Source organism: Variovorax sp. 10N432 (assembly GCF_056394465.1).
In genome coordinates this window covers 1-110,904 of the sequence record NZ_JBFTHX010000016.1, presented here as the reverse complement: position 1 = coordinate 110,904, position 110,904 = coordinate 1, and the positions used below count along the sequence as shown (strand labels likewise).

Annotated in this window: 105 protein-coding genes and 3 pseudogenes; 48 read left to right on the top strand and 60 right to left on the bottom strand. The window is 67.2% G+C overall.

Annotated elements, in window-relative coordinates:
* Positions 1 to 1,039: 1,039 nt before the first annotated feature.
* Positions 1,040 to 1,282 (bottom strand): DUF3606 domain-containing protein, encoded by a 243-nt coding sequence (locus AC1DF3_RS19765; RefSeq protein ID WP_478140579.1) that lies wholly within the window; start codon positions 1,280 to 1,282, stop codon positions 1,040 to 1,042.
* A 191-nt stretch (positions 1,283 to 1,473) separates the two neighbouring features.
* On the opposite strand from AC1DF3_RS19765, the gene AC1DF3_RS19760 reads away from it, so the two are divergent.
* Together AC1DF3_RS19760 and AC1DF3_RS19755 are read left to right on the top strand one after the other, a co-directional pair.
* A complete protein-coding gene (locus AC1DF3_RS19760; protein ID WP_478140578.1) occupies positions 1,474 to 2,091 on the top strand; it encodes a hypothetical protein in 618 nt (205 codons plus the stop codon).
* Positions 2,092 to 2,284: 193 nt separating this feature from the next.
* A complete protein-coding gene (locus AC1DF3_RS19755) occupies positions 2,285 to 2,767 on the top strand; it encodes a hypothetical protein (protein ID WP_478140577.1) in 483 nt (160 codons plus the stop codon).
* Positions 2,768 to 2,866: 99 nt separating this feature from the next.
* Here the strand turns inward: AC1DF3_RS19755 and paoC are convergent, their stop codons facing one another.
* The 3 genes from paoC to paoA are packed head-to-tail and all read right to left on the bottom strand — an operon-like array spanning position 2,867 to position 6,665.
* Positions 2,867 to 5,077, bottom strand: a complete 2,211-nt coding sequence (paoC, locus tag AC1DF3_RS19750; protein WP_478140576.1) for an aldehyde oxidoreductase molybdenum-binding subunit PaoC — start codon at positions 5,075 to 5,077, stop codon at positions 2,867 to 2,869.
* A gap of 2 nt (positions 5,078 to 5,079) precedes the next feature.
* Positions 5,080 to 6,030 (bottom strand): FAD binding domain-containing protein, encoded by a 951-nt coding sequence (locus AC1DF3_RS19745; protein WP_478140575.1) that lies wholly within the window; start codon positions 6,028 to 6,030, stop codon positions 5,080 to 5,082.
* Positions 6,027 to 6,665 (bottom strand): aldehyde dehydrogenase iron-sulfur subunit PaoA, encoded by a 639-nt coding sequence (paoA, locus tag AC1DF3_RS19740; RefSeq protein ID WP_478140574.1) that lies wholly within the window; start codon positions 6,663 to 6,665, stop codon positions 6,027 to 6,029. Before paoA ends, AC1DF3_RS19745 begins: the two co-directional genes overlap by 4 nt.
* A 249-nt stretch (positions 6,666 to 6,914) precedes the next feature.
* Here paoA and AC1DF3_RS19735 point away from each other — a divergent pair, with 249 nt between their 5' ends.
* The 3 genes from AC1DF3_RS19735 to AC1DF3_RS19725 all read left to right on the top strand — a co-directional run bounded on the left by AC1DF3_RS19735 (position 6,915) and on the right by AC1DF3_RS19725 (position 12,214).
* On the top strand, positions 6,915 to 9,701 hold the full coding sequence (locus tag AC1DF3_RS19735) for an ATP-binding protein (RefSeq protein ID WP_478140573.1): 2,787 nt from the start codon (positions 6,915 to 6,917) through the stop codon (positions 9,699 to 9,701).
* Positions 9,702 to 9,992: 291 nt separating this feature from the next.
* The gene (locus AC1DF3_RS19730; RefSeq protein WP_353506683.1) at positions 9,993 to 11,354 is read left to right on the top strand and encodes an alpha/beta fold hydrolase; all 1,362 of its coding nucleotides are present in this window, start codon (positions 9,993 to 9,995) and stop codon (positions 11,352 to 11,354) included.
* A gap of 68 nt (positions 11,355 to 11,422) precedes the next feature.
* Positions 11,423 to 12,214: an SDR family NAD(P)-dependent oxidoreductase gene (locus tag AC1DF3_RS19725; protein WP_478140572.1), complete on the top strand. Its 792-nt coding sequence runs from the start codon at positions 11,423 to 11,425 to the stop codon at positions 12,212 to 12,214.
* Positions 12,215 to 12,397: 183 nt separating this feature from the next.
* On the opposite strand, the gene AC1DF3_RS19720 is transcribed toward AC1DF3_RS19725, so the two are convergent.
* From AC1DF3_RS19720 to AC1DF3_RS19710, 3 genes are all read right to left on the bottom strand, one after another.
* Positions 12,398 to 13,072 (bottom strand): nitroreductase, encoded by a 675-nt coding sequence (locus AC1DF3_RS19720; protein WP_286530777.1) that lies wholly within the window; start codon positions 13,070 to 13,072, stop codon positions 12,398 to 12,400.
* 3 nt (positions 13,073 to 13,075) lie between these two features.
* A complete protein-coding gene (locus AC1DF3_RS19715) occupies positions 13,076 to 13,975 on the bottom strand; it encodes a tripartite tricarboxylate transporter substrate-binding protein (RefSeq protein ID WP_478140571.1) in 900 nt (299 codons plus the stop codon).
* 205 nt (positions 13,976 to 14,180) lie between these two features.
* The gene (locus AC1DF3_RS19710) at positions 14,181 to 15,161 is read right to left on the bottom strand and encodes a LysR family transcriptional regulator (RefSeq protein WP_478140570.1); all 981 of its coding nucleotides are present in this window, start codon (positions 15,159 to 15,161) and stop codon (positions 14,181 to 14,183) included.
* Between the two features lie 117 nt (positions 15,162 to 15,278).
* On the opposite strand from AC1DF3_RS19710, the gene AC1DF3_RS19705 reads away from it, so the two are divergent.
* Entirely contained in the window at positions 15,279 to 16,091 is an 813-nt protein-coding gene (locus AC1DF3_RS19705; RefSeq protein ID WP_478140569.1) for a nitroreductase, read from the top strand.
* 68 nt (positions 16,092 to 16,159) lie between these two features.
* Here AC1DF3_RS19705 and AC1DF3_RS19700 read toward each other — a convergent pair whose 3' ends face one another.
* Both AC1DF3_RS19700 and AC1DF3_RS19695 read right to left on the bottom strand, forming a co-directional pair.
* Positions 16,160 to 16,480 (bottom strand): DMT family transporter, encoded by a 321-nt coding sequence (locus AC1DF3_RS19700; protein WP_478140568.1) that lies wholly within the window; start codon positions 16,478 to 16,480, stop codon positions 16,160 to 16,162.
* An 18-nt stretch (positions 16,481 to 16,498) separates the two neighbouring features.
* Positions 16,499 to 16,867, bottom strand: a pseudogene (locus AC1DF3_RS19695) (carboxymuconolactone decarboxylase family protein); the annotation flags it as partial.
* A 17-nt stretch (positions 16,868 to 16,884) separates the two neighbouring features.
* Here AC1DF3_RS19695 and AC1DF3_RS19690 point away from each other — a divergent pair.
* Positions 16,885 to 17,214, top strand: a complete 330-nt coding sequence (locus AC1DF3_RS19690) for an NAD(P)H-dependent oxidoreductase (RefSeq protein WP_478140567.1) — start codon at positions 16,885 to 16,887, stop codon at positions 17,212 to 17,214.
* Here the strand turns inward: AC1DF3_RS19690 and AC1DF3_RS19685 are convergent, their stop codons facing one another.
* Together AC1DF3_RS19685 and AC1DF3_RS19680 are read right to left on the bottom strand one after the other, a co-directional pair.
* Entirely contained in the window at positions 17,215 to 17,388 is a 174-nt protein-coding gene (locus AC1DF3_RS19685; RefSeq protein ID WP_478140566.1) for a hypothetical protein, read from the bottom strand.
* Between the two features lie 236 nt (positions 17,389 to 17,624).
* On the bottom strand, positions 17,625 to 22,451 hold the full coding sequence (locus AC1DF3_RS19680) for an NAD-glutamate dehydrogenase (protein WP_478140565.1): 4,827 nt from the start codon (positions 22,449 to 22,451) through the stop codon (positions 17,625 to 17,627).
* 169 nt (positions 22,452 to 22,620) lie between these two features.
* On the opposite strand from AC1DF3_RS19680, the gene AC1DF3_RS19675 reads away from it, so the two are divergent.
* Entirely contained in the window at positions 22,621 to 22,878 is a 258-nt protein-coding gene (locus tag AC1DF3_RS19675; RefSeq protein ID WP_286530785.1) for an SWIB/MDM2 domain-containing protein, read from the top strand.
* Between the two features lie 455 nt (positions 22,879 to 23,333).
* On the opposite strand, the gene AC1DF3_RS19670 is transcribed toward AC1DF3_RS19675, so the two are convergent.
* Complete coding sequence (locus AC1DF3_RS19670) at positions 23,334 to 23,831, bottom strand: penicillin acylase family protein (RefSeq protein WP_478140603.1); 498 nt, start codon at positions 23,829 to 23,831, stop codon at positions 23,334 to 23,336.
* A 253-nt stretch (positions 23,832 to 24,084) separates the two neighbouring features.
* Between AC1DF3_RS19670 and AC1DF3_RS19665 the strand changes: the two genes are divergently transcribed.
* From AC1DF3_RS19665 to AC1DF3_RS19655, 3 genes and pseudogenes are all read left to right on the top strand, one after another.
* Complete coding sequence (locus AC1DF3_RS19665; protein ID WP_478140564.1) at positions 24,085 to 24,321, top strand: hypothetical protein; 237 nt, start codon at positions 24,085 to 24,087, stop codon at positions 24,319 to 24,321.
* A gap of 316 nt (positions 24,322 to 24,637) precedes the next feature.
* Positions 24,638 to 24,835 (top strand): hypothetical protein, encoded by a 198-nt coding sequence (locus tag AC1DF3_RS19660; protein WP_286530788.1) that lies wholly within the window; start codon positions 24,638 to 24,640, stop codon positions 24,833 to 24,835.
* Between the two features lie 27 nt (positions 24,836 to 24,862).
* A pseudogene (locus AC1DF3_RS19655) lies at positions 24,863 to 24,994 on the top strand (ABC transporter substrate-binding protein); the annotation flags it as partial.
* Positions 24,995 to 25,063: 69 nt separating this feature from the next.
* Here AC1DF3_RS19655 and AC1DF3_RS19650 read toward each other — a convergent pair.
* From AC1DF3_RS19650 to AC1DF3_RS19620, 7 genes are all read right to left on the bottom strand, one after another.
* The gene (locus AC1DF3_RS19650; RefSeq protein WP_478140602.1) at positions 25,064 to 25,831 is read right to left on the bottom strand and encodes a MetQ/NlpA family ABC transporter substrate-binding protein; all 768 of its coding nucleotides are present in this window, start codon (positions 25,829 to 25,831) and stop codon (positions 25,064 to 25,066) included.
* A gap of 197 nt (positions 25,832 to 26,028) precedes the next feature.
* Positions 26,029 to 27,096 carry an ABC transporter ATP-binding protein gene (locus tag AC1DF3_RS19645; protein ID WP_478140563.1) on the bottom strand — a complete coding sequence of 356 codons (1,068 nt, stop codon included), beginning with the start codon at positions 27,094 to 27,096 and terminating at the stop codon, positions 26,029 to 26,031.
* Positions 27,097 to 27,120: 24 nt separating this feature from the next.
* A complete protein-coding gene (locus AC1DF3_RS19640; RefSeq protein WP_478140562.1) occupies positions 27,121 to 28,044 on the bottom strand; it encodes a carbohydrate ABC transporter permease in 924 nt (307 codons plus the stop codon).
* On the bottom strand, positions 28,031 to 28,939 hold the full coding sequence (locus AC1DF3_RS19635; protein ID WP_478140561.1) for a carbohydrate ABC transporter permease: 909 nt from the start codon (positions 28,937 to 28,939) through the stop codon (positions 28,031 to 28,033). The genes AC1DF3_RS19640 and AC1DF3_RS19635 overlap by 14 nt, the downstream gene beginning before the upstream one ends.
* An 11-nt stretch (positions 28,940 to 28,950) precedes the next feature.
* Positions 28,951 to 30,306, bottom strand: a complete 1,356-nt coding sequence (locus tag AC1DF3_RS19630) for an ABC transporter substrate-binding protein (protein ID WP_478140560.1) — start codon at positions 30,304 to 30,306, stop codon at positions 28,951 to 28,953.
* A 14-nt stretch (positions 30,307 to 30,320) separates the two neighbouring features.
* Entirely contained in the window at positions 30,321 to 31,277 is a 957-nt protein-coding gene (locus AC1DF3_RS19625) for a TauD/TfdA dioxygenase family protein (protein WP_286520739.1), read from the bottom strand.
* Between the two features lie 131 nt (positions 31,278 to 31,408).
* Entirely contained in the window at positions 31,409 to 33,025 is a 1,617-nt protein-coding gene (locus tag AC1DF3_RS19620; RefSeq protein WP_478140559.1) for a rhodanese-like domain-containing protein, read from the bottom strand.
* A gap of 132 nt (positions 33,026 to 33,157) precedes the next feature.
* Between AC1DF3_RS19620 and AC1DF3_RS19615 the strand changes: the two genes are divergently transcribed.
* The 5 genes from AC1DF3_RS19615 (at position 33,158) to AC1DF3_RS19595 (ending at position 37,242) form a co-directional block, all read left to right on the top strand.
* Complete coding sequence (locus tag AC1DF3_RS19615; protein WP_478140558.1) at positions 33,158 to 34,093, top strand: fatty acid desaturase; 936 nt, start codon at positions 33,158 to 33,160, stop codon at positions 34,091 to 34,093.
* Between the two features lie 52 nt (positions 34,094 to 34,145).
* Entirely contained in the window at positions 34,146 to 35,186 is a 1,041-nt protein-coding gene (gene mgrA / locus AC1DF3_RS19610) for an L-glyceraldehyde 3-phosphate reductase (protein WP_478140557.1), read from the top strand.
* 122 nt (positions 35,187 to 35,308) lie between these two features.
* On the top strand, positions 35,309 to 35,566 hold the full coding sequence (locus AC1DF3_RS19605) for a helix-turn-helix domain-containing protein (RefSeq protein ID WP_286530799.1): 258 nt from the start codon (positions 35,309 to 35,311) through the stop codon (positions 35,564 to 35,566).
* A gap of 3 nt (positions 35,567 to 35,569) precedes the next feature.
* Positions 35,570 to 36,865: a M16 family metallopeptidase gene (locus tag AC1DF3_RS19600; RefSeq protein ID WP_478140556.1), complete on the top strand. Its 1,296-nt coding sequence runs from the start codon at positions 35,570 to 35,572 to the stop codon at positions 36,863 to 36,865.
* Between the two features lie 116 nt (positions 36,866 to 36,981).
* A complete protein-coding gene (locus tag AC1DF3_RS19595) occupies positions 36,982 to 37,242 on the top strand; it encodes a hypothetical protein (protein ID WP_478140555.1) in 261 nt (86 codons plus the stop codon).
* A 23-nt stretch (positions 37,243 to 37,265) separates the two neighbouring features.
* Here the strand turns inward: AC1DF3_RS19595 and AC1DF3_RS19590 are convergent, their stop codons facing one another.
* From AC1DF3_RS19590 to AC1DF3_RS19545, 10 genes are read right to left on the bottom strand one after another with little or no spacing between them, the layout of a single operon-like run.
* Complete coding sequence (locus AC1DF3_RS19590; protein WP_286530802.1) at positions 37,266 to 37,685, bottom strand: DUF3830 family protein; 420 nt, start codon at positions 37,683 to 37,685, stop codon at positions 37,266 to 37,268.
* 20 nt (positions 37,686 to 37,705) lie between these two features.
* On the bottom strand, positions 37,706 to 39,214 hold the full coding sequence (locus AC1DF3_RS19585; protein ID WP_478140554.1) for an amidohydrolase family protein: 1,509 nt from the start codon (positions 39,212 to 39,214) through the stop codon (positions 37,706 to 37,708).
* Entirely contained in the window at positions 39,211 to 40,263 is a 1,053-nt protein-coding gene (locus tag AC1DF3_RS19580) for an ABC transporter substrate-binding protein (RefSeq protein WP_478140553.1), read from the bottom strand. Before AC1DF3_RS19580 ends, AC1DF3_RS19585 begins: the two co-directional genes overlap by 4 nt.
* A 44-nt stretch (positions 40,264 to 40,307) precedes the next feature.
* Positions 40,308 to 41,087 carry an ABC transporter permease gene (locus tag AC1DF3_RS19575; protein ID WP_478140552.1) on the bottom strand — a complete coding sequence of 260 codons (780 nt, stop codon included), beginning with the start codon at positions 41,085 to 41,087 and terminating at the stop codon, positions 40,308 to 40,310.
* Entirely contained in the window at positions 41,084 to 41,992 is a 909-nt protein-coding gene (locus AC1DF3_RS19570) for an ABC transporter ATP-binding protein (protein WP_478140551.1), read from the bottom strand. Before AC1DF3_RS19570 ends, AC1DF3_RS19575 begins: the two co-directional genes overlap by 4 nt.
* Before the next feature lie 8 nt (positions 41,993 to 42,000).
* Complete coding sequence (gene atzD, locus AC1DF3_RS19565) at positions 42,001 to 43,119, bottom strand: cyanuric acid amidohydrolase (RefSeq protein ID WP_478140550.1); 1,119 nt, start codon at positions 43,117 to 43,119, stop codon at positions 42,001 to 42,003.
* The gene (allB, locus tag AC1DF3_RS19560; protein ID WP_478140549.1) at positions 43,116 to 44,576 is read right to left on the bottom strand and encodes an allantoinase AllB; all 1,461 of its coding nucleotides are present in this window, start codon (positions 44,574 to 44,576) and stop codon (positions 43,116 to 43,118) included. The genes atzD and allB overlap by 4 nt, the downstream gene beginning before the upstream one ends.
* 17 nt (positions 44,577 to 44,593) lie before the next feature.
* Positions 44,594 to 45,385, bottom strand: a complete 792-nt coding sequence (locus tag AC1DF3_RS19555) for an SDR family NAD(P)-dependent oxidoreductase (RefSeq protein ID WP_478140548.1) — start codon at positions 45,383 to 45,385, stop codon at positions 44,594 to 44,596.
* Positions 45,386 to 45,406: 21 nt separating this feature from the next.
* Positions 45,407 to 46,450 carry an ABC transporter substrate-binding protein gene (locus tag AC1DF3_RS19550; RefSeq protein ID WP_478140547.1) on the bottom strand — a complete coding sequence of 348 codons (1,044 nt, stop codon included), beginning with the start codon at positions 46,448 to 46,450 and terminating at the stop codon, positions 45,407 to 45,409.
* A gap of 2 nt (positions 46,451 to 46,452) precedes the next feature.
* Entirely contained in the window at positions 46,453 to 47,199 is a 747-nt protein-coding gene (locus AC1DF3_RS19545; RefSeq protein ID WP_478140546.1) for a cysteine hydrolase family protein, read from the bottom strand.
* A 232-nt stretch (positions 47,200 to 47,431) separates the two neighbouring features.
* Between AC1DF3_RS19545 and AC1DF3_RS19540 the strand changes: the two genes are divergently transcribed.
* Positions 47,432 to 48,355, top strand: a complete 924-nt coding sequence (locus AC1DF3_RS19540) for a LysR family transcriptional regulator (RefSeq protein WP_286530812.1) — start codon at positions 47,432 to 47,434, stop codon at positions 48,353 to 48,355.
* 34 nt (positions 48,356 to 48,389) lie between these two features.
* Here the strand turns inward: AC1DF3_RS19540 and AC1DF3_RS19535 are convergent, their stop codons facing one another.
* From AC1DF3_RS19535 to AC1DF3_RS19505, 7 genes are all read right to left on the bottom strand, one after another.
* Positions 48,390 to 48,926 carry a M23 family metallopeptidase gene (locus AC1DF3_RS19535; protein ID WP_478140545.1) on the bottom strand — a complete coding sequence of 179 codons (537 nt, stop codon included), beginning with the start codon at positions 48,924 to 48,926 and terminating at the stop codon, positions 48,390 to 48,392.
* 19 nt (positions 48,927 to 48,945) lie between these two features.
* Positions 48,946 to 49,962 (bottom strand): L,D-transpeptidase family protein, encoded by a 1,017-nt coding sequence (locus tag AC1DF3_RS19530; protein ID WP_478140544.1) that lies wholly within the window; start codon positions 49,960 to 49,962, stop codon positions 48,946 to 48,948.
* 13 nt (positions 49,963 to 49,975) lie between these two features.
* A complete protein-coding gene (locus AC1DF3_RS19525; RefSeq protein WP_301811416.1) occupies positions 49,976 to 50,245 on the bottom strand; it encodes a hypothetical protein in 270 nt (89 codons plus the stop codon).
* Between the two features lie 129 nt (positions 50,246 to 50,374).
* Positions 50,375 to 51,502 (bottom strand): PAS domain-containing sensor histidine kinase, encoded by a 1,128-nt coding sequence (locus AC1DF3_RS19520; RefSeq protein ID WP_478140543.1) that lies wholly within the window; start codon positions 51,500 to 51,502, stop codon positions 50,375 to 50,377.
* A 6-nt stretch (positions 51,503 to 51,508) separates the two neighbouring features.
* Positions 51,509 to 52,315 (bottom strand): alpha/beta fold hydrolase, encoded by an 807-nt coding sequence (locus AC1DF3_RS19515; protein WP_478140542.1) that lies wholly within the window; start codon positions 52,313 to 52,315, stop codon positions 51,509 to 51,511.
* Between the two features lie 130 nt (positions 52,316 to 52,445).
* Positions 52,446 to 54,059, bottom strand: a complete 1,614-nt coding sequence (locus AC1DF3_RS19510; RefSeq protein ID WP_478140541.1) for an FAD-dependent monooxygenase — start codon at positions 54,057 to 54,059, stop codon at positions 52,446 to 52,448.
* A gap of 7 nt (positions 54,060 to 54,066) precedes the next feature.
* Positions 54,067 to 55,068 carry a tripartite tricarboxylate transporter substrate binding protein gene (locus tag AC1DF3_RS19505; protein WP_436411598.1) on the bottom strand — a complete coding sequence of 334 codons (1,002 nt, stop codon included), beginning with the start codon at positions 55,066 to 55,068 and terminating at the stop codon, positions 54,067 to 54,069.
* Between the two features lie 44 nt (positions 55,069 to 55,112).
* Here AC1DF3_RS19505 and AC1DF3_RS19500 point away from each other — a divergent pair, with 44 nt between their 5' ends.
* Positions 55,113 to 56,063 carry a LysR family transcriptional regulator gene (locus AC1DF3_RS19500; RefSeq protein WP_478140540.1) on the top strand — a complete coding sequence of 317 codons (951 nt, stop codon included), beginning with the start codon at positions 55,113 to 55,115 and terminating at the stop codon, positions 56,061 to 56,063.
* A gap of 16 nt (positions 56,064 to 56,079) precedes the next feature.
* Here AC1DF3_RS19500 and AC1DF3_RS19495 read toward each other — a convergent pair whose 3' ends face one another.
* Entirely contained in the window at positions 56,080 to 57,222 is a 1,143-nt protein-coding gene (locus tag AC1DF3_RS19495; protein ID WP_478140539.1) for a LysR family transcriptional regulator, read from the bottom strand.
* Positions 57,223 to 57,312: 90 nt separating this feature from the next.
* Here AC1DF3_RS19495 and AC1DF3_RS19490 point away from each other — a divergent pair, with 90 nt between their 5' ends.
* From AC1DF3_RS19490 to AC1DF3_RS19480, 3 genes are read left to right on the top strand one after another with little or no spacing between them, the layout of a single operon-like run.
* Entirely contained in the window at positions 57,313 to 58,521 is a 1,209-nt protein-coding gene (locus AC1DF3_RS19490; protein WP_478140537.1) for a CaiB/BaiF CoA transferase family protein, read from the top strand.
* Complete coding sequence (locus tag AC1DF3_RS19485) at positions 58,518 to 59,771, top strand: DUF1254 domain-containing protein (protein ID WP_478140536.1); 1,254 nt, start codon at positions 58,518 to 58,520, stop codon at positions 59,769 to 59,771. The genes AC1DF3_RS19490 and AC1DF3_RS19485 overlap by 4 nt, the downstream gene beginning before the upstream one ends.
* A 37-nt stretch (positions 59,772 to 59,808) precedes the next feature.
* Complete coding sequence (locus AC1DF3_RS19480) at positions 59,809 to 60,786, top strand: Bug family tripartite tricarboxylate transporter substrate binding protein (RefSeq protein WP_478140535.1); 978 nt, start codon at positions 59,809 to 59,811, stop codon at positions 60,784 to 60,786.
* A 39-nt stretch (positions 60,787 to 60,825) separates the two neighbouring features.
* On the opposite strand, the gene AC1DF3_RS19475 is transcribed toward AC1DF3_RS19480, so the two are convergent.
* A complete protein-coding gene (locus AC1DF3_RS19475) occupies positions 60,826 to 61,929 on the bottom strand; it encodes an AraC family transcriptional regulator (RefSeq protein WP_478140534.1) in 1,104 nt (367 codons plus the stop codon).
* Positions 61,930 to 62,052: 123 nt separating this feature from the next.
* Complete coding sequence (locus tag AC1DF3_RS19470) at positions 62,053 to 63,831, bottom strand: tannase/feruloyl esterase family alpha/beta hydrolase (RefSeq protein WP_478140532.1); 1,779 nt, start codon at positions 63,829 to 63,831, stop codon at positions 62,053 to 62,055.
* Between the two features lie 309 nt (positions 63,832 to 64,140).
* Here AC1DF3_RS19470 and AC1DF3_RS19465 point away from each other — a divergent pair, with 309 nt between their 5' ends.
* Together AC1DF3_RS19465 and AC1DF3_RS19460 are read left to right on the top strand one after the other, a co-directional pair.
* On the top strand, positions 64,141 to 65,385 hold the full coding sequence (locus AC1DF3_RS19465) for a branched-chain amino acid ABC transporter substrate-binding protein (RefSeq protein ID WP_301811464.1): 1,245 nt from the start codon (positions 64,141 to 64,143) through the stop codon (positions 65,383 to 65,385).
* 34 nt (positions 65,386 to 65,419) lie between these two features.
* The gene (locus AC1DF3_RS19460; RefSeq protein WP_478140531.1) at positions 65,420 to 66,196 is read left to right on the top strand and encodes an SDR family oxidoreductase; all 777 of its coding nucleotides are present in this window, start codon (positions 65,420 to 65,422) and stop codon (positions 66,194 to 66,196) included.
* On the opposite strand, the gene AC1DF3_RS19455 is transcribed toward AC1DF3_RS19460, so the two are convergent.
* Complete coding sequence (locus tag AC1DF3_RS19455; RefSeq protein WP_478140530.1) at positions 66,193 to 68,178, bottom strand: helix-turn-helix domain-containing protein; 1,986 nt, start codon at positions 68,176 to 68,178, stop codon at positions 66,193 to 66,195. The two genes, AC1DF3_RS19460 and AC1DF3_RS19455, sit on opposite strands and share 4 nt — an antisense overlap.
* Before the next feature lie 208 nt (positions 68,179 to 68,386).
* Here AC1DF3_RS19455 and AC1DF3_RS19450 point away from each other — a divergent pair, with 208 nt between their 5' ends.
* From AC1DF3_RS19450 to AC1DF3_RS19400, 11 genes are all read left to right on the top strand, one after another.
* The gene (locus AC1DF3_RS19450) at positions 68,387 to 69,178 is read left to right on the top strand and encodes an SDR family oxidoreductase (RefSeq protein ID WP_301811470.1); all 792 of its coding nucleotides are present in this window, start codon (positions 68,387 to 68,389) and stop codon (positions 69,176 to 69,178) included.
* Between the two features lie 3 nt (positions 69,179 to 69,181).
* Positions 69,182 to 70,123 carry a branched-chain amino acid ABC transporter permease gene (locus AC1DF3_RS19445; RefSeq protein WP_301811475.1) on the top strand — a complete coding sequence of 314 codons (942 nt, stop codon included), beginning with the start codon at positions 69,182 to 69,184 and terminating at the stop codon, positions 70,121 to 70,123.
* 5 nt (positions 70,124 to 70,128) lie between these two features.
* Positions 70,129 to 71,406, top strand: a complete 1,278-nt coding sequence (locus tag AC1DF3_RS19440; RefSeq protein ID WP_478140601.1) for a branched-chain amino acid ABC transporter permease — start codon at positions 70,129 to 70,131, stop codon at positions 71,404 to 71,406.
* Positions 71,403 to 72,158, top strand: a complete 756-nt coding sequence (locus tag AC1DF3_RS19435) for an ABC transporter ATP-binding protein (RefSeq protein ID WP_478140529.1) — start codon at positions 71,403 to 71,405, stop codon at positions 72,156 to 72,158. The genes AC1DF3_RS19440 and AC1DF3_RS19435 overlap by 4 nt, the downstream gene beginning before the upstream one ends.
* The gene (locus AC1DF3_RS19430) at positions 72,155 to 72,877 is read left to right on the top strand and encodes an ABC transporter ATP-binding protein (RefSeq protein ID WP_478140528.1); all 723 of its coding nucleotides are present in this window, start codon (positions 72,155 to 72,157) and stop codon (positions 72,875 to 72,877) included. The genes AC1DF3_RS19435 and AC1DF3_RS19430 overlap by 4 nt, the downstream gene beginning before the upstream one ends.
* A gap of 17 nt (positions 72,878 to 72,894) precedes the next feature.
* Positions 72,895 to 73,836: a 3,5-dioxohexanoate:acetyl-CoA acetone transferase gene (gene kce / locus AC1DF3_RS19425; RefSeq protein ID WP_301811482.1), complete on the top strand. Its 942-nt coding sequence runs from the start codon at positions 72,895 to 72,897 to the stop codon at positions 73,834 to 73,836.
* Between the two features lie 23 nt (positions 73,837 to 73,859).
* Positions 73,860 to 74,780, top strand: a complete 921-nt coding sequence (locus tag AC1DF3_RS19420) for an SDR family NAD(P)-dependent oxidoreductase (protein ID WP_478140527.1) — start codon at positions 73,860 to 73,862, stop codon at positions 74,778 to 74,780.
* A gap of 163 nt (positions 74,781 to 74,943) precedes the next feature.
* Positions 74,944 to 75,879, top strand: coding sequence for a YihY/virulence factor BrkB family protein (locus tag AC1DF3_RS19415; protein ID WP_478140526.1), 936 nt, complete (start codon positions 74,944 to 74,946; stop codon positions 75,877 to 75,879).
* A 1-nt stretch (position 75,880) separates the two neighbouring features.
* Positions 75,881 to 76,723, top strand: coding sequence for a hypothetical protein (locus tag AC1DF3_RS19410; protein WP_478140525.1), 843 nt, complete (start codon positions 75,881 to 75,883; stop codon positions 76,721 to 76,723).
* A gap of 47 nt (positions 76,724 to 76,770) precedes the next feature.
* Entirely contained in the window at positions 76,771 to 77,223 is a 453-nt protein-coding gene (locus tag AC1DF3_RS19405) for a hypothetical protein (protein ID WP_478140524.1), read from the top strand.
* An 11-nt stretch (positions 77,224 to 77,234) separates the two neighbouring features.
* Positions 77,235 to 78,059 (top strand): NAD-dependent protein deacetylase, encoded by an 825-nt coding sequence (locus tag AC1DF3_RS19400; protein ID WP_478140523.1) that lies wholly within the window; start codon positions 77,235 to 77,237, stop codon positions 78,057 to 78,059.
* Between the two features lies 1 nt (position 78,060).
* Here AC1DF3_RS19400 and AC1DF3_RS19395 read toward each other — a convergent pair whose 3' ends face one another.
* The 7 genes from AC1DF3_RS19395 to AC1DF3_RS19365 form a co-directional block, all read right to left on the bottom strand.
* A complete protein-coding gene (locus tag AC1DF3_RS19395; protein ID WP_478140522.1) occupies positions 78,061 to 78,720 on the bottom strand; it encodes an FHA domain-containing protein in 660 nt (219 codons plus the stop codon).
* Positions 78,721 to 78,821: 101 nt separating this feature from the next.
* Positions 78,822 to 79,028 carry a hypothetical protein gene (locus AC1DF3_RS19390; protein ID WP_478140521.1) on the bottom strand — a complete coding sequence of 69 codons (207 nt, stop codon included), beginning with the start codon at positions 79,026 to 79,028 and terminating at the stop codon, positions 78,822 to 78,824.
* Between the two features lie 90 nt (positions 79,029 to 79,118).
* Positions 79,119 to 81,587: a response regulator gene (locus AC1DF3_RS19385; protein WP_478140520.1), complete on the bottom strand. Its 2,469-nt coding sequence runs from the start codon at positions 81,585 to 81,587 to the stop codon at positions 79,119 to 79,121.
* On the bottom strand, positions 81,584 to 83,287 hold the full coding sequence (locus AC1DF3_RS19380; protein ID WP_478140519.1) for a SpoIIE family protein phosphatase: 1,704 nt from the start codon (positions 83,285 to 83,287) through the stop codon (positions 81,584 to 81,586). Before AC1DF3_RS19380 ends, AC1DF3_RS19385 begins: the two co-directional genes overlap by 4 nt.
* 58 nt (positions 83,288 to 83,345) lie before the next feature.
* On the bottom strand, positions 83,346 to 83,516 hold the full coding sequence (locus tag AC1DF3_RS19375) for a hypothetical protein (RefSeq protein ID WP_301811522.1): 171 nt from the start codon (positions 83,514 to 83,516) through the stop codon (positions 83,346 to 83,348).
* 121 nt (positions 83,517 to 83,637) lie between these two features.
* Positions 83,638 to 83,769 carry a hypothetical protein gene (locus AC1DF3_RS19370; protein WP_478140518.1) on the bottom strand — a complete coding sequence of 44 codons (132 nt, stop codon included), beginning with the start codon at positions 83,767 to 83,769 and terminating at the stop codon, positions 83,638 to 83,640.
* A 301-nt stretch (positions 83,770 to 84,070) separates the two neighbouring features.
* Positions 84,071 to 84,895 carry an SDR family oxidoreductase gene (locus tag AC1DF3_RS19365; RefSeq protein WP_478140600.1) on the bottom strand — a complete coding sequence of 275 codons (825 nt, stop codon included), beginning with the start codon at positions 84,893 to 84,895 and terminating at the stop codon, positions 84,071 to 84,073.
* Between the two features lie 324 nt (positions 84,896 to 85,219).
* Here AC1DF3_RS19365 and AC1DF3_RS19360 point away from each other — a divergent pair, with 324 nt between their 5' ends.
* Positions 85,220 to 85,600, top strand: coding sequence for a winged helix-turn-helix transcriptional regulator (locus tag AC1DF3_RS19360; RefSeq protein WP_478140517.1), 381 nt, complete (start codon positions 85,220 to 85,222; stop codon positions 85,598 to 85,600).
* Between the two features lie 354 nt (positions 85,601 to 85,954).
* Here the strand turns inward: AC1DF3_RS19360 and AC1DF3_RS19355 are convergent, their stop codons facing one another.
* Positions 85,955 to 86,755 carry an SDR family NAD(P)-dependent oxidoreductase gene (locus AC1DF3_RS19355; protein ID WP_478140516.1) on the bottom strand — a complete coding sequence of 267 codons (801 nt, stop codon included), beginning with the start codon at positions 86,753 to 86,755 and terminating at the stop codon, positions 85,955 to 85,957.
* A gap of 141 nt (positions 86,756 to 86,896) precedes the next feature.
* Entirely contained in the window at positions 86,897 to 88,324 is a 1,428-nt protein-coding gene (locus tag AC1DF3_RS19350; RefSeq protein WP_478140515.1) for an aldehyde dehydrogenase family protein, read from the bottom strand.
* A gap of 74 nt (positions 88,325 to 88,398) precedes the next feature.
* Between AC1DF3_RS19350 and AC1DF3_RS19345 the strand changes: the two genes are divergently transcribed.
* A complete protein-coding gene (locus AC1DF3_RS19345; protein ID WP_478140514.1) occupies positions 88,399 to 89,316 on the top strand; it encodes a LysR family transcriptional regulator in 918 nt (305 codons plus the stop codon).
* A gap of 333 nt (positions 89,317 to 89,649) precedes the next feature.
* Here AC1DF3_RS19345 and AC1DF3_RS19340 read toward each other — a convergent pair whose 3' ends face one another.
* Positions 89,650 to 91,584, bottom strand: coding sequence for an aconitase family protein (locus AC1DF3_RS19340; RefSeq protein ID WP_478140513.1), 1,935 nt, complete (start codon positions 91,582 to 91,584; stop codon positions 89,650 to 89,652).
* A gap of 23 nt (positions 91,585 to 91,607) precedes the next feature.
* Complete coding sequence (locus AC1DF3_RS19335; protein WP_478140512.1) at positions 91,608 to 92,609, bottom strand: Bug family tripartite tricarboxylate transporter substrate binding protein; 1,002 nt, start codon at positions 92,607 to 92,609, stop codon at positions 91,608 to 91,610.
* Positions 92,610 to 92,713: 104 nt separating this feature from the next.
* Here AC1DF3_RS19335 and AC1DF3_RS19330 point away from each other — a divergent pair, with 104 nt between their 5' ends.
* A complete protein-coding gene (locus AC1DF3_RS19330; protein ID WP_478140511.1) occupies positions 92,714 to 93,622 on the top strand; it encodes a LysR family transcriptional regulator in 909 nt (302 codons plus the stop codon).
* A 203-nt stretch (positions 93,623 to 93,825) separates the two neighbouring features.
* On the opposite strand, the pseudogene AC1DF3_RS19325 reads toward AC1DF3_RS19330, so the two are convergent.
* Positions 93,826 to 94,444, bottom strand: a pseudogene (locus AC1DF3_RS19325) (tyrosine-type recombinase/integrase).
* 166 nt (positions 94,445 to 94,610) lie between these two features.
* The gene (locus AC1DF3_RS19320; protein WP_478140510.1) at positions 94,611 to 95,162 is read right to left on the bottom strand and encodes a hypothetical protein; all 552 of its coding nucleotides are present in this window, start codon (positions 95,160 to 95,162) and stop codon (positions 94,611 to 94,613) included.
* A 158-nt stretch (positions 95,163 to 95,320) separates the two neighbouring features.
* Here AC1DF3_RS19320 and AC1DF3_RS19315 point away from each other — a divergent pair, with 158 nt between their 5' ends.
* Both AC1DF3_RS19315 and AC1DF3_RS19310 read left to right on the top strand, forming a co-directional pair.
* Entirely contained in the window at positions 95,321 to 95,851 is a 531-nt protein-coding gene (locus tag AC1DF3_RS19315) for a site-specific integrase (RefSeq protein ID WP_478140509.1), read from the top strand.
* Between the two features lie 123 nt (positions 95,852 to 95,974).
* Positions 95,975 to 96,382, top strand: a complete 408-nt coding sequence (locus AC1DF3_RS19310) for a GFA family protein (RefSeq protein WP_478140508.1) — start codon at positions 95,975 to 95,977, stop codon at positions 96,380 to 96,382.
* A gap of 211 nt (positions 96,383 to 96,593) precedes the next feature.
* Here AC1DF3_RS19310 and AC1DF3_RS19305 read toward each other — a convergent pair whose 3' ends face one another.
* Entirely contained in the window at positions 96,594 to 96,887 is a 294-nt protein-coding gene (locus AC1DF3_RS19305) for a hypothetical protein (RefSeq protein ID WP_478140507.1), read from the bottom strand.
* 22 nt (positions 96,888 to 96,909) lie between these two features.
* On the opposite strand from AC1DF3_RS19305, the gene AC1DF3_RS19300 reads away from it, so the two are divergent.
* The 7 genes from AC1DF3_RS19300 (at position 96,910) to AC1DF3_RS19270 (ending at position 103,557) form a co-directional block, all read left to right on the top strand.
* A complete protein-coding gene (locus AC1DF3_RS19300; RefSeq protein WP_478140506.1) occupies positions 96,910 to 97,170 on the top strand; it encodes a hypothetical protein in 261 nt (86 codons plus the stop codon).
* An 84-nt stretch (positions 97,171 to 97,254) separates the two neighbouring features.
* Positions 97,255 to 97,833, top strand: a complete 579-nt coding sequence (locus tag AC1DF3_RS19295; protein ID WP_478140505.1) for a P-loop nucleotide/nucleoside kinase family protein — start codon at positions 97,255 to 97,257, stop codon at positions 97,831 to 97,833.
* Between the two features lie 536 nt (positions 97,834 to 98,369).
* Positions 98,370 to 99,338 (top strand): LysR substrate-binding domain-containing protein, encoded by a 969-nt coding sequence (locus AC1DF3_RS19290; protein WP_478140504.1) that lies wholly within the window; start codon positions 98,370 to 98,372, stop codon positions 99,336 to 99,338.
* Between the two features lie 107 nt (positions 99,339 to 99,445).
* Complete coding sequence (locus AC1DF3_RS19285) at positions 99,446 to 100,018, top strand: carboxymuconolactone decarboxylase family protein (RefSeq protein WP_478140503.1); 573 nt, start codon at positions 99,446 to 99,448, stop codon at positions 100,016 to 100,018.
* Entirely contained in the window at positions 100,015 to 100,839 is an 825-nt protein-coding gene (locus AC1DF3_RS19280) for an amidohydrolase family protein (protein ID WP_478140502.1), read from the top strand. The genes AC1DF3_RS19285 and AC1DF3_RS19280 overlap by 4 nt, the downstream gene beginning before the upstream one ends.
* Positions 100,836 to 102,590 carry a tannase/feruloyl esterase family alpha/beta hydrolase gene (locus AC1DF3_RS19275; protein WP_478140501.1) on the top strand — a complete coding sequence of 585 codons (1,755 nt, stop codon included), beginning with the start codon at positions 100,836 to 100,838 and terminating at the stop codon, positions 102,588 to 102,590. The genes AC1DF3_RS19280 and AC1DF3_RS19275 overlap by 4 nt, the downstream gene beginning before the upstream one ends.
* Complete coding sequence (locus AC1DF3_RS19270) at positions 102,562 to 103,557, top strand: tripartite tricarboxylate transporter substrate binding protein (protein WP_478140500.1); 996 nt, start codon at positions 102,562 to 102,564, stop codon at positions 103,555 to 103,557. Before AC1DF3_RS19275 ends, AC1DF3_RS19270 begins: the two co-directional genes overlap by 29 nt.
* A gap of 99 nt (positions 103,558 to 103,656) precedes the next feature.
* Here the strand turns inward: AC1DF3_RS19270 and AC1DF3_RS19265 are convergent, their stop codons facing one another.
* From AC1DF3_RS19265 to AC1DF3_RS19240, 6 genes are read right to left on the bottom strand one after another with little or no spacing between them, the layout of a single operon-like run.
* Positions 103,657 to 104,643, bottom strand: coding sequence for a Bug family tripartite tricarboxylate transporter substrate binding protein (locus AC1DF3_RS19265; protein ID WP_478140499.1), 987 nt, complete (start codon positions 104,641 to 104,643; stop codon positions 103,657 to 103,659).
* A gap of 14 nt (positions 104,644 to 104,657) precedes the next feature.
* Positions 104,658 to 105,338 (bottom strand): flavin reductase family protein, encoded by a 681-nt coding sequence (locus AC1DF3_RS19260; protein ID WP_478140498.1) that lies wholly within the window; start codon positions 105,336 to 105,338, stop codon positions 104,658 to 104,660.
* A 2-nt stretch (positions 105,339 to 105,340) separates the two neighbouring features.
* Positions 105,341 to 106,126 carry an enoyl-CoA hydratase-related protein gene (locus AC1DF3_RS19255; RefSeq protein ID WP_478140497.1) on the bottom strand — a complete coding sequence of 262 codons (786 nt, stop codon included), beginning with the start codon at positions 106,124 to 106,126 and terminating at the stop codon, positions 105,341 to 105,343.
* Positions 106,123 to 107,658, bottom strand: coding sequence for a 3-hydroxyacyl-CoA dehydrogenase (locus AC1DF3_RS19250; RefSeq protein WP_478140496.1), 1,536 nt, complete (start codon positions 107,656 to 107,658; stop codon positions 106,123 to 106,125). Before AC1DF3_RS19250 ends, AC1DF3_RS19255 begins: the two co-directional genes overlap by 4 nt.
* Entirely contained in the window at positions 107,651 to 108,268 is a 618-nt protein-coding gene (locus AC1DF3_RS19245) for a glutathione S-transferase family protein (protein ID WP_478140495.1), read from the bottom strand. Before AC1DF3_RS19245 ends, AC1DF3_RS19250 begins: the two co-directional genes overlap by 8 nt.
* Positions 108,268 to 109,497, bottom strand: coding sequence for a CaiB/BaiF CoA transferase family protein (locus AC1DF3_RS19240; RefSeq protein WP_478140494.1), 1,230 nt, complete (start codon positions 109,495 to 109,497; stop codon positions 108,268 to 108,270). Before AC1DF3_RS19240 ends, AC1DF3_RS19245 begins: the two co-directional genes overlap by 1 nt.
* Positions 109,498 to 109,700: 203 nt before the next feature.
* Here AC1DF3_RS19240 and AC1DF3_RS19235 point away from each other — a divergent pair, with 203 nt between their 5' ends.
* Together AC1DF3_RS19235 and AC1DF3_RS19230 are read left to right on the top strand one after the other, a co-directional pair.
* The gene (locus AC1DF3_RS19235) at positions 109,701 to 110,669 is read left to right on the top strand and encodes a Bug family tripartite tricarboxylate transporter substrate binding protein (protein WP_478140493.1); all 969 of its coding nucleotides are present in this window, start codon (positions 109,701 to 109,703) and stop codon (positions 110,667 to 110,669) included.
* Positions 110,670 to 110,746: 77 nt separating this feature from the next.
* A partial coding sequence (locus AC1DF3_RS19230; RefSeq protein WP_478140599.1) for a thiolase family protein occupies positions 110,747 to 110,904 on the top strand: 158 nt, incomplete at its 3' end.

The window sequence follows — 110,904 nt, the reverse complement described above, 5'->3', positions numbered from 1 at the left end:
ACATCCAGGGCGTGACCCGCACGGTGAGCCAAGCTCGTGGTGGAGAAAGCCGCCCTTGGACTGACCTCGGCGGAGGCGCTGACGAGCGTGGCGAACCAGCGCTCCAGCAAGACCGCCTGCATATTGGGCCAGCTCTGGCCGACTTCCTCTTGGCCTCCCAGGTCGGAGCCGCTGATCTCGCGGTGTTGCGAGGCGCGACCGGACCGTCGATCCGGCCAGGATTTGGAAAAGGATCCCTGGCGCGGGGGTTTCGGTTCTCAGCTAACTACGAACTTTTCTCGCTCAAGTCTGAACCGAAGCGGGGTTCCGGTTATCGCCGCCCCGTGGCTGCCGAGGGAATACACCCCTCGACCAGCGCGAAATGATGGCGACCATTTCGTCGATCAAGCCCCAGTTCGTTTGTCCGGTTCGGCGGTGCTCATGTCGAACGCCAGGCGTGGCTGACGTTGTAGGTCAGGCTCCGTCGCAGTCGTTGGCATTGGCCGACGTCGGCCGGCAGCAAGAAGAATGGAAATCATTCTCATGAATCGCCGGACCGATCTCGTTGCTGTCATCCAGGCCCTCTCCAGGGACGAAGGCGCTCGCCAGCCGAGCGCCGACGAATGGCTGGCAGACCTGGACAGGCGGGCGAACGCAGCGACAAGCCACCCGCAGTCGGTTGTCGAGCATATGCCAGACCTCGCGCCCGACTCCGGAAAGCAAGGGGCGCCATAGCGCGGCGCTCCGATGTGACTGCGGGCCTTCGCTTTCCCAAGGCGGCTGAAGGGATATCGGGCCGCCCCATGATCCAGCGGCCGGGGCTCGCGTCGACGCGTCGGACCACCTCCGCCATGCATGGCGCCTCCCGGCAGCCGCTCAGCCGGCGCGGCCGCCACCGGAACACCACGGCGACGTAGAGATCCAGCAAGCTCAGCCGATCGCTCCGCAGGTAGCCAGGGCGCTCAAACGCATCGAGCGCATTGCATGGGAAGCCCACGAGGAAGTCGGCGCGCTGCAGCTTTTCGGGCGCCTGTCCTCATCGACTTCTCGGGGGTCATCACTACGGCCTGGCGCCGAGCTGCGCCCCCTTGCGAATTTCTTCGTTGTTCGTCGTGCTGCGCGAGCCCTTGAGATGCATCTCGACGTCGGTTGCGCGGTCGCCGACGGTCGCGACGGCCTCCTTGAGTTGGGCTTCGGATACGTCGAGCTTGTGCGCCCATTCGGCAATGGAAGCGTCGGAGTTCAGGTCGATGCTGCTCGGGCTGGTGGAATTTGGGGCGATAGGGGTGTCGTTCGCTGACATGGGGCCTCCAGGGGATGGAAAAACACTCACGCTAGCGCGCGGGCGGAACGCGGCCTGTAGGGTCGTGCGGACTTGAACGTCGGCGCGCGCCGCTTGGGCGTTCTCCTACTCGCGCTGACTGATCTTTCTTCTGCGAGCCTGCATTCGAGGACGCGTACGCTGGCGTTCCCGGCAATGGATCAGGGGGCAACATGAAGGACTGGCCGATTTCTGCCCGCGTCGCAATACTGGCGGCGCTCTTGGTTGCCGGATGCTCGGCGCCGCCGCAACGTTGGGGCGAATGGATCGATCCCGCCCTGGGACCGAACTCGGGCGTTCTGCGAGACGGCAAGGTTCTCGTGGCGTGCGACACCTTCGATTTGTCGAGCCGTGCGCAATGCCAGGACAACCTCCAGCGATCCTTGCTGGCCAGAGGCGTCAATGCCGTCTCCGCCCCGATGGAAACCACTGCGATGAACCCGCGCGAGTGGGAGGCACAGTTGGCCGCTACCGCCAATGCCGCCGGAGCGAGGGCCGTCTTCATCCTTGGTCTGACTCCCGCAACGACTTCGATGGGTTCGGGGGTGACCGTCGGGGTGGGCGGCTTCAGTTTCGGTGGCAGCGGCGGCGCAGGAATAGGACTGAGCGCGCCGATCGGTGGCTGGGGGACGACTGGCTTTTCGGCGACCGGACGCGTCACCGAGGTGCGGAGCGGTCGGATGATCTGGACTTCGACCTTCGCTGCTTCACCGTCGTCCGATTTCGGCGCACAGTTTCGAGACCTGACCCGCACCGTGCTGGACGCGGCGCAGGCCGCGGGCCTGCTTTGAGCCGACTGGCGGCGGCGAGCTAAGTCAGAAGACCGCTGCGACGCCGAAAGCTCAGCCAGGCCGCGTTCCTGCCATTGCGAACCCGAGATGCACCAACTGCTACGGCGGATCGTATTTCGCGGTGTCGGGCGACGGCTCCCGGTTGATGTTCACGCAATCAGCGTCGATCTCGCCCAGGCCGCCGATGCTCTACATGGACGCGGTCGACAACATTTTTCGCGTCAATCCGATCGGCCTGGATTTCTTCTACTGGCTGAGCAGCCTGAGCTATAGCGGAGATCGATTCCTGATGTCGGGCCAGGTGGTCTATGACCGCGCCTTCGGTACAGTGGGCCGCCTGCCTCAACCCTACACAGGTGTCAGGGCGGCGCAGATGTCGCCCGATGGCCGCCGCGCCTACATGCTGAACTATGCGGTTGAACCGGGCGATTCGGTGCCGCCGAGCGTCGATGTCTTCGACACAAGCGCCCCCGCAGGCACCCGGGTGAACGCGCCTTCGGTCGGCAGCTTCACTCTTCCTGACATGCCTGGTTGCCAGACGAGCTACTACCCGTACTACGAGTGCTATCGCCCGCGGATGCGGGTGACTCCGGACGGCAACAGCCTGATCATCCTGGGTAGCCAGAAGCTGATCGTCACTCCCATTCCCAAGGCGCTGAGCGGCGTGATGCCGTGAGACGCTTCGCTGGGGCATGGAGCGCAGCGCATGGGGCATGCGAGGTGCCGGCGAACGACCTCCTCGGATGTCCAGGGCGCCTTTTCGGACCGGTCGACTTCAGGCAACCGGTGGCAGGCGGTCGATCAGCTTGTCCAGCGTGAGCGGATAGTCGCGGATGCGAACGCCGGTGGCGTTGTAGACGGCGTTCGCGATCGCCGCGCCCACGCCGCACAAGCCCAACTCGCCGACGCCCTTGGCTTTCATCGGCGAAGAAATGGGATCGACCTCGTCGAGGAACACCACCTCCTGGTGCGGAATGTCGGCGTGCACCGGAACCTCATAGCCCGCCAGGTCGTGGTTGACGAAGAAGCCGCGCCGCTTGTCGACCGCAAGTTCCTCCATCAGGGCGGCACCCACGCCCATCGTCATCGCGCCGATGACCTGGCTGCGCGCGGAGAGCGGATTGATGATCCGGCCGGCGGCACAGACGGCGAGCATGCGCCGCACGCGGGTCTCGCCGGTATGGGCATCGACCGCCACTTCCACGAAATGCCCCGCGAAGGTCGACTGCTGGTACTTCTTGTCGAGTTCGCCATACTCGATCGAATCCTCGCCGGCCAGCCCCTGGGGGCCCGCCAGTTCCGCCAGCGGCACGACGCGTTCGCCGGCGCGCACGGTACCGTCGGCGAATACCGCCTCGCCAAGCGGCACGCCGGCCGCGGCGACCACCGCTTCGCGCAGCTTCATGCAGGCCGCGAAGACGCCGGAGGTCGAGTTGTTGCCGCCCCATTGGCCGCCGGAGCCCGAAGACACCGGGAAGTCCGAATCGCCGAGCCGGACGACGACCTGAGACAGGGGCACGCCCATCATCTCGGCCGCCGTCTGCGCGATGATGGTGTAGGAGCCCGTGCCGATGTCGGTCATGTCGGTCTCCACGGTCACGATGCCACGGTTGTCCAGGCGCACGCGGGCGCCCGACTTGGTCAGCAGGTTGTTGCGAAAGCCCGCGGCGACGCCCATGCCGATCAGCCAGCTTCCCTCGCGCACCTGACCCGGGCGGGCGTTGCGCCGCTGCCATCCGAATCGTTCGGCACCCATGCGCAGGCACTTCACGAGCTGGCGCTGCGAGAAGGGGCGCTCGGGCTTTTCCGGGTCGACCTGCGTGTCGTTCAGCACGCGGAACTCCACCGGGTCCATGCCGAGCTTCTCCGCCATTTCGTCCATCGCGATCTCGAGGGCCATCATGCCGGGCGCCTCGCCCGGCGCGCGCAGGGCATTGCCTTCGGGCAAGTCCAGCACGGCGAGACGGGTCGCGGTCAGCCGGTTCGCACCCGCGTACAACAGCCGCGTCTGGTTGACCGCGGTCTCCGGCTGGCCACCGGGCAGATCGCCCGACCAGCCCTCGTGCGCAATGCTCGTGATCCGGCCGTCCTGATTGGCGCCGATGCGGATGCGCTGGATGGTCGCCGGTCGGTGCGTGGTGTTGTTGATCATCAGCGGGCGCTGTAACGCCACCTTCACGGGGCGGCCGGCCGCGCGGGCGCCGAGCGCCGCGAAGACCGCGTCAGCGCGCACGAACAGCTTGCCGCCAAATCCGCCACCGACAAATGACGACACCAGGCGAACGTTCTCCTTGGGAATTCCCAAGGTCTTGGCCACGTCGCCGACGCCCCAGCCGATCATCTGGTTCGACGTCCACACCGTGAGTTTGTCGCCGTCCCAGGCGGCGATGGAGGCATGCGGCTCCATCATGGCGTGGGTCTGATCGGGCGTCGTGTAGATGGCGTCCAACTGCACTGGCGCCGCGGCGAACGCGCCGGCGAAGTCGCCTACGCGGGTATCCGGTGGGCCGGAGAATTCGGTGGCCTGGGGTGCCTTGGCGCCCGCCTTTTCGGCCGCCAGGTCGTACTTGCCCGGCGCGACCTCGTAGCTGATGCGCACCAGCTGCGCTGCCGCGCGGGCCTGCTCGAACGTGCTGGCCACCACCACGGCGACCGCTTGATGGTAGTGGTCGATGCCGGGCCCGCCCAGCAGCTTGGCGGTGTTGAATTCGCCCTTGCCGAGCTTGCCCGCGTTGCGCGAAGTGACGATCGCCAGCACGCCCGGCGCGGCGCGCGCCGCGCCCAGGTCCATGGAGGCGATGCGCCCCTTGGCAATGCCCGCGCCGATGACACAGCCGTATGCGGCACCGGCGGCCACGTCGTGGCGCTCGTAGGCATAGGGCGCCGTGCCGGTGGTCTTGAGCGGCCCATCCACCCGCGGCGTGGGCTTGCCCACGACCTTGAGCTGGTCGATCGGATTGGCGGTGGCGGGGGTGTCGAATTTCATGCTCAGCTCCTCGCCTGCAGCAGCGCCGCGGCGATGGTGCGTTCCGCCAGCGCCACCTTGAAGGCGTTGTCATGCGTGGGCTTGGCCTGCGCCATCAAGCGGGTGGCGGCAGCCTTGGCCCCCTCCCGCAGCGCCGCGTCGGCAGCCGGATCCCGCCAGGGCTTGGGGGCGACGCCGCCGAGCGCCAGGCGCCCGGTGCCGTCGCGCTGCACGATGGCCGCGACCGAGACCAGCGCGAACGCATAGGACGAGCGATCGCGCACCTTGCGGTAGACCTGCGTGCCGCCGGGCGGGCGCGGCAGCGTCACCGCCGTGATCAGTTCGTCGCGCCCCAGCGCGGTGTCGATGTGCGGCGTGTCGCCGGGCAGGCGATGAAAGTCCGCGATCGGGATGACCCGGGTGCGACCGTCGGAGCGCACCGTCTCGACGTTCGCATCCAGCACGCGCATGGCCACCGCCATGTCGCTCGGATGGGTGGCGATGCAGGCCTGGCTGCCGCCGACCACGGCCAACTGGCGGCTGTAGCCGCCGATGGCGCTGCAGCCGCTGCCCGGCTTGCGCTTGTTGCATGGCTGGTCGGTGTCGTAGAAATACGGACAGCGCGTGCGCTGCAGCAGATTGCCGGCGGTGGTGGCCCGGTTGCGCAGCTGGCCCGAAGCGCCCGCCATCAGTGCGCGCGACAGCACTGCATAGTCGCGCCGCACGCGCTCGTCCGACGCCAGCGCGGTGTTGCGCACCAGCGCACCGATCCTCAGGCCGCCGTCGGATGTGGCCTCGATCCTGTCGAGTGCCAGGCCGTTCACGTCGACCAGGTGGGCCGGCGCCTCGATCTGCAGCTTCATCAGGTCCAGCAGGTTGGTGCCGCCGGCGATGAACTTCGCGGCCGGATCGCGCGTCACGGCAGCGGCCGCCTCGGCGGGTGAACGGGCGCGTTCGTAGGTGAATGGCTTCATGTTCGCACCCCTTCGGTCTCGGAGATCGCGTCGAGGATGTTCGAGTACGCGCCGCAACGGCAGAGGTTGCCGCTCATGCGCTCTCGCAGCTCTTCGGCCGACAGCATCGGCTTGGCGTTCAGATCCGCGGTGACGTGGCTCGGGACGCCGCGGCGGATCTCGTCCAGCGCACCGACCGCGGAGCAGATCTGACCCGGCGTGCAATAGCCGCACTGGTAGCCGTCGTGCTTGACGAACGCGGCCTGGAGCGGATGCATGCGCGATGGGGTTCCCAGGCCTTCGATGGTCGTGACCTTCGCGCCGTCGTTCATCACGACCAACGTCAGGCATGCGTTGATCCGCTCGCCGTTCACGAGCACGGTGCAGGCGCCGCATTGGCCGTGGTCACAGCCCTTTTTCGTCCCCGTGAGGTGAAGGTGCTCACGCAGGGCATCGAGAAGGGTGGTTCGGTTGTCGAGTTCGAGGGCATGGGCCGTGCCGTTCACCTCGAGCGAGACGCGCGAGGAGGGCACCGTGCCGGGTGGTCCCGACACAGGCGAAGCGGCTGCCTCGGTGGGGGCGGATGCCCACGCCGCCGATGCCGCACTGGCGATCAGGAGGTCGCGGCGGGAAAGGGACAGATCGGGTTTGTCCATTGGAGATCCTTGCAACGGAGAGCGCGAGCGATCGACTATGCGGGCGATCGTGCGATGCCATGTAGGTATCCGCCGCATGCCTCCGCCAGCGACGTCCCGCCTGGCAGTCGCCCTTCACCGGGGCGGGTCGGTCGACGTGAATATCACGGAGCCGCCACCATTGAGGTAGCATTCGGCCGAACTTCCGGCTGGCGCGGCGCCAGGGCGAGCGCTAGACTGGCGACGCCCTGCAACCCCCCATCCACGCTCATGCCCTTGCCAGTCGAGTCGGTCCCGTGTGACTTCGCGTTCGGACCGTTTCGCCTCCTGAAGGACCAGCGTCGGCTGCTGGACGGTGCGACGCCGGTTCGATTGGGCAGCAGGGCCTTCGACCTGCTCACGGCGCTCATCGAGCGCGCCGGAGAAATCGTCAGCCGCCGCGACCTCGAAGCGCGGGCCTGGCCCGGCACCGTCGTCGAGGAAACCAGCTTGCGCGTGCACATGTCGTCGCTGCGCCGCGCGATCGGCGACGGCCAGGGCGGTGCCCGCTACATCGAGAACGTTCCGGGCCGCGGCTACTGCTTCGTCGGCACAGTGGCGCGCGGTGACTCCGCGGTCGCGGTCTCGCCCGTCGTCAGGCCCACACGCGCGACCTTGCCATGCCCGTCGCGGATGATCGGCCGCGCAGAGGCGCTTGCCACGCTCGAAGACCAGCTTCAGGTGCACCGCCTGCTGACCATCGCCGGCCCCGGCGGCATCGGCAAGACGACGCTGGCACTGGCACTGGCCAACGAATGCGCCAGCCGCTATCGACAGGGGGTCGTTTTCGTCGACCTGACGCCCATCGCCGAGGGCAGCCTCGTGGCCGCGACGCTGGCGAGCGCGCTGGATGTCCCGTTCGCTGCGCAGGAACCGCTCGCGTCGTTGATGCAATCGCTCGCCGCGACGGATGTCCTCGTCGTGCTCGACAACTGCGAACACGTGATCGATGCGGTGGCCGGGTTGGTGGGTGCTCTTCTCGCGGAAACGACCGCCAGCATCCTGGCCACCAGCCGCGAGCCACTGGACGTCGACGGCGAACGGACCTACCGGATCGCGCCGCTCGCACTGCCGTCCATGGACGGCCCCCTGGACATCGATCGCGCGATGCAATCCGCCGCTGTCGAGCTGTTCGTCGAACGGGCGGCGATGGGTGGCCTCCCGTTCGCGCTCACCGACGACAACGTGCGCGACGTCTGCGCGCTCACCTGCCAGCTGGATGGGCTGCCACTGGCCGTCGAGCTGGTCGCCGCCCGGGTCGCGAGTCTGGGCGTGGTCGAGCTCAAATCGCGCGTCGGCGACCATCTGTCGCTCCTCTTTCGCGGCCGGCGTTCGACCGCGCCGCGGCATCAGACGCTTGCGGCCATGCTGGATTGGAGCTATCAGCTGCTGTCCACGCCCGAGCAGATCGTGTTGCGACGCCTGTCGGTCTTCCGAAGTGCGTTCGGCCTGGACGCCGCATGCAGCGTGGCGAGCGGCGACCGGATCACGCGGGAGGACCTGCTGGAGTCGCTCGTGAGCCTGACCAGCAAATCGCTGGTCAGCGTCGACTTGGCCCGAGGCCTTGCCAGCTACCGGCTGCTCGACACGACCCGCGCCTTCGCGACGCGCAAGCTGCGCGAAGCAGAACCGGTGAATCCGGTCTTCAGGCGCCACGCGCTGGAGGTGCACGACAAGCTGGTGGCCGCGGACACCGGGCGCGACGGCATGCTGCTGGCGGCCTCGCTGACCGAACATGGCGGGCACATCGAGGACGTCCGGGCCGCGCTGGACTGGTGTTTCTCCGAGGGCGGCGAGCTTCAGATCGGCATCGAGATCATGGCCTTCGCGATGCCGATCCATGAACTCGGCGTGCTCGCCGAACAGGTCGACCGCATCGAGCGGGCGCTCAACCACCTTCGGCTGCTGGAGCCGCCGAGACCCGATCTGGAATTGCGATTGAACCTGGTGCTGGCGTGGCCCAGCGTCGAGCCGGGCTGGCGCGGGCAACGCACGCTCGCGATCCTGTCGCGCGCGGCCCAGCTCGCCGAGCGCATGGCCGACTCGGCCTCGCGGATCCTCGCCCTCTACAGCACTTGGCTGGGCAGTTTCGTGACCGGCGACTACGTGGGCGCGACGGCCGCCGCCGAGTCCGCACTGGAAGTGGCACGTCACGCCGAGGACGAGGCGGGCATGGTGCTGGCGGAGCGGCTGCTGGCGCAATGCCGACATTTCATGGGCGACCATGCCGCATCGCGCCGCTACGCCGAGCTCACGCTGGCCCGCGACGCGTACCGCTCGCCACCCGGGTATCCGAGCATCGTCCCACGCCGCATTTCGATGCGGATCCTGCTGGCCCGCATGCAGTGGATCGAAGGCCGGCCGGACAGTGCGTCGCGCACCATCGAAGAGTGCCTGGCGATGACCGGCGACGCCCATCACCACGCCCTGCTGCAAACGCTCGCCATGGGGGCGATCCCGCTGGCTTTCTGGCGTGGCGAGCAGGCGCTTGCGGAGTCCCTCGTGAAGCGGTTGGTCACGACGTCGCGCAAGAGCCATTCGCCGTACTGGGAATCGTGGGGACATTCGTTCGAGGCGGTCCTGGAGGTCGCACGCGACGGCTCGGGCGACTCCCTGCGGATGCCCTTCGCCCAGACCATCAACGCGAAGGAGTTGGACTGCATCGCCAGCGTGGCCGATCGATGGCACCACGCGGTCAGCCTGGATCGCGTGGCCGCCGGTGCGTGCGGCTGGTGCGCCCCGGAGATCCTGCGCAAGCACGGCGAGTACCTGTTGCTGCGCGCCGACGCCGCCGCCGGCGAAGCCGCAGAGCGCGAATTCAGGCGCGCGATGGACCTCGCGAGGCGCCAGGGCGCCCTGGCTTGGGAGCTGCGCGGCGCCATGAGCCTGGCCCGCTCGTGGATCGGACAAGGGCGCTTCGCCGAGGCGCGTGAATTGGTCGCCCCCCTGTACGGCCGCTTCGACGAAGGCCTGGAGACGGCCGACCTGCGCGCCGCGCGCGCCATCGTCTCCGCCTAGGCCGTACGGCGCGAGCGCCGGGCGCTTCGCGTCGGATCACGGAAATTCACGCAACTTCACTGGTCATCCTCGGCCCGATCACCGATTCTGCTCACCGGACGCTGCATGCCGCCGCGTCGGGTCGATCTGGTCGAGGAGCGTCGAGCATGAACAAGAGCATGACCGTGGAGGTGTGCCAGGTCGATCCGATCGTGGCGGCGGCCTTCCGTGCGATTGCGGACGGCTGAAGCCGGCCGGCGCTTCTGCTTCTTCTTCTTCTTGACATCCCCCTCAACTTCTCGGAGAGATCACATGCCATTCCAGCCTGCACTTCAGGCGTCGCCGCTTCACTGGCTGCGCTATTGCTTCTGCGCCCTTGTCGTTGCGCTGGCGGCACACGCCGCACCGGCAGCGGCAGCCGTTCAGGCCTACCCGCCGACGTTCAGGGCCCAGCAGATGGCGGTCAGCGGCGGCACGCAGTTCGTGCGCATCGGGGGCGCCGGCCCGGCGGTGGTCTTGCTGCACGGCTTCGGCGACACGGGCGACATGTGGCAGCCACTCGCGGTGCTCCTCGCGAAGACACACACCGTCGTGGTTCCGGACCTTCGCGGCATGGGACTGTCGTCGCATCCGGAGGACGGTTACACGAAAGTGGCCCAGGCACACGACCTGATCGCGATCCTGGATCAACTCCAGATCGGCGAGTTCACGCTCGTGACGCACGACATCGGCAACATGGTGGGCTATGCGACGGCGGCCCAGAATCCGACGCGGGTTAACGCCTGGGCCATCATGGATGCGCCCCTGCCCGGTCTGGGAAGCTGGGACAAGCAGTTGACGAATCCCAAGGTCTGGCACTTCAACTTCCGCGGGCCCGATGTCGAGCGCCTCGTCGCGGGCCGCGAGCGCATCCTGCTGGATCGTTTCTACAACGAGTTGTCGGCGAATCCGGCCCGCATCGACGAGCCGACACGGCGCCACTATGCCCGCCTCTATGCCAGACCGGGTGCGATCCACAACGCGTTCGGCGGCCAGTTCGCCGCGTTCGCGACCGATGCGGTCGACAACCAGGCGCTGTTCGCGAAGACCGGCAAGCTGCCGATGCCCATTCTCGCGATCGGTGGCGATCACTCGTACGGCGCCTCGCTGGCCGCAGAGCTCGATACGGTGGCCAGCAACGTGCGCGGCGCCGTCATCACGAACTCGGGACACTGGATCATGGAAGAGCAGCCTGACCAGGCGCTGGCACTGCTCGTCCCGTTCGTCGTCTCTGCGCCGACGCAGGCGTCGCAGAAGCGACTCACGTCGAGCGAGATCGATGCGTTGCCGGCGCGGGTCGCGGGAGCGGGGACCTCGGGCCTGCCCGGCGTCTCGACGCGGGTGCTCCATGGTGATCCGGCGGCCCACGGGCTCTACAGCATTGAATTGTCGGTCCCGCCGAACACGGTGATCGAGGCCCACCGTCACCGGGACGACCGGACCGCCACGGTCGTGGCTGGTCTCTGGTATTTCGGCTACGGCACCGCGAACGACCCGGCCATCATCAAGTCGTTGCCGTCGGGGAGCTTCTATACCGAGCCCGGGGGCGTCGCGCATTTCGCCCGAACCGGTGCGGAGGGTGCGACTGTGGTCATCACGGGCTACGGGCCCTCGGACACCGACTACGTCAAATAGGGGCGCCTGCCAGCGCCTTGCGCCCCCCCGACAGCGGTTTCCCCCTCGAACGAACAAGGAGCATCGACATGAACCTGCAACTCGATGGCAAGTTGGCGCTGGTGAGCGGCAGCACGGCCGGCATCGGCTACGCGATCGCGCGCACGCTGGCCGAGGAGGGCGCGAGCGTCGTCGTCAACGGCAGGACCCAGGCCGGGGTCGACGAGGCGGTCGACCGCATCCGCGCGGAGACGCACGGCACGGTCCACGGGCTGGTCGCCGACCTCGGCCGTGCCGAGGCGGCCCAGGAGGCCGTGCGGCGCCACGCCGGCATCGCAATCCTGGTCAACAACCTCGGCATCTTCGAGCCCGAGGCCTTCGAGGACATTCCCGACGAAGACTGGCAGCGATTCTTCGACGTCAACGTCCTGAGCGGCGTCCGGCTCGCGCGCCTGGTTCTGCCCGAGATGAGGCGCGCCAACTGGGGGCGGATCATCTTCATCTCCAGCGAAAGCGCGGTGCAGATACCGACCGAAATGATCCACTACGGCATGACGAAGACCGCGCAACTCGCTGTGTCGCGCGGACTGGCGGAATCGGTCGCCGGCACGGGCATCACGGTCAACAGCGTACTGCCCGGCCCGACCAGATCACGCGGGGTCGGCGACTTCGTCGAAGGGATGGCACGCTCCAGCGACAAGAGTTTCGAGCAGGTCGAGGCGGAGTTCTTCGATCGCGTTCGGCCGACCTCGCTGATCAAGCGCTTCGCGGCACCGCAGGAAGTCGCCTCGCTCGTGGCCTACGTCGCCAGTTCGCTGGCGTCGGCGACCACGGGGGCGGCCCTGCGTGTCGACGGGGGCGTGATCAAGAGCGCGTTCTGACGAGAGCCCGATCCATTCCAGCTGGCTCGCCGCCTCGCGATGGCTGGCCAAATTCGCATGCTCGACGTCGAGACGTCGGGACTTGTGATGCCCGTACCGGTCTACTCGCCGGCGGGGAGGGTGGCGTCGACGGGGATCGACACGTTGTGCACAGCACTTGGGGCGATCGCTGCCGCGAAGGCATCAGGGAAAGCCGACGAGCTGCGCGAATTCGAGTGCGCTCGCTCGCGGCATGCGGACCTGGTTCACAGGTGCCGTGCTCTGCGCGAAGCCCATGGACATCCCGCAGGCCGTCACGTGCTGCGGCGCCATGCGCAGGTGCGACGCGATCACGGGATGAAAGCGCGCGAACGAGACCTGCGGGCAGGTGGCCAGCCCACGCGCACCCGCGGCGATCATCACGCCTTGCACGAACAGCCCCAAGTCCAGCCAGCTGTGTGCCGTCAGCCGCGAGTCGATGCTGAAGATGAGGCCGACGGGTGCGCCAAAGAAGTGGAAGTTCCGCTCGGTCTGCGCTGACCGGGCCGCGGCATCCTGCCGGTCGATGCCCAGGCACCCGTAGTAGCGGGCCGCGAAGTCCGCCTGACGTGCACCGAACTCTACCGGGAGCGGATCCGGGAAATGGGAGGAGGGCGGCAGAAGGTCCTCGCGGAAGCTCTTGACCAGCGCATCCCCCAGTTCGCGCATGGGCGCGCCAGCCAGCACATGCACGCGCCACGGCTGAGTGTTCGAGTTGCTGGGTGCGGTGGCAGCGCAGTCGAGGATGTCGAGCACCGCTTGCGCGGACACGGGGTCCGGTTTGTAGGCGCGCGTCGACCGACGCGATCGCAGGATCTGGTCCACGCAGTGGGTGAACATGTCTCACTCCTCGGAGCGGAACCCGGAGGCGCGAACGATGGGCGCCCAGAATTCGCGTTCGCGCTGAAGCTGCTTCGCGTACTCCTGCGGCGCGAGCGTCAGCGGCTCGAGGCCGACCTGCTCGAAGGCCGTGCGCAGCGCAGGGTCCTTGGTTGCAGCCACTATCGCCGTGTGCAGCGCCTCGATGGTGCCTTCAGGCGTGCCGGGGGGCGCGAAGATCCCGTAGGTCTCGACGCCGCGAACCTTCGGGAACCCCTGCTCTGCGAAGGTCGCCACCTTGGGCAGGAAGGGCGTGCGCTTGTCGCCGGTGACGCCCAGGATACGGATACGTCCTTGCTGCAGGTAGGGCAGGAAATCCGCAACGAAGCCGAAGTAGGCCGGGATCTGTCCTCCGATCAGGTCCTGCATGGCAGGGGCCGACCCGCGGTATCCGACGTGCTGCAGCTTCAGCCCTGCCGCATCGGAAAACTGATACCCCAGGAAATGCGCAAAGGAGCCGGCAGCCGGGGAGGCATAGCTGGCGGCGTCCGGCGCGCGGCGGACCCAGTCGACATACGTCTTCACGTCGACAACGCCGGCAGGCGCGGTGCTGCTGACTGCGAACGCACAGGTGGCGGCGACCAGCGGTGACACGGGCTGCAGGTCCGCCGCCGGGTCGTACATGAGTCGCGAATACACGTGCGGGTAGATGGTCAGCGCGGAGGTGTGCGTGCAAAGAAGCGTGCCACCGTCGGGCCGTTCGCGCTTGAGCTGGCTGCTGGCGATGCGCCCGGCCGCACCCACCCGGTTGTCGACGATGTACTGGCGCCCCTGCTTGCGCCAGGCTTCCGCCAGTTGGCGTGCTGTCGTGTCGAGGGTGCCTCCGGCCGGATAGCCCACGAGAAGCTTGCCGACGCCGGCCATGGCCTGCGAGAACGAGGGCGGGAGCCAGCTCGCTGCCGGCACTGTCAAGGCGATACGCGCAAATGCGCGACGGTTCATTGCGTTCATTCTGCACCCCACACGGTTGGACGATTCGAAGTGGCGGAATGATGGTGGCCAGACGGGCCGAAGGGAACTGAAGTCTTTGCAAGGGCAAGATGCACGCCGTGCACTTGGGCGGCGCCAGCTAGCCCAGGGCCTCCTCGGTCAGCCGCGCTGCGTTGGCCACCATCTCGCGCAGCCAGCTGTGTCCCACGTCATGCTCGTCCCGGCGATGCCAGACTGCGCGGATGGTCGAGGTCCCCGCCGGGTAGGGAGGAGGGCGGCGCAGCAAGTCGCCGTGCTTTGCCAGCGCAACAGCAAGCGACGCGGGCACGATGGACAGCATGTCGGTCTCGCGAAGGAGTTCCGGTATCGCCAGCGAGTGCGGGACGGTCACGCGCGTGCGGGGAACCTCGCTCAATTCGCGCAGAGCCTCTTCGAGCGCCTGCCGATCGAACATCTCGGACTGGCGTGCGAGGCCGCGCTCCAGGATGAAGCCTCCCACCGCCCCTTCCTCCTGGCCCCCCACCGAGAGGGTGACCAGCGGGAACTTCGCCATGTCGCGCATGGTGAGCTTGCGGCGCGAGGCAGGGTGCCCCTTGCGCATCAGGATGGTTTCGCCCTGGGACATCAGCGTGCGCGCGTTCAGGCGGCTGGGCACCTGGGCGAAGATGCCGATGGCGAGGTCGATGCGTCCCAGATCGATCTGCTCTGCCAGGTCGAGCCGGGTAGAGGGCCGGATCACGAGGTCCACGCCGGGCGCCACCTGCTCGAGCGCGCGGGACAGCGGGGCGATGATCACGGCGGTGAGATGGTCGTTCGCCGCGATCACGAAGCGCCGCTTCGACTCCTGCGCAGAGAAAGGCTCCACGCCCAGCGTGGCCTGGATCTGGCGCAGCGCATCGCGCAGGGCTGGCGCCATGGCGGCAGCTCGCCCGGTGGGAACCATGCCCTTGCCCGTGCGCATGAAGAGCTCGTCGCCCACCAGTTCGCGCAGCCTCCCCAGTGCGTGGCTCACCGCGGACTGGGTCAGGTTCAGCCGCTTGCCCGCGACGACCAGGTTGCGCTCTTCGTAGATCGCATCGAAGACCTTGAGAAGGTTGAGGTCCATGCGGCCAATGCTCATCTGGCGCTCTCCCGGCAAATTGAACGGCATGCATTATGAGCTTGCAGAAGCATCAGTTCCCTTCAGTGTGATCGCGGCCGATGATTGCCTTCAGATCATCGCGAGAGCGCACACACCATGACCACCGAGACCTTTATCCGAGACCGCGAAGCGCCGATCGAGCGCTCGGCTTCCTTCCTCGAGGAAGCGAAGGACATGACCGCAGGCACAGCCGTCGCGATGGGCAATTCAGTCAGTCAACGGGCGCAAAGGGCCATCGCGCAATGCGTGTCGAGCGTCGTGCGCTCCCGTCGCGCCACCCGCGCCTTCAAGCCGCTGCCGCTCGATCGCCAACTGGTCGAAGGCATCCTGGAGGATGCCGCGACGGCGCCCAGCGGGGCCAACATCCAGCCCTGGCGCGTCTACGTGGTCAGTGGCAGCGCCAAGGACGAACTGGCCGATGCGATGCTGGCGGCCTCTCGCGCGGGCTCCGTGCCGGCGCCCGCGCACTTCCCCGATCCGTTGCCCGAGGTGTTCCGCGCCCGCCTGCAGGATTTCGGCGCGCGCTACTACGGGTCCCTCGGCATCGATCGGAACGACGCACCCGCACGCACACGCCAGTCCGAACGCAACCTCTCGTTCTTCGGGGCGCCCGTCGGCCTTCTCTTCAGCATCGACCGTCGCCTGAAACCTCACAGCTGGATCGACCTGGGTCTGTTCGCTCAGAACGTGATGATCGCCGCGAAGGCGCGAGGCATCGACACCTGCCCGCAAGTGTCCTTCGCGCCCTTCCACGAGGTCATCGCGTCCCACCTGGAGATGGCCCCGGAGGAAGTGACGGCTTTCGGCATGTCCATGGGGTACGGCGACCCTGACGCGAAGGTCAACCGGGCGCCGATGCCACGCGAGTCTGTCCGTTGTTTCGCACGGCTGGTTGGCTTCCCGGAGTGAACTTCCGCGCGAGGCGCGGTCAATCGAGATGTCGAGGGCACCTTGCTGGAACCCTTCGAACGGTCGAATCATTCCGGCGTAACCAGCTTGAGCCCGATGACGCCTGCCAGGATCAGTCCAACACACAGGACCCGCATCGGCGCCGCAGAGTCGCCCAGCACCAGGATTCCCACGATCGCGGTGCCAGCCGCGCCGATGCCGGTCCATACCGCATAGCCGGTCCCCATGGGTAGCGTGCGCATCGACAGTGACAGAAGAAAGACACTCGTCAGGCCCGTGCCAACCGTGAAGAGCGCAGGCATCACCTTGGTGAAGCCGTGGGATGCCTTCATGCTGAATGCGAAGGCGATCTCGAGGATTCCCGCAATGCAAAGCAGTGTCCATGCCATGGTTGCCAAGCCCACTCGTCAGGCAGCGGCAGCGGCGGCCGGGGTCGAGCGGAACGCGATCCCGAATCGATTGAAGGCGTTCATCAAGCCTATGGCGTAGGTGAGCACGGCGAGTTCGTTGTCGCTGAATTCGTCCGCTGCAGCCTGGTACTCGGAATCGGGAGCGCCGGTCTCGGCGACGCGTGTGACGGTTTCAGCCCATGCAAATGCGGCGCGTTCGCGGCTGCTGAACACCTCGATCGCATCGCGCCAGACGGGAACCAGCACCAGTTTCTCGACCGCCAGGCCCGTCTTGAGCAAGTCTCGGGAATGCATGTCGATGCAGTAGGCACAGCCGTTGATCTGCGAGACGCGCAGGTACACGAGGTCGATCAGCGCTTTAGGGAGGCACCGTCCCTGCGGCGTTGAAACTCTGGATCGACCACGTCGCTCGCGTGCGACGTACCTTCGATGTCGGTCCGAACGGGAAGGTCGGGTTGTTGTGCGACCGCCCTGTCTTCGTTGCCGTGGCCTCGGGCGGCAGATTCTCCGGCGATGGTTCACGGCAGCCGGACTTCCTGACGCCTCACCTGAAAGCCATCCTGGGCATGATCGGCCTTCGCGACGTGAGCTTCTTCTGTGTCGAAGGTGTCGCCTCCGGCCCGGCAGCGGTTGCAGGGGCGAGGGCGCAGGCAAGGCTGGCCCTGCAGCATCACTTTGCAGGCGGGCTTCGGGGGAGCGCTCCTTCCCGTTGACTACCGCGTGTGCAATGCCTGCTGCTCGACCCCGGTATCCGGCCGCCGCGCATGCAACTTGGCTTGTGGCCAATCGCCGTCGGATGCGGTGTCCACCAGCGGGTAGCGGCGCTCGTCTTGGGTGGAGGCGCTGCGCGAACCGCCCTCGACCCCATCGGGGTCATATTCATTCAACGCCCTATCTCCAGCTCGGCGGGATCAGCGCAAGCGCGTCGGGGTCGGAAAGCGCGTACTGCCGCACATAGGGCTCAGGGCGGCGAATCGCCTCAATGGCGGCCGACTTCCGCTACGAATTCACGGCGAAGGCGACTTTCGCGTGTGCGGAGCCCGCGTTCACGATGTCTGCGCGATCAGTTCCAGCGGCACGACTTCGACTTCTCCACCGGCCACGCTGCGCCGCCATGCAGACACTACGCCAATGCCCGCAGTTCCCGCAATGCAACAGACAACATCGAGGCATCAGGCGCCGGCACCGCACGCAGTTCGCCCATCAACTCCGCCGCGCGTTCGAGCGACCGGCCATTGGTGGCGCGCCATGCCTCGACGAGTACCGCCGGCGACTCGTCGCCGCCCCCGGCAAGCACCGCGCCAGTGATCGAGCGCTGCAGGCTCGACAGGTCGTCGAGCATCGCGGCTTTCGCAAGCATCTGCCAATGCTGGTCCCCGGGCAGCGCCCCGATGCGCTCGCGCAGCCACGGCATGCCGAGGCGGTTCGCGAGGTCGAAGTAGATCACTGCCACGAGTGCCACCGGCCGACTGGCGCTGCCGGCGATCTCTGCGATGTCGAGCGTCGCGTACAACGAGTCGAAAGTGACGACGCGCTCGGCCAGTTCGCGCGGCACGCCGCCGGCCACATAGTGCGAGACCGCGGTGTCGACGCGGGCCCGCTCGTCGGGGGCCAGCAGTTCGGTCAGCCGTGCCGACAGCGCCTCGACGTTCGGCGTGAAGTGTGCAATGGTCGATTCCATGTCCTCGTTCAATCGCCGCGAGCGCAGGAACCACTTCGTGCCGCGCTCCAGTTGCCGGCTGGTGTCGATCAGCAGGCTGGACTGCACGGCGTCGTCGATGCGGTTGTCGAGCGCTTCGATGGACAGCCACAGCGGCACCATGCCGAAGATCTCGCGGCTCATGAGATAGGCGCGCACGACCTCGAACGCACGGGCGCCGGTGGTCTCGACCAAGCGATGCACGAAGGTGCTGCCGATCCGGTTGATGGCGCTGTTGGTGACGTGCGTGGCAATGATCTCGCGCCGCAGCGGATGCCTGGGCATGTAGACCGCGAACTTCTCGCTCAGCAGCTTCGGGAAGTAGCGCGCCAGCGCCGTCGCAACCCAGGGGTCGTCGGGCAGCGGCGAGGCCAGCAGTTCGTCGTAGAGCCAGATCTTGCTGTAGGCCAACAGCACCGCGCGCTCCGGACTGGTCAGGCCCTGGCCTTGGGCACGGCGCTCGGCCAGTTCTTCGTCGGACGGCAGGTACTCGATCGCACGATGCAACCGCCCGGCTTTCTCGAGGTACTGCATGAACCGGGTTTGCGCATCGAGCAGTTGTGGCGCGATGCGCCCTGTGACCGACAGCACCTGCGTCTGGAAGATGTTGTCGCGCAGCACCAGCGCGGCCACGTCGTCGGTCATCTCCGGCAGCAGCGCATTGCGTTGCTTCTCGGTGAGCTCGCCTTCGGAGATGGGCAGGCCGACCAGGATCTTGATGTTGACCTCGTGATCCGAAGTGTCGACGCCGGCCGAGTTGTCGATCGCGTCGGTGTTGATGCGCCCACCCGCCTGCGCGAATTCGATCCGGCCCAATTGCGTGCAGCCGAGGTTGCCGCCTTCGGCGAGGACCTTGCAGCGCAACTCCCCGCCGTTGACGCGCAGGGCGTCGTTGGCACGGTCGCCCACCTGCGCGTGGCTCTCGCTCGCGGCCTTCACGTAGGTGCCGATGCCGCCGTTGTAGATCAGGTCGACCGGGGCCTTGAGGATGGCATTGACCAGTTCGGTCGGCGTGAGCGTGTCGGCGGTGATGTCGAGCACCTTCTTCATCTGCGGCGTGATCGGGATCGACTTGGCGCTGCGCGCATGGACTCCACCGCCTTCGGAGATCAGCGACGCGTCGTAGTCGGCCCACGATGATCGCGGCAGCTTGAACAGGCGCTGGCGCTCGGCAAAGCTCTTCGGCACATCGGGGGTCGGGTCGAGAAAGACGTGCCGATGGTCGAACGCCGCCACGAGCCGGATGTGCGGCGAAAGCAGCATGCCGTTGCCGAACACGTCGCCCGACATGTCGCCGATTCCGGCCACCGTGAATTCGGTCGTCTGCGTGTCGATGCCCATCTCGCGGAAGTGGCGCTTCACTGATTCCCAGGCTCCGCGTGCCGTGATGCCCATGACCTTGTGGTCGTAACCCACCGAGCCGCCGGAGGCGAAGGCGTCGCCGAGCCAGAAGCCGTATTCCTTGCTGACGCCGTTGGCGTAGTCGCTGAAGGTGGCCGTGCCCTTGTCGGCCGCAACCACGAGGTAGGGGTCGTCATCGTCGTGGCGCCTGACCTGCGGCGGCGGCACGATCGTGTCGCCGACGCGGTTGTCGGTGATGTCGAGCAGGCCGCGCAGATAGTCCTGGTAGCAGGCCACGCCTTCGCGCAGGTACGCATCGCGGTCGCTCGCCGCGGGTGCGCGCTTGAGCACGAAGCCGCCCTTGGAGCCCACCGGCACGATCACGGTGTTCTTGACCATCTGCGCCTTCACGAGGCCTAGCACTTCGGTGCGGAAGTCTTCCGGCCGGTCCGACCAGCGCAGCCCTCCGCGCGCGACCCGGCCGCCGCGCAGGTGCACGCCCTCGAAGCGGGTCGAGTAGACGAAGATCTCGAACATCGGCTTGGGCGCCGGCAAATCGGGCACCTTCGAGGAATCGAACTTGAACGACAGGAAATCGCGCTGGCCGCCTGCCGCATCGCGACGCCAGTAGTTGGTGCGTGTGGTGGCGAGGATCAGCGCGAGGTATTGCCGCAGCACTCGGTCTTCAGACAGGTTGGCCACGTTCTCGAGCGCGGCTTCGATCTCGCGCACCTTCTCGCCCGCCAGCGTGTCGGCGCCGGCCGCCTGCGCCGGATCGAAGCGCAGCTTGAACAGTTCGACCAGCGCGCGCGCAACGGGAGCGTTCGCCGCCAGCGTGCTCTCCATGAACGGCTGCGACAGCGCGAAGCCGATCTGCCGCATGTACTTCGCGTAGGCGCGAAGCACCACGATCTCGTGCGCGGGCAGGCGCGCTGCGAGAACCAGGCGGTTGAAGTCGTCGTTCTCGACCTTGCCGCCGAGCACGGCGGCGAAGGCGTCTTCGAACACCGGCCGCAGCGCGTCGACCTCGACCTCGGCATCGCCCAGCGCACTGCGCAGGCCGAAATCGTGGACCCAGATCGGCGATGCGCCCTGCGGTGCGAGCCGGTGCGGATGTTCGTCCAGCACGCTCATGCCCAGGTGTTCGAGCATCGGCAGGCTGGTCGACAGGATGAGCGGTTCGCCGCGCCGCAGCACCTTGAAGCGCAGCGTGCCCGGCGCCGCTTCGAGCGGCCGGTAGAGATTCATGCCGATCGGCTGCGCGTCGCTCAGCCATTCCATCAGTTCGATGTCGTGCACGGCGGTGCGCGCCGCGAACTCGTCGCGGTAGCCGGCCGGGAAGGCACCGGCGAACCGGCGCAGCAGTTCGTTGCCGCGCGCTTCGCCGGTGGTCTCGATCAGCGCCGACTTCAGGTCGTCGTCCCAGCGGCGGGCGGCGGCTACCAGGCGCTGCTCGACCTCGTGCACGTCGAAGGGCGGGATCTGTCCGGGCCGGGTGCGGACGGTGATCTGGATCAGGGCCAGGACCGATTCCGACAGGTGCACATTGAACTCGGAACTGGTGCCGTTGAAGGCCTGCACCAGGATCGCCTGCCATTTCTCGCGCAGCTCGGTCGTGTAGTTCTCGCGTGGTGCGTAGATCATGCACGCCACGAAGCGCTCGAAGGGGTCGCGCCGCACGAACAGGCGAAAGCGCTGGCGCTCGCCCAGGTGGAGGATGCCCATGGACGTGGACAGCAATTCGTCCGCGCTGGTCTGGAACAGCTCGTCGCGCGGATAGGTCTCGAGGATGTTGACAAGCGCCTTGCCCGAATGGCTTCCGCTCGCGAGGCCGGCGCGCAAGACCACGTCAGCCACCTTGCGCCGCAGCAGTGGAATGTCGGCCGGGCTGGCGCTGTAGGCCGTGGAAGTGAACAGGCCGAGGAAACGGTCTTCGCCGCAGACAAGGCCTTCGGCATCGAAGCGCTTGATGGCGATGTAGTCAAGGTAGCCGGGCCGGTGCACGGTGGAGCGCGAGGTGGACTTGGTGACCACCAGCAACTCGGGCCGGCGTGCGTAGGCGCGCACCTCCGGTGGCAGCGCCGCGAAGGCGGCAGTCGGGTCCTTGATCACCTCGCGCAGGATGCCGAGGCTCGAATCCGGCACCACCTTGAGCGCGTCCTCGCCGTCGACCTTCACCAGCTCGTGGCTGCGGTGCCCGAGGAACGTGAAGTGATCGTCGGCCAGCCAGCGCAGGAAGGCCTGGCCTTCGGCAAGTTCCTGCGGCGGGATCGGCGGGGCGCGCTCGTCGAGGCCCTGGACGATGCCCAGCACGCGCTCCTTCATCGTCTTCCAGTCGGCCACGGCCAGCCGCACGTCGCCGAGCACTCGCGCCAGGTCGGCAGCGAGCGCCTCGAGCCGGCCTGCGTCGGCCACGCGGTCGACCTCGACATGGATGAACGACTCGCGCCGCGCATCGGGCGAAGGCGCTTCTGTCGCCAGCCCCTGGAGCGTGCCCTCGCTGTCGCGGATCACCGCGACCAGCGGATGGATGATCAGGTGCAGGGTCAGCCCGTGGCGGTTGACTTCCATCGTCACCGAATCGACGAGGAACGGCATGTCGTCGTTGACGATCTCGATGATGGTGTGCGTCGACTGCCAGCCGTGCTCCGCGATCGTCGGGTTGAAAACGCGCAACCTGGCGCGCCCCGGTTCGCGCTTTCGCGAGAAGCTCCAATGCGAGAGCGCGGCGCCATACAGGTCGGCGATCTGGCGGTCGGCCAGGTCTTCAGGGTCCACCTGGCCAAAGTACTGCCGAACGAACGCTGCAAGCAGATCCGCCTGGTCCGTGGCGACCTTGGCGCGAATCAGGCCAACGACCTCGTCCACGCGTTCGCTTGGGCGTCCAGCCTCGGGTGCATCGGTTTCCATGCTTGCCTCCTGATCGGTGTGTGTCCAGCCACTGTGGAAGCGACCGGGCGGAAAAGCAAGACCCATACGCCGCAGCTGGCGCGGGCCGCGCGGTGACCGCCTGTTCGGAACCGCGCCCAGCGAACCGTTTTTGGGGCGCTCGTAGAATTCACGCTTTGCCGAGACGAACATGACCACTGCCAAGAAGCAAACGGCGTTCACGCGCCCCCTGACACCCAGCGTCGAGCTCGCAGCCGTCATTGGCTCCGCAGCCCAGCCTCGAACCGAGGTCACCAAGCTGCTGTGGGACTACATCAAGCGGAACAACCTCCAAAACCCGGCGAACAAGCGCAATATCCTTTGCGATGCCAAGCTTCAAGCGGTGATGGGCAAGCCCGAGGTGACGATGTTCGAAATGTCGGGTCTTGTTGGGAAGCATCTGTCCTGAAGAGCGTCGCCGCACGCAGCCGGCTCCGGCCGGTCAAGGCCGGACCTTCCCATCGACCTCCAATCGAACATCGCGATGCCGATTTGCTGGCCGAGCCGAGCGCCCATCACGGTTCAACTACCCGCGTCACTCCCTTCGGGCGGTCGAACTGGGCCAAGTGACCGGGATGCTGCTCCATAGGCTGGAAGCAGCCCTTCGCCCCTGCCTGCCGGTCCGCGGAAGTCCTGGGTGTGATGAATCCCGGGCCCGTCAGGGGCTCACAGTCAACGTCCTTGTGGACTCCAGATGTGCATCGACCCGCCGAGTCCCGACTGCGTCCTGCTTGCAGGAGCTCGCTTCGAATAGAGACATCTGGTCGTCGTAGTGCTTGGCCTTGTTTTTGAGGCCTGCGCTGACAAAGCCGCTCTGCCCCGGCGCCATCAACGAGCACACCTCCACGGCGTTCTTTCGCAGAATCACTCGGAATCCCGCGGTACAGGCTGGAGGCTTCCCGGTGCGCCTCCCGTCAGCGGCGCGTACCCCAGGTCGACCAAGGAGTTGAAGACGCCGGCCGGCAAGTCATCCTTCAGGACCGCAACGGTCATCGCCTTCAACCATGCCTGAAGAATCGTGACACCGGGCCCGTCGTACCGGCCGTCCTTGTCGGCGTCTCTCAGACGCATGTCCCAAGCGACGAGCATCCGCTGCCTTTCGTACCAGGTCTGACACAGGAAGCGTGGCGGTGGCCGATTTGATGACGGCACAAAATAGCGAGCATTGAGGTCCGCCACAGCCCATGCGATGGTTCCGTCGGTGCCGAAGAGGACAGGCAGCAGTCCGATGGGCGCCATGCCGGTCAGGTCATAGCCTGCGCCGTGAAGGCCGATGGCGGTCACGAAGGCGGGGTTGTTGAAGCCCTGCTGGGGGCCGTTGTAGAGGATGGGGATGCCATCGTACGTCTTCGAGGGGCCCAGGACCCAAGCTTCTCAGGGCGAAATGAGAACCATCCTTTGCCTCGCGCGCGTGCGTGCCGGCGGCAACGCTCGTGGGTCCTCCAGCCACCGCATCTGCTCGTAAATCTGTTGCCCAGTGGCTGCGCCTTTCTCTGCCTTCAGCTGGTTCAAGAGTGCAAGGTTCGCGACCTCGGCGCTTCCCCCAGGCAAGTCATGGCACCATGAGCGCTTGCCAAGGTCGCGTCCTGGCCCGTAAAAGCCTGCAAAATTCAAAATGATGGATTGGGTCCCTGTAGTCTTCGTTGCGTTCAAGGTTCTCGTGTTCGGCACGGGGATGTTCTTCGCCATCAAGTGGCACTATGAGCAAGGGAAGAAGGGGAAGGAGAAGCAGAGCGCGGTGCTACGCGCGGGCGGCAAGGTGGCCGCAGTCTTCGTGCTATCGCTCCTGGGCCTCTCGCTCCTTGCCTTTGGCCTTGGCAGGGTGCTCGGTTTGGACTTGACCTTCCCATGACGGCAAAGAAATGGTCGACCGATATCCATACGGATCAAGTAGCGTGGCAATGCCCGCGAAGCCGGGCGGCACGCCAGTTGCGTTGCGCGCACTGACATTGTTCTAGAGTCCGATACGCGCGCTGGAACTGCAGCAGTCGCCGCTCAGGGCTTCAAGGCGATCCCCTGCCTGCGCATCACGCCGCAGCCGAACCTCTAGCCGTCGTGCCCGGACCGCACCTCGGCCCCAACGGAAAGCGCATCTGCAAACTCGCATTCCTTCGTTTGCGGGCCCGCTGCGCGTCCGCAGAATGCCCAGGACACGGAGTTCAAAGCGCATGCACATCGAGTCGACACCTGCCCAGCAAGCCCGCCACGTGGTCGAACGCACCGGTTCCGCCTGGCGCATCGCGCCGGCGTCGCCACGCGAAGTGGCGCGGTGCGCGCCGCGCGTCCATGTGCCGGCGCGGGTCGTGCTGCGCATCCAGGCGGCCGCGGTGGCTGCGGGCCTGCCGCTGCTGGCGCATTCCTGGTGATTCAAATTCAAATGCCAATCCGATCCCGTGGCCCAGGAGGCGCCTTCGCCGACCGCGCAGGCGATCGTGGTGCGTGCCGACTCGCCGCTCAAGTCCCTCGGAGACCTCAAGGGCAAGAAGGTCGGCGTGGCCAAGGGCTCCGGAGGCCACTACCTGCTGCCGCGCCGGGTCGACACCCTGCAGGCCGGGCTCTTTCAACCCGTCCGATAAGCCCAACGTCGGGCCGCTTCAGAACGCCGGCACGAGCGCGCCGCTGAACTTGGTCTCGATGAAGCTCTTCACCTCGGGCGAGTGGTAGGCCTTCACGAGCTGCTGCGCCCACGGCTTGTCCTTGTCGGCACGGCGCACCGCGATGATGTTGGCGTAGGGGCCCTTCGGCGCCTCCTTGAGCACCGCATCCTTCGCCAGCGTCAGCCCGGCCTTCTCGGCATAGTCGTTGTTGATCGAGGCGATCGTCAGGTCGTCCAGCGAGCGCGGCAGCTGCGCGGCGTCGAGCGGCACCAGCTTGAGCTTCCGGGGGTTGGACACCACGTCGAGCGGGGTCGCGCTGTTGTTCTTCACGGCCTCGGGCTTGAGCGTGATGAGCTTGGCCTCCTGCAGCAGCAGCAGCGCGCGGTTGCCGTTGGACGGGTCGTTCTGGATGCCGACCGACGCGCCGTCGGGCAGCGCATCGATCGACTTGATCTTGCGCGAGTAGAAGCCCAGCGGCGCGGTGATCGTCAGGCCCACGGGCACGATGTCGAAGCCGCGCGACTTGTTCTGGTTGTCGAGGAAGGGCTGGTGCTGGAAGGCGTTGGCGTCGAGATCGCCGGCCGCCAGCGCGGCGTTGGGCAGCTGGTAGTCGTTGAACACGACGACCTCGACGGCCAGGCCGTCGCGTGCCGCCGCCTTCTTGACGACTTCCCAGATCTGCTCGCCGCTGCCGACGGAGACGCCGATCTTCAGGGCTTTCCTGTCCTGCGCGTGCAGCGTGCCGCCGATGGTGAAAAGGGCCATGGAGGCAAGGGAGAGCGCGGCGATCAGCGCGGCGCGGCGGTGGACAGGAAGCATGGGAATGGGCATGTCGAATGAAAGAGCCATCACTGTGACGGCCGTCGGCCCGGCAGGGAACGAAGGAAAACGCGCAACCTTATGCGCCGGGCGTCGAGCGGTGGCGCGCCGGCGGCAGCACGCAGTCGGACAACGTGGGGCGGTCAGTTGAGGCGCTGGCCGCCGGCCGCGTCGAAGAGGTGCGCCTCGCCGGGCACTGGCCAAAGCGCCAGACGGTCGCCCGGCCGGGCGCCGATCCGGTCGCGGAACGCCGCCATGACGGTCTGGCCGGCCAGGCGAAGCGCAACCTGTGTCTCTGCACCGGTGGGCTCGACCACGATCACATCGGCGGAAAGTCCGCGGCTCGGGTCGATCGTGAAATGTTCGGGGCGCGTGCCGTAGAGCACGCGATCGCCGTGAGCGCCGCGGGATGCCGACGTCAACGGCAGCCGCAAGCCGTCGTCCGTCAGGACGGAGGGGGCACCGTCGAGCTGCAGGCGTCCCGGGATGAAGTTCATCGCCGGCGAACCGATGAAGCCCGCCACGAAGGCATTCCGGGGCCGGTCGTAGAGTTCGAGTGGCGCCCCGACCTGCTCGATCAGGCCGTCCTTCAGCACCACGATCCGGTCGGCCATCGTCATCGCCTCGACCTGGTCGTGCGTCACGTAGACCGTGGTCGTTCCCAGGCGCTGGTGCAGGGCCTTGATCTCGGTGCGCATCTGCACCCGCAGCTTGGCGTCCAGATTCGACAGCGGCTCGTCGAACAGGAAGGCCTGGGGCTGCCGCACGATGGCGCGACCCATGGCGACGCGCTGGCGCTGGCCGCCCGAGAGCTGGCGCGGCCGGCGATCGAGCAGGTCGCCGAGGCCCAGCGTTTCGGCCGCCTGCCGCACGCGGCGGGCGATGTCGGCGGGCTTCAAGCCCTGGATCGTCAGGCCGAAACCGAGGTTCTGGCCGACCGTCATGTGCGGATACAACGCGTAGTTCTGGAACACCATCGCGACATCGCGATCGCGCGGCGCCACGTCGTTGATGCGCCGGTCGCCCAGCAAGATCTCGCCTGCGTCGATGCTCTCGAGGCCGGCGATCATGCGCAGCAACGTGGACTTGCCGCAGCCGGACGGGCCGACCAGTGCGACGAATTCGCCGTCGCGGATACCGATGTCGATGCCGCGGATGACGGGCGCAGGACCGAAGTTCTTGGCGAGTTGGCGGATGGTGATGGAGGCCATGAGGAGGTCGGAAAGGGGGGAGGGTCAATCCTTGACGCCGCCGGCCGTGAGGCCGCGCACCAGGTACTTTCGAACCAGCACGGTGAACACCACGACCGGAAACATCACGAGCGTGCCGCTGGCGGCGATCTTGGTCCACTCCCAGCCCTCGTATTGCAGGAAGTTGACGATCGCCACCGGCGCCGTGATGGCGTTGGTGCGGGTCAGGATCAGCGCGTAGAAGAAGTCGTTCCACGAGAAGATGAAGCACAGCACCGCGGTGGCCGCGAGTCCGGGGGCGGTGAGCGGCAGCGACACGCGCCAGAAGGCCTGCCAGATGCCGCAGCCGTCGATCCAGGCGGCTTCTTCCAGGGTCGCGGGCACCGCCTCGAAGAAGGTCTGCATGAGCCAGATCACGATCGCGAGATTGAAGGTCAGGTAGACGATCGCGAGGCCGACCACGGTGTCCTGCAGGCCGAGGTACTGGTAGGCCAGGAAGAAGGGAATCGTGAAGGCGATCGGCGGCGCCATGCGAGTCACCAGGATCCACAGCGCGATGCGGTCGCGCCCCTTGAAGTTCCAGCGCGTCAGCGCGTAGGCGGCCGGCACGCCGATCAGGAGCGAGAAGCAGGTCGACAGCGTGCTGACCAGCAGGCTGTTGCCGAAGGACTTCGGGAAGTTGCCCTGCAGCAGGCTGATGAAGCCGTCCAGTGTCGGCGTGAACAGCAGGCTGTCGTCGAAGATGTCGGCTGCCGGCCGGAAGGCGAGCTGCACCAGCCACAGGAAGGGCGACAGCACGACGACCAGCAGCAGCGCCACCGTGAGCGCGCGCGCATGCCGCGAGAGCCAGGATCGACGCCGCGTCGCGCCTGCGAGGCTGCCCGCCGCGCGCACAGGGCCCGCGGCGATGCCTTCGTCGTGGCCGAGCTCGATCTTGTCGGCGCTCCAGGTTCCGCTAGCGCTTGTCATGGTCGCTCCAGCCCAGTCTGCCGACCAGCCAGCTCAGCAGGAAGACGCCCACCAGCATCACGGTCGCGATGGCGCTCGCGTAGCCCCAGTAGGAAAAGTTGAAGGCCTGGATGAAGCCGTAGAAGTTCGTGACCTCGGTGACGCTGCCCGGGCCGCCATTGGTCAGCACGTAGATCAGCGGGAAGGCCTTGAAGCTGTCGATCAGTCGAAACAGCGCGCACACGACCAGCACCGGGCGGATGTACGGCAACACGATATGACGGAACAGCTGCCAGCGGCTGGCGCCCTCGAGCGTGGCGGCCTCGATGGGGTCGTCCGGGATCATCTGCAGAGAGGCCAGCACCATCAGCATCGTGAACGGAAACCACTGCCAGGTATCCGCGAGCGAGATGGCCCACAGCGCGGTGTCCGGGTTGGCGATCAGCGAGCGAACCGGCCAGCCCAGCGCTTCGAGGCCGCGGTGGAGCGGGCTGACGTCGGGCGTGTACATGATCTTCCAGATCAGCGCGACCACGATCGGCGGCAGCACCATCGGGATCAGGAACACCGTCCGGGCGCCTTCGAGCACGCGGGACTTCCCGTTCAGCAGCAGCGCCAGGCCGAGGCCCGCGGCCAGCTGCAGCAGCACGCTCGACGCCGACAGCTTCAGCTGCACCGCGATCGATGCGAGGAAGCGGCCGTCGTGCAGCAGCTGCCGGTAGTTGACCAGCGGGTCGTCGAAGCGGAAGGTGCCCGAAGGATCGGTGAGCTGCAGCGGCGTGAAGCTCGTCACCAGCAAGGCGGCCGCCGGCACCAGCGTGATGAGCAGCAGCACCGCCAGCGCGGGCGAGAGGCCGGCGAGGAAGGCCCGCCGCCGCTCGCCCTGCCAGCCATCCGCGGAGAGTGCGTGCGCCATGGCTCAGGCCTTCACAGCTTGGCGCCCGAACGCTTGAGCTCTGCGATCGTGTTGGCCTGGGCTTGCTGGAAGGCCTGCTTGGCCGACAGCTGTCCGCTCGCGATCAGCTCGATGGCCTTGTTGAGCTGCTGGTCGACCTGCGGATAGACCGACACCGTGCGGTACTTCATGTGGCCGGTCTTGGCGGCGAGCTCGATCGAGTCGAGCGACAGCTTCGCGAGGTCGCTGCCGTTGATGACCTGCTTCTCGCGGAACGCCGTCGAGTCGATGTCGGAGCGCCGCGCCGGCGATCCGTAGCCCGCGGCCACGGCGCGGCCCGTGGTCTGCTTGCTCAGCGCCCACTGGATGAAGGCCCAGGCGGCCTCCTTGTTCTTCGAGCCGGCCGGAATGCCGAGGCCGTGCACGGCAGTGCCGGGGAATCGGCCCGCCGGGCCCTTGGGCACCAGGCCGAACTTCACGGTCTTGATCGTCTTGCTGGTGGCGGGGTCGCCCAGTTGCGCGAGGTGCAACTGGCCGGCGTCGGTGAAGTTGACCCTGCCGAGCTTGAGCGCCTGCGTGACCTGGTCCGGCTGGTAGGTGATCGCGCCGTCGGGGCCGAATTCCTTCAGCAGGTTGGCGTAGTACTCGCCGGCGGCGATCGCCTCGCGCGTGTCCAGCGTCGGGAACAGGTCGTCGGGTGCCTTGCGAAAGACGTCGCCGCCGAAAGCGTGCAGGTAGGGCACGAAGGTCCAGCCGTAGTGGTTGTCGGCGACGAAGCCGGCCACGCGCTCCTTCTTGTTGACCGCGCGCAGCACCTTGACGAGGTCGTCGGTGGTGTCGGGAAAGCCCAGGCCGGCCTTCTCGACCAGGTCGAAGCGCGACGATGCGGTGAGCAGGGCCTCGGCGGTCCAGGGGATGCCGTAGAGCTTGCCATCGCGCCCGGTCTCGGGCGCACGGGCACCTGCCAGGAAGTCGTTGACGTCCCAGTCGGCCGCGGTCAGGTTGGGGTTGCGGATGAACTCGTCGAGCGGCGTCAGCCAGCCCGAGTTGATCCAGCGGCTCGAGTAGATGAAGGTGACGTTGACGACGTCGTAGGCCGATCCCTTGGTCGACAGTTCGAGGTCGGCACGCTGGTTGTAGACCGGGAATGAAGGCGCATCGAAGTTCACCTTCGCGCCCGTGGCGGCCTCGAACTCGGGCAGCCAGCGCTGCAGCAGCGTCGGATAGGCGGCGCTGAAGGTCGAGACGTTGAGTGTCACGCCGGCGAATTTCTTCGCGCCACCCTGGGCGGGGGCCAGGCGCGGCAGCAGCGCGCCGGCACCCAGTGCGGCGCCGGCCTGCAGCAAGCCTCGGCGGCGGCGATCGAAAGTCGAGAGTTCGTATGTCATGAGGGGTTGCAGGTTCAGGCGGTGGCGGAAATGACTTCGTCGATGCGCGCGTCGTTGGTGGCTTCGGGCCGGCTGCGGGTGCGGCTGCGCTGGCCATCGATCGAGACCGCGGTCTCGCCGTGCACCGTGACGCGGCGCACCAGGCGCGGCTGGTTGCCGTAGTCGTTGATCGCGAAATGCTGCGTCGCGCGGTTGTCCCAGATCGCGACGTCGTCCTGCTGCCAGCTCCAGCGGACGGTGTTCTCGAGCCGCGTCACGCGGTTCTGGAGGATCTCGAAGATGCGAGCCGATTCCGCGGTCGACAGGCCGACCAGCTTCTTGACGAAGTGGCCGAGCAGCAGCGAACGCTCGCCCGACACCGGGTGCACGTGCACCACCGGATGCTCGGCCTCGTAGACTGCCGAGACGAACACCTTGCGGTGGTGGGTCAGGCGTTCGGCCTCGACCACCACGCGATCGGCGCCGTAGTCGTAGTCGTTGCTGTGCACGGCCCAGAGCTGGTCGGCGAGTTGCTTGAGCTGGGCCGGCAGGCGTTCGTAGGCCAGGGCCGTGTTGGCCCAGACGGTGTCGCCGCCATAGGCCGGAATCTTGACGGCGCGAAGGATCGATATCTTCGGAAAGGCATCCACGAAGGTCACGTCGGTGTGCCAGGAGTCGGCCCGGCCGCCGCCCTTGGAGGCATCGAGCTCGAACAGCTTCGTGCCTTGGGGGGACGGCACCGTGGGATGCGCGACGGTGCGCCCGAAGCGGGCGCCGAACGCCTGGTGCTCCTGGTCGTCCAGGTGTTTCTGGCCACGAAAGAACAGCACCTTGTGCTTCACCAGCGCGGCGTTCAGCTGCTCGACGATGTCGGCGTGCAGATCGGCACGCAGCACGAGGTTCTGCACCTCGCCGCCGATGTTGCCAGCCACGCGCCGGATGCGCAGGTCGCCGATGCTGGTGTCGAGGGATGAAGGGGTGTCGTGGCTCATCGAGGGATCTCCTGGAAGCATGGAAGTCGTCGGTCGGGATTCGGCGGCCGATTCTGCGGGCCCTTCATCGGATCCCGAACGACCGAATCGTTGAATTCAAATAAGCGAATGATCTGAGCGGTCGAGCGCGTTCAGAACAGCCGGAACCGGACCGTGGGGTCCTGCGCGACCCTGGCACCGAGGCCGCGTTCCCACGCCAGGTAGTCGACCCATGCACGGTCTCGATGCAAGGCCGACACCCGCATCACCGAGCCCCAGTCGTCCTCGAAGGACGTCAGCAGTTGGGCGGGTTCCCAGCGCTGCGCGGTCGGCCGTCCGGCTGCCTGCCATGCCGCGGTTCCGCCGCGCAGCCAGTCGAATCGGCCTTCGGGCCAGCGCTCACGGGCCTGGGCTGCGACCCATCGGGCCGCATGACCATCCGGTGACGCGAAGACGATGCGGAGCCCGGCTTCGAGCAATGCGGCCAGTGGTGCCAGCGTGCTGGGCAGCAGGAAGTCCGCGGCTGGCAGATGGCGACGTTCGAAATCGGCACTGGGACCGACGTCGACCACCCGCACGCGCGTCGGCTCGGAGGCCAGCAGCGCGGCCACTTCGTCGGCCGCAAGACCTGCGCCGGCGGCCGCCGCGATGGCCTCGAACGCACCGGCCATCGCGGTCGATGCGGCGTTCGCGGCCCAGGAGTCAGGGGGTTCGCCATCGAGGATCCACACCTCGGACTGGTTGAGCTGGCGCAGCCAGAAGGCGGTGATGGCCGCGCGCAGGTGGTGCGGATCGTCCAGCAGCACGATGCGGGCGCCGCGGGTGCCGACCAGGTTTTCGAAATGCATCAGCAGTTGACCGCCGGCGATGCTGCGAATGTCTGGTGCCGCTTCGGCGCCCGGCCGCAGGTCGAACAGGTACAGCGTCCGGTCGCTCTCCGCCCGCCACCGTGACAGGGTGTCCGGCCGGAGCAACGGCAGTCGATGGCGCCCGATCAGCGCATCGGCGCGACGGCGCAGTTCCGCGTCGGGCGCGACGGGCAGATCGGCGGCGGGCCGCGCGTCGCTCCGCACCGGCGCGCCGTCCAGTGCCCACTGCATCACGCCGTCTTCCAGGAAGTGCGCATCGGAGTGGCCGAGCAAGCGCAAGGTGGTGCTGCCGATGATGCCGCGGGTGCGGCTGAAGCAGTGGACCAGCCAGGGTCCGGGCTGCCCTTCGGAGGGCCACTGGCGCAGTGCGAGTTCGGTGCCGGCGTGGTTGTGGGCCTCGGGCAGCGACAGGAAGGCATATTCGTCGGCTGGCCGCGCATCGATCAGGGTCGCCGACCGGCCCGCTTCGCGCAGGGCCCGCAAGGCTGCACCGGGAAGGGTCGGCGTCGCGTGGCGCGCCAGCACCTGGCCGCCGAAGGCCTTGACCAGGGTCGCATAGCCGTCGATCAGGGGCAAGCCTGCCGCCTGCCAGCCAACCGTTCCGCCGGCCAGCACCCGCACATCGGTGTAGCCGAGGCGGGCCAGCAACTTCGCGGCACGCGGCGCCGGACCCTGCGGATCACCCGCATCGACCAGCACCACCGGTGTGCCCTGGCGCGGAACCAGCGCCTGCACCTCGAGCCCCAGGGAGGACAGCGGCGCGAGCCGCGCGAGGTTCAGGTGGCCGCCGACGAAGGCACGCGCCTCCCGCACGTCGAGCAGCGCCAGTTCCTGGTCGCCGAGCAGCAGGGCATGGAGCGCCTGGACCGTGATCGACGAGGGAGAGCAGGAGGCGGGCATGGACGAGCGAAGCTACTCCACATGGAGGCCGCGGCCAAGCAGGCTCTGCGCATTTGCTCATGCGCAATGGGAGCAAGCGAATGCATCGAACGGGCCCAAGATCGACCGCCGATCGCCGCCCAACCCGCCCGCATGACAACGCTCGCCCGCACCCTCCCATCGGACGTCAAGGGCGCCGCGCGCTGGTGGCAGCGCTGCGAGGCGCCGACCCTGGTGCTGGCCGTGGGGGTCTATTCGGCCTGGGCGGCGCTGGTCTACTGGCATGCCGCGATCGGTGCCGTCGTGCTGTTCGTGCTGGGTGGCTGCATCGCTCAGCTGCACTCCTCGCTGCAGCACGAGGCCATTCACGCGATGCGCCGAATTCCGAGGCCCCTTCGATGGGCCCTGGTCTGGCCGCCGCTGAACCTGTGGCTTCCGTACCCGCTCTATCACCGGAGCCACAGCGTCCATCACGTCAACTTCCATCTCACCCATCCGCAGAAGGATTCGGAAAGCGTCTACCACTCGGCCGCGGCATGGGCCGGCTACGGACCGGTGCGCCGCGCGGTCATCGCCGCCAACCAGACCCTCGCGTTCCGGCTGATCGCGGGGCCCTGGCTGTGCCTGGGCAACCTGGTGCGCTCGGAACTGCGCCGGTTCGCGGCTGGCGACTTTTCCCACCTGGGCATCTGGCTCGTGCACGGGCTGAGCGTGGCGCCCGTCCTCTGGTTCGTGGTGTCGGTATCTGACATGAGCCTGGGCAGCTACCTGCTCTGCTTCGTCTACCCGGGCATGATGCTGGGCGCCCTGCGCTCCTTCACCGAACACCGCTGGGACGATTCGCCGCACGAGCGGGTGGCGATCGTCGAGTCGAATCCCGTCTTCGGACTGCTGTTTCTCAACAACAACCTGCACCATGTGCATCACCGTTGTCCGACGATGCCGTGGTACGAGATACCCGGCCACTTCCGCCGCAACAGGGCCGCGATCCTGGACGCCAATGGCCACTTCTACTACCGCGGCTACTGGGAGATCGTCAGGCGCTATCTGTGGCGGCCGATCTTCGAGCCGGTTCATCCGCACTGGTGAGGTCGCCAGCAACACGGGACAATCGATCGTTCCTTTCCTTGATGTCCTCCGCATGACCTACCTTGCCTCTCCCACGTGCTACGACGATATGCCATACCGCCGGGTCGGCCGCAGCGGCCTCGTGCTGCCGGCGATCTCGCTGGGCCTGTGGCACAACTTCGGAGACAGCACGCCCCTGGAACTCCAGCGCCGGCTGTTGCGCACGGCCTTCGACCACGGCATCAACCACTTCGACCTCGCCAACAACTACGGCCCGCCCTACGGCAGCGCCGAGGCCAATTTCGGGCGTCTGCTGCGCGAGGACTTCAAGGCGCATCGCGACGAACTGGTCATCTCGACCAAGGCGGGATGGGACATGTGGCCCGGGCCGTACGGCAAGGGCGGCGGCTCCCGCAAGCATGTGCTGAACAGTCTCGACCAGAGCCTGCAGCGACTGGGCATCGACCATGTCGACATCTTCTACTCGCACCGTTTCGATCCCGAGACGCCGCTGGAGGAAACGGCCGGCGCGCTGGCGCAGGCGGTGGGCCAGGGCAAGGCCCTCTACATCGGCATCTCCTCGTACTCCGCAGGCAAGACGCGAGAGATCGCCGGGTTGTTGCGCGAATGGAAGGTGCCGCTCCTGATCCATCAGCCGTCCTACAACCTGCTGAACCGCTGGGCCGAGAAGGATCTGCTGGCGGCGACCGACGAGCTGGGTGCGGGCGTGATCGCATTCACGCCGCTGGCGCAGGGCTTGCTGACCGACAAATACCTCGACGGCGTGCCCGCCGACGCGCGCGTCCATCGCCCCGGCGGCGGCTCGCTCAAGCCGGAGCATCTTTCCGAAGCCAACGTCGGGCGTGCGCGTGCGTTGAACGTCATCGCCCAGCGGCGCGGGCAGACGCTGGCGCAGCTCGCCCTGGCCTGGACCTTGAGGGACCCGCGCGTGAGCTCGGCGCTGATCGGCGCCAGCCGGCCCGAGCAGATCGTGGACAACGTCGCGGCGCTGCGGGGCCCGGCCTTCACCGCGCAAGAGCTGGCCGAGATCGATCGCCATGCGGTCGAAGGCGGCGTCAACCTGTGGGAGAAGCCGTCGACGGATTACGCCTGACGGGCGATTTCATGTGAGTGCTCACTCATTGAGCGAGCTAGGAGAAATATGGAGAGCCCGCAGGGCGGCCGGTTTCGGGTGCAAGCACTGAAGCAGGCCGCAGGCCCAGCGACAATCCACCCATGACCCAAGGCAAGCGCATCTCTGCAGACATCGGCGGCGACGCCTTGCAATCCATCCGGGATCTGGGGGCGGCGGCCAGGCTGGCCCGAACGGCGGCCGGGGAGGGCCAGGCCGCCGCCGCCGCGCGCCTGGGCGTGCATGTGCAAACCATCGGCCGCATCGAAGCAGGGGAGCCCGGCGTGGCCATCGGGCACGTGCTGGGCCTGCTCGCGCTCTACGGCATCGGCGTCAGGCTGCAGCGGCCGGCGGGCGGCTGAACCATGACCCTTCACACGCTTGCGAACGGGGTGAGGCTGCTCGCCATCCCCATGCCCCATGTGCAGAGCGCCAGCGTGGGGGTGTTCCTGCGCGTCGGCTCCCGCGACGAGACGCCGGCCACCAACGGCATCGGCCATGTCCTGGAGCACATGGCGTTCAAGGGGACCGCAACCCGCTCGGTGCAGGCCATCAACCTGGACGCGGAACGGCTGGGCGCGGATGTCAACGCGTTCACCGGCAAGGACAGCACCGGCTACTTCATGACCGGCCTGGGCCGCCACGCGGAGCAGCTGCTGCGCATGACGGCCGACATCGTCCTGAACAGTACATTTCCCGACAACGAATTGCAGCGCGAGCTGGAGGTGATCCGCCAGGAGGCCATCGAGTACGAGGAGGACCCCGAGGATTGCTCCAGCGACCTGCTCGACCGCGCCATCTGGGGTGACGACCCGATGGGCATGCCGGTGATCGGCACCATCGGCAACATCGAAGGCTTCACCCGGAACGACCTGGTCGGCCACGTGCAGTCCCGCTACGTCGCGCAGCAGACCGTCGTTGCCGCGGCCGGCAACTTCGACGTCGAAGCCTGGCTGGCGCTCGCCGGGGAACTCTTCGCAGCGATGCCCGCGTCGGCCGACCTGACCGTCTCGCGACCGCCGGAGCCGGCAAGGTATGTCGGCCAGGCCATGGCCCGGCGCTTCACGCAGGTGTCGCAGGTGTTCCTGAACATCGCCTACCCGCTGGCGCCCGCGCGGCCGGAGGAGATGTCGCAGCCGCGCTGGCGCCTTGCGGCTGCGCTGGCGGCCAACCTGTTCGGCGGCGGGATGTCGGCGCCCCTGGTCGACACCGTCCGGGAGCAGCTCGGCCTGGCCTACACGGCCCATTCCACGGTGGACAGCGGGGACGTCTGGGCCAACTTCGCGGTGCATGCGGTCACGACCCCGGACAAGCTCGACGCGCTGGTGACCGCGACCGGCCGCCTGCTGCGGGCGCAGGCCACGGCCATCGATCCGGTGCACCTGGAGCGGGCGAAGAACCAGTTGACAGTGTCCCGCGTGCGCGCCGGAGAGCGGACCTACGCGACCATGGAGCAGGCCGTCGAAGAGCTCTTCGCCAGCGGACGCGTGACGCCGATGGCCGAAGCGATCGCCATGATCGACGACATCCGGGCGGACGAAGTGCGGGCGGTCTTCGAGCGGATGCTGGCCCACCCTCCGGCGCTGGCGATCACCGGCAAGGGCGCCAGCGTGCGAGGCGCCCGACAGCTGGCGGCGCGCCTGGTCGACGGCGCCCGCTAGCATCCGCTAGCGGCCGGACCCGATCGCGCTGAGCGGATGCGCCCGGGTGTGCCGAAACGCACAGACAGCCGGGCGAGTTCACGGAAAAATGGGCCCAGCTCTTCAGGAGACGGACCATGAACTCCATCGATCGGCAACTGGCGCGGACCCCCACGCGGGCGCTGCAGAAAGCGCTGATGGCGCTGGGCGTCGCCCTCGCAGCGCTCGTGAGCGCGATCGTGCTGGTCCTGAATCCGCAACCGTTTCCCTATCCGTCGCAGGTGCCGCTCGCCTGCAGCGTGGCCGACACGCACGGATCGCCCAAGGTCGCCATGGTGCGGAACACGAGCCCCGTTTCCAGGCGCACCGATGACGTTGCCGATGCCCGGTGTGCGTGAGGCTGACCTGGAAATCCGGGCACCTAGCCAGCTTCGTCCAGTTCGAACAGCACCTCCTGCGCGCCTTCCCACAGCACCTTGGTGCCGAGCGCGCGCAGGTTCTCCTTGCCCTCGACGATCGTCAGGAAGTGGTTGCCGGCGAGCTGGCCCATCTTGCTCGCGAAGCTGCAGGCGCCGTAGGCCAGGATGATCTCGGTCTCGCTGTAGCCGCCGGGGTAGAACAGGATGTCCCCCACCGAGGGGTGGCTGGTGTGGTTCTCGAAGCCGACGCCGAGCCGGAAGTCGCCCAGCGGCACCCAGCAGCCTTCGCCGCTCCAGCGCACGTGGATGAGCCGCTGCCGATAGGGAAGCAGCTTGCAGAACGCCGCCACGGTGAGTGGTGCGTCGGGATGGGTGACGGCGACGAAGTCGAAGCCGCCGGCGGTGATCTTGATGCGGGTCATGTCTCGGTGTTTCCTGGAAGTCAGCCGCAGCAGCCGCCCATGCGGCCGTCGCGATAGAAGGGGGCAAGGTCCTGGGCGAGCGCGGCCACGGTGGCGCGCCAGCCGCCGTGCGCGGCGTCGGCGGCCAGGGCGGCGCGCGTGCGCGCGAGCAACTCGGCGCGCAATGCGGCCTCGTCGATGCCGGTCACCCGGCCCGCCTCGACCACGGTCCGGCCGCCGACGATCACGTCCGCGATGTGCGTGCCGTTGCCGCGCGCCAGCAGCAGCGCGAGCGGGTCGGTGTCGGCGAAGAGGGCATCGTCATCGAGCGCGTCCCAGTCCAGCAGCACGATGTCGGCCGGTGCGCCGGGGGCGATCCGGCCGTTCGACAGTGCGACGGCGCCCGACACGCTGCGGGGGCCGTTGCGCGACGCGAAGCCCCAGAGCTGCCCCGGCGTCATCGTCGTGTCGAAGCCCCAGCCGCGGTGCAGCGCATAGGCCAGGCGCGCCTCGCGCAGGGCGTCGTCGTCTTCGTCGAAGGCCATGCCATCGAGCCCCATGGCCACGCGGCAGCCCTGCGCGAGCATCTCGGGCAGGGGAGCGATGCCGGACTTCAGGCCCAGGTTCGAACTGGTGTTGACCGCGATGGTCGCGCCGCGTTCCGCGATCAGTGCCAGCTCATCGGGCCGCGCCCAGGCGCAATGCGCCAGGGTGAGGCGCGGGCTGAGCAGCCCGATGCTGTCGAGGAACTTGACGATGCCGCCGGGATGCACCCGGTCGGCCCATTGGCGCTGGTACCGGGTCTCCAGCAAGTGCATGTGCACCGGCCGGCCGGTGTCGGCCGAAGCCCGCGCAATGGCTTCGAGCAGGGGCGTGCTGCACCATTGCACGGCGCTCGGGCCGTACTGCACGGCGACGTGGTCGCCCGATCCGTCGTCCTGCACCATCGCTGCGACCTCGTCGACCAGCGCGAGCTGCTGCGCGGGCGCCACTGGCTGCACGGCGAGCCGCTTCGCGACCGCGTCGCGGATGCCCGGGCGCAGCGCGCTCAGTACCGTGGCGTCGTCGCAGTAGGCGATGCCGTTGCGGTCGCGCATGGCCACCGCGAAGCCGATGCGCACGCCGACGTCGCGCGCGGCCCGTGCCACGGCGCGCGCTTCGTCCACGTAGGGCATGCCGCCCTGCACCCGGGTGTAGTGCACCATGAGGTGGGCGACGCCGTTGCGCACCGAGCGTGCGAACGATGTCGCGGCGCACAGGTACGGGTCCATGCCCGGCACCACGCCGAGAAAGGGCAGCCAGCTTTCCAGCGGCTGGTTGAACGCGCCCAGCGTGGCGCTGCGAAAAGTGCGCGCATGGTCGTGGGCGTTGGCGAGCGCGGGCAGCGCCAGCCTGCGGCGGCCGCTGCCCGCGCCCGGCCGTGCCTCGATGGAGGCCACGCGCCCATTCGCCAGGCCGACGCGCACATCGCGTCGCGCGGGCTCCGCGCCCGGGTCGGCCAGCAGCCAGTCGCAGTCGAGAAAGGCGGCGTCGGTCGCGGGCGTCGTCATGGGGCCGCCACCCTGCGCTCGGCCAGCGGCGGCAGGAAGCGGCGGTCGAAGACCTCGGCAGCGGTCGGCACGCGAGGCAGCTCGAACGCTTCCTGCACCTGGATGAGGGAGCGCGCGAAACGCGCATCGCTGACGTCGCCAAGGCCGATGGCGGCGGCTTCGGGTGTCAGCATCACGGTTTTCAGGGTGTACATGAGGCGGCGTTTCTCCAGGTCCTTGTTCAGCAGCGGCTCGCGCTTCATGAGCGCGGCGATGGCGGCGTCGGGGTTGGCGATGGTATCGCGCAGTCCCTTGTGGATGGCGCGCACCAGCCCCGCGACGGCCTGCGGGTTGTCCTTGACGAGCTTCTGCGACACCAGCACGCCGTTGCCATACAGCTCGACGCCGAGGTCGCCGTAGTGGAACCAGCGGATGTCCTTGTCGGGGTCGATGCCCTGCGCCACCAGGTTCATGTAGCTGGTGACCGAGAACACCGCCGAGCCGTCGACGTGGTCTTTCAGCATCATCTGCTCCTGCAGGTTGGGCGCCACGTTGGTCCACTTGACCTTGGCCGCATCGACGCCGCCCTTGCCCGCGATCACGGGGAACATCCGTGAGGCCGCACCGCCGGCCACCGTGCCGAGCGTCTTGCCTTCGAGGTCCTTCAGCGTCCTGATCGGGCTGGTCGACTTCACGATCAGCGCGAACGGCGCCCGGTTGTAGATCATGTAGACCATCACCGGCGCGGTGCCCGGCTTGGCGACGGCGTTCTGGATGATGGCATTGACGTCGCCGAAGCCGGCCTGGTAGGCACCGGCCATCACCTTGGTCACGGCGGCGGCCGAGCCGTCGCCCTGGTCGATGGTGACCGCCAGCTTTTCCGCGGCGAAGTAGCCCTTGTCCTCGGCCAGGTAGTACCAGGCGTGGATGCCCTGCAGCTTCCAGTCGAGCACGAACTTGATGGGGGTGACGGGCTGCGCCGCGGCCGGGCGAACCGGCAGCCCGGCGGCGAGCGAAGCCAGTGCGGCGAAAGCGAAGGCCGCGGCGCGGCGCGAAAGACGGTGGTGCATGAAAGCTCCAGGATGGGATGAGGAAGGAAGGGGCCGCGACAGGCTCATGCCATCGCCATGTCGGTCTTGCGCTGCGCCCAGCCGGTCATGCGCTGTTCGACCAGCGAGGACACGGCGTAGAGCGCCACGCCCATCGCGGCCAGCAGGAAGAGCCCGGCGAACACCATCGGCACGTCGAAGTTGCCGCTGGCGATCATCATCACGGTGCCGATGCCCTTGTTCGACGCCACGGTCTCGGCCAGCACGGTGCCGACGAAGGACAGCGTGATCGCGATCTTGAGCGAGGCGAAAAGATAGGGCAGGGTGCGTGGCAAGCCGACGTTCCAGAGGATGTCGCGCTTGCGGGCGCCGAGCACGCGCAGCACGTCCTCCAGTTCGGGCTCGGTGCTGGCGAGTCCGGTCGCCACGTTGACCACCACCGGGAAGATGCTGATCACCATCGAGGTCAAGATCGCCGGCACCGTGCCGGCGCCGAACCACACCACGAACAGCGGCACCACCGCCACCTTGGGGATGCTCGAGAAGCCGACCAGCAGCGGATAGGTGACGTCGTAGGCGAGCCTGGACGAGCCGATGCCGACGCCGATCACGATGCCCGCCAGCACGCCGAGCACGAAGCCGGCGAAGGTGGTGTAGAGCGTCTGCGCCGCATGCGGCCACAGCAGCGACATCTTGTCGATCAGCACGTTCGCGATCTGGCTCGGCCGCGGCAGGATCAGGTCGGACACGCCGAAGGCCAGGCAGGCCAGCTCCCACAGCAGGAAGAAGCCGATCAGCGCGCCGGCGGACAGCAGGCGCTGGCGGGTTCGAGGAGAGAGGATCATGCCACCACCTCTTCCAGCGAGGCGGCCGTGGCCGTGGTCGTGGCCGTGGCCATGGCCGCAGCCGCCGGCGTGGCATCGCCGTCACGCCGCGCATCGGCGATGCGCATGCGCAGCTGCTGCACCAGCGTGGCGAACTCGGGTGCATAGCTGCTTTCCAGCGTGCGCGGCCGGACAAAGCCGACCTCGCGCGTCTCCAGGATGCGGCCGGGCCGCGAGCTCATCACGCAGATCCGGTTGGCCAGGTAGGCGGACTCGCGCAGATCGTGCGTCACCAGCAGCACCGTGGGGCGCCGGTCCATCCACAGCGTCTGCATGATGTCCCACAGCTCCTCGCGCGTGAACTGGTCGAGCGCGCCGAAGGGCTCGTCGAGCAGGAGCAGTTCCGGGTCGTGCACCAGCGCGCGGCACAGCGACGCGCGCTGCAGCATGCCGCCCGACAGCTGCCAGGGCCGCTTGTCGCCGAAGCCCTTGAGCCCTACCTGGGCGAGCAATGCCTCGACGCGGTCCTTGTACTCGCCGTGCTTCTTCTTGCCGAAGTGCCGGCGGAACGGCTCGACGATCTTGAGCGGGATCATCACGTTGTCGCGGATGGTCAGCCACGGCAGCATGGTCGGGTTCTGGAACGCGAGGCCGATGCGCAGGCGCGGTGCCTGCGAGGCGTGCGCGCCGCCACCGGGCAGCGTGCCGGCCGCACCGACTTCGCGGCCGCCCGCGATCACGGCGCCTGCGCTGGGCCGCAACAGGCCGGCCACCAGCTTCAGGATGGTCGACTTGCCGCAGCCGCTCGGGCCGACCAGCGCCACGAAGTCGCCCTCGTCGATGCCGAGCGTCGTGTGGTCCAGGGCGATGGTGCCGCCGCCGTAGCGCAGCATCACGTCGGAGAGTTGGATGTAGGCGTTGCCCATGGCAGCTTTCAGAAGGAGGGAATGGCGAAGATGGCGGCCACCGGCCCGCCGCCGGGTGGCCCCTGGTGTTCGGCACCGCCCGACACGTAGAGCGCCGTCGACCCGACCACCGAAGCCAGCACGCCGCCGACGGCCGCACGCGCGTGCCGCGTCGAGTGGATGTCGGAGTCGTTGAGCATGGTGTGGCGCGCCTCGCGCACGAGTCCGCTGGGGCTGGCTTCGGCCTTGGCCAGCAGGTTGACCAGCCGGCTTGCGACGAGATCGGCATCGGCCTCCGGGTCGAGCCCGAAGCGCTCGCGCAGCATGCGGCGCACGCTGTTGCCGTCGATCGCGTCCTGCATCACCGTATGCGCGATGCGAAAACGCGAGGCACTGCCGGCCGCCTCGCCGAGCACGATGACCACGTTGCCGTCGAGTTCGATGCCGGCCGAGCACGAAGCCCGTGCCGAATGGAGCGTGCTGTCGTGCAGGATCGCCGCCTCGTCGACCGCCGCGCACTCGCCCAGGGCGAGGCCGACGCCGAGTGCCGAGGCGCCGCGCGACCAGCCCATCGACTCGTAGGTGTCGCGGCTGACGGTGGCCGCGCCGCTTTGCTGCGCCGCACGGACCTTGGCCGAGGTGAGCAACGGGCACTTGACCTGCACCAAGTGAACGTCCGCCGCGTCGTCGATGCCGGCATCGCGCATCGCGGCTTTTACCGCCTCGGCGGTGGCCTCGACCTGTGCCATGCGCCCGAGCTCTTCCGGGGCGAAGTCCCGTGTGTGTGCGATCCCGACCACCAGGCGCTTCTCGTGCGTCGCTTCAGCCGCGTCGGCCGGCCCGCGCGCGAACACCGTGAAATGCGGCGACAGCACGCCCTCGGTGCCGCCCGACATCACGAGCGCCACGCGTCCATGTACCTGCGCGGCCGTGCAGTCGAGGTGAGGCGCCAGGAAGTGGCACCAGGCCGTGGCCGCGAAGTCGCGCGTGTGGTCGTTCACGCAGCCGTTGCCTTCGGTCTTTCCCATCACGGCGATGATCTGCCGGGGGTCGAGGCGCCTCGCGTCGACCAGCGCCTGCACGCCCGACAGGTCGGCCGGCCCGTCGCAGGGAACGCGGAACACGTCGACCTTCTGTGCGGCGCTCACAGTGCATCCACCAGCGGTTTGGCGTTCGCCGGAATGCCCTCGGGCGCCTCGACGATGGCGCTGCTGTAGTGCGCCATGTTGCGCGGCTTCGCAGCCGGCATCTGCTGGATGCCCTTGACCGACCGGCCCCAGCCCGCCGCGTCGGCGACGAGCTTGCCGTCGCGCATCACGAAGCGTCCGCGCAGCAGGGTGTGAAGCGGATAGCCTTGCACCGACCGGCCGTTCCATGGCGAGATCTTGCTGATGCTCTGCAGCTTGTTCTGCGACAAGGTGCCGGTGCGCGCCATGTCGACGACCGCGATGTCGGCATGGGCACCGGGCGCGATCACGCCCTTGGTGCCATACAGCCCCCAGGCCCGGGCCGGCGCCACCGAACTCCAGCGGACATAGTCCATCAGCGAGGCGCGGCCGCGATTCACCTCGGTCAACATCAGCGGCATCTGCGTCTCCACGCCCGGAAAGCCGCAGTCGCATTCCCAGATGCTCTCGCGCGTCTTTTCTTCGGGTGTGTGCGGCGCGTGGTCGGTCGCGATCATGTCCAGGGTGCCGTCCATCAGTGCGTCCCACAGCGGCTGGTTGTGGCGAGGCTCGCGGATCGGGGGGTTCACGCGCATCACGCCACCGAGCTTGCGCATGTGATCGGTGTTGAGCAGCAGGTACTGGGGGCAGGTCTCGGCCGTGACGTCGACGCCGCGGCGCTTGAACTCGCGCAGCAGGTAGAGCGAATCGGCCGCGCTGTGGTGCGCGATGTGCACGCGCGCGCCGGTCCACTCGGCCAGCGTCAGCACGCGGTTGATGGCCTCGATCTCGGCCACCGCCGGGCGGGCCGCCAGGTGTGCCATCGCGTCGATGCGGCCGGCGTCCTGCAGGCGCTTCTGGCGGCGGAAGAGAATCGACGAGTTCTCCGCGTGCACCACGGTGCGGATGCCCAGCGGCGCGAGGATCTCGAAGCCTTCGAGCAGCGCGCCGTCGGTCGGTGCCGGCAGGTTGCCGAAGGTGTTGCCGACGAAGGCCTTGAAGCTCGTCACTCCGGCGTCGAGCAGCGCTTCGAGCTGGTCGATGCTCTCGTCGCCCAGCAGGCCGTGGATGCCGAAGTCGCAGTACGACGACTCGGCCGCCTTCAGCTTGATCCGCAGCGCCTCCACCGTGCCGGTCGGCGGGTGGGTGTTGGGCATCTCGAAGACCGTGGTCACGCCGCCCATCGCGGCAGCGGCGGAGCCGGTCTTCCAGGTCTCCTTGTTCGGATAGCCGGGGTCGCGAAAGTGGACGTGGCTGTCGATGGCGCCGGGCAGCAGGTAGAGGCCGTCGGCGCGCATCTCGGTGCGCGCGGCCGGCATGGTGTCGTCGTGGCCGACGGCGACGATGTGCTCGCCGGCAATCGCCACCGAGGCTTCGATGATCTGGTCCGGCGACACCACGCGGGCGCCACGGATGACGAGGTCGACTTCTCTGGTCATGGGATGTCCTCGCGCGTTCAGAGTGCGGCCCAGCCGCCGTCGACGGGCAGGTCGACGCCGGTGATCTGGCGCGACACCTCGCTCGCCATGAACAGGCAGGCGTTGGCGATGTCGGCGTCTGTGGAGACGCGCTTCAAGGCGTAGTCGGCGGCATGGCGCGTCATGGCTTCTTCGAGCGTGATGCCCAGCTTCTCGGCCATGTTGGCGCACACCTTCTCGCGAAAGCGCGGGCCGTCCACCATGCCGGGCGCGACGTTGTTGACGTTGATGTTGAAGGGGCCGGCTTCGAGCGCAAAGCTCTTGGTGATGCCGCGCAGGCCCCACTTCGAGGCCGAGTAGGCCAGCCGGCCGGCGCGCCCGCGCAGGCCGAAGGTGCCGCCGACGTTGACGATCTTGCCGCTGCGGCGGGCGATCATCGACGGCAGGATGGCGTGGATGGTGTTGAAGCAGCCGGTCATGTTGAGCTGCACGATCTCGTTGAACTCTTCGGTGGTCGTTTCCCAGCCGGTCTTTCCGATCGGGCCCGAGCCGCCGGCCACGTTGACCAGCACGTCCACACGGCCGAAGGCCTCGAGCGCGTGCGCGGCCAGCGCCTCGGTCTGCGCGGCCACGGTCAGGTCGCAGGGCACCACGATGGCCTGCACGCCGAGCGCACGCGCCTCGGCGGCCACGGGTTCGATGGCGGCGGTGTCGCGCCCGGCCAGCACCAGCCTGGCGCCTTCGCGCGCGAAGGCGAGCGTCACGGCGGCGCCCATGCCCTTGGCGGGGCCGGTGATGAGGGTCACCTTGTCTTTCAGTTGCAAGTCCATGTCGGGGTCTCCTGTGCGGGGTCAGTGGGTGGTGGTGGCGGAAGGGCGATCGGCGCGTGCCGGCAGGAAGCTGCGGTCGAAGATCTCGCCCGGCTCGGGCGTGCGCGGCAGCGCGTTGGCTTCGACGACGATCGCGATGTCTTTCTTCAGCCGCGCGTCGTCGACGTCACCGAGGCCGATGCGCGCGATCTCGGGGTGGCTCATGTCGTTCTTCAGCGTGGCGAGCAGCTTGTCCTTCTCGACCTCGCGCTTGAGCAGGGGCTCGCGCTGGATCGCATGGTCGACGCCGGCATCCGGGTTCGCGATGACTTCCTTCACCGCGCGGTTGAGCGCCTTCACGAAGCCGGCCACGGCCTTCGGGTTCTCCTTCACGAAGCGCTTCGAGAAGAACACCGTGTTGGCATAGAGGTCCATGCCGTAGTCGCCGTAGCGGATGAAGCGCAGGTCCTTCGCCGGATCGAGCCCCATGCCCTTGGCGCTGAAGCTGACGGTGGTGACGTAGCCGAAGCCGGCGTCGATCTGGCCGCGCGAGAGCATCTGCTCGCGCAGGTTGGGCGCCATGTTCGTGACGTTGACCTTGGCGGCGTCGATCCCGGCGATCTTCGCGAAGGCCGGAAACAGCTTGAGTGCGCCGTCGTTGGCCGGGCCGCCCACCGTCTTGCCTTCGAGGTCCTTCGGCGTCCGGATCGGGCTGTCGCTCTTCACCACGAGCGCGAACGGCGGCGTGTTGTAGAGCATGTAGACGCCCACCGGGGCGTCGGCGGGGCGCCGGGACGCGAGGTCGACCAGCGCATTGATGTCGCCGAAGCCGGCCTGGTAGGCGCCCGCGGCCACCTTCGGGATCGAGGCGGCCGAGCCTTCGCCCTGGTCGATGGTGACGTCGAGCCCTTCGTCCTTGAAGTAGCCCTTGTCCTGCGCCAGGAAGAACCACGCCTGCGGGCCTTCGTATTTCCAGTTCAGCACCAACTTGATCGGCACTTGCGCCAAGGCCGGCTGCGCGGCCAGAGCGAGCGCGAGTGCGAGGCCGCAGGCGGACAGCAGGGCGTGCGGGAGAGGGAATTTCATGCTCAAGACTCCTTGGTTCTGGGAGAAGAGGTGGAAGAAGCGACTCGAAGCGCGTCGAGCAACGTCGCGGCACTGGCGACGAAGCCGTGCAGCAACTGCACGATGTAGAGCACGCCCTTGGTCACGTAGGCCGGCGACGGCGTGCTGCAGGCGTCCTGCAGCAGCACGCAGTCGTAGCCGAGGAAGTTGGCGTCCTGCAAGGTCGAGAACACGCAGCGGTCGGTGTTGATGCCGGTGAACAGCAGCGTCGTGATGCCCTGCTGGCGCAGCAGCGTGTCGAGTTCGTTGTCCCAGAAACCGCTCAGGCGATGCTTGTGCACGCTGATGTCGGATGGCGCCACGGTCAGCTCGTCGATGACTTGCGCGCCCCACGAGCCCTGCACCAGCGAGGGCCCATGGTCGAGCGGCGAGTGCTCGGCATAGCCCACGCCATCGGCCGTGCGCTTGCCCTTGAACTGGACCGTGGGGGCGAGGTTGCGCTTGTCGGCGCGGATGCCCCAGTTGAGCCACACCACCGCGCCGCCCGCATCGCGCCAGGCCGGCAACAGCGCTTGCAGCACCGGGATCGGCTTGCGCGCGGCCTGGGTGCCCAGGCCCTTCTGAGCGAACCAGCCTTCGGCGTGGCAGAAGTCGTTCTGCATGTCGACGACCAGCAGCGCGGTGCGCGCCAGGTCGATCTCGACGGCCTGCGGCGCGGCGTCGGCGATCAGCAGCGGCCGCGGCTTGCGTGCCTTGCGCACGAAGCTCACGCGGTTGTCATCCTGCAAATGCCAGGCGTTGTGCGCGGCAGGGCCGAACGACGCCCTCGAAGGAGGCAAGCTGGGCGCCAATCTGGGGCGTGGGGGACGCGGAGGGGCTTTCATGCCCGATGTCATGCACGCGACGTGCCCGGGAGTGCGCCACCACGACGCTTTATCGCGTTCGCTGCGTTGCCGAAACGGCAACGGCCATCGAAGGCATGAAGGTTGCAAGACGGGCCGCATGAACCATTTGCGTCTTCTGCGCTACGTCGATGAAGTGGCCCGCGCGGGCTCGATCCGCCAGGCGGCCGAGCGGCTGCACGTGGCACCCTCCGCCGTGAACCGCCGCATCCAGGACATCGAGGACGAGCTCGGCACGCCGGTCTTCGAGCGCCTGCCGCGCGGCATGCGGCTGACGGCGGCCGGCGAACTCTTCGTGCGCTACATCCGCGGCCGCGCCGCCGACCTGGAGCGGGTGCGCTCGGAAATCGAGGAGCTGCAAGGCCTGCGGCGCGGCAGCGTGCGCCTGGTGGCGAGCCAGGCGCTGGCGCCGAAGTTCCTGCCGGGTGTGATCGGCGAGTTCCGCAAGGCGCATCCGCTGGTCGCCTTCGACGTCCACATCGGGGACCACGTGCAGGCCGCACGCGCGCTGCGCAGCTTCGAGACCGACCTGGCCCTGGTGTTCAACCTGGCGCCGGAGGCCGACATCCAGCGCGCGATCGTGGTCGAGCAGAAGCTCATGGCGATCCTGCATGCGAGGCATCCGCTCGCCGCCGGCAGCGCGTCGTCACTGCGCCTGCGCGACTGCGCCGAGTACCCGGTGGTGCTGCCGAACCGCGACACCGGGGGGCGCCAGCTGCTGGAACGCTTCCTGGCGCGCAGCTCGACCCGCCTCAATGCCATGGTGGAAAGCAACAGCTTCGAGTTCTTGCGAGGCTGCCTGGACGACCGGCGGTCGATCTCGTTCCAGATGGCCATCGGCGCGGCCTGGGACGACCGCGACATCGTCGCGCGCGATATCGAGGATCGAGGGTTTCCGAGGGGCGAGATGGTGCTGGCGAGCCTGCGGGGTCGACAGCTTCCGGTGATTGCCTATGCGTTTGCGGAGTTCCTGAGGAAGAGATTGGGGAGTCTGGGAGGTGGCGAGCCGCCCGCGGCGCGCTGAACCCGTCCTGGATCGCGGCCGGCCTCCCACCGGCTCATCGGGACGCCCGCATCAAGGCGCTGTGCGGGTTCACCGCTTCGCCCTTCCACCATTGCCTTTCAGGCCCGAGCATGAAGACCGCGAAATGGAGGTGAGGCGCGACGGTTGCAGCGTTTCCGGTCGTGCCCACATAGCCGATCAGGTCGCCGCGCCGCAGCTGCATGCCCTCGTGCAGGCCGTCGGCGTATCGGTCGAGGTGCGCGTAGTAATAGGCCAATTGCCCTGCGGGGTCGAACTGGTAGATGGTGAGCCCGCCCGGCTTGCTGTCGAACAGCTTGACCAGCTTGCCATCGTCCACGGCGCGCACCGGCGTACCGAGCGGGGCCATGATGTCGAGCGCCTCGTGGCGATGGCCGGGACGGCCGTCCTCGAAGGTGTCGCGCACCGTCTCGGGACGGATGCCGTCGACCGGGAACTGCAACGAACGGGCGGCGAGAAGCGCCGGCCCGATGCGCTCGCCGGCGGATTGCGCGAGCGCGCCGCAGCACGCCACGAGACAGGCGCAAGCCACCGCCAGTCGAACGCGGGCCACGTGCACGGCAGCCGCCCTCTCAGGCCTTGACCTCGACCGCGAAGCCGGCTTTCGCCAGCTGGGACAGGCGGGCCGCATCCCAATTGGTCAGGTGGATGCAGCCATTGGTTTCCTCGTGGCCGACGCGATCGGGCGCCGGCGTGCCATGGATGCCCCAGTGGGGCTTCGACAGGCCCATCCACACATTGCCGATCGGGTTGTTCGGGCCGGCAGCGACGTCGACTTTCACCGCGTCGGCCGGCGCGTTCTTGAGGATCGACGGATCGTAGGTGAAGGTCGGGTCCTTCACCTCGTTGATGATCTTCATCCTTCCCAGGGGCAGCGGGTCGAGAGGTCCGCCGATGCTGATCGGAAAGCCGGCCAGCGGTTTGCCCGTGCCGTCGAGCACGAACAGCATGTGTTCGCTCTTGTCGATCTCGATCGACTTGGCGGCCTTGACCACGCCGGCATCGGCCGCGCCGGTGATGTTGACGACCACGATCTCGTCGCCGGCCTGGAATTTCGCTGTGCGGTTCAGTTCGGCCAGGGCCTTCGGCGACATGTGGTACTTCTCCGAGAGGGCCTCGCGCAGGTTCTCGTAGCCCATCGACTTGAGCTTGGCACGATCCGCCATCTCCTTCGGCGTCGGTGCGTAGGGACCCGCGACATCCTTGTCGGTCAGCACATGGGTGGTGAACAGCGGCGCGCTGTCGGCCTTGAGCGCGGCCCAGGTCGCGGCGTCGACCTTGCCGCTCTCGGCGAGGCCGAACGAGCGCTGGTAGGCCGCGACGACGCGGCGCATGTTGGCACCGTAGCCGCCGTCGATCTCGCCGGGCGAGAACCAGGCGCGGTCGAGCAGGATCTGCGCCCGCATCACGGCCGCGCCCCGCGAACCTTGCGAGAGCAATGGCGTCTCGTCGGCTGCATTGAGCCGGTCGAGTGCGGCGGCACCCGTGGTCGGGGTGGCGGCGTTGGCGCGCCAGGGAGCGGCGCCGGCGGCGACCATGCCGAGGCAGGCGGCGGCGAGGAGAAAGGATCGGCGTGGAGAAGCGGTCATGGGACGTGCCGGACTACTTGTCCTTGGCAGGGGTCACCGAGACCTTGGGAACCTCGATCACCTTTTCCTCTGTCTTCACCGTCGGGACCGTGATGGTCTTCTCTTCCTTCGTCACTTTCACGTCGGGAGTGGTCACGTCGTACTTGGGAAGCGTCACGTCGCCCTCTTTCGTCTTTTCGTACTTCGGCACCGTGATGTTCCCGTCAGCCGTCTTCTTCACGTCGCAGGCGGCGAGCGTCATGATGGTGCCGATGGCGATAGCGATGGATGCAATGGCTTTCATGGGGTGTCCTCTGAGTTGTTCCGCCCATTCTGAATCGCACGCATCGTTGGCCTGTAAGACCGCGCCGCATGATCGCGGAGGCGTGTGGACTCACGCGATGTGGTCCGTCCTTGGCCGGACGTTCGCCGATCAGCGTTGCGCCTGCGCCGGAAAGCGCAGGGTGAAGGTGGTTCCCTCCGCCGCCGAGGACGCGACCGCCATCTCTCCGCCATGCGCCTTCGCGATCTCCCTGACGATGAACAACCCCAGGCCGACGCTGCGCACGGTGTTGCTGCTCGTGGCGCCGCGCACCATGGGCTCGAAGACGTTGGCGAGCATGCCGGAGGGAATAGGGTCGCCTTCGTTGTGGACCGCCACCAAGGCCGTGCCGGTGTCGATGGCCGATCGCACCACGATCGGCGTGCCGCTGCGGCCGTAGGTCGCCGCGTTGCTGACCAGATTGCCGATCAGCTGGGCCAGCCTGTCGGCGTCGGCGATGCATTGCGCCTCGCCCTGCGCCTCATGTGCGATGACGCGGTCGGGGAAGGCGAGCATCAGTTCGTCCAGCGTGCGCGCGGTGACCTGGTGGAGGTCGATGCGCTGGCGCTTCACGCTCAGACCGGCGCCGATCCGCGCCTGCGTGAAGTCAAGCAGTTCCTCGATCAGGCGCTGCGCGCGCTCGGCAGAATCGCGCACGTGGCCCAGCACCCGGGTCCGGCGCTCGTTTTCGGTCCGCCCCAGGAGTTGCACGCCCATGAGGATGGCCGACAGCGGGTTGCGCAGGTCATGGCTCACGATGCCGACCATCTGCTCGGCGAACAGCGCCCGGTCCCTCAGCAGGTTCTGTGCATCGAGTTCCGCCGCGAGCAGGCTGTCGGCCTTTTTCCGTGCGTTCATCAGCTCGCGCTCGTAGCGGTTGCGGTCTTCTGCCACGAAGGCGGCGATCTCGTCGAAGTCGCCTTCCGCCCGCTTGCGGCGCCGCGCGTTGAGGATCATCGGAATGCCGTGCCCGTCGCGGTGCCGCACCTCGAACTTCACTTCGGCCACGGAGCCTTGCATCTGCAGGGTCGGCGCCCAGTGGGTCTGATGGAAGATGCGGCCACCCATCGTGAACAGGTCCTGCACGCGCTTCGCACCGACGAGGTCTTCGCGCGGCATTCCGACCCAGGTGCAGAAGGTCGTGTTCACCTTCAGGATGGTGCCGTCCAGCGCGGTGACCAGCAGGCCGCAGGGGGCCTCGTCGAAGAGGTCGCTCGCGCTCGGGACCTGGAGGGTCATCGGCGGCTAGCGCTGGCCGAGCGCGCGCAGAAACTCGTCGATCGCGTCGCAACTCGCGCCCGGCGCACTCAGGTGCGGGCAATGGCCGGTGTTGTCGACGATCCGGAGCGTGCTGTGCGGCAAGGTCCTGTGCATGTATTCGCCCACGGCGACGGGTGCGATGAGGTCTTCCGACGACTGGATCACGAGCGTGGGCGTCTGGAGCCTGGCCACGTCCTGCCGGTTGTCCGACAGGAAGGTCGCCTTGGCGAATCGCTTGGCGATGTCCGGGTCGGTGCGGCAGAAGCTGGCCGTGAGCTCCTCGCCGAGTTCGGGCCGCTCGGGCACGCCCATGATCGCCGGCGCCATGCTGCCGGCCCAGCCGAGATAGTTGCTCTCCAGCGTGTCCAGCAGCGAATCGATGTCCTCGCGCGTGAAGCCGCCGACATAGTCGCCGTCGTTGATGTAGCAGGGCGACGGGCCGATCATCATGTGGGCCGCGAAAGTGCCAGGCGACTGCAGGTCGGCCAGCATGCCGATCATCGCGCTCACCGAATGGCCGACGAAAAAGACCGGTCCGAGCGCCACGTCGCGCGTGATCTCCAGGACATCGTCCGCGTAGCCTTGCAGGCTGGCGTACTTCGTCACCTCGTAGGCGCTCGGGTCGGAGTTGCCTGCCCCCACCAGATCGAAGGTGACCACGCGGTAGCGTTCGGCGAAATGGGGGGCCATGAAGCGCCACATGTTCTGGTCGCAGCCGAAGCCATGCGCAAAGATCATGGTCGCGGGACCGCTGCCCTGGATCTGTACGTTGTTGCGGTGGCGGATGTTCATTGGGAGGGTCGGGCGGGTCCCGATGGCGCGTGCGGGGCTGAGTCGCCCGCAAACAGCCATTTTGCCCCCTTTCGGCAGGCTGGCCCAAGAAGCATCGGATCGCCCGCAGGACAGCAAGCCCGCCCCGGCTCTACCCCTGGCCCGACGCCACGGCCAGCACGCGCCGCGCGTCGTCGGGTGATGCCGCGTCGGCTGCCCAGGCGACGAATTGGTCCGGGCGCACCAGCACCAGCTTGGCCGCGTAGCGGGCGGTTTCGTCGCTGCTCTCCGCCATCACGATCGACAGGGGCAGCGACAGGTCGAGCGCCGCTTCGCGGAACGCCTCGACCGCCGAAGCCGGCCCGCCCATCACCAGGAGCGTGAATCCGGCGCCGAGCTCGTCGTAGATGTTCTTGCCGGACGCCTGTGCGGCGGGTGCCAGGTGGTGCCCCGCGCGGGCATCGAAGCGGTGGGACCCCTTCGCGCTGCTCACTCGGCCTTCGCTCCCGCATACCACGGTCGAGCCTTCGTAGTGGGGCTCGAAGGCGTGCACCTCGCCGACTGCGCCCTGGGCGCGCGCTTGCCAGGCGGCATCGAACGCCGCCTGGTCGCGGGCCGGATCGTATGCGTCCAGGAACTCCCGGTCGGCATCGATCGACTTGGCGATGAAGTCGCGGATCGTCGAGCCGAACACGGGGCGCCGCTCGGCATCGTAGGAGTCGAGCAGGCCTTCGCCACCCCAGCCCTGCAGCGTCGCGGCGAGCTTCCAGCCCAGGTTTCGCGCGTCCTCCAGCCCGGAGTTCACGCCGTAGCCGCCATAGGGCGGGTGGCTGTGGGCCGCATCGCCTGCAACGAAGATGCGGCCCTCGCGATAGCTGTCGGCCAGCATGAAGCGCAGGTCCCAGAAACCGATGTGCTCGAACTCGACGTCGAAATCCGCTCCGACGGCCTCGCGAAGGTATGCCGCGAAATCGAAGTTGTCCTTGGTGGTACCTGGAGGCACCGGCGCGTGAAAGAACCAGGTGCTGCCCAGATCGACGCGACCGAAGAATTTCCAGTAGCCCTTCAGCGCCGGCTGCAGCACGTTGTAGTAGGACTTGCCCGGGTAGCACTCGAGCAGCCTGTGCAATTCGTGCGACTTGAAGACCAGCAGCACCATCATGCGGTCGTGGTCGGTGCGCGTCTGCGTGATGCCGGCATGCTCCCTCACGAGCGAGCGGGCCCCATCCGAACCGATGGCGTAGGCGGACCTCAAGACGCGCCGGCCGCTTCCTTCGCGCTCGCCGATCGTGATCGACACGCCACTGGCGTCCTGAGTCACTGCTTCCGCGTCCCAGCCGTACAGGGTCTGGACCGAGGGAAGTTCGGCGACGCGTCGTCGCAGCACCGCCTCGGTGGCGTACTGCGGAAGCCTTTCGTTGGACGTGAAGTAATAAGGCTTGACCAGGTCGCGCTGCAGCCAGTCGTAGCTGTGAGGCCCGAGCAGCGTGCCGTAGGCGGTCAGGCCGCCGATCCCGTACGACGGTGGAATGGTGCGCGCGGCGCGCAGTTGCTTTTCCGCCCCCCAGAAGTGGAAGTGCTCCATCGTGCGCTGGGTGAGGTTCTGGCCCTTGGGGATGGGTTGGGGCTGCGGATAGCGTTCGACGACGACGGTGCGAACGCCGCGCTGGCCCAACTCGATGGCGAGGCCCATGCCCACGGGACCTCCGCCGACGATGACGACCTCGGCATCGAATTGCGCCGAGATGGCTGATTCCTTGTTCATGCTCTGCCTACTCCGCGGTGATGCCTTGGGCCTTGATCAGGTCGGCCCAGCGCTTGGCGTCTGTCGCCAGCATTTGCTGAAACGCCTCGGGCGTGCTGTGGGCAGGCGTCATGCCCTGGGTCTCGAAGGCCTTGGCGATGGCCGGCTGCGCCAGGATCTCGCGCAACTCCTTGTTCAGGCGCTCGATGTACGGGCGCGGCGTGCCCGCGGGTGCCAGGACGCCGTACCACATGTCGACGTTCATGTTCCCGAGCTTGAGAACGCTGAGCGGCGGCACCTCCGGGAGCAACGGGCTCGGCTTGTCGGAGCTGATCGCAAGCGCCTTGAGCTTGCCCGCCTTGACGTGCTGCAGGGCGACATGGATCGGCAGGAACATGACGTCGATCTGGCCGCCCAGCAGGTCCGTGACGGCCGGCGCGGTGCCGCGATAGCTGATGTGCGTCAGGGACACCCCGGCCCGGTTCTTGAGCAGTTCCATGGCCAGGTGGTGCGGCGTGCCTGCACCGGGCGAGCCGTAGTTCAGGGCGCCCGGCTTTGCCTTGGCGCGTGCGATCAGATCCTGCAGGGAGTCGATCTTCGTCCCCGGATACGCGACCAGGAGCAGTTGACCCCAACTCGTCTGGCTGACCGGCGCGAGATCGGTCACCGGATTGAATCCCAGCTTGGGATAGAGGGCCATGTTCATGACGAGCGTGTTGACGCTCACGAGCAGCGTGGTGCCGTCCGGTGTCGCGCGAACGACCTCCTGCGTGCCGATGTTGCCGGAGGCTCCGGGCCTGTTCTCGACGAAGAAGGGGCGCTTGAGGCGTTCGGAAAGGCCGGGGGCGATCTGGCGCGCGATCAGGTCGATGCCGGTGCCGGGCGTGAAAGGAACGATCAGGCGAACGGGAGCGTCCGCCGAGCCTTGGGCACGGGCAAAGGGGGCTGCCAGCGCGGCGAGCCCGCCGAGCAGAATGCGGCGGCGGTGCCGGAATGAGGGCGACGGCTGCAAAGTCCTGGAAGTGTTCACGGCGATGTCTCTTTGGGAGTTGGGTGACAATTAAAGCGGTACCTTTGACATTGATCAAACGGAATATTCTGATGAATTCGTCAACAAAATTGATCAATGTGAGCAGCCGTCAGCTGCACGCGTTCCTTGAAATAGCGCGGCTCCAGAGCTTTGCCAAGGCCGCCGAGCAGGTTCATCTCTCGCCTTCGGGCATGAGCATGCTGGTCAAGGAACTGGAAGAGCAGGTCGGCGCGCGGCTTTTCGATCGAACGACGCGGTCCGTGACCCTGACCGGCGCCGGCCGGCGGCTGCAACCCGTGGCCGAGCGCATCGTCGCCGAACTGCTTGCCCTGAGCGCCGTGGTGGGGGGATCCGAGGCGGCGGTACGTTCTCGGCTCCAGGTGGCGGCCACGCCCATGGTGTCGGCCAGCCTGCTGCCGGAGGTGATTCGCGCGTTCGCCGACAGCCATCGGCAGGTGAGTGTCGACCTGGCGGACGTCGACGTGAGCGTCGTCCGCCAGCGGGTGCTGGACGGCGAGGCGGACATCGGCCTGGGCTTCTTCGTCAAGCCCGCTGTCGGCCTGCTGCGCCAGCCCTTGTGCAAGTTCAGGCTGATGCGCGTCAGCCCGCCAGGAGCCGACTCGGGCGGCCTTGCGCCCAGCCAGCCCTGGAGCAGCATCGCGGGCTTGCCGCTCGTCAGCCTGCCGACCGACAATCCGATTCAAGTGGTGATCGAGAAGCACCTGGCCCGGCTGGGCCGCGCGCACGAGGAGCGGCCGCGGATGAACTTGATCGGGACCATCATCGGGATGGTTCGGGCCGGACGCGGCCACGCCATCGTTCCCTCGTTCGCGATGGAAGAGTGCCTGGGGCAGGGCCTCGGCGTGGCGATGTTGCGCGAGCCCGTGGTTCACCTCGAACTGTTCGTGGTGTCGCGGCGTGGCGCGCAGCCGAAGCATGCGGCACTTGCCTTTGCCCGGGCGCTGAAGGAGGCCGCGGCACGGTTGCCGGGGTAGGGCAGGTTCACACGCCCTAAAGGTCGAGCACCAGCTCGGCAGAACAGGCGCGCGTACGAAGCGCGGTGATGCCGATGTGCGCCGAGCCCGTGTTCGGCTCCACCCGCGACTTCGCCGCCGCGGTCGAGGATGAGCAGAAGTTCCTCGATGGCCTGATCAGGCAGTTCCCGCTGAATTGACCTCGAGCCGGCGTCTTGCCGCCCGTCTCTTCGGCGCGGCGACCTGGCTCACGTGGCGTATGGCGTCGGCGAACTCCGTCAGGACCAACGGCCTCTCCATCCCATCCCGCCGGAAGAAAAGGCCGAACGATGGAAGGTCGATCGAGGGCGAGACATCGAGCCTTCGCGCTCCGCCCCTGGCGATCTCGTCCACCGCATGCTCCAGCCGTACCGCGCACAGCAGCGAGGCATCCTGGCGAAGCACCGTGCCGATCGTCACCGACGACATGGCCTCGATCACCGGCACGGGCGGCGTCACGCCGCTGTTGAGAAAGGCCGTCATGAAAGCCTGTCGGACCAGCGTCTCCCTGGGCGGCAGCACCCACTTTTGCGGCTTGCAGCTCGGCCCATTGATAGCTTCGTGCGGCGATGCTCCCGTTCGAAGCGGAAGCCAGCACACACAGCGCGTCCTTCAGCAGCACAGCAGGCTCCAGCAAGGGAACCATGTCGCTCGAGAGCAGCTCGGGCGTGATGGCGCCAAAGACGCAGTCCAGTTCTCCTTGCAGCAGTCGATGGATGAGCTCCTGGACGCGGCCCTCCCTCAGCTGCACCGCGACGCCGGGCATTCGCTCCCGCAGCCTGACGATGGCCGCTGGAACGGCCGCAGTCACCGACGGGGCCCCCACACGCAGAACCGCCGTGACGCCGCTCTGCAATGCGTCGACGTCTTCGGTTGCGCGGGCCAGCTCGTTCAGTACCGCTCTCGCCCTGAATGCCGCGCTGACGCCCAGTGCATTCGCATGGATCCCCTGGTGGCTGCGTTCGAACAGCCTGGCCCCGAAGCAGCTTTCGACCTCGCCCAGCATCTTGCTGATCGCGGGCTGGCTCAGATGCAATCGCGCCGCCGCACCGCGCATCGTGGCGGTCTCGGAGAGCGCGACAAGAAGTTCGAGGTGTCTCAGTCGCAGCGTGCGCACGAGGCGGGCGGTCTTTGTATCCATTTCGGCTGCTCCGGGCTATATCGAATCGTGATCACTCCCTCACGATTATCGAATTTTCAAGAATCGCGGAAGGCGATAACGTCGCGCCCAATGAACACCAGATCCAAAGAGACCTCCGAACCCGCCGCCCCGCTCGAGAATGTGCGGGTGATCGACATGGGGCAGTACATCGCCGGGCCCGGCGCCGCCATGGTGCTGGCCGAACTGGGCGCGCAGGTGATCAAGATCGAGCCGCTGGCCGGTGACCAGGCCAGGCACATCGGCCGCTATGGCGAGTCGATGATCCGCGCCTACAGCCGCGGCAAGCAATCCATCGCGCTCAACCTGAAGAGCGATGCCGGCCGGGACATCGCGTGGCGCCTGATCGGCGACAGCGACGTCGTCATCCAGAACCTGCGCCCTGGTGCGGTCGACGCGCTGGGCCTGGGACCGGTGGCGGTGCGCGAGCGCTTCCCCAGGGTCATCTACCTGTCGATCTCAGGGTTCGGGGACCTGGGGCCTTCGAGCGAGCGGCCCGGCTACGACATCGCCGCACAGGCGGAGAGCGGCCTGATGTCCGTCACGGGCGAGCCGGACCGGCTGCCGCAGAAGGTGGGCGTTCCGATCATCGACGCCGCTGCGGCGCATCTCGGTGCGCAGGCCGTGCTCGCGGCACTCTACGGCCGCGAGCGGACGGGTGCCGGCGAGACGCTGAGGACATCGCTGCTCGAGGTGGCCATGCATCTGCAGGCAACCACGTGGTGCGACTATCTCGGAGGTGCGCCCGAGCCCACGCGCATCGGCGATGGCCAGCCGAACAATGCGCCCGCTGCGGAGGTCGTGCCGACGCGGGACGGGCACATCGTCCTGTCCGCCTATGCGGACGAGCATTGGACGCGCTTTTGCGGAGCGATGGGACGCGAGTCGCTCGCGACGGACCCTCGATTCCGGACCAACGCCCTCCGGGTGCAGCATCGCGCCGAGCTCCGCATCGTGCTGCGCGAATGCCTCTCGCCCTTCACCAGCGAGGAATGCGTGGCGCTGCTGAGCCGCCACCAGATCGTTGTCGGGTCCGTCCGCAGCTACCGGCAGGTGCTGCAGAGCAAGGACGTCCAGGCCAGTGGAATCCTGGTCGATGCACTTGGCACGACGGGGCAGGGCTACCCGGCGCTGGCGCTGCCTTACCGCCTGGGCGATTCACCGCGCGCCGTGCCGCATGCCGCGCCGGCCTGCGGCGCCGACACGGATCGGCTCCTGGGTGGACTCGGATTCACGGGCCATGACATCGACGCATTTCGCAGCGCCGGGGTGGTGGCATGACGCCGCAGGAGCAGGCCTGCGACGAAGCCGTCGTCCAGTCGCTGCCGCTGTTCGAAATGATGCGGATGCGCGCGGCGACGACCGCGCGTCGCCATCCCGCCTTCGGCTTCGCGGCGCCGAACCCGGGCTCCACCGTGCGATGGGTCAACCAGTTCACTCACACGCACCGTCGTCTCGGGCCCGAGGACAGGGAGGTCGTGAGCCCCAACAACGACACGGTCTACAGCAACGCCTGGCTGGACCTCTCAGAGGGACCGGTCATCATCGAGACGCCCGACATGGGCGACCGCTACTGGACCCTGGGCTTGCTGGATGCATGGACGAATCCGTTTGCCTACGTGGGCCGCAGGACGACCGGCGGCAGGCCCCAGCGCACGATGGTGCACGGGCCCGGCTGGCGCGGCGCCGTCCCGGCGGACGTGACGCTGACGATTGCCGCCCCGGGCGATGACGTGTGGCTCATAGGCCGCCATCTGGTGGAGGACGACGGCGAGGATGCTGCGCGTGTTCGCGAGTCGCAATCCTTGATGCGGCTCGTTCGCCCGGATGGCAGCGACGCGGCCATGGCGGTGGACACATGGATCGACGGGCGGGATACCCGCATCCCCTCCGCCGACCTGTATCTGTCGGTCCTGGACGCTGCGCTCCGCCGCAATCCACCTCTTCCGGGAGAACACCTGGCGTGGCCGCCTGCGCAAGCCGACCTCGCGGCGTCCCTGCCGGCGGTGTACGACCGGCTGCGAACAGGCAACCACCCTCGCGACCTGGGCGGCGGGTGGGCGATCCCGGTGGTGGTAAGAACCCACTGGGGCGACGACTACCTGGCGCGCGCCCGCATCGCTCGCAACTTCATCGGCGCCCTGGGTATCGAGGAGGCGATGTATCCCACCGCGGAAGTGGACGCGCAGGGCGCGCCGCTGGATGGATCGCGGCGATATGAGTTGCGATTCGAGTCGGGCAAGGGACCGAAAGTGGGCGCCTTCTGGTCGCTCACGATGTACCGCCGCAGCGACTGCCTCTTCGTCGCCAATCCCATCCACCGGTATTCGATCGGCGATCGCACGCCGGGCTTGCGCCACGACGCCGACGGCAGCCTTGCGATCCGCCTGCAGGCCGAGGATCCGGGCCCAGGCGTCAATTGGCTTCCGGCGCCGAAGGATGAACCGTTCTACATCGTGCTGCGCCTCTATCAACCGCATGCCGACCACCTGGAACTTCGATTCGACTATCCGCCGGTCCGGCCGGTCTGACACTGTCGAGAAATCTAATCAACGGAGACAAGCAGGAATGACAATGAACCGCAGACAGCTTCTTGCAGCGGCCGCTGCCGGCCTGACACTGCCCTGGAGCGCATCGGGCCATGCGCAGGGATGGCCCGCACGGCCGATCCGCATGGTCTCTCCTTACGGCGCCGGGGGGTCGAACGACATCCTGACGCGCGTGCTTGGCGACTTCCTTTCACGAGGTCTTGGCCAGAGCATCGTGGTCGAGAACAAGTCCGGTGCCGGGACACGCATTGCCAACGAGTATGTGGCCAAGGCGCCTCCGGATGGCTACACGCTGCTCCATGCGGCGGCACCGATCGCGATCGGAGAAGCCCTCTACAAGGACTTGCCGTATGACGTGCACAAGAGCTTCACTTCCATCGCGAGCACGGCCATCGCGCCGCTGTTCCTGGTGGTCAATGCCGAGGCGCCGTACAAATCGCTGGCCGAGTTCATTAAGTACGCGAAGGCCGATCCCAAGGGAGTGACCTTCGGCTCGCCCGGCGCCGGCTCCGCGCCGCACCTGACGGCCGAACTCCTGTTGCGCAGTGCCGGTGTCAAAGGCATCGTGGTGCAGTACCGCGGCGATGCGCCGGCCTACACCGAGCTTCTTGCGGGGCGGATCGACGCCACCTTAACCGCCATCTCGACCGCGGTTCCCCACATCCAGGCCGGCAAGTTGCGGGTGCTGGGTGTCGCGACGGAAGAGCGCACGCCGCTCTACCCGCAGGCGCCGACCCTGCGGGAGCAGGGGCTGCCGTCCGTGGTGGGCTATGGCTGGTACGGCATGCTCGCGCCGGCCGGAACACCGGCGAGCATCGTCGAGCGACTGAATGCCGGGATCAACGCGGCGGTGGGCGACGTCGAGGTTCGCCGCAAGGCCGAGGCCGTGGGACTTCAGTTGCGCGGCGGCACCGCGGCCGAATTCAGTGCCTTCATCGCCAGCGAGACCCGCAAGTGGGCGCAGATCATCAAGTCCGCGAACATCACGGTCGAGTGATGGATCGCGTGGCGGCGCCCAACGCGTGCCGCACGCGCCTCACGGTGCGGCGAGCGAGACCGAGGCGTTCTCGCCACGCAGGGTCCACGGATGCGAATGCGCGCGGCGCTCCTGATGCTGCCGTCGGAACTGCGCCGGTGTCATCCCGGTCCAGCGCAGGAAGGCGCGCCTGAAGTTGGCCGAGTCCGAGAAGCCGGTGATCAGGGCGATCTGCTCGACACTGGCATCCGGCCGCTGCAGGTGCTGGGTCGCCACGCTGTGGCGGACCTGGTCGGCAATGTTCGAGAAGGAGGTGCCCTCGCGAGCGAGGCGTCGCCGAAGCGTGCGCTCGTTCATCTTGAACGTCGAGGCCATCGCCTTCATGCCGGCTCCCGGATCAGGCAGCAGGCGCAGGGCCTGGTAGACCTTTCCCGCGAAGCCGGGAGATTCCTCGACCTCAGCCAGCAGCCCCTCGCAGGCCGACTGGAGCACGGCGGCGGTGAAGGCGTTGGCCAGTCGCGGGCGCATCGACAGCACCTCGCCGCCGAGGTGAAGCTCGTTGCGATGCCAGCCGAATACGCAGGGGCACTGCAGCTGCTCGGCGTACATCGCCCGATGTGCCGGCGCGGGATACGCGAAGCGCGCCAAGGTGGGCCGGACTTCGGGCCCCAGCAGGTCGTGCAGCTGGGTGACGAGCTGGGCGAACTGCTGCTCGAGCACGAAGATGCGCAGGCCGTCGGGCAGCTCGCGGTCTCCGCCGTCGCCAAGCACCCAGAGTGCATCACCCCCGTCGATGCGGGCCTCCAGGGCGAGGGCGTTGGCCACCAGCCCCTGGTAGGTCTCGGCCCGGCGAAAGTAGTCGTCCACCGATTCACAGGACAGCAGCATCAGGCCGTAGGTGCCATGGTCGGGCAAATGCAGGCCGCGACCCAGCTCGAACGACAGGCCCGGCACGGCCCCGAGCGCCAGTGCGTTGCGCCAGACCGCGAGGTGCTGCAGGACCGAGGTGCGGCAAGCGACGTCGTCCAGCGCCGCAGCGTCCAGCCCGGTGCCGGCCAGTACCGCGCCTGCCGGGACGTCCTTTCGCTGGAGCAGCCGGACCAGGGCGGTGATTTGGTATGGAGGGTAGTGCCGCCCCCAGGGGGGCGTGATCCGTTGTGACATGCGTCGGACTCGCCAGGGCCATCGATCCTGGCTGCAGTCTCCGGCGCGATGTGCGCCGCGCCTATGTCGTCATGTCACATAGATCGGGGCGCAACGATGTGAGCACACCAAGGGCCCCCCGGATCAGAACGTGGCGCAAGTGAAGGATTCGGCGGCGTTCACGTCGCCCGTGCCCTTGTATTTGGGCCACGCGGGGTAGTCGCACAGCGGCCGCTTGCGGCCCGGCACCCCTGCCGTGTCGGTGGTCACCTGCGCCTTGGGCGCGGTGCCGTTCTCTGCCCATTGCTCCAGCGCCGTCAGCGAGTCCCAGGTCGCGTTGAACACGGTGCTGACCGCATGGCCGTAGCCCGCGACTTCGTAGTAGCGCGCGAAGCTGTCGACGTAGTTCGGTCCCAACTGCGCCTGCAGGCGCTGGTAGAACTGCTCGGTGGCGCGGGTGCTCACCAGCACGTCCGACAGGCCGTGCGCCAGCAGCAGCTTCCCGCCCCGTGCCGCGAACGCCGACAGGTCGCTGCTGACGTCGAGCATCGTGCTCAATTCGCTGAGGCGGGCGCCCCAAGGGCCCGGGTTCTCGGGGTCGAGGGACAGGGAATCGAACTGGAGGTCGCGCGTGACGCCGTACTTGATCGTCTGGTCGAGTTGCTTGGTGATGTAGGGCGCACCGGCCGGCACGGGCATCGCCGGCTGCTCGGTGCCGAAGTTCAGGAAGGTCACGGTCGGCTGCAGCGGCGAGGGGTTGCTGGTGATGCCCAGGTCCGCACCCCAGACGTTGTAGCCCGGGTACCCGGCGGAGCCGCTGGCGAGGAAGAAGTTGAAACTGGTCGCGGTGTTGATGGTCTTGAGCGCGGCGATCTGCGCGTCCGAAAGGCAGGTGTCGCCTGTGTCGGCACCGTTGGCACAACGCAGCGGCGCGCCGTTCACCGTGGCCACCGAGGGATCGAAGGTGCTGTTGCACCGCAGCTGGTTGCTGACCAGGCCGTCGGCGACGCCGTCCAGTGTGTCGCAGGCCTCCAGCACCGCCTGGCGCAAGAGCGCCCGCTTGGGCGTGTTCGGGTAGGCGCCCGGCTGGGCCAGGGCGCGGCTCATGCGGTGGCCGCCGAGCATCGCCGAGAGCTGGTTCCATGCCGGGTACCAGGCAATGATGCCGTCCCAGTCTTGCGGCCAGCGCTGCGCCACGGACACGGCCTCGCGGCCGCCGGTCGAGCCGCCGGCGAAGTACGACTTCACCGGCGCGCCGGCCGCGTAGCGGGCCTGGATCAGATAGATGGCGGCATCGCGGGTCTTCTTGAGCGCGTGGCCGCCGAAATTGCGGAAGGCCTCGTCGTTGAGCTGGAACTGCCCGTCCAGCGAACCGGCGGCGTTGGCCTGGTGGCCGGAGTCGCTGGCGACAGTGGCGTAGCCGCGGCCGAGGGGCGCAGGCTGGTCGGCCGGGCCCGCGGGCACGTTGCCTGCGACGTTGGGGAGCGTGCCGTCGAAGCCGCCGCCGCCGAACATGACCACCTTCTTGTTCCAGGTGGTGGGCAGCGCAAGGCGGAAGTTGATGCTGGGCGCGTTGGGATCCACCGGTGCGATGCTGCCGAGCACATTGCAGTACTCCGGCAGCGCCGCGGCGCCGGTGCCGGTCGCCGCGGTGACGGTCGCCGCGGTCACCTTGCCGCCGGTGGTGGGCAGCGCAATGGCCGAGGCGGGGATCGCCATCCCGACCAGCTCAGCGCATGCCTTGGGCGTGGGCGCGGCGGGCGGCGAGGCCGGGGGGGATGCGGGCGTGGCCGCCACGGGGGTCGAAGTGGGCGCGGCCAGCAAGCCCGTACCGCCGCTGCCTCCGCCGCCGCAGGCCGAAAGCGTCACGGCGCTCAGGCAGCCGAGCAGGAACAGATGTCGTTGATTCACTGGAGTCTCCATGTTTCGTTGGATGGGGCGCCGTGGTCGGCGACCACACCCAGCGCCTTGGCGGCCGATGTTGATGCTCGGCGTGGCGGCCCGAAAGGTCGTGCGCGGAACGCCAGGAGTCATTTGCGGACAGCGCGGGAAAGCCCCAGGTCGGGTTTTCGAGGGGCGTGCGCGCGCCACCGGGGCGGCGCTTCGCGCGCCCCTATCGACCGGCGAGTCGATGACATCGAGGGGCCTGCAAATGTGTGCGTGCGACACATAGGGCGCACCGCGCGGTTTGCGGAGACTTCCCTCGCATCACCAATGAAGGAGACAAAACCCATGACGGTCGTTCGCCAACTTGTCCGCGCCGCGCTGCCGGCTTCCCTGTTGCTCGCCGCGGCGGCCCAAGCCGCGCCGGTGAAGATCGGCATGGTCGAGACGCTGTCCGGTCCGCAGGCTTCTTCGGGCCAGGCCTACCGCGCAGGCGTGCGCTATGCCATCGACAAGTTCAACGCGTCGGGCGGCTGGAACGGCGAGCCGGTGCAACTGATCGAATACGACAACCAGGGCGGCCCGGCCGGCGCGTCCGAGAAGCTCAAGGCGGCGGTCGCCGACGGCGTGCAGATCATCGTGCAGGGTTCGTCGTCCGCGATCGGTGGCCAGATCACCGAGGACGTGCGCAAGTACAACCTGCGCAACCCCGGCAAGGAGGTGGTCTACATCAACGTCGGTGCCGAGGCGCTCGAACTCACCGGCGAGAAGTGCAACTTCTATCACTTCCGCTTCGCGGGCAACGCCCAGATCCGTGCCAAGGCCCTGGTGCAGGCCATGAAGGAAGCCAAGGCGCTGGGCACCAAGGTCTATTCCATCAACCAGAACTATTCCTGGGGCCAGGACATGGAGCAGGCCATCGTCGACAACGCGGGCGCCGGAGGCTACCAGGTGGTGGACAAGACGCTGCACGACGTCAACAAGATCCAGGACTTTGCACCCTACGTGTCCAAGATCAGCGCCTCTGGTGCCGAGACCGTGATGACCGGCAACTGGTCGAACGACTTGCTGCTGATGATGAAGGCGGCCAAGGCCACCGGCCTCAAGGCTCGCTTCGGCACGGTCTACCTCGACCAGCCCGGCAACGTCAGCAACGCGGGAGATCTGGCGATCGGCAACTTCGTGGTCCATGCCTTCAATCCGGAAGCCGCCGGCGCGGCTGGCGAGCGCTTCGTGGCCGACTACACCGCGAAGATCGGTCACGCGCCGGTGTTCGTCGAGCCGCAGACGGTGTTCGGCCTCGACATGGTGACCGATGCCCTCAAGCGCACCAGGCCCGTCGGCGGCGCGCTCGACGTCAACGCCTTCGCCAAGGCGCTGGAAACCGGCAAGTTCATGACGCCCATGGGCGAAATGAGCATGCGCGCGGCCGACCACCAGGTGCAGATGCCGCTGGTGGTGTCGGTGGTGTCCAAGGACGCGAAGTACAAGGCCGACGGAACCGACATGGGGTTCAAGCCGGTGAAGGTGTTCAGCGCCGAGGCGATCTCGGTGCCTGCGCAGGCGAGCTGCAAGATGCAGCGTCCGGGCTGAGTCCGGTACCCTTGGCACCCAACGGAGACCAACCATGTCCTCATCTCTCGAAGGCCAGCTCGCCTGGATCACCGGTGGTGGCAGCGGCATCGGCCTTGCCGGTGCCATCGAACTGGCACGTGCGGGCTGCCGTGTCGTGATATCGGGTCGCGACCCGGCCAAGCTGGAGGCCGCTCTGGCCACGGCGCGGCGCGACGGCGTCGATGCCGATGCCGTCAGCGCGATGCCGATGGACGTCGCCGACAGGGAATCGGTTCAGCGGGTGGCCCAGGCTGTCCACGCGGCGCACGGCCCGGTGAGCATCCTGGTCAACAGCGCCGGCATCAACTTTCCCAAGCGCTACTGGGGCGACACGGACGGCGAGACCTTCGACAAGGTGATGGCCGTCAATCTCCATGGCGCGACCTATTGCACGCTGGCGGTCATCCACGGCATGCGCTCGCTCGGGCGTGGCACCGTGATCAACGTCGCCTCGTTCGTCGGCTGGCACCTGACGCACCTGACGGGCCCGGCCTATACCGCGAGCAAGGCCGGCATGATCGCGCTCAGCCATTCGTTCAACATCGAAGAGGGCGTCAATGGCTTGCGCGCCACGGCCCTGTGCCCGGGCGAAGTGGCGACGCCGATCCTCAAGTCGCGCCCCGTGGCGCCGAGCGACGAGGACATGGCGCGCATGCTGCAGGAAGAGGACCTGGGGCGCACCATCCGCTTCATCGCCGAATTGCCGCCGCATGTCTGCGTGAACGAGCTGGTGATCTCACCGGTGTTCAACCGGCTCTACCTCGGGGGGAAGGAGTTCGGGCGGCGCTAGGCTATGTCGGCCGCGGGCGGGGCTTCAGGCTGGCGCATCAGGCTCCACAGGCGCAGTGCCATGTGGATCTCCAGCGCCCGCGCGGCGTTGCCCCAATGTCCCAGCATGTCCTCGATGGTGGCGAGCCGTTGACGCACCGTGTTCACGTGGATGCCCAGGCGCTGCGCAGTGGTCTTGGCGTTCTGGTTGCCGTCGAAGTAGTGCAGCAGCGTGGACGCCAGCTGGGCGTTCTTCTTGCGGTCGTGCGAGATCAGGGGGCCGATGGTTGCCTCGAGAAAATGCGACAGGCTCGCCTGGTCGTGCGTCTCGAACAGCGCCGAGTAGAGCGCCAGCTCGTTCTGGCCGATCACCTGGCCCTGGATGCCCAGCCGTCCCAGCACGCCCAGGGCGCGCCTGAGCGTGGCATAGAGCTGAGGGAGCTCGGCCGGCGACGCTGCCGGCCGGGAGAGCACGCCGCGATGCATCGCGCCCGCATTGCGGCGCGCCCAGGCCGAAAATTCCTGTCGCAGGTCAAGGGCCCGCGGTGCGCCGCAGACGATGACCAGCATGCCGTCGATCTCGTCGATCAGCGTCCGCTCCATCGACGCCATGGCGCGGAAATAGCGCGCCGCGTAGCCGGCGCCGGGTCCCTCCATCTCGACGAGCAGGAGGGTCAGCGGCTGTGACAGATCGAGACCCAGGCTTTCGGCGCGGTTGACCAGCACGGCCCATTCGTCCTGGCGCGGCGACACCAGCGTGCGCAGCAGCGCCGAGACATTGCGGCTCTTGGCGGCTTCCATCCGTTCCTGCGACAGCAGCACGATGCCGATCACGCTGGAGCTGCGCTCGAAGGTGCGCACCGCGACCTCTTCGAGTGCGCCTCGATGGAAGAGCGCGATCGAACCCAGCACGTCGTCGCCGCCGATGACCGGCATCACGCGGCAGCATTCACCGTCCACCTCGAAGGCCTGGACGGAACGGCCCGCCTGGCGGCTCGACCGCAAGGCGTTCACCAGCTCTGCGCTGCGCCCGCCGTGCGGCTCGTAGCCTTGTGCGCCGAGGCCTGCATAACTTGTCGCGGCACCCTGGCTGATCACCTGCGCCGCCTCGTCCAGCACCACCAGGCTGCCACCGAGCAGTTGCGCCACCGACTGGCACAGCGTGGACAGCGATGCGCCGCGGGCCAGCAGCGAGGTCATCTGCTCGTGTGCGTCCGCGGCGGCCTGGATGCCGCGCAGGTGCCGCTCCAGTTCGGCGCGGGTCGCATCGGCCTTGTCCAGCGCTGCGCGCACCGCCTCGAAGTCGCGTGCGTTCTTGAGCGCGACCGCACCGTGGGTGGCCAGGGTGCAGAGGATGGACAGACTCTGCGTGGTGTGGACGCGGTGGTAGCGGTCGGCCACGAACAGCAGGCCGATGACCCCGCCCTCCCAGATCAGCGGCACGCCGACGAGGGCGGCGATGCCGTCTTCCCGGAAGATCTCGTCCAGCCCGGCATCATGCGTGAAGCGCGTGTCGTGCAGGTAGTCCGCCGTGGTGAAGGGCAGGTGCGTGGACATGACCACGCCTGCGACACCGCGATCGCGCAGCGTCACCATGTCGGACACCCGCGGCGAGATGGCACCCTGCGCCACCAGCACGCGGAATTCGTCGCGCGCGGGATCGTGCACCGACAGCCACGCCAGGTCGGAGCCGAGCAGCTTTCGGGCGCGCGCCACGATGGCGCCGAGGAGGCTGGCGAGGTCGAGCCGGCTCGAGAGTTCCTGCGCCGACTCGATCACGGCCAGCATGCCGCTTTCGCGTTGCTGGAGCAGTTCGAGGCGGTTGCGCACGGCCATCGCCATGCGCACCGCCTCGACCAGGTTGGACTTGCCGGGCCGGCTGGCGGGCAATGCATCGACCTCGGCCATGCATTGCGCGAATTCGTCGCTGGGCGTCCCCTGGTGCAGCAGGCGAACCAGCTGCAAGGCGATCTGCTCGCCGGTCTCCTCTTCATTGGTTCTCATCGTGCTGTCTCGCGTTCTCGTGCCGTCGGGGAGATGCTGTCCCCGTGACGAGGCTAACAGACGGAGTCGCCGCTTGCACGGGGGGCGATGACATCGAAGCCGGGGAAAAAGTGTGCGCCCGACACATAGGGCGAGACGTGCGCCACGTGGAGACTCGGTCAGACGACGCGGCGCCATGGGTGGCGGCGCGCAAGTGTGGAGGACCCCCATGCCGCTGTACGAATCCCTTCGACCCCTGCCGGAACTGCGCGTGCTCGTGACCGCCGGTGCCAGCGGCATCGGCGCCTGCATCGCCCGTGCCTTTCACGAGGCCGGGTCGCGGGTGCACGTGTGCGACATCGATCGCGCGGCATTGGATCGCCTGGTGACCGAGACGCCCGGCATCACGGGCAGCATGGCCGACGTGTCGGTGGCCGCCGATGTCGACCTGGTGTTCGACGACGTGCGCGGCTGCCTGGGCGGCCTGGACGTGCTGATCAACAACGCGGGCATCGCCGGGCCGACCGGACCCATCGAGAGCTTCGACGCCAGCGGCTGGGAGCGCACCGTGTCGGTCAACCTCAACAGCCAGTTCTATTTCGCCCGCCGCGCCGTGCCGCTGCTGAAGGAATCGACCGCCGATCCCGTGTTGATCGCGATGAGTTCGGTGGCGGGTCGCCTGGGCTATGCCTTCCGCACGCCGTACGCATCCACCAAGTGGGCCATCGTGGGCCTCACCAAGTCGCTCGCCATGGAGCTCGGCCCGCAGGGCATTCGCGTCAACGCGATCCTCCCCGGGGTCGTGGAGGGCGAACGCATGGACGGCGTCATCGCCTCGCGTGCGGCTGCGCTGGGCCTGGGCGTCGAGCAGATGCGCGAGGAGTACCTGCGCAAGATCTCGCTGCGGCGCATGGTCAGCGCGAGCGACGTGGCCGCGATGGCGCTCTTTCTGTGCTCGCCGGCGGCGCGCAATCTCAGCGGCCAGGCCATCAGCGTCGACGGCAACCTCGAGTACCTCTGAGCCATGGACTGGATCATCTTCTCGCTCCTCAACGGCGTGATCCATGGATTGCTGCTGTTCATGGTCTCGGCCGGGCTCACGCTGATCTTCGGGATGATGGGCGTGCTCAACTTCGCCCACGCCTCGTTCTACATGCTGGGTGCCTACTTCGCCTACACGATGCAGGGCATCGTCGGCTTCGCGCCGGCGGTCGTTCTGGCCACGCTGCTGGCGGGCGCGGTGGGCGCGGTGGTGGAGCGTTGGTTCCTGCGCCGCGTGCATCGCTACGGCCACGCGCACGAACTGCTGCTGACCTTCGGTCTGTCCTTCATCATCGCCGAGACCATCAAGCTGTTCTTCGGCAACTACCCGGTGGACTATCGCATTCCGCCCGCGCTCGACACGGCGGCCTTCGTGATCGGCAGCCAGCAGTACCCGGTCTACCGCTTGCTGATGGGGGGCGTGGCGCTGGCGATGTTCGCCGCGATCTACTTGCTGCTGACCCGCACGCGGGTGGGCATCGTCGTGCGCTCGGCAATCTACAAGCCGCGCATGGTCGAGGCGCTGGGGCACAACGTGCAGCTGGTCTTCATGGGCGTGTTCGGCGTCGGCGCCGCGCTGGCGGGCCTGGCGGGTGCCATCGCGGGCGCGTTCTACACCACCAATCCGAACATGGCGCTCGAAGTGGGGGTCATGGTGTTCGTGGTGGTGGTGGTGGGTGGGCTCGGCTCCCTGGGCGGCGCGATGCTCGCCTCGCTGCTCATCGGCGTGCTGACCTCATTGGCGGTCGGCGTCGACCGCAGCCTGGCCGACGCGCTGGCCCTGGTGGGTGCGGGCGAGTGGGCCCGCAGCGCGGGTGGCCTGCTCACGCTCAAGCTGTCGAGTCTCGCGGCCTCGCTGCCCTTCGCCCTGATGCTGCTCGTGCTGCTGCTGCGCCCCTCCGGCCTGATGGGCGAGAAGGCCTGATGACGATGCGTACCCCGCTCCTGCCTGCGCTCGCCGCCGTGGCCGTGCTCGGCGCGCTTCCGGTCCTGCTGCCGGCCGGCCTGCTCAACGCCTCGATCCAGGCGCTGATCGCGGCGCTCTTCGCCTGTGCCTACAGCCTGCTTGCCGGACGCGCCGGCATGCTCTCCTTCGGCCACGCGGCCTATTTCGGCGTCGGCGCCTTCGCCACGGTGCACGCCATGAACGCGCTCGGCGGCACCGGGCTGCTGCCGACGCCCCTGATGCCGCTGGTCGGGGCGCTCGGCGGCCTGGGCTTTGGCCTGATCGCGGGTTGGTTCGCCACCCAGCGCAGCGGCACGGCGTTCGCGATGATCACGCTGGCGATCGCCGAACTGCTGCACGCGCTGGCGCCGCAGCTCAAGGGCTGGTTCGGCGGTGAATCGGGCATCTCGACCATGCGCATGCCGGCCTGGTGTCTGAGCTTCGGTTCGACCACGCAGGTGTACTACCTGACGCTGGCCTGGGTGCTGGTCTCGCTCGCCCTGCTGTACTTCCACACGCGCACGCCACTGGGCCGACTCACCCTGGCGCTGCGTGAAAACGAGCATCGGCTGCGCTTCCTCGGCTACGACGTGCATGGACTGGGCGTGTCGGCCTTCGCCGTCTCGTCGATGTTCTCCGGCATCGCCGGCGGCCTGCAGGTGTTGGGCAACGAGTCGGCCAACTACGTCGTCTTCGACGCCGGCGTGTCGGCGACCGTGGTGCTCAACAGCTACATCGGCGGCGTCGGCAGCTTCCTCGGCCCGGCGCTGGGCGCTGCGCTGATGAGCTTCTTCGGCTACGCGGTGTCCGACACCACGCCGTCCTGGCTGCTCTACCAGGGCGTCCTGTTCGTGCTGGTGATGATGTTCATGCCCGAGGGGCTGACCGGGCTGGTGACCGCGACGCTGAGGCTGCTCGGGCGCCATGGCGTCATGGCGGTACTGCCGCTGGCCTTGAGCGCGGTGGTCGCAGGACTGCTGCTGGCGGGCGGGTCCGTCTTCCTGGTGGAGATGCTGCAGCGGCTCTGCTCGCAGGACTATCGCTCGCTCGCGCGCATGAGCGGGACTGCGCCGCCGGTGCAGCTCTTCGGTCGCGCCTGGTCGGCCGCTGCGGTGGGCACCTGGATCGTGCCGGCGGGCCTGCTGGCTGCGGGGGCGCTGATGGCCGGCGTGGTGCAACGCTGCCGTCGCGGGCTGGCGCTCGCGGCTTCGCCCGAAGTCCCGGAGCGCGCGGCAGCCCTGAGTGAACGAGCCCTGCCATGAACGATCCCATTCTTTCGCTGCGCGGTCTGCGCAAGTCCTTCGGCGCCACCGAGATCATCCGGGGTGTGGACCTCGAGCTTCGCCCCGGCGAGCGGCGCGCGCTGATCGGTCCCAATGGCGCCGGCAAATCGACCCTGTTCCACCTGGTCTCGGGCAACCTCGCTCCCACTTCGGGCGAGGTGATCTTCGACGGTCAGCGCATCACCGGCTGGGCGCCGCAGCGCATCAACCGCCTCGGGCTGTCGCGCTCGTTCCAGATCACCAACATCTTCCCGAAGCTCACGGTGTTCGAGAACATCAGGCTGGCGCTGATGCGTCATCACGAGCGGCAATACACCTTCTGGCGCGTCATCGACCGCCTGGCCGGATTGCGCGCGGCCACGGAGACGCTGCTCGAGAAGGTGCGGCTGCAGGCCCAGGCGCAGACACTGGCTGGCGAGATGTCCTACTCCGAGCAGCGCTCGCTGGAGCTGGCGATGACGCTGGCGTCCGACCCCAAGGCGATCCTGCTGGACGAGCCCATGGCCGGCATGTCCAGCGAAGAGACCCACTACACGATGGAACTGATCCGCGAAGTGACGGCCGGGCGCGCCCTGCTGATCGTGGAGCACGACATGGACGTCGTGTTCGCCCTGGCCGACCGGATCAGCGTGCTGGTCTATGGCGAGGTCATCGCCACCGGCACGCCGGAGCAGATCCGCAGCCACCAGGGCGTGCGCGAAGCCTACCTGGGCGAAGAGGCCGCGGCATGAACGCACCAGTCCCTGCGCTCCTGCGTGTCGACGACCTGCAGGCCCACTATGGCAAGAGCCATATCCTGCGCGGCGTCAGCTTCGGGCTCGCGCGCGGCGAGGTGCTGAGCCTGCTCGGGCGCAACGGCTCGGGCCGCTCGACCACGCTCAAGGCCATCATGGGCCTGCTGCCGCCAAGTTCGGGCCGCGTGTGGCTAGAAGGCCGGGAACTGGCCGGCGCCAAGCCCCATGCGATCTGCCGATCCGGCCTGGCCTATGTGCCGGAAGAGCGCGAGGTGTTCGCCAACCTCACGGTGGACGAGAACCTTCGAATGGGCGAGCAGACGCCGGTGCAGGGTGCTCGGCGCTGGACGGTGGCGCAGATGTTCGAGTACTTCCCCCGTCTGAAGGAGCGCCGGAACACCAAGGCCGGCAGCCTCTCGGGCGGCGAGCAGCAGATGCTCACCATCTGCCGTTCGCTGCTCGGCAACCCGCTGGCCATCCTGATCGACGAGCCGACCGAAGGCCTGGCGCCCAAGATCGTGGCGCAGGTGGGCGAGTGCATCCAGGACATGCGGCGCCAGGGCGTGTCGGTGGTGCTCGTCGAACAAAAGCTGGCGATCGCGCTGAAGGTGTCGTCGAGGGTGTGCGTCATGGGGCACGGCCGCATCGTCTTCGAGGGCTCGCCCGCACAGTTGGAGGCCGACCGGGGACTGCTGTCCCAGTGGTTGGCGGTTTGATGAACAGGAGCAAATCAATGGCCCAAGGCCAAGAGAAAGTCATCATCACCTGCGCCGTCACGGGCTCGGTGCACACGCCGACGATGTCGCCCTGGCTGGCGCTGACGCCGGAGCAGATCGCCACCCAGGCGATCGAGGCCGCCGAGGCCGGCGCGGCCATCCTTCATCTGCATGCGCGCGACCCTCTGGACGGCCGTCCGACTGCCGATCCGCGCGTGTTCGACCAGTTCGTGCCCCGGATCAAGGCCAGCACCGATGCCGTCATCAACATCACCACCGGTGGCAGCACGCGGATGACGCTGGAGGAGCGCCTGGCCTATCCGCTGCAGGAGAAGCCCGAGATGTGCTCGCTCAACATGGGCTCGATGAACTTCTCGGTGCATCCGCTGGCGCGCAAGTACAGCCAGTGGCAGCACGATTGGGAGAAGCCCTACGTGGAGGGCATGGAAGACCTGATCTTCCGCAACACCTTCCGCGACATCAAGCACATCCTCCAGGTGCTGGGCAAGGAGTGCGGCACGCGCTTCGAATTCGAGTGCTACGACCTGGGCCACCTCTACAGCCTCGCGCATTTCGTCGACGAAGGCCTGATCGAGGGGCCGCTGTTCATCCAGGGCGTCCTGGGCATCCTGGGCGGACTCGGCGCCGACCCCGAGAACCTGGTCACGCTCAAGAGCACCGCCGACCGCCTGTTCGGCCGCGGCGGCTACCGCTTCTCGGTACTCGGAGCGGGTCGGCACCAGATGCCGCTGCTGACCATGGGCGCGGTGCTCGGCGGCAACGTGCGTGTGGGCCTGGAAGACAGCCTGTACCTTGGAAAGGGTCAGCTTGCACGGAATTGCGCCGAGCAGGTACGCAAGATTCGACGCATCCTGGACGAGTTGTCGCTGGAGGTGGCGACGCCGGAAGAAGCCCGCGCCATGCTGGGCCTCAAGGGCCGGGCCGCGGCGGCATCCTGAACACTGAAGTTGGAGAAGTCGTGATGAAGAAACTCTTGTCGGGCCGGGTGGCCATCGTCACCGGCGGGGGAGGCGGACTGGGCCGTACCCATGCGCTCGAGCTGTCGCGCCACGGTGCGCGCGTCGTGGTCAACGACCTGGCCCACGAGCGCAACGCCGCAGCGGCGAGTGCGGTCGCGGACGAAATCCGGCGGGCAGGCGGCGACGCCATCGCGCTCACCGGCGACGTGACGCGTCCCGACGAGATGGAGGCCATGGCGGCGCACGCCTTCGAGCGGTGGGGGCGCATCGACATACTCGTCAACAACGCTGGCATCCTGCGAGACCGCAGCTTTGCCAAGATGTCGCTCGAGGACTTTCGCCTGGTGATGGACGTGCACGTGATGGGCGCCGTGCACTGCACCAAGGCGGTGTGGGCGCGGATGCAGGAGCAGCAGTACGGCCGCATCGTGATGACGACGTCGTCCTCCGGCTTGTACGGCAACTTCGGCCAGTCCAACTATGGCGCGGCCAAGATGGCGCTGGTGGGCCTGATGCAGACCCTGGCCCTGGAAGGCGAGCGCCGCAACATCCGCGTGAACTGCCTGGCGCCCAGCGCCGCCACCGCCATGACCGAGGCCATCCTGCCGCCAGAGGCACTGGCGCGCCTGACGCCCGAGGAGGTGAGCCCGGGGCTGGTGGCCCTGGTGGGCGACGATGCACCGACGCGCATGATCCTGTTGGCCGGGGCGGGCAGTTTCGAGTGCGCGCACGTCACGATGACCCAGGGCGTGCACCTGGCCGACCGAGCGCGCTCCGGAGAGGCGCTGTGCGACCAGTTGCAGGAAGTCAGCTCGCGCGCGGGGGAGGTGGTGCCGGCGACGGGCTGGGAACAGTACGAGCTCGAGGTGGCAAAGGCCTCGGCGAGCCAGCGTCGATCCGCCGGGGCCGTGGCGTCGCTCTAGCGATCCGCACGGCCTTGACCGGCGGCCTTTTCGAAACTGGAGGTAAGGTGGCTTCTTTGGCCAGCCCGTGAGGGCAGCAAGGAGAAGCGATGAGAAGCTGCGGTGAAGCCATCGAAGACGGCCATGGGCTCCTGGCGCCCGCGAGCGACCGGTCGCCCGCTCGATGAATCGCCTTTCCCTGGCCTGGAGCGGCCTGCGGCAAGCCGCGCTCTCCACCCCGGGCCTGCGCATCCTGCTGCTGGCCATTCGCAACTACATCCTCCATCAAAGCGCGAACCAGGCGGGAAGTCTGGCGTTCTCGTCGGTGCTGGCGATGTTTCCGCTCTTGATCCTCGTGTCCGCCGCCGCCGGTTTCTTCGGGCAGCCCGGCGATGCGGCGGCCTTGGCGGCCCGCGTGATGGGCTATGCGCCGCAGGTGGTTCGCGACGCGGTGCAGCCGGTGATCGACCAGGTGCTTGCGCAACGCAATCAGGCCTTGCTGACGATCGGCGTGATCGCGACGCTCTGGACGGCCTCCTCGGGCCTGCAGGCGGTGCGCACGGCCCTCAACCGCTCCTATGGCATCCAGCGAGGTCTTCCTTTCTGGAAGGCGCGAATCAAGGTCACGCTGTTCACGGTGATCGTGGGGGGTGGCGTCCTGGCAGCGTTCAGTTCGGTTGTCATCATGCCGATCGTGTGGCAGCTGCTGGAAGCGAAACTGGGTGCAGGGAAAGAGATTCTCTGGCTGCGCACCAGCGTGCGCTACGGCTCGGCCTTCGTGGTGCTGAGTGTCCTGTACGCGCTTCTCTACGGCTGGCTGCCGGACGTCCGCCAGCGGCTGGCCTCCGTCATGCCAGGCGCCGTGATCGGTGCGTCGCTGTGGGTGGGCGCTGCCGCGACCCTCTCCTACACCCTGCATTCGGCGGGCAAGCTCGCACTGATCTATGGCAGCTTCGCCGGCGTGGTGGCGACGCTGGTCTTCCTCTACATCAGCGCCGCCACGCTGATCTTCGGCGCCGAGGTCAATGCGGTGCTGCGCAAACCGGAAAGCCCGCACGACGCGTCTGGCGAAGGTCGAACTCCTGGTTCGACGCGAGTATTGCCAGTGGAGAATCCGTGAAATGCCCATTGAAGCGCGAAGCGAAGAGAGTGCGTTCGTACGCGGCGAGCGCCGTTTGAGCGTGTCGGCGTACATCGGCCTGGTCGCGTCCTGCCAGTCTGCCCTGAACGTCGCGATGGCTGGGCTCAGCCCGGCCAGCCAGGTGGCAATCTGGAGCTCGCTGCAGCCGGATGCGCTCCTGCCGTCCAGCGGAAGACGCACCTTGTGGGCGTTGCGCCGAGGCGTGCTGCATGACCTGGCGCCCCTGGCACAAAGCATGCTGCCCGTCGAACGGAAGTGGGTGCCCACCAAGCACGAGCAACTGGCTTTTCGGGCCGTGCTCGAGGCCCTCGCGACCGGCCGGCAGACGCAGGGCGAGATCAGCGCTTTCTGCAACCTGATCCATGACTGGCCGACGGTGCTGGGCGTGTCCGAGTACCTCAAGGGAGAGCTGGCGGCTGCTGTCCGCCTGGCGACGCTGGAAGTCGTGGGCAACGACCAGCCGAGGCAGGTGGAATTGCCCAGTTGGGGCCTGGTCGGCGCGTTGCTGGACCCGGTCCGTGCCGCCGGTCGCTGGTCGGACGTGGGCCTCGACGCATTCACGGCGGCGCTGGCGTCGCTGCTGGGACCGGCGAGCGCGGTGCTCACCGAGGCGCACGCGCACCTGCTGGTTCGACTCTACAGGGCCACGCGGGCAGGCCGCAAGGTCTCAGTGCCGGAAATCGCGCTGCGCACCCTGCCGCAGGTCGTAGAGGCGTTGGAGAGCCTCGGGCTGATCCAGCGAACCGAGACCCAGGAGATACGCTGGGTATCGCTCACCCTCGTCCATCTCCCGCCTGGCCAGGGCGCCGCTCAGCCGACATGACGGCGTCGTCACTACACTCTTCGGTGTGCCCCACGAATCGCAACGCCATGTCCCTGTCCGACCAGCTCCATATTCCCGCGCCGAACCCGGACGGCAGCTTTGCCGCGCCGGCGCCTCCGCCGGCCGATAGCGCCGCCGACGCGCTGCGCGACGCGCAGGCACGGCACGCCGCGCTGGCCGAGCAGCTCGACGCGGTCAACGAGCTGCTGGCCAAGCCGCTCAACGAGATCCTGGCGGACCGCGAGCGCTTCAAGGATTCGGCCGCCGCGTGGGACGCCTTCGGCGCCATGTGGATGCTGTCGCAGCGCGCGATGAAACGCGTGGCCGTCGACCTCGCTGCGCAGCTCGGCGTGAGCGAGGACGAGGTGGTGGCCCGCGCGCTCGTGCACGCCAACGAGGTGCTCAACGGCGACGGCGTCGATCTGGGCGGCCTGGTTGCCGAGGCGCAGCTCGCGCACATCGCCAGGCACAAGCCGTTGCTGCGCAAGCAGTTCCGCTGAGCGCGGCGGCCATGGATGACATCGCTTCGCTCGCCGACTTCGCCGCGCGCCACCGCCGCCTCTTCGTGCTGACCGGCGCCGGCTGCAGCACCGACTCGGGCATTCCCGACTACCGCGATGCCAACGGCGACTGGAAGCGACCGTCGCCGGTGACTTTCCAGGCTTTCACCGGCGACGAGCTCACGCGCCGCCGCTACTGGTCGCGCAGCCTCGTCGGCTGGCCGACCATGGCGACAGCCCGGCCCGGCGCCTCGCACCGCGCGCTGGCCCGGCTCGAGGCCTCGGGCCGCGTCGGACTGCTGCTGACGCAGAACGTCGACGGCCTGCACGATGCGGCCGGCAGCCGCCAGACCATCGACCTGCACGGCCGCATCGACACCGTGCGCTGCCTCGGCTGCGAGACGCGCACGCCGCGTGCCCGATTGCAGCAGGCGCTGCGTGCGCGCAACCCCGCGTGGGCCGCACTCGAAGCCCGCACAGCGCCCGACGGCGATGCGGATGTCGAGGGTCGGGATTTCGCCGGCTTCGACGTGCCGGCCTGTCCGCTCTGCGGCGGCATGCTCAAGCCCGACGTGGTGTTCTTCGGCGAGAGCGTGCCCCGCGAGCGCGTGCAAGCCGCCTTCGCGGCGCTGAGCGAAGCCGATGCCGTGCTGGTCGCCGGATCGTCGCTGATGGTGTATTCGGGCTTCCGGTTCGTGCAGGCGGCCGTGGCCGCGGGCAAGCCGGTGGTGGCGGTCAACCTCGGACGCACGCGTGCCGACGATCTGTTGGCGCTCAAGGTCACGCAGCCGGTGGGCGACGCATTGACCGCCCTGGCAGAGCAGCTGGCGGCATGACTCAGAAATCGGAAGACCGGACGATGATCGGTTCACGGCGCGTGGCGTCATAGCGCGACCAGGCGGCCACGTTGATCGCCACGTAGTTTTCCTCGTAGGCGCTCACCGCGCGGCTGGCGCCATCCGAGGCATGCACGTAGGCCCCGAAATGGGCGGCGAGCGCATCGTCGGTGATCAAGGCTTCGATCTCGCGGCCTTGCGCAGGCAGTGCGAAGGCCACGCCATTGCCGACCCAGCGCGCGCCGCGCGATCCGCCGATGCGATGGCCGCTGGCATCGATGTCCCGACGGGGTTCCAACGGCGCCCGCTCGGTTTCCATGACTTGCTCGACCGGTTCTGGCTGCGGATCTTCGATGACTTCGGCCGAGGCGAAGTCCCGGTCCAGATACATCATTTCGTAGTTGCAGATCTGGATCACGTCGCGGTCCAGCAAAGGCCGCAGCGCCACGTCGTCGCCGTTGACCAGGGTCCCGTTGGTGCTGTGAAGGTCGTGAAGGGTGACGAATTTCCCGAGCCTCGTGAGGACCGCGTGGGTCTTGCTGACGGTGGTGCTCGGCAGCACCAGGTGGTTGCGCATGCTGCGACCAATCCTGAATTCGCCTTCGAGCAGCCGCACGTTACGCAGCGCCACACCGTTCTTCGTCACGATCAGAGTCGGCATCGCTCGGGCTCCCTTTTCGGCGATGGTATTTCGTCACGGGCGTGGCCGCCCACGATCGTCACAAGACGAGAGCAATGAGACGAACTGATACGGTGTTGGCGTCAATAGCGGTAAGGGTTGTCCGGACGGCGGTCGTAGCGGTCCGGCACGCCGTCGCGGTCGTAGTCACGCCGCCCGCCAGCGTGGGGTGGTGGCGGGGCAGGGCGGCTGTTGTAGTACGTGCCGGGCGGCGGACCGGCGTCATAGGGAACGGCGACGCAGCCGGTGAGTGCGGCAGCGGCCAGCAGGAGCGGAGCGAGTATTTTCATGCACCCAAGTTGCACCGATCCACCGCCTGTGACCACCGGCGCATCCACCCGTGTCCAGGTAGGTGGATGCCGCGTGATGCGCAGCGCCCTTCAGACCGCTTCCCTGCGTCCCGCGAAATAGTCGACCAGGCGCGTCTGTTCCTGCTCGAACGCCGGCATGCCGGCGAGCACCGTCTTCCAGTCCCCGTTGCGGCTGGCGCGGTCGATGGTCTCGCAGGCGGCCGCGAACGCGAGCGCACCGACCATCTTGCCGGCGCCGGCCATGCGGTGGGAAAACTGGGTGGCCTGGGCGGCGTCGTCCGCCGCGACCGCCTGCCGGAGTCCGGCGGAGTCGTCCTCGCAGGTTCGCCGGAACGTCGCCAGAACCTCTTCCACCATCGATCCGTCGCCGCCGCATTTCGCCGCCAGCAGCGCCTCGTCGATCGGGCCGGCCGCGGGCGCGATGGCCGGGCCTGCGCCACCGGTCGCGACGGGCGTCGGCGGCGCCAGGGGGAGCGGCAGCCATCGATCCAGCTTTTCGGTCAGCCGCGCCAGTTCGACCGGCTTGACCAGGAAGTCGTCCATGCCGGCGGCGAGACAGGCCTCGGCTTCCCCCTGGAGCGCGTTCGCGGTGCAGGCGACGATCGGGATGCGACTGCCGGTCCCCGAGGCGGCTTCCTCGCTGCGGATGGCGCGCGCCAGTTCGTAGCCATCCATGTGGGGCATGTGGCAGTCGGTGATGACGAGGCCATAGCGGCCCGCCTGCCACATCTTCAGGGCCTGGGCGCCGTCGTCGGCGGTCTGGGCCGCATAGCCCAGCGTTCGCACCTGGCGCAGCAGCAGCATGCGGTTGACGGGATGGTCGTCCGCCAGCAGCACCAGCGTGCCTTCGGCAGCTGCCTGCGCGGCGGCGGGCGCCGCGCGCCGCATGGCGATGGCCGTCGAAAGCGCACGCACGCTCCCGGCGCTCTCCGGGAGGGCGTCGGCCACGGGCAGCGACAGCTCCAGGGCGACCGTCGTGCCGCTTCCCGGCCGGCTGTCCAGGCTGATCGAGCCACCCATCAGCTGCGCCAGCTGGCGGGAAATCACCAGCCCCAGTCCGGTGCCGCCGGGCCGCCTCCGCGCCTGCTCGCCGACCGCCTGGCTGAACGGCTGGAACAGGCGCCGCTGGTCCTCGGGCGAGATGCCGATGCCGGTGTCCTTCACCTCGAAGCGCAGGCGCTCCATCCCTTCCGACCGGCCCAGCCATTGCACGTTGATGTCGATCCAGCCCTCGGAGGTGAACTTGATCGCGTTGCTGACGAAGTTGTTGAGGATCTGGCGCAGGCGCACCGGGTCGACCGTCAGCGCTGGACTGACGCGCGGATCGACCATCCGGCGAACGATCAGGCATTTGCTGCTGGCATTGCCCAGGTAGATGCTCTGCACCTCCTCGACCAGGCGCTTGATCGAGGCGACTTCGGGCCGGATCTCCAGCTTGCCGGCCTCGATCTTCGAGAAATCTAGGATGTCGTCGATGATGCGCAGCAGCGACCGGCTCGATTCCCGCACCAGCCCCAGCGTCTCGCGCTGCTCGGGGTCCAGCTCGGTCAGGCCGAGCAGTTCCAGCATCCCCAGCATGCCGTGCATGGGCGTCCTGATCTCGTGGCTCATGGTCGCCAGGAAGGTGCTCTTGGCGCGGGTGGCGGCCTCCACTTCGGCGCTGCGCTGCGCCAGGGCCGCGTTCAGCCGCTCGATCTCGCGCTCCCGCTTCTTTCTTTCCGTGACGTCCTCCGAGATCGTCAGCAGGTAGCGCGGCTGGCCGGTTTCGTCGAGGATCGGGATCTTCTTCGCGTGGAGCACGCGCACGCTGCCGTCGTTCGCATGCAGCGTCTCCTCGGGGATGTCCACTTCCCGGCCCAGCGCCAGCGCTTCCTTGTCCTTGGCCGTGAAGAAGGCGGCCTCGGCCGCGGAACTGACGAAGTCGTCCACCGTCTTGCCCAGCAGTTCCTGCTCGCTGCGGCCGGTCAGTTCCTCCATGCGGCGGTTGACCCGCACGAGCTTCAGGTCGGCGGCGTCCTTGACCATGACCTGATAGGGAATGTGGTGGATCACCGAGTTGAGGAAGGCGTTGGCCGTTTCCAGTTCGGCCGTGCGCAGGTGAACGCGCGCCTCCAGCTCGGCGTTCAGGGCCCGCAGCTCGTCTTCGGCCCGGCGCAGCGTCGCCTTCTGCCGCTGTTCGGCGAGCGCTCGACGGACCGAGTAGAACAGCCGTCGCACCCGCTCCTTGAAGACGTAGTCCGTGGCGCCCGCCTTCATGCATTCGACCGCCTCCTCTTCGCTGATCAGGCGGGTCGACAGCACGATCAGGAGCGCTTCCGGCTGCTGCTGGCGCACCGCCTGCAGCATCTCCAGGCCGCCGGCTTCGTAGTCGGACAGGACCAGGTCGAAGGCTTGCCGATGCAGGGCGCGGACGAAGTCCTCACGGGTCTGCACCCAGACGATGTCGCAGACCAGGCCCTCGTCCTGCAGCGTCCCGCGGATGCGCTGCGCGTCGGCCGGGTCGTCCTCCAGTTGCAGCACGCGAATGGCGGCGGTCATCGCGCTGCATCCTGCTCGCCGCGCAGCGACTCGACGACCTCCTTGAACTCCTCGCGGTTGCGTTCGCTCAGCGCGGAGAGGGCCTCGTGCGCCTGAAGGATCCGCTGCTGCACGGCGGCGCGGACGTCTCCCGTTCCGAGCGCGTAGAGAGGGGGCGCGGCGGGACCGTGCTCGCGGATCGCGGCCAGCACCTGCGCCATGCTCAGTTCCTCGAACAGGGCGCGCACCGCCGGCGTCACCCCCGTCAGCACCACGCCGCCCCGGGCGACCAGTTCGTGAACCGTGCCGAGGCAGGTGCTGTCCATGTACTCGCAGGCGGAGAGGTCGAGGACCAGCGGTCGTCCGCCGTCCAGCACGGCGAGGGCCGTTTCATGGAAGGCATCGCAATGCAGCCAGGTGGCCCGGCCGCGCAGCGCGAGGTGCGCGGCATGGTCGGATTCGCCGTAGAACACCACGTCGCTCTCCGGGCGCGGCGCACCGGATGCCGTCGCCTCGGGCATCCCGGCGCCATTGTCGAACCAGGAGGCACCCGCGTGCGCGTCGATCAGCAGGATCGTCACGTCGTCCCGTTCCGCTCCCGCCGGCGCGCCGGCGTGAAGCCGGGTGATGACCTCCTGCGCACTGGCGACCGGGCTGGCGAGCACCTGCTGCAGCAGGTCCAGGTCGCGTTCCGACCCGGAGGGCAGGAGTCCGTCGGTGTAGAGCAGGATCCGGTCGCCCGCCAGCAGCTGGAGACGCTCCTGCTGGAAGTGCGCGTCCGGTGCCAGCCCGAGCGCGGGCCCGGTGCGGCGGACCAGGAGAGTCGGCTGGCCGTCGCGGGCGTGCAGCACCGGCGGATGGCCTGCCGATGCCAGCGTGAGGCTTGCGTCCGAGGTATCCAGCAGGCCGAAGACGGCCGTGAGGAACAGTCCCGGCGCAGCGTGTGCCTCGCAGATCGAGCGGTTCACCGCGGCCAGCACGTCCGCCGGCGGCAGCGCGAGGCCGGTTGCCGGGTCCACCAGCACCAGCCGCTGCTTGAACAGCACCGAGAGCATCGCCGAGGTCACGCCGTGGCCGGTGGCGTCGGCCAGATAGAAGGCGAGGTGCCGCTCGCCCAGCCGGACCACGTCGTAGAGGTCGCCGCCCACGTGCTGCCCCGGGCGATACAGCGCCTGGATGCAATAGCCCTCCATCGGAGGCGGGCTGCGCGGCAGCAGGGCGCGCTGGATCACTTCCGCCCGCTCGAGGTCGCGGCGCAGCACTTCGGAGGTCTCCTCGAGCTCGCGGACCTTGCGCTGCAGTTCCCGATGCAGACGCTCGCGTTCTGCCAGCAGTTGCCGCCGTTCGAGCGCGTTGCGCACCGCCACCCCCATTTCCTCGGCGCGCGGCGACTTCGGCAGGAAGTCGAATGCGCCCAGCCGGATGGCGGCCACCGCCGAGTCGAAGGTCTCCAGTCCCGACAGGACGATCCACATGGCGTCCGGCACGGCCTGGCGTCCCCAGCGCAGCAGCTCCAGGCCGTCCATCCGCGGCATCATGATGTCGGTCAGCACCAGGACGATTTCGGGGTGCGCGCGCAGGACGGCCTGGGCGGCGATGCCGTCGACCGCCTCCAGGACCGGGGCGCAGCCGAGGCTTTCGAGGGCGCGCTTCACCAGCAGGCGAGTCACCGGCTCGTCATCCACCACCATCGCGACGGGAGGGGCAGCATCGAGGTTCATCAGGTCCGCCAGCGTTGCCGTGCAGACAGGGGATTTTCCGAGCCGGCGGGCGGGTTGTCTAGAAGCGGCCCGTGGCCCTTCGGATGACCGTCTTGTCCTTGGCCGGCGGCTTGCCGCCCGCGGGCGCTGCGGCCGACCGCGGCGCGCGCTTGGCGGGCTTGCGCCGGCCCTTGAGCGACTCGATCAGCGACAGGGCTTCCTTGTCGAACTTCGCTTTGTCGTCGGGCATGGCGGCCCTCGGTTTGCTAAGGTTGTTGAGATTTTCCCTAGCGAAATCTCATCGTTTTCCGGAAAACTTGGATGTTGATATTTTTGACTATTGTTGAGAGGTTGAGCAAGTTCCCACCTGGTCAGCAACCCTTGGCCTTGGCATGGTCAAAGTGGCTATTGGCCTGCCCTATTTGCTGCATCGCACCAAGGCCGCATCCAATTTCGGCATGTCCCAGGTAGTCGGATAAGCGCTGCGGCAGTGGGGTTGCCATGGGTGTACTGTAGGGATGCGCTCGACACCGGCCAAGAACGGCAATTCCAGCGATCCCCTTGCCTCCGTCCTGCAAGAGGCAGCCGAGTGGCTCGCCGGCGGCGGCAGGAGTCTTTGGTCAGCAGCGGAGATTGGCCACGAACGCGTCCTACGGACGCGAGCGAAGGGCTCTTCCACGTTGCCCCGCACATGGCTGGGGTCATGAAGTTCGAGTTGGAGGACCCCTGTTTTTGGCCCGAGGTCCTGCCGGGCACCTCGGCCTTCGTTCACAAGCTCGCCCCCGCGGAGCGCTCAAGCTTGCCTCACGCAACGGGAACTGTTCCACCGTCGATGACGTACTCGACCCCCGTGATGGAGGCCGCGCGCGGGGACACCAAAAATTCGACCAGCTCTGCGACTTCCTGCGGCCTGGCAGGGCGCCCAAGGGGTATGCCGCCGAGGGAATTCATGAGTGAGCGGCGTGCACCGTCATAGTCGGTTCCGTTCTCCTTGGCGATTCTCTCGACGAGGCTCACAGCGGCTTCGGTTTCCACCCAGCCAGGCGCGACGCGCACCACGCGCACACCTTTCGGACTGACCTCCTTGGACAAGCTCTTGCTGTACGTCGACAGGGCGGCCTTGGCGGCAGCGTAGGCAGTGGTTGCCTCCGGCAACGGCATCTGCCGTTGGATGGAGGTGATATGCACGATGACGCCCACACCGCGGGCAAGCATGCCCGGCAGTAGGGCTCGGTCAATCCGAACGGCAGCGTAGAGGTTCATGGCAAACGCCTTTTGCCATTCGTCATCATCAAGCACGGCGAAGCCGCCGGCCGGCGCCGAAGAGCCCCCAGCCACATGGACCACGATGTCAACGCCATCGAGCTGTTTCTCGACGGCGCTTGCAACCTCGTCGCAGCCGGCTGCAGTGGACAGGTCTGCGGCCACGAAGGCGGCCTTTCCGTGCTCCGCAGGCGCGGAGCGGGCTGTGGTCAACACCGTGGCTCCAGCCCTGGTCAGTTGCGCAACCACGGCGGCTCCAATCCCTTTGGTGCCGCCCGTGACGAGCGCCCTTCGACCCTCGAGCTCGACAGGTGGACGGATTTCGAGAGATTCGATGAAGCCGTCCTTGAGGCTAAAGACGTGCATCAAATCGACGCGGTTTCCCGGGAAATTGCCTTCGAGGTGTGCCAACAGCTTGAACGTGCCGCCTTCCCGCGACAGGCCGAGTGGCATCAGCCGATATTGGTACTTGGCTTCAGCTGCCGCCTTCCAGGCGATGATGGCGTTCAGGCCGTGAAACGTCTGGCCCTCGTCTCGAACAACGGCATCCGCGTGGAAGTACTCGCTGAGCGAGGCTTCATTGTTGGGTCCACGCGAATCAAGGTATCGCGCAATGGCGTCAGGGGTCTGAACGTTCATGGGAGTCAGCGGGTAGTTGCAATGGACCGATGGTCGGGCTACGCTCACCTCATGACAAGTACGCACCAAAAAGTTAGTGCTCCACCCCCCGGGGAGCGCAAGGCTTACACGCCGCTCACCGCCGCCATCGACGTCGAGGCGTGCTTCAGCCTTCTGGAAGGGCGCTGGAAGCTCGTTATCCTGTTCCACCTCTTCGGTGGGAAGGTGCTGCGGTTCTCGGACCTGGAGAAGTGCATCACCGGCATTTCCCAGAAGATGCTTGCCCAGCAATTGCGACAACTTGAGGCTGATGGCATCGTCGAGCGCACCGTGCACTCCCAAGTGCCACCAAGAGTCGACTATCGAATGACGCCCTGGGGGCAGCAACTCTGCCCGGCATTGGACAGCTTGCTGAAATGGGCTGAGCTACGGGAGCGGTACGCTATTCAATAGGATGTCCAATGCCCGCCGGAGCGGGAGCAGCGCTGCGACGGCGGTTTGTTGCTCCAATTTCAGCGTCCGGACACAACCAGCCGTTCGTTGAGGAGGCTCAAATTGCCGAGTAGCTGACCTTGGCGACATGCCTCTACCAACCGCGGGCAGTCAAGGAGAGATTCCCCTTCAAGCGGGTGCTTTCGACCTCTTGGCTACGTCGCTAGTAGTTCGTTGTGCAACGGAGTGCGAAGGCTCCGCCCCGGCCATCAAGGCAGAGCCGGGACAGCCTCGGAAGCGATGCGCCAGTTGCGGCTGTCGTGATGACGGCCGTCGGCCGATCGAGGCGCTGTTGGTTTCCTTTGGCCTTGTAGATCAGAACGCCGAGCGTATCGTGCCGCCATCGACGCGGATCGTGGCACCGCTCACATAGTCGGCGCACGGACTTGCCAAGTAGGCGACTGCCGCCGCGATTTCCTCCGGCCGGCCCAGGCGGCCAACATCGTTGGGCACCATGTCGCTCACGCAGCCGTGCTCGATCTCTTCCCAAGTCTGGCCCCAGCCCTGCTGAGGGGCAATCTTCTCCAGCAGTTCTTTGACAGCGGGGACAAGGATTGCACCCGGCGCCACGATATTGGAGGTCACCCCGGAGTTCTTCAAATCGCGCGCCAGCGAAACCGCGAGATTGTGCCGGGCAGCGAGCGAAGCGTTGTAGTCTGGCTGCATGGGAATCGGCTGCCCCGCCAGTCCACCGCCAATCTGGATCACGCGGCCCCAGCCACGCTCACGCATTGTTGGCACAAGTCGCTGAATCATGCGCACGGCCGACAGGACGTTGACCTCGAAGGTCTCCATCCATTTGTCTGGCTTCGCCGTCGTCCAGTTCAGATGGTGGTAGTAACCGGCATTGTTGACCAATATATCGATGGCGCCACCTTTCTTCGCCATCATGGCTACCGCATCGGCGCCGGCATCGGTAGCCAGATCGCCCAAGGCAACTTCCGCTCGACCGCCAGCGAGCGTGATGGCCTTCACAACTTCCTTGGCGCGGTCCTCGTTACGGCCATGCACCACCACCGTTACACCTTCGGCCGCCAAAAGCTTTGCCGTAGCTTCGCCTATGCCGGCTGTCGAGCCCGTTACCAGCGCACGTTTTCCGCTCAATCTCAGGTCCATGTACTTCTCCGATCAGTTGAAATCACTCGCGCCCCGGGCGCAGCAATCGACATCCGCCTGGATCGCGGATGGCCGATATTTCTCGCGATGCGGCTGACGCAGCACGCGCATGGCGCTGGCCGTCTCCTCGGCTGAGCGCGGTCAAGGCTGCTGGGCGGCCGCCACCGTCTTGACCTCCAGAAACGCTTCCAGCCCAGCCAGGCCGAACTCCCGACCAATCCCCGACTGCTTGACACCGCCGAACGGCGCCATCAGCTCGGGATCGACACGGTTGATTAGGACCATGCCTGCCTGCAGCCGCCCCGCCACGCGGTCGGCGCGCACAGCGTCTGCCGAGAAGACGTACGCCTGCAGGCCATAGGGAGAGTCGTTGGCCATGGCGACGGCCTCCTCCTCGTTGTCGTAGGGCAGGATGGAGAGCACCGGGCCGAAGATTTCTTCCCGGGCAATGTCCATGTCGTTGCGCACGTCCGCGAAGACGGTGGGACGCACGTACCAGCCGCGCGTCAGCCCCTCGGGCCGCCCTTCGCCGCCAGCGATCAGCGTCGCCCCCTGCTCTTTGCCGCGCTGGATGAAGCGCTGGATGCGCTCGACCTGCGCGGCGTTGACCAGTGGGCCGATCGACGTGTGAGGGTCATGCGGATCGCCAACCCGGAGCGCGTCGACCTCGCGCCTCACTCTCTCCAGCGCCTCAGTCATACGAGAGCGCGGGATAAGCAGGCGTGTGCCGGCGACGCAGGCCTGGCCGCTGTTCGTGAAGGCCGCGCGAATGGCCAGCGGGATGGCCCGGCCCAGATCCGCATCGTCCAGGACAACCGAGGCGGACTTCCCCGACAGCGCGAGGCTGACTCGCTTCATCGTCGCCAGGCCAGCCCGGGCAATCAGTTTGCCCGTGCCCGTGGAGCCGGTAAAAGAAATCCGTTGGATCTGCTCATTGGTGCTGAGTTCGTCTCCGACGTCGTAGCCTCGGCCGATCACCACGTTCACGGCCCCGGCCGGCAGGCCGGCCGCATGAATGGCCTCCGTGACCACCTGGGTCTGCAAGGGGCTCAGCTCGCTGGGCTTGATGACCACGGCGCAGCCGGCTGCGATAGCCGAGGCGAGCTTGCTGCAGATCGTGCCCGCAGTGCTGTTCCACGGCGCGATCAGCGCGGACACGCCGGCCGGGATCATGTGAACCCGCGCCGTCCCGACCTGGTAGGTGAAAGCGTAGTCCTCCAGCAATTCCGCCGCGATAGCGAAGCACTGGGCGGCGTAGTTGGCCACCCATTGAGCCCGGGCCACCGGCCCGCCGTACTCCTCAATGGTGGCGTCACGGATCGCGCTCGAGCAGTAGAGCATCGTGTCCTGCAGACGGCGCAGCATGGTGATGCGCTCGGCCGGTGTGGTTCTGCCGAGGCCCGATTGAGCGCCACCGGCTGCGGCGATGGCCCGCTTGGCGTCCTCGCGATTGGCCAGCGTCAGCCGGCCGACAACTTCCTCGGTCGCTGGGCTGACGATGTCGATTTCTTCCTGCCCCTCGACACGCACGAATGCACCGTCGATGTAGGCCTCCTGGATGTGCCACATGGTGGGCTCCTATCTATTGGGCTGTAGCCAATGTAAGAATCAGAGCGTGTTTTGATAAGCTGGCCAATGCAGGATTGGACATCCCGAAAATCGCAACTATGCAGCGCAGCGGACTCACTGAACTGGAAGTGGTGCTGGCCATCGCCCGCCACCATAGTTTTCGCGCGGCTGCTGTGGAGCTGGAGATGTCTACGACGGCCGTCAGCAATGCCGTCGCGGGCTTGGAGGCCCGGCTCGGGGCCCGGCTCTTCCATCGCACCACGCGCAGCGTGACACTGACGTCGGCCGGCCAGCAGTTCGCGGCACAAATCGCGCCGGCGATAGCGAGCATCCGGGACGCGATGGGCGCCATCAGCGACCAGCGAGCCGAGCCCAGCGGCACGTTGCGCATTAATACCTCGCTCGGCGCAGCTTCGATGGTGATGCCGCTTCTGGCCAGCTATCTGCGCCGCCATCCTGGCATGTCGCTGGACATCGTGACCGAGGGACGGCGCGTGGACGTGATTGCTGAGGGCTTCGACGTCGGTCTGCGTCTGGCCGAACAGGTGCCTCGCGACATGATCCGCGTCCCCATTGGCCCTCCGCTGCGTCTGGCGGTCGTGGGCGCGCCGGCCTATTTCGAGCAGCACGAGGCGCCCCAGTCCCCCGAAGACTTGGTCTCGCTGCCCTGCATACGGGGCCGCATGCCCAGCGGTGAACCTTCGTCTTGGAGCTTCGTCCGCGACGGCTCGCCGTGGAGCCTCGAGGTGCCCGGCACCCTGGTGCTGGATTCGCCGGTGCTGATGCTCGAAGCGGCGCGCCAGGGGCTGGGGCTGGCGCAATTGGCCGAAGCGCATGTGGCCGGCGACGTTGCGGCGGGGCACCTGATCCGGGTGCTGGAAGACTGGACCACGCCGCTCTCCAGCCTGTGTCTCTACTACTGGGGGCATCGCCACATCCCGGCAGGCCTGAGGGCCCTGATCGACCTGATCCAGGAGAACGCCCGGGGTTGAACCGGGTCCGCCTCGTCTTGAAGTCGGTGGCGCGACCCTCACGCGGCGATCCCATCACGCAGCTTTGCATGGCGCGCAGGCAGATCGGGGCTAAGGGCCTTGGAGCCGCGACCGAAGGGCAGCACTGGCCACACGCGACTAGACCGTCACCGCTGCACAGCAGCCACACAACGGGCGCTGGTGGAGGGCAGGGGAGGGCCCATCACGGTCTTTCGGCTTCGGCTCCAGCATGTCCGCAATGCGTGTGATGCCGACATTGGCCCAGTCGAGGCGCATCGAGCCGGATGGATTTTTTGTTCTGCTTGGGCCCATCCCCGAATGGCGAGGCGCTCACTACCCGATCGATGCCTTCAGTTCCGAGAAGCTCACGATCCGGCCGGCGATCGCGCTGGCGGCTACTGTGGAAGGGCTGGCGAGCCACAGCGCGCCCGGGCCCGAGCGACCCGGAAAGTTGCGATTGATCGCGCTGATCGTGACTTGGTCCTCGCGCTCGCTGGCGCCCGGGCCCGCATTGATGCACGCCCCGCAACCGGGCTCGACCAGCTCGACGCCCATGCGCTCGAAGAGCGCCACCATCTGCATCCGGTCGCTGCGCGCGCGCACGTCCTCGCTGCCGAACTGCAGGAAGAACCGCACGCCCGGCGCGATGCCGAGCCGGTGTTGCTCGGCCCAGGCAAGCACCGCGTGGTAGGCCCCAATGTCCTCGAGCTTGCCCCCCGTGCAGGAGCCACCGTACGCAATGTCGATCGCGACCGCCTTGTCGAGTGCCGACAGCGCAAGGCCCTGCCCGGGATCCCCGGGGCGCGCCACCATGGGTTCGAGCGTGCCGCAATCCACCTCGATCTCGTGCGCATACTGCGCCCCCTCGTCGCTGCGCATCCAGCGTTCGAGTCGGAAGTCGACGCCCCGACGCTCGCGCAGGAAGCGAAGTGTTTCATCGTCGGGGGCCACGATGCCCGTCAGGCCGCCGATCTCGGCCACCATGTTGGTGAGCGTGGCGCGCGCGTCCGTCCCCATCGCGCGCAGCGCCTCGCCGGTGTACTCGAAGACGAGTCCGACCAGGCTGCCGTTGCGGACCTCCGGCAGGCGCAGCAGATGCAGCACGACATCCTTGGCGTCGACCCCGTCCGGCAGGGTCCCGCGCAAATCCACGCGGCAGACCTTCGGCGCGGCCACGCGCACATCGCCGGTGATCCATGCGTTGGCCATCTCGCTCGCACCGATGCCGAAGGCGAATGCCCCGAGCGCGCCGCAATGCGGGGTATGGGAATCGGTGCCGATTGCGACCTGGCCCGGCAACACGTAGCGCTCGGTCATGATGGAGTGGCAGATGCCTTCCGCGCCCTTCCTTCCGGGCACCCGGTGGTGTAAGCGGACCCCGTGCTGCGCGCAGAACCGTTCCTGCATCTTGCCCATCGCCATCGCCGAGTCAAGCAGCCCCAGGGCGCGCTTTGCCGGTGACATGGTCTCTTCGACATAGACCAGGTGATCCGCGAAGCACTGGATCGATGCGACGTCGTGCAAGGCAATGTCGGGGCCCATCGCGTTGTTCATGAACGCGGCGCACATCCCGGTCACGTAGTCGTGCGAGTAGCGCCAATTCGCCTTCACGAAGCTGATGCCCGAGGCCGAAGGCGGCCTCCTGGCCGAGCGCGCGATGATCTTCTCGACGTAGGTCAATGGGCGGCTCTCGGGCGGCTGCGGGTCCATCGCGATCTCGCCGGCGAGCCGGGCCTTCGTGTAGTTGAATAGCCCTCCTCGCGCCAACACCTCGGCCGTCACGGCATCCAGCCCCGCCACCAGCTCCGAGACCGGTATCGCCTCGCCCGCGCGGATGCGATCGACGAGGCCGAAGTCGTTCGACGTGAAGATGCCGAGGTTGTGGCAGTTCTGGCGATAGATGCGCTCGAACTTCTGCGCGATGACCAGGCGGATGCCCGCCATGCGCTCGGCATAAGGACTGGCCTCGCGCGACGAGCCCTTGCCGTAGCGCGTGCCGGCCACCGTCACCGCGAAGCCGCCGCGCTGCACCTGGTCGGTGCCGATGGGCCTGCGACCCTCGCAGGTAAGGCCCACGTAGGGATAGCGGCCGAGCGTCTCGTCGACATGGAAGCAGGCCCAGCCCGGCGTGATCTCGTCCGTGGACACGTCGTCGCGCAGCTTGCCGGCTTGCGCCTGCGAGAGATCCTCGCCGGCGATCTGCCGCTCGATCAGCGTCGGATCCTCCGACAGGAAAAGGATGCGGCCTTCGAATCGGATGGCATGCATGTCGGCTCCTCTGGCTGCGCCGGTCATTCGACCAGCTTGACGTCGGCATCGCGAATGATGCCCTCGCGCTGCTGTCGCTCCGCCTGCATGCGCTTGGCGAAATCAGTCACCGTCCCGCCAGTGGGCGTGAGGCCCAGCTCGGCGAGCTTGCTTCCGACGCTCGGGTTGCGCAGCGCGATGCCGACGGCCTCGTTGAGCCGAGCGACGATCGGCGCCGGCGTCGACTTGGGCGCCATCAGGCTGTAGCTCACCAGCATGTCGGTGCCAGGCAAGGTCTGCCCCATGCGGGGAATCTGCGGCTGTGCCTCGTACACCTTGGTGGACGCCACGCCGACCAGCTTGATCTTTCCGGCCGCCACCATCGGCTGCGCCGTGCTGACCAGCGTGATCAGCATGTCGATCTGGCCCCCGGCGAGGTCGCCCAGGGCCGCGCCGGCTCCGCGATAAGGCACGTGATTGAGGCGGACTTGGCCTGACTTGGCAATCAGCTCGCCCAACAGATGATGATCGGTGCCGACGCCGGGGGTGCCGAAGCTCAACGGCGCGCTGCTGGCCTTCGCTTGCTTCAAGAGGCCTGCGAAATCGTTGGCCGGTGACGCGCTGTTGACCGCGATCACGAGCGGCGCCTCCGCGAGGTGCGCGACCGGCGCGAGCGCGGCCACGGCGTCTTCCGCCTTCTTCCCGTATAGCGCCGGGTTGATGGCGTACAGGCTGTCGGTCGCCAGCAGCAGCGTGTAGCCGTCGGCGGGCGCCTTGGCGACCAGCGAGGTTCCGACCAGCCCACCCGCACCAGTGCGGTTGTCGACCACGACCGGTTGCTTGAGCGTCTCGGTCAGCGAGTTGGCCAGCACCCGTCCCAGGATGTCGGCGCTGCCGCCCCCCGCGAAAGGCACGACGAGCGTGATCGGTCGGGCGGGATAGGCATCGGCGGCGGCAGCGCCACTGACTATGCCGCAGGCCCAGGCAGCCAGTGCGGCGCCGCGCATCAGCGTGCCGATGGCGAATTTCGCGCTGTTCAACTTCATGCTTGTCTCCAGGTGTAGGTATGGCCCTCACTCTAGATTTCCCTTAGAGACACAAACTTCAATTTGGCGCATTGTTCGTTCCCATCTGGAACTTATCCGCACCAATGCGCACCGATTTCGATCCCGTCACCCTGCGCCTCTTCCTGGCCGTCTGCGAAGAGGGAAGCATCGTCAAGGCGGCCGATCGGATGTCCATCGTGCCCTCGGCCGTGAGCAAGCGAATGGCCGCGCTCGAGGACGACGTCGGTATCGTGCTGCTGCAGCGTGGCTCCGGGGGCATGGGCCCCACCGAAGCCGGACAGGCATTTGCAGCGCAGGCCCGAGAGGTGCTCGCCGGTATGGACCGCATGCATGCGACGATGCACGACATGGCGACGGGAGGAGCGGGGACGGTTCGCATCCTCGCGAGCCTGGCGGCGCTGTCGCACCGTCTGCCTGCCGACATCGCCGCCTTGCTTCGAAAGCACCCGGCCCTGAAGCTGAGTTTGCGCGAGGCGTCCTCCAGCGAGATGGTGCGGCAGGTGAAAGAGGGGGCGGCCGACCTCGCGGTGTGTTGGGATGTCGCAGACTTGACGGGGCTGCGGGCCGTGCCCTATCGACCCGACCATGCCTGCGCCCTGGTCTCGCGCGCCCATCCGCTGTCCCGAAGGAAGTCCGTGCCCTTCGCGGAGACGCTCGGCTACGACCATGTGAGCGCGATGCCCGGCAGCATGATGGAGACGATGTTGCGCCGGCATGCGGCAGTGGCGGGCAAGACCTTGCTGCCACGCATTGAAGTCGAGAGTTTCGAGGGTGTGGCCCATGTCGTCGCGGCCGACCTCGGCATCGGCATCCTGCCGCGCGAGGTGCTGCGCCCATGGGTCGACGCACTGCCGATTCGCGTGATTCCATTGTCCGACGAATGGGCCACCCGCCGTTTCGTCGTGTGCTTTCGGACGGATCCCTACGTGTCGCGTGCCGCGCAGATCGTCGCAGAGGGGCTTCGGCTTGCCGCCACCATAGCGGCGGAATGAACGCGTCCGCTGTCTTCCCCTTGTCGAACGTTGAGCCACGCAGCGTCGAACTTCCGCTCATGGCCGGCACCGCAGTTCCGCGTCGTGTCAAGGAAGCTGCCGGTCGGCGGTACCCGCGGCGGGATCTGCCAGTTCGGGCATATCGATCGACCGCTTCACCGAGTTCTGCGGTCGACGGCGTGCCCGATGAAACGACGTGCGAATCAGATCTCGGCTTGTTCAGCGATCTCCAATGCATCGTCGACTTCGATGCCAAGGTACCGTTGACTCGAGCTTGGCATGGCCAAGCAGCAACTGCATGGCCCGCAAGTTCTTGGTGCGTCGATAGATCAAGGTCGCCTTTGTTCGCCGCATCGAATGCGTACCGTACTCCGCTGGATCGAGTCCCAGCTCCTCGACCCACCCCTCAAGAATACGAGCGTACTGACGCGTGCCGAGATGTGGAGAAGCGTGGACCCGGCTCGGGAACAGGAAATCCTCTGACTTCAGCCCGGATCGCTTGATCCACTTCTGCACAGCATCGCGTGTCGCTGGCGTGATCTCGAACTGCGCAGGACGTTGGGTTTTGTGCTGCATCACCACGGCGCGTGTCGCCACCTGGTCGCCGTGGCAGATGTCCCGCACTTTGAGGCCGACCAGATCGCAGCCGCGTAACTTGCTGTCGATCCCAAGGTTGAAGAGCGCAAGCTCGCGCACCCGGTGCTCCATCTGAAGGCGAACCCGAAGCGCCCAGATGTCCTTGACCTTGAACGGCGCTTTTTGCCCGACGATCTTTCCCTTGTTCCATGGCTCGCGATGGACGGGGGTATGGCTAGCTTCCATGATGGACTCTCATCAAGTTGAGGGAGAACAACCATGCACCGACCAGTTATCAACCATCCTGGCAACGGTCAAAGCACACGAAGTGGCGCCGGCCGCCCCAAGGCCCGCTTTCGGGCGACGACGCCATCAGGCGGTCCCGGCCAGAAGCCGACCTTGAGTCTCGCGGTCAATCGTAGTGTCCGTACTCGATCAGTAGCTCGCTTATGGCATCTTCGACACCGTAGCCAATGGCCCGCGTGGTGTCATGCACGGCGCTCAGACGTTTCATGAGCGGTGGCCGCTGCGCATCCGGCAGTCTTGCAATGGTCTGCAACGCCTGCTCGAACATCCGCACAAGTGAGACGAAAAAGCCCTCATCCTGCAGACCGACTTCGACACTGAAGCCCGCCGCGCGCTCGCAGTAAAAGACCATCAGTTCTGCCAGACCATCTGGGTCGCCAATGGCCTTCTTGTAGTTCGCGATGGACTTCTTGGCCTCGGCGACGGACGCATTCTGGTTCCTGAAAGTGTCGGGCCAGAGCCAACGGTCAATGGTGGCATGGTACGGCGCTAGGACATCTTCCCCCAGCCCAAAGCGGGCGTGGAGGAATACTTGGTTGCCCCTGCTAGCCGTGTAGAGGTCATGCACCAAGCCGACCAGGCCGTCGTGGTCGAAGTGGGCCAGTTTCGCCTTGACGTCGCTCCAGGACGCACCCTTCCTAGTCTTGCTTGCTTTCATCTCTGTCCGCGTTTGAACCATGTCTTGTGGTCGGACGCCCGACGGGGCCGCCTGTGGTGGCTGGGCCGAGCGACCATACTGGCATCGTAGGCCAAACTTCCCTCAGTCGGCCAAAGGCCGGCGCAGACTGAAGCTCCATCCTCGTATAGGAGCTCATCATGGAAGCAACTTCGACGTGTCACCGCGAGCCGTGGAACAAGGGCAAGCTCGTCGGGCAGAAAACCCCATTCCGGCTCAAGGAGATTTGGGCCATCCGGGTGCGTTTGCAGCTCCAAGGCCGTGTGCGGGACCTTGCTCTCTTCAACCTCGGCATCGACAGCAAGCTCCGGGCGTGCGACCTCGTGCAGCTTCGCGTCCGCGACGTTTCAAACGGCGAGCGCGTGGCCGCCCGCGCGAAGGTGATGCAGCAAAAGACCGGGCAGCCGGTTCAGTTCGAGATGACAGGCCCGACGCGGTTGGCCGTCGCCGCCCGAATCGTGGACGGCTGGGTCGAGGAGATTGGTCCGGACAGCGCGACCTATGGCACGCACTCGATGCGCAGGACGAAGGCATCGTTGATTTACCGGCGCACGAAGAACTTGCGCGCCCTGCAACTTTTGCTAGGCCACAGCAAGCTTGAGAGCACTGTGCGCTACCTGGGCATCGAGGTCGAGGACGCGTTGGAACTGGCGGAGCAGACCGACGCTTGAGGCGACCGGCCGCTCGGACGCGCTGGAGCGGGCGGCTCTCCGGCAGAGTGCGGCCAGGAGCGGTCGCTCGCCCCGCGTAGCAAAAATGAGCTAGGCTGGGCCAGTCCGGTTAGGAGAATTCACATGAAAGTTGACGGCCAATGCCATTGCGGCGCGATTGCATACGAAGCTGAAGTTCAGGAAGGGAGCATGACAGTCTGCCACTGCACGGACTGTCAAACCCACTCGGGTTCCGCCTTTCGCGCCAACATCTCCGCGCCCGCGGCTGGCTTCCGTCTTATGAAGGGCGCTCCTCGCACCTACGTCAAGACCGCTGCCAGCGGTGCAAAGAGGGTTCTCGCTTTTTGCGAATACTGCGGCACCCCGTTGTATGCATGCGCAGTCGAAGAGCCGCTGGCTTATTCGCTACGAATCGGGACGCTCAGACAGCGGCATGAATTGGGTGCACCGAAAAGGCAGATATGGGTGCAACGACGCCTTCCGTGGGTGACGCTTCCGGAGAGCGTAGAGACGTTCCCTGGTCAGCCGTGATGGGAGAAGCCAGCCTGGCACGCAATAGGGTGGTTGACAGGTGGCGGCCAACAGCGGACTGTCGTGCTCGGTATCCGAGCGTGCGCACTGACAGCTGTCAAGCAACAATCGCCACTGTTTTGTATCTTTGAAAAACCTCTTGAGTGCAATCTGCGCGGTCGTGCTCGCCTGCGGCTGCGCAACCCAACCGTCGACTGTGCCTGGTCAAGGTTCAGGCGCGGCCTACGCTCCAATGGTCGATATGGAGGGTGTTCAGGTCGATGTCTTTGCCAGGGATGTTGAAACATGCCGGACCGTAGCGTCGAATCTGCGAGTGCAGCGCACCAAGAGGGTACGGCAGCGACACTTCGGACGTCATCGTGATTGGCGCGGCCATCGTCTTTCCTGCAGCGGTGGTGGGCGCGGCCCTGGTCGGGGGTATCGCCACTGCGGTGTACGACGAGGCATATCCGAGCGGCGGGCGCGCGGAGCCGAAATTGCAGCGATCGGCGATGGTCGATTGCATGGCCCGTAGAGGCTATAGGAACATGGACCCGAACGTGAAGGTCCCGCATGTCGCCGCCGCCACGCAGATTGAACCTCCATCGCCAGCCCTCAAGACGGGCCGGGATACGTACGTCGCCGAGAAGCTTGCGAAGGGTATGAACTGCAGCGCCGTGCCGCGGGCGGTCCTTGAAGAGAAAGGGCCTGGCTTCGAGCGATACAGCGTTGGATGCTCCGACGGCCAGACACTTGCCCTTCGCTGCGAGTTCGGCAACTGCTCGAAGGAGGGGGCCGGTGGAAATTGACCAAGAAGGACCGGAAGCTGAGGACGCGCAACATTGAGCACATGGAACATTTCGGGCCGTCCGTGCCGGCGGGGATGTGACAGGATGCAGCCAGCAGCAGACTTTCGCGGTCACCTTCTGTTTTTGCTCGAACTCACGATGGAGAACCCGATGATGATTGTTTTCGGCGGCCTACCGGGCACCGGCAAGACTGCCATCGCGCGCGACCTCGTTGCCCGCTTGCCCTCGGTCTATCTGCGCATCGACACCATCGAGCATGCGCTCCTGAAGGCGACTGCGCTCGAAGATGTTGGCCCCGCTGGCTACGTCGTGGCGTATGAGCTTGCCAGGTCCAACCTGACGCTTGGCATGACAGTGGTGGCCGATTGCGTCAATCCCCTCTCCGTCACCCGAGAAGCGTGGCGGGCTGTGGCTGCCAGCACATCGTCAAACCTGCTCGAGGTCGAAATCATTTGCTCTGACCGGACCGAACACCGCCGGCGGGTAGAGGGGCGCAAAGCTGAAGTTCGGGATTTCACGCTGCCAACCTGGGACGCGGTCCTCCGTCATGAATACGAGGCATGGACGACAAGCCGCCTGGTCATTGATTCGTCGCTCGTCACCCCGAGCGAGGCAGCGACGCAGATTCTGGAGGGGTGGCTCAGCCAAGCCGGGGACAGGTGAGCAAAGGCAGAATACGGCCAGTAGCGGGTACTCGCGACAGTCGGCTTTCGGGCTGCAGGAGTGTTCGGACGAGGCGCAAGCCGGCTGCAGCGCTGCACCTGCTGATATGTTCGATCAAGCCTTTCCATTTGACAGGTTAAATCTGCAAGGTATGAGCGAAATTCGAAAACTCACGAGGCTGTGGCCGACTTTGCGGGCCATGCCTGCGTCGTGCACCGCCATCCATCAGTCAGACCCCTCAGCGCTTCGTCAAGCTCCTCACCCCGCCGCATGGCAGAGCCTAGGCACCGCGCTCCTCTGGCCTATGCGCGGGGGTGATGGGCTCCGCCTCTTCAAGCAGAAGCGCTGACGCCGGCCGGCCAAAAGATGGCCGGCCTGTCAAGAATTGCCGCTTAGTTTGTTTGACAGGTGAAGCTGTCCGCCGAGTTCACGTCACCACTCCCCTTGTACTTCGGGAAGGTTGAGGGAAACCCGGCATTTGAGTGCCGTTCACAAGCTGGACAATGGCACGCTCACAACCATGCGAGCGAAGTCCGATGCAATCTGGCAAAGCCACTCAAATCCAGCTCGACATCACGTCTGACCTGCAGAAGTGGCGGGCATTCCTGGCCATCGCAGAACTGGGCAGCCTGACACGAGCAGCCCTGTTTCTGGACAGCAATCAATCCCTGCTGAGCCGCCATCTGAATGCGCTCGAGCGGGAATGCAAGGCGCGGCTCTTCAATCGCACAGGGCGCGGCGTGGCACTGTCCGATGTCGGCCAGCGCATCTTCCCGCTTGTAAAGGCCCTTCTCTCGGATGCGGAGCAGCTGGAGCTGGAAATCCATGGTGAGGCGCGCGAGCCCTCTGGCCGAGTCACCATCGGATCGCTTCCCTCGATCACCAATCCAATCGTCGGCCGCCTGTTCAAACAGTTGCGCGAACGCCATCCGGGAATCCAGCTCAAGATCCTCGAAGGCTCGAGCGGTCAGGTAGAGGAATGGCTGTCCGACACGCGCGTCGACATAGCCATTCTCTATCGATACGGTAATGCGCATTACGAGCAGGAGCAGGCGCTTGCCACCGTCGACAGCTACCTGATCGGCCCCGCGGGTGACCGATTGACTGCTGCCCCCGAAGTTGCCTTTTCCGCCCTGCACGAGTTGCCTTTCATCCTGCCGAGCGCACCGAATGGGCTGCGCACGGCGCTCGACGCGATGGCCCGGCAGGAGCACATCACGCTGGCGCCGGCCATCGAAGCCGATTCGCTTCCGCTGATGCGAACGACGGTCGCCGAAGCTCGGCTCTACACCGTGTTACCCATCCACGCGGTGTGGGCCGAATTGCAGGAAGGGCGACTGCAAGCGGCCAAGATCGTTTCACCGGCACTGCAGCGTATCGTCTCCATGGCCCTGGCGCGCACCAAGGGGCCCGCGCGGGCGGTGTCTGCCGTCGCGGCGGAAATCGTCAGCGTCGTCGAGGACAGCGCGCGCAGCGGGATGTGGCACTCCGGCGGTCCCGCGTAGCCTCGTCTTGCGCGTCCACGCATACCAGCGTTGCGTCGCGCACGGATGCTCGCATTGCCCCGGTCGCCTAAGCTCGTTGGCAACGATCGACCACAGGAGACACGTGCATGCCAAGAATTTCCCTGCCCGCGCCGGAGACCATGAATCCCGAGCAGCGCGCCGTCTACGACAAGATCATTTCCGGTCCGCGCGGGCGCATTCAGGGTCCGCTTCGGGCCGCGCTCCACAACCCGGAGCTCGCGGACAAATGGCAGGCGATCGGCGCCCTGCTGCGCTACGGCACGACGTTGACGCCGCGGCAGTCGGAAATCGCGATCCTGGTCACCGGTCGCGCCTGCAACTCGCCTTTCGAGTGGTATGCGCATCGCGCCGAAGCCGAGAAGGCCGGCATCGAACAGCCGATCATCGAAGCGCTACTCGCCCAGACCGAACCGCCCGGCCTTTCGGCGGACGACGCTGCCGTCTACCACTATGCGGTCGAACTCAACCGGCACAACTCGGTTTCCGATGCGACCTACGCCACGGCGCTTGGGCGCTTCGGTGAACGCACGGTGGTCGAACTGACTGCTCTGATCGGCTACTACACGATGGTCGCAATGACGCTCAACTGTCACGAGATTCCACTGCCTGATGGTGTCGCACCGGCCTTCCAGCTCCCACAAAAGGCAGACTTGCTATGAGCGAGCACGCCCCTGCAGCCGCGGGCTGGGATTGCCACGCCCACCTGTTCGGTCCCTACGACCAATTTCCGTTGGCGGCCGAGCGCAGCTACACGCCGCCGGAAGCGGTCGAAGCCCAGTACCTGGCGCTGCTGGCACGGCTAGGCCTTTCGAACGGCGTGCTGGTGCATCCCAGCGCCTATGGCGAGGACCACGCTTTGCTGCTGCACGCACTGGCGGCGCAACCCGCTTTGCGCGGCGTGGTCGTGGTCCGACCGGGCAGCGAGCTGGGGCTAGCCGGCCTGCGCGAACGCGGCGTGCGAGGCGCACGTTTCAGTCATCGAAGCGGCCCAGGCACCAACTTCGCTGGCAGCGCATCTTTCGATGACTTGCAGTCGCTCGCGCCCGCGCTCGCCGACGCCGGCCTGCATGCAGAGCTATGGACCGACTGCAAGGCACTGCCCGCCATTGCCCCGCAGTTGCTGGCGCTGCCCGTGCCGATCGTGATCGACCACATGGGCGGCTTCGACGTGAACGCCGGCACGGACGAGCCGGGATTTCGCACGCTGCTCGAGCTGCTCGCGGCCGGCAAGGTCTGGGTCAAGCTTTGTGCCTATCGCAACCTCCTCAACGCACCTGACTGGCAAGCCGGGCGGCCGTTTCAGCAGAGGATGATCGAAGCCAACCCCGAGCGATTGGTGTGGGGCAGCGACTGGCCGCACCTGAGGGTGACGCCCACGCCCGATGCTGCGCAACTGCTCTCGATGTTCAGGGATTGGGCCGGCAACGAGGCCATTGCAGGCCAGGTGCTTCGCGCCAATCCGGAGCGCCTGTACCGATGAATCCGCGCGCCGCGATGGACTGCCCGGCAAGAGCCAAGCGGCAGTCGCTGGCCATCGCGATTGTGGCGACACTTGGCCTTGGCGCCTGCAGTTACCGGAACGACGTCATCGCCAATGGCGCGGCATTGAACACGCCGCAAGCGTGCGACGCGTTGCCCACCACCGTCGCCCTGGCACCCCATACGCGCATCCTGGCCGCGGTGTTCGAGACGACGACGCCGACACAGCCGGCGCATTGCCGCATCGACGGCGACATCGACTCCCGAGTCGGCGTCGACGGCCAGAGGTACGCCACGCGGTTTCGCTTGCGTCTGCCGCAAGCCTGGAACCAGCGCTTCTACATGGGCGGCGGCGGCGGTACCAACGGCGTACTGGTCGACCCGGTCGCCGTGATGGCCCAGGGCTTCGCGACCATTGGGACCGACGCCGGCCACGACAACACGCTCAACAGCCGTCCCGATGCCGGCGGCACTGCCGCGTTCGGGCTCGACCCGCAGGCACGGATTGCCTTCGCCTACCAGTCCTACGACCAGGTTACGCGCGTGGGGAAGCTGCTCACGCGGGCCTACTACGGGCAGGCGCAGCGCTACGCCTATTTCCAGGGCTGCTCGGAAGGTGGGCGCGAGGCCTTGCTGATGTCGCAGCGCTACCCCGAGCACTACGACGGCATCATTGCCGGCGATCCGACATTGCACCTGCCATTGGGCCCGCTGGCCGGCATCCACACGACCCAACTGTTCGCTGGACTGGCCAAGCGCCTGGGCAAGTCGCTCCCCGACGGTCAGCCGGCCATCGGCCAGAGTTTCAGCGACTCCGATTTGCTGTTGGTGCGCAACGCCGTGCTCAAGGCGTGCGACGCGCTCGATGGCCTGTCGGATGGCATCGTCGACAACCTGCCCGCCTGCACCGCACCGCGGGTACATACGCAGTTGCTGACCGCGCAGTGCCCGGGCGCCAAGGGGGACGCCTGCCTGACGGCGGACCAGATCAAGACTCTGGAGACGGCATATGCCGGTGCCGTCGATTCAAAGGGCCGCCAACTTTACTCGGACTGGCCGTGGGATCCGGGCATGGGAGGCGTCTCGGCCACGGACAAGAGCTACAGCCAGTCATGGCGCTCGTGGTGGCTCGGATCATCGAGCGCAACGGCGAACAACGCCATCAAGCTCTCGTTCGTTTCCGCCATATCGGTGCTCTACACCTCCGCGCCGAAGGTTCCGTTTGCCAGTAGCGATGCCTTGCCTTTCTCGCTGGCCTACAACTTCGACACGGATCCCGCCAAGATTTACGGCAGCTCGGCGCCTGGCGTCACGCCGGCCTACACGCCGTCTTCGGCGTCGATGTACTTCACGGAGGCCACGGATCTGTCGCCCTTCAAGAGACGCGGCGGCAAGCTCATGGTCTACCACGGTGGCGCGGACTCGTCGGTATCGCTGAACGACACGCTGCGTTGGTATGAGAGCGTCGCCAGGCAGATACACGGCAGTGCGCAGGACTTCGCACGGATGTACGTGGTGCCCGGCATGAACCATTGCCGTGGCGGTCCCGCCACCGACAGCTTCGACATGCTGCCGCAGCTGGTGCAATGGGTCGAGGCGGGCACGGCACCCGACAGTGTCCTTGCCAAGGCCAGCAACCCCGGGTACTTCAATGTCAGCGCCCGCAGCCGTCCGCTGTGCCCGCACCCGCAGCAGGCGCGCTACAAGGGCGCAGGAGACATCAATGACGCATCCAACTTCCGCTGCGAATAGCCGCAGGAACCGTCGCGCGCTGCTGCTCTCGATGGTGGCTTTCGCGGCTTCACCTGCGTTCGCGGCAGCCTACCCCGACAAGCCGGTCCGCCTGATCGTTCCCTTCCCGGCCGGCGGGGCGACCGACGTGATGGCGCGCGGCATGTCGCAGCGACTTGGCACCGAACTTGGCACGCAGGTGATCGTCGACAATCGCGGCGGCGCTGGCGGCACCACTGCGGCCGAGGCCGCCGCCCACGCGGCGCCGGACGGCTACACGCTGTTCTTTGCGACCATGGGCACGCAGGCGATCAACCCGGCCCTCTCTCCCAGGCTGCGCTACGACCCGCTGAAGGACTTCGCGCCAATCAGCGTGACGCACCTGACGCCGCGCGTGCTGGTGGTCGGGCCGCAGGTGAGCGCGAAGAACATCGCCGAACTTGTCGCCCAGGCCAAGGCCAGACCCGGCGCGTTGACCTATGGCTCGGCCGGCAACGGCAGCTCGAGCCACCTGGCCGGCGCGCTGTTCGAGAGCATGGCCGGCGTCAAGATGCTGCACGTGCCGTACAAGGGCAGCGCGCCGCTGTTGACCGACGTGCTGGCTGGCCGCATCGATATGAGCTTCGACTCCTACACCGTCTACGAGGAGCACATCAAGTCCGGCCGCGTGCGCGCGCTGGCGGTGACTTCGAGCCGGCGGCTGCCGGCGCTGCCGCTGGTGCCGACCGTGGCGGAGGGCGGCGTCAGGGGCTACGAGGTCTCCAACTGGCTCGGCCTGCTGGCGCCGGCTGGCACGCCGAAGGATGTGGTCGCCAAGATCCACGCCGCGCTGGGGCGCGCGATGGCGGCGCCGGCCTTGCGCGAGCAGTTGGCGACGCTTGGCATCGAGCCCGCCTTCAGCAGCCCCGAGGCCTTCGGAGCGCTGATTCACAGCGAGATCCCGAAGTGGGCCGAGATCGTCAAGCAATCCGGTGCGACCGTGGAATGACAATGAATCGGCGAGGCGGTGGAGTTCAGCGCATCTGCTGCCTCACTGGCAGCTGCCTTGCCTCGATGCGGCAAGACAAGCTGCAATATGAATAGTTCCCTACTTCCCGAGCAGATCGAGCGAACCGAGCAGTTTGGTCATCGCCACCTTGTCACGCTGCACGAAGGCCGTGGTCTCGGCGGGCGACAACGCCATGCGCTCGGCGCCCAGTGATGCGAGCAGTGCCTGATAGGCCGGATCGGCATTGATGTCGGCAACGGCCTTGCGCAGGACCTCAACGACCTGCCCTGGCGTTCCCTTCGGCGCGGCAAGGGTGTACCAGGTCGTCGACTCGGCGCCTGCGAATCCGGCTTCGGTCATGGTGGGAACCTGTGGCAGCAAAGGTGAGCGCTTGGCGCCGCCGTAAGCCAGGGCTTTCAGTTTCCCGTCCTTGATGAAAGCTTGCGTGGCCGCCAGATTCAACATGCCTACCTGGACCTGGCCACCCAGCAGATCCTTCAATGCCGGCGCCGCGCCGCCATACGGCACATGCGTGATACGGATCTGAGCTCGCTGCAGAAACAACTCCCCGCCCAGGTGCGTGGCGCCACCGGTGCCGGCCGACGCGTAGTTGAGCCTGCCTGGCTCCTTCCTGGCTAGCGCGACGAGGCCCTGCAGACTGTCGACGCCGACCGCAGGGTTCACGACGAGCACGTTGGGTTGATTGGCTACCACCGCAATGAAGGCGAAGTCGGCGATCCCGTCATACGGAGTGCGCTGCATGAGCGGCGTCACGACGTGGCCAGCTGAAGTTCCGATCAGCAAGGTGTAGCCGTCTGGCTTGGCGCGGGCGACGAACCCCGTTCCGATGGTTGCCGCGCCTCCCGCCTTGCTATCGACGATGACCGGCTGCTTCAGCCGCGTCTCGAGTTGATGCGCCATACCGCGCGCCAATGTATCGGCAGGGCCGCCGGCAGCGTAGGGATTGATCAGCGTGATCGGACGAGATGGGTAGGGCGGCTCGGCGTGGGTGCCTGCCAGCAAGCACAGCGCTGCACCGACAACGACGCAAGAGCGCACGAGGACAAAGCGGCGGGAGGTGGACATCTTGTTCCTTTGATTCATGATCTACCGGGTTCGTCTGTGACGCCCTCGGGGGTCCAGCCTTCGCCTCCGGGTGGCTTTTGCAGCATGGGACGGTGATAGATCTCGCCCAGACCTGCGTAGAAGGGGCCGCCCAAACGGGCGATGGGCCTCATGCGTACGCTGTCGACCCGCGTGCCGTCGTACACCTCTTCAGACAAATGGAACGCGACGACCTCGCCGATGTAGAGCGTGTTGATTCCTCGGCCCAGGACGATGACCTGGTCCAGCCGGCACTCCATCTGCACCGGAGAGGCCGCAATGCGCGGCGGCTGCACGTGCCGGCTCGCAAGCAGCGGAATTCCGAGCGCCTCGACCTCGCTGACATCAGGAGCGAATTCCTGGGCGCTCCGATGCATGAGCTCCATGTTGTGTTCGGTCGCCACATTCACCACGAACTCGCGGCCGCGCACGATGTTGCGCGCCGTGTCCTTGGTGTTGCCGCTGCCGGGTCGGGTCGCGATGTTGATCGCCAGCATCGGCGGACTCGTCGCCACGTAGTTGTAGGAACTGAACGGTGCCGCATTGACCCGCCCTTGTTCGTCGATCGTCGTGATCCACGCCACCGGACGCGGGGCCACGCAGCCGACCAGGAGGCGATAGGCGGTCGCCGTGTCGAGGCTATCGCCTTCGACGCAGGTGAAGGACTGTTGCTTCATGATCAACGCCCCTCATACCGCGGCGTGCGCTTTTCCAGGAAGGCACGCATGCCTTCCTTCTGGTCTTCGCTGTCGAACAGCCGTTCGAAGTAGCGGCGCTCGAGTGCGAGCGCGGTTTCTATCGGAACGTCGCCTCCCAGCCGCACTGCGTCGCGAATCGCCTGCACCGCCAGCGGCGGCATACCGGCGATCTGCTCGGCCAGTTCGACGCCACGTGCCAGCGCCTGCCCCGTTGGCACCAACTCGCTCACGACATTGGACATGTAGGCGTCGCCTGCCGGGATCATGTCGCCGGTCAGGCTCCACAGCAGCGTCTTGTAGCGCCCCGCGGCGCGCAGCAGCCGCTGCGTGCCGCCTGCACCGGGCATGATTCCGACCCGTATTTCGGGCTGGCCGAACTTGGCGTCCTCCGCCGCGATGATCATGTCGCAGGCCAGCGCCAGTTCGCAGCCACCACCCAGCGCGTAGCCTTCCACCGCGGCGATCACCGGCTTCGAGAGTTGCCGCACGACGTGGAAGACCCGGTCGGTGTCCAGGCGCACATGGTCATTCGGCCGCATGGTCGACATCTCGCCGATGTCGGTGCCAGCGACGAAATAGCCTTCGCTGCCGGTCAGCACCACGGCGGCAACGGCATCGTCGCTCGCCAGCGCCTCCAGCTGCTCGACCAGGTCGCGTTTGACCTGGAGATTCAGGGCATTGCGACGCTCCGGACGGTCGATGGTCACGATGCCGACACGGCCTCTGCGCTCGCAGCGCACCACGGGACAAAGGGTCTCGGCATTCATGACGCGGCCTGCACTTCGCGCTGCAGCCACACCGAACCGCGATAGCGGTCCTCGCCATAGCTCGCGCCCAGATTGCGAACCGTTCGAAGCACCGTTGCCAAACCGATGTCGCGGCCCCATGCCATCGGACCGACGGGGTAGTTGACGCCCTTTCTCATCGCTGCGTCGACGCTGTCGGCGGAGGCGATGCCCTGGTACACGGCTTCAGCGCCTTCGTTGACCAGCATGGCCACCGTGCGCATCACCAACATGCCGGGCACGTCCGCGAGCTGCGAGACACGCTTGCCCAATGCGCCGAACAGGCCCGCGGCCTTGAGGACGTCAGCGGCGCTCGCCTGAGCTGCCGCGGCGATGGCAATCCGGCCGCAACTGGCGTAGTCAAGGGCGAGGTCGAACAGCACCACTGCCTCACCCAGCGCGGCGGCCCGCTCGGTCGCGGTGCGGCCATCGGTCAACGCGAGTACGATCCCGTCGATGCGCAAAAGGCCATCGCCTGCCGTCCGCTCCAGGCGAATGTCGTCAAGCGTCGCCAACAGATCGACCAGCGGTCGCGCCGGACCGAGGTCGCCCTCGACACGAACGACCGATGGCTTCCTGTCCGTCGCGAGCCCGTCGATCACGACAGGGCTTGCACCGTCGCGGTAGTCGAAGAAGCCTCGGCCCGACTTGCGCCCCAGCCAGCCCGCATCGACGAGATCCTTCTGCATCAGCGACGGCTTGTAGCGCGGATCGTCGAAGAAGGCCTGGTATACCGAACGCGTGACGGCGAAATTGACGTCGTGGCCGATCAAGTCCATGAGTTCGCACGGCCCCATGCGGAAGCCGCCGGACTCGCGCATCACTGCATCGAGGGTCGCGGGCGATGCCACCTGCTCCTGAAGCAACCGCAGCGCTTCACCGTAGAACGGACGCGCCACGCGGTTGACGATGAAGCCCGGCGTCGAGCGGCAGTGCACCGGCGTCTTGCCCCAGGCCAGCGCCGTCGCAAAGATCTTCTGCGCCACGTCGGGCTCGGTGACGTGGCCGCTGACAACTTCCACCAGCGGCAGCACGGTGGCCGGATTGAAGAAGTGCATGCCGACGACGCGCTCCGGTCGCTTCAATCGACCGGCCAGCGCGGTGACCGACAGCGACGAGGTGTTGGTGGCGACGATCGCATCGACAGGCAACTGGCTTTCCAGCGCCGAGAGCGCGTTGACCTTGGCTTCGAGGTCTTCGTAGATGACCTCGATGACGAGGCCGACCCCGGCCATCGCACTATCGGGCATTTCGGGTCGCACGCGTTCGAGCACTGCGTCGCGCGTTGCCTTGTCGAGCTTGCCCCGAGCCACCCGCTTGTCCAGACTTGCGCGGATCATGCCAAGGCCGCGTTCAATCGTCACATCGTTGGCGTCGCGCAGGTACACCGTATGGCCGGCGGCAGCCGCCACCTCCGCGATGCCGCTGCCCATGGTGCCGGCGCCGATGACGATGACGCTCTTGCTTGGCGGCAGCGCGCCACTCGCAGTAGAAGTATTCTGTTGATCAACCATCGATGGGCTCCGTGGAATGAAAGGAAGGACGGGTCTGCAAGCCAGCGAACCAGTCCGCGAGTTGCGGCGCGCACTCGCGCCAACCGAGCGTGTCAAAGCGGTAGTCGAGGTATCCGAGCGCGCAGCCGACAGTCACGTGGCCGATGGAAAACGGCGCGCGGCCGAGCGAATCGGCCTCCGCGTCGAGCAGCTTGAGCGAGGCACGCACCTTGAGTTCGAAGGCATCCATCAACGCCGTCAGCGAATGCTCGCGCTCGCGCTCATTGCGCCAGAGGATCAGCGCGTCGAGCAGCCCATCGCCGAAAGCGTGCCAGCGTAGCGCCTGCCAGCGTGCCTCGCCCTGCGGCGGGAACAGGGTTCCGCCGGCCAGGTCGTTCAGGTACTCGCAGATCACGATCGAATCGAAGAGCGTCGCGCCGTCTTCGCGCACCAACGTCGGGATCTTCGACAGCGGGTTGTCCGCCATGATGGCGGGGTTGGGCTTCAGCATCGCGGCGACAGAGCGAACCAGCTCGAGCTTCGTTACCAGCCCGAGCTCGTGCGCGCAGATCATCACCTTGCGCACATAGGGCGACTTGGGCGACCAGTGCAGCTTCATCGTCGCGGCCATCAGATCGCTCCGGCTTCGCGCAGCGCTGCGATGTCGGTAGCGCCGTAGCCCAGCTCGGACAGGATGTCTTCGCTGTGCTGACCCAGCAGCGGGGGCGCGGTTTGTGTTTGCAGCGGGGACTCCGCGAAACGCATCGGGCTCGCGACCTGCGGTGCGTCGACACCGCTCGGATGAGGCACGTAGCGGAGCATCTCGCGCGCCTTAACCTGAGGCTCCTTGAACACATCGGCTACCGTGTTGATGGGGCCGCAGGGCACGCCGGCCCTGTCGAGGGCGGCAATCAGCTTCTCGCGCTCCCATTCGGCGAACACGTCGCACAGCATGGCCGACAACTCGCTGATGTTCCGGACCCGCTGGGCGTTGGTGGCGAAGCGCTCGTCCGTGATCCAGTCGTTCTGTCCGAAGACCTCGCACAGCTTGGTGAACTGGCCGTCGTTGCCGACCACCAGGATCACGTCGCCATCGGCGCAGGCGTAGACGTCCTGCGGCTGGATATTCGGATGCGCGTTGCCGTTGCGCCGCGGCACCTTGCCCGACACCAGGTAGTTCATCGCCTGGTTGGAGAGCGTCGCCACCTGCACATCGAGCATGGCGATGTCGATGGCGTCGCCGACGCCGGTCTCGTTGCGGCGCGCCAGCGCGGCAAGCACGGAGACGGCGGTGTACATGCCGGTCATCAGGTCGACGATCGGAATGCCGACTTTCTGCGGCCCACCGCCAGGCCGGCCATCCTTCTCGCCGGTGACGCTCATCAGGCCACCCATCGCCTGGATCAGGAAGTCGTAGGCCGGCTGGTCGCGCCGCGGGCCGGTCTGGCCAAAGCCGGTGACCGAGCAGTAGATGAGACGGGGGTTGATCTTGCGCAGCGATGCCTCATCCAGGCCATAGCGCGCCAGCGTGCCGGCCTTGTAGTTCTCGAGCACGATGTCGGCTCGCTTGGCAAGTTCCTTGACGATCTTCTGGCCCTCGGGCTTTTCAAGGCTGACCGTGATGGAGCGCTTGCCGCGATTGACGGCGAGGTAGTAGCCGGCTTCCTTGGTGTCGTTGCCCTCTGCATCCTTCAGGAACGGAGGACCCCAGGTGCGGGTGTCGTCGCCGGCGCCGGGCCGCTCGACCTTGATCACCTCGGCGCCCAGGTCGGCGAGAATTTGGCTGGCCCAGGGCGCGGCGAGGATGCGGCTCAGGTCGAGCACCTTGACGTGCGACAGCGGGCCCTTGTTGGTGGTCATTCGAAGTCTCCTTGTGGTGGACTGAATTCTGGAATCTGGATCCGTTTTGGGCTACGTGCGGGGCCGCAAGACTGTGATGCGCCGTGGCGCATACCGGCAGGACTCGCGTGCCCGGCCTCGCATAGCAGCTATGCGCCAGAGCGCGGTGGCAGGAATCGATCCCGTCCCTAAAGTTCATCCACGACAAACTGGAGACATCGACCATGAATGCACTTCTCAAATCCGCAGCTGCACTGACCCTTGCGCTGGCCGCAGCCTCGGGATGGGCGCAGGCCTATCCCACCAAGCCGATCCGCTTGGTCATTCCCTTTCCGGCCGGTGGGCCGGTGGACCAGACAGCCCGCGCACTCGGCGCCAAGCTGAGCACGTCCCTTGGCCAATCGATCATCATCGACAACAAGGGCGGCGCCGGCGGCCTGCTCGGCGCCGACGCAGTCGCCAAATCGCCGGCCGACGGCTACACGCTGCTGTTCTCCTCGGCGGGCGCACTGGCCATCGTGCCGCACATCGTGCCGTCGATGCCCTACAACCCGCAGAAGGATCTGGTTGCCGTGACCCAGGCATTGAAGGTTCCGGCGGTTCTGGTGGTAGCCGCCAGTTCGAAATACAAGACCTTCGCGGACCTGAAGGCCGCCGCCACGGGCGACGCCAGCAAGATCAACTACGCATCGGCCGGCAGCGGCACCACGCCGCACCTCCAGGCCGAACTGCTCAAGCGCGAAGCCAGGCTGAACATCAACCACATTCCCTACCGGGGCGCGGCCCCGGCGCTGACCGACCTCATGGGCGGTCAGGTCGACATGATGATGGTCGACATCCCCGTGGTGCTGCCATTCATCCAGTCGGGCAAGGTGCGCGCGTTGGCGGTGACCAGCGCCACCCGCATTCCCGTGCTCAAGGATGTCCCTACGGTGGGCGAGCTCGGTCTGCCGAAGGCCGAGGCCTACAACTGGTACGGCATGCTCGCGCCGGCGCGGACACCGCCCGAGATCATCAACAAGATGTATGGCGCCGTCGGAGCCGCATTGCGCTCGCCTGATCTGAAGCAGCAATTCGAGCAGCAGGGCGTGGAAGTCGTCGGCAGCAAGCCCGAGGAGTTCGGACCGTTCATCGCCGCCGAATCGGAGCGTTGGGGTTCGCTGGCCAAGGCGGTGGGCGCCAAACTGGACTGACCCGGCGGACACCTGATCATTTCGAAGCGCTCAGCGCCCCAGTGGCGCTGTTTATTTCAACCTTCTGGATCCACCACATGGCCACCCAAGCCTTCATCTGCGACGCCGTTCGCACCCCCTTCGGCCGCTACGGCGGCGCCCTCTCGAGCGTGCGCACCGACGACCTCGGCGCGGTGCCGCTCAAGGCCCTGATGGAACGCAACAAGAACGTCGACTGGCAAGCGGTCAGCGACGT

Bases quoted from the DNA above. Each gene is read 5' to 3' on its own strand.
- AC1DF3_RS19340 (WP_478140513.1), bottom strand. From the start codon at position 91,584: ATGCATGCCATCCGATTCGAAGGCCGCATCCTTTTCCTGTCGGAGGAT.
- AC1DF3_RS19355 (WP_478140516.1), bottom strand. From the start codon at position 86,755: ATGGACCTGAGATTGAGCGGAAAACGTGCGCTGGTAACGGGCTCGACA.
- AC1DF3_RS19245 (WP_478140495.1), bottom strand. From the start codon at position 108,268: ATGGCCGCGACGATGAAGCTGCACTGGTCGCCCAAGTCGCCCTATGTG.
- AC1DF3_RS19675 (WP_286530785.1), top strand. From the start codon at position 22,621: ATGACCACTGCCAAGAAGCAAACGGCGTTCACGCGCCCCCTGACACCC.
- AC1DF3_RS19630 (WP_478140560.1), bottom strand. From the start codon at position 30,306: ATGACATACGAACTCTCGACTTTCGATCGCCGCCGCCGAGGCTTGCTG.
- AC1DF3_RS19635 (WP_478140561.1), bottom strand. From the start codon at position 28,939: ATGGCGCACGCACTCTCCGCGGATGGCTGGCAGGGCGAGCGGCGGCGG.
- AC1DF3_RS19265 (WP_478140499.1), bottom strand. From the start codon at position 104,643: ATGTCCACCTCCCGCCGCTTTGTCCTCGTGCGCTCTTGCGTCGTTGTC.
- AC1DF3_RS19350 (WP_478140515.1), bottom strand. From the start codon at position 88,324: ATGTGGCACATCCAGGAGGCCTACATCGACGGTGCATTCGTGCGTGTC.
- AC1DF3_RS19360 (WP_478140517.1), top strand. From the start codon at position 85,220: ATGACAAGTACGCACCAAAAAGTTAGTGCTCCACCCCCCGGGGAGCGC.
- AC1DF3_RS19320 (WP_478140510.1), bottom strand. From the start codon at position 95,162: ATGAAAGCAAGCAAGACTAGGAAGGGTGCGTCCTGGAGCGACGTCAAG.
- AC1DF3_RS19570 (WP_478140551.1), bottom strand. From the start codon at position 41,992: ATGGGCAACGCCTACATCCAACTCTCCGACGTGATGCTGCGCTACGGC.
- AC1DF3_RS19625 (WP_286520739.1), bottom strand. From the start codon at position 31,277: ATGAGCCACGACACCCCTTCATCCCTCGACACCAGCATCGGCGACCTG.
- AC1DF3_RS19620 (WP_478140559.1), bottom strand. From the start codon at position 33,025: ATGCCCGCCTCCTGCTCTCCCTCGTCGATCACGGTCCAGGCGCTCCAT.
- AC1DF3_RS19555 (WP_478140548.1), bottom strand. From the start codon at position 45,385: ATGGACTTGCAACTGAAAGACAAGGTGACCCTCATCACCGGCCCCGCC.
- AC1DF3_RS19725 (WP_478140572.1), top strand. From the start codon at position 11,423: ATGAACCTGCAACTCGATGGCAAGTTGGCGCTGGTGAGCGGCAGCACG.
- AC1DF3_RS19275 (WP_478140501.1), top strand. From the start codon at position 100,836: ATGAATCCGCGCGCCGCGATGGACTGCCCGGCAAGAGCCAAGCGGCAG.
- AC1DF3_RS19455 (WP_478140530.1), bottom strand. From the start codon at position 68,178: ATGAGAACCAATGAAGAGGAGACCGGCGAGCAGATCGCCTTGCAGCTG.
- AC1DF3_RS19525 (WP_301811416.1), bottom strand. From the start codon at position 50,245: ATGAAAGCCATTGCATCCATCGCTATCGCCATCGGCACCATCATGACG.
- AC1DF3_RS19390 (WP_478140521.1), bottom strand. From the start codon at position 79,028: ATGAAAATACTCGCTCCGCTCCTGCTGGCCGCTGCCGCACTCACCGGC.
- AC1DF3_RS19305 (WP_478140507.1), bottom strand. From the start codon at position 96,887: ATGCAATCGACCATCGCCGATCGCTGCAATTTCGGCTCCGCGCGCCCG.
- AC1DF3_RS19385 (WP_478140520.1), bottom strand. From the start codon at position 81,587: ATGACCGCCGCCATTCGCGTGCTGCAACTGGAGGACGACCCGGCCGAC.
- AC1DF3_RS19370 (WP_478140518.1), bottom strand. From the start codon at position 83,769: ATGGCAACCCCACTGCCGCAGCGCTTATCCGACTACCTGGGACATGCC.
- kce (WP_301811482.1), top strand. From the start codon at position 72,895: ATGGCCCAAGGCCAAGAGAAAGTCATCATCACCTGCGCCGTCACGGGC.
- AC1DF3_RS19235 (WP_478140493.1), top strand. From the start codon at position 109,701: ATGAATGCACTTCTCAAATCCGCAGCTGCACTGACCCTTGCGCTGGCC.
- AC1DF3_RS19590 (WP_286530802.1), bottom strand. From the start codon at position 37,685: ATGACCCGCATCAAGATCACCGCCGGCGGCTTCGACTTCGTCGCCGTC.
- AC1DF3_RS19365 (WP_478140600.1), bottom strand. From the start codon at position 84,895: ATGCACGTCTTTAGCCTCAAGGACGGCTTCATCGAATCTCTCGAAATC.
- AC1DF3_RS19730 (WP_353506683.1), top strand. From the start codon at position 9,993: ATGCCATTCCAGCCTGCACTTCAGGCGTCGCCGCTTCACTGGCTGCGC.
- AC1DF3_RS19465 (WP_301811464.1), top strand. From the start codon at position 64,141: ATGACGGTCGTTCGCCAACTTGTCCGCGCCGCGCTGCCGGCTTCCCTG.
- AC1DF3_RS19645 (WP_478140563.1), bottom strand. From the start codon at position 27,096: ATGGCCTCCATCACCATCCGCCAACTCGCCAAGAACTTCGGTCCTGCG.
- AC1DF3_RS19450 (WP_301811470.1), top strand. From the start codon at position 68,387: ATGCCGCTGTACGAATCCCTTCGACCCCTGCCGGAACTGCGCGTGCTC.
- AC1DF3_RS19735 (WP_478140573.1), top strand. From the start codon at position 6,915: ATGCCCTTGCCAGTCGAGTCGGTCCCGTGTGACTTCGCGTTCGGACCG.
- AC1DF3_RS19485 (WP_478140536.1), top strand. From the start codon at position 58,518: ATGACGCCGCAGGAGCAGGCCTGCGACGAAGCCGTCGTCCAGTCGCTG.
- AC1DF3_RS19270 (WP_478140500.1), top strand. From the start codon at position 102,562: ATGACGCATCCAACTTCCGCTGCGAATAGCCGCAGGAACCGTCGCGCG.
- AC1DF3_RS19310 (WP_478140508.1), top strand. From the start codon at position 95,975: ATGAAAGTTGACGGCCAATGCCATTGCGGCGCGATTGCATACGAAGCT.
- AC1DF3_RS19475 (WP_478140534.1), bottom strand. From the start codon at position 61,929: ATGTCACAACGGATCACGCCCCCCTGGGGGCGGCACTACCCTCCATAC.
- AC1DF3_RS19315 (WP_478140509.1), top strand. From the start codon at position 95,321: ATGGAAGCAACTTCGACGTGTCACCGCGAGCCGTGGAACAAGGGCAAG.
- AC1DF3_RS19395 (WP_478140522.1), bottom strand. From the start codon at position 78,720: ATGCCGACTCTGATCGTGACGAAGAACGGTGTGGCGCTGCGTAACGTG.
- AC1DF3_RS19665 (WP_478140564.1), top strand. From the start codon at position 24,085: ATGATGGATTGGGTCCCTGTAGTCTTCGTTGCGTTCAAGGTTCTCGTG.
- AC1DF3_RS19435 (WP_478140529.1), top strand. From the start codon at position 71,403: ATGAACGATCCCATTCTTTCGCTGCGCGGTCTGCGCAAGTCCTTCGGC.
- AC1DF3_RS19605 (WP_286530799.1), top strand. From the start codon at position 35,309: ATGACCCAAGGCAAGCGCATCTCTGCAGACATCGGCGGCGACGCCTTG.
- AC1DF3_RS19280 (WP_478140502.1), top strand. From the start codon at position 100,015: ATGAGCGAGCACGCCCCTGCAGCCGCGGGCTGGGATTGCCACGCCCAC.
- AC1DF3_RS19430 (WP_478140528.1), top strand. From the start codon at position 72,155: ATGAACGCACCAGTCCCTGCGCTCCTGCGTGTCGACGACCTGCAGGCC.
- paoC (WP_478140576.1), bottom strand. From the start codon at position 5,077: ATGAAATTCGACACCCCCGCCACCGCCAATCCGATCGACCAGCTCAAG.
- AC1DF3_RS19250 (WP_478140496.1), bottom strand. From the start codon at position 107,658: ATGGTTGATCAACAGAATACTTCTACTGCGAGTGGCGCGCTGCCGCCA.
- paoA (WP_478140574.1), bottom strand. From the start codon at position 6,665: ATGGACAAACCCGATCTGTCCCTTTCCCGCCGCGACCTCCTGATCGCC.
- AC1DF3_RS19400 (WP_478140523.1), top strand. From the start codon at position 77,235: ATGGATGACATCGCTTCGCTCGCCGACTTCGCCGCGCGCCACCGCCGC.
- AC1DF3_RS19490 (WP_478140537.1), top strand. From the start codon at position 57,313: ATGAACACCAGATCCAAAGAGACCTCCGAACCCGCCGCCCCGCTCGAG.
- AC1DF3_RS19460 (WP_478140531.1), top strand. From the start codon at position 65,420: ATGTCCTCATCTCTCGAAGGCCAGCTCGCCTGGATCACCGGTGGTGGC.
- AC1DF3_RS19755 (WP_478140577.1), top strand. From the start codon at position 2,285: ATGGACGCGGTCGACAACATTTTTCGCGTCAATCCGATCGGCCTGGAT.
- mgrA (WP_478140557.1), top strand. From the start codon at position 34,146: ATGACCTACCTTGCCTCTCCCACGTGCTACGACGATATGCCATACCGC.
- AC1DF3_RS19710 (WP_478140570.1), bottom strand. From the start codon at position 15,161: ATGAGCATTGGCCGCATGGACCTCAACCTTCTCAAGGTCTTCGATGCG.
- AC1DF3_RS19720 (WP_286530777.1), bottom strand. From the start codon at position 13,072: ATGTTCACCCACTGCGTGGACCAGATCCTGCGATCGCGTCGGTCGACG.
- AC1DF3_RS19300 (WP_478140506.1), top strand. From the start codon at position 96,910: ATGGACCCGAACGTGAAGGTCCCGCATGTCGCCGCCGCCACGCAGATT.
- AC1DF3_RS19680 (WP_478140565.1), bottom strand. From the start codon at position 22,451: ATGGAAACCGATGCACCCGAGGCTGGACGCCCAAGCGAACGCGTGGAC.
- AC1DF3_RS19335 (WP_478140512.1), bottom strand. From the start codon at position 92,609: ATGAAGTTGAACAGCGCGAAATTCGCCATCGGCACGCTGATGCGCGGC.
- AC1DF3_RS19260 (WP_478140498.1), bottom strand. From the start codon at position 105,338: ATGAAGCAACAGTCCTTCACCTGCGTCGAAGGCGATAGCCTCGACACG.
- AC1DF3_RS19240 (WP_478140494.1), bottom strand. From the start codon at position 109,497: ATGACCACCAACAAGGGCCCGCTGTCGCACGTCAAGGTGCTCGACCTG.
- AC1DF3_RS19760 (WP_478140578.1), top strand. From the start codon at position 1,474: ATGAAGGACTGGCCGATTTCTGCCCGCGTCGCAATACTGGCGGCGCTC.
- AC1DF3_RS19585 (WP_478140554.1), bottom strand. From the start codon at position 39,214: ATGACGACGCCCGCGACCGACGCCGCCTTTCTCGACTGCGACTGGCTG.
- AC1DF3_RS19405 (WP_478140524.1), top strand. From the start codon at position 76,771: ATGTCCCTGTCCGACCAGCTCCATATTCCCGCGCCGAACCCGGACGGC.
- AC1DF3_RS19580 (WP_478140553.1), bottom strand. From the start codon at position 40,263: ATGCACCACCGTCTTTCGCGCCGCGCCGCGGCCTTCGCTTTCGCCGCA.
- AC1DF3_RS19375 (WP_301811522.1), bottom strand. From the start codon at position 83,516: ATGCCCGACGACAAAGCGAAGTTCGACAAGGAAGCCCTGTCGCTGATC.
- AC1DF3_RS19540 (WP_286530812.1), top strand. From the start codon at position 47,432: ATGAACCATTTGCGTCTTCTGCGCTACGTCGATGAAGTGGCCCGCGCG.
- AC1DF3_RS19715 (WP_478140571.1), bottom strand. From the start codon at position 13,975: ATGGCCGGCGTCGGCAAGCTTCTCGTGGGCTATCCGGCCGGAGGCACC.
- AC1DF3_RS19255 (WP_478140497.1), bottom strand. From the start codon at position 106,126: ATGAATGCCGAGACCCTTTGTCCCGTGGTGCGCTGCGAGCGCAGAGGC.
- AC1DF3_RS19615 (WP_478140558.1), top strand. From the start codon at position 33,158: ATGACAACGCTCGCCCGCACCCTCCCATCGGACGTCAAGGGCGCCGCG.
- AC1DF3_RS19295 (WP_478140505.1), top strand. From the start codon at position 97,255: ATGCAGCCAGCAGCAGACTTTCGCGGTCACCTTCTGTTTTTGCTCGAA.
- AC1DF3_RS19470 (WP_478140532.1), bottom strand. From the start codon at position 63,831: ATGGAGACTCCAGTGAATCAACGACATCTGTTCCTGCTCGGCTGCCTG.
- AC1DF3_RS19415 (WP_478140526.1), top strand. From the start codon at position 74,944: ATGAATCGCCTTTCCCTGGCCTGGAGCGGCCTGCGGCAAGCCGCGCTC.
- AC1DF3_RS19495 (WP_478140539.1), bottom strand. From the start codon at position 57,222: ATGGATACAAAGACCGCCCGCCTCGTGCGCACGCTGCGACTGAGACAC.
- AC1DF3_RS19650 (WP_478140602.1), bottom strand. From the start codon at position 25,831: ATGGCCCTTTTCACCATCGGCGGCACGCTGCACGCGCAGGACAGGAAA.
- AC1DF3_RS19530 (WP_478140544.1), bottom strand. From the start codon at position 49,962: ATGACCGCTTCTCCACGCCGATCCTTTCTCCTCGCCGCCGCCTGCCTC.
- AC1DF3_RS19515 (WP_478140542.1), bottom strand. From the start codon at position 52,315: ATGAACATCCGCCACCGCAACAACGTACAGATCCAGGGCAGCGGTCCC.
- AC1DF3_RS19640 (WP_478140562.1), bottom strand. From the start codon at position 28,044: ATGACAAGCGCTAGCGGAACCTGGAGCGCCGACAAGATCGAGCTCGGC.
- AC1DF3_RS19705 (WP_478140569.1), top strand. From the start codon at position 15,279: ATGACCACCGAGACCTTTATCCGAGACCGCGAAGCGCCGATCGAGCGC.
- AC1DF3_RS19600 (WP_478140556.1), top strand. From the start codon at position 35,570: ATGACCCTTCACACGCTTGCGAACGGGGTGAGGCTGCTCGCCATCCCC.
- AC1DF3_RS19550 (WP_478140547.1), bottom strand. From the start codon at position 46,450: ATGAAATTCCCTCTCCCGCACGCCCTGCTGTCCGCCTGCGGCCTCGCA.
- AC1DF3_RS19595 (WP_478140555.1), top strand. From the start codon at position 36,982: ATGAACTCCATCGATCGGCAACTGGCGCGGACCCCCACGCGGGCGCTG.
- AC1DF3_RS19420 (WP_478140527.1), top strand. From the start codon at position 73,860: ATGAAGAAACTCTTGTCGGGCCGGGTGGCCATCGTCACCGGCGGGGGA.
- AC1DF3_RS19380 (WP_478140519.1), bottom strand. From the start codon at position 83,287: ATGAACCTCGATGCTGCCCCTCCCGTCGCGATGGTGGTGGATGACGAG.
- AC1DF3_RS19445 (WP_301811475.1), top strand. From the start codon at position 69,182: ATGGACTGGATCATCTTCTCGCTCCTCAACGGCGTGATCCATGGATTG.
- AC1DF3_RS19410 (WP_478140525.1), top strand. From the start codon at position 75,881: ATGCCCATTGAAGCGCGAAGCGAAGAGAGTGCGTTCGTACGCGGCGAG.
- AC1DF3_RS19575 (WP_478140552.1), bottom strand. From the start codon at position 41,087: ATGATCCTCTCTCCTCGAACCCGCCAGCGCCTGCTGTCCGCCGGCGCG.
- AC1DF3_RS19660 (WP_286530788.1), top strand. From the start codon at position 24,638: ATGCACATCGAGTCGACACCTGCCCAGCAAGCCCGCCACGTGGTCGAA.
- AC1DF3_RS19440 (WP_478140601.1), top strand. From the start codon at position 70,129: ATGCGTACCCCGCTCCTGCCTGCGCTCGCCGCCGTGGCCGTGCTCGGC.
- AC1DF3_RS19330 (WP_478140511.1), top strand. From the start codon at position 92,714: ATGCGCACCGATTTCGATCCCGTCACCCTGCGCCTCTTCCTGGCCGTC.
- AC1DF3_RS19285 (WP_478140503.1), top strand. From the start codon at position 99,446: ATGCCAAGAATTTCCCTGCCCGCGCCGGAGACCATGAATCCCGAGCAG.
- AC1DF3_RS19765 (WP_478140579.1), bottom strand. From the start codon at position 1,282: ATGTCAGCGAACGACACCCCTATCGCCCCAAATTCCACCAGCCCGAGC.
- AC1DF3_RS19290 (WP_478140504.1), top strand. From the start codon at position 98,370: ATGCAATCTGGCAAAGCCACTCAAATCCAGCTCGACATCACGTCTGAC.
- AC1DF3_RS19510 (WP_478140541.1), bottom strand. From the start codon at position 54,059: ATGAACAAGGAATCAGCCATCTCGGCGCAATTCGATGCCGAGGTCGTC.
- AC1DF3_RS19700 (WP_478140568.1), bottom strand. From the start codon at position 16,480: ATGGCATGGACACTGCTTTGCATTGCGGGAATCCTCGAGATCGCCTTC.
- AC1DF3_RS19745 (WP_478140575.1), bottom strand. From the start codon at position 6,030: ATGAAGCCATTCACCTACGAACGCGCCCGTTCACCCGCCGAGGCGGCC.
- allB (WP_478140549.1), bottom strand. From the start codon at position 44,576: ATGACCAGAGAAGTCGACCTCGTCATCCGTGGCGCCCGCGTGGTGTCG.
- AC1DF3_RS19480 (WP_478140535.1), top strand. From the start codon at position 59,809: ATGACAATGAACCGCAGACAGCTTCTTGCAGCGGCCGCTGCCGGCCTG.
- AC1DF3_RS19520 (WP_478140543.1), bottom strand. From the start codon at position 51,502: ATGACCCTCCAGGTCCCGAGCGCGAGCGACCTCTTCGACGAGGCCCCC.